The organism is Stenotrophomonas sp. Steno-Z4 (genome assembly GCF_056393145.1).
This window is the reverse complement of record NZ_JBWJPC010000001.1, coordinates 965357-1075546: the sequence shown is the minus strand read 5'-3', so window position 1 is coordinate 1075546 and position 110190 is coordinate 965357. Positions and strand designations below refer to the sequence as shown.

The following is a 110190-nucleotide window of genomic DNA, read 5'->3' as shown; positions in this document are numbered from 1 at the left end:
AGCATCGGCTTCGATCGGGTTGAACATCTTCATCGCTTCGATGATCGCCAGCGTTTCGCCGGCCTTGACCTGCTGGCCGATGGTGACGAAGGCCGGCTTGTCCGGTGCGGACGAGGTGTAGAACGTGCCGACCATCGGCGAGCGCAGCACGTGGCCTTCCGGCAGCGCCGCAGCCGGCTTGGCGGTACCACCGGTGGAGGCTTCGGTCGGCGACTGCATCGGCATCGCCTGGGCGGCCGGCTGGGCCGGGGCCGGGGCCATCATCATCTGCGGCTGGGCCTGCACCATGCCGTAGCCCGACACCGGGGCGCGCGACAGGCGGACGGATTCTTCGCCTTCCTTGATTTCGATTTCGGCAAGGTTCGACTCTTCCAACAGGTCGATCAGCTTCTTGATTTTGCGGAGATCCATAGGGGCCTCAGGTGTTTGATGTCAGTGGAGTGGGAAGCGCGTTGCGCTCGGGTCAATGGGGTGTCAGGCGGACGCCAGCCGCACCAGCGCCGCGTCCATCGCGTAGCGATAGCTGTCGGCGCCAAAGCCGCAGATCACGCCGACCGCCTTGTCGCTGAAGTAGCTGTGCTGGCGGAACGGTTCGCGGGCGTGCGGGTTGGACAGGTGGATTTCGATGAACGGCACATCCACCGCCGCCAGCGCATCGCGCAGCGCGACCGAGGTGTGGGTGAACGCGGCCGGATTGATCAGGATGAAGGTGGTACCGTCGGTACGGGCAGCCTGCACCCGGTCCACCAGCACGTGCTCGGCGTTGGACTGCAGGCTTTCCACCGCGTGCCCGGCGCCCTGCGCCTGGGCCAGCAGGGCCTGGTCGATCTGCGCCAGCGTGGTGTGCCCATACACGCCCGGCTCGCGCGTACCGAGCAGGTTGAGGTTGGGGCCATGCAGGACCAGCAGTTTCGCCATGGGTGCCACGCAACGAGAAAGGGCGGAGTCTGGCGGAACTGGTGGATCGTGTCCAGTTCGGCGAAGTTACGGGTGTTTCAAGCAATCGTTTGAATTTCTGGCGGATCGCTTGGGGCGCGGGCGATGTCGCACCTCGACCGCCGCAGATGCCGCCTCAGCATTCCGTTCATGGCACTGGTGTTCCGGGAGAGCGATATTACCTTTAGTAGGTAACGTCACTCCGGGAGCATTCCCCATGCACAGCCTGATCGTAGTTGCCCACCCCGAACCCGGCTCACTCACCCACGCGGTGGCGAGCCGGATCGGCGACGCCATCCTTGCCGCCAGCACCGGCAACACGGTGGAGATCGCCGACCTTGCTGCGGAGGGCTTCGACCCCCGCTTCAACCAGGCCGACAACGCCTTGTTCCGCCAAACCGCAGCGCCGCCGGAGGATGTGGCCGCCGAACATGCCCGGATGGATCGGGCGGACGCGCTGGTGCTGGTCTATCCACTGTACTGGTGGTCATTCCCGGCACTGCTCAAAGGCTGGATCGACCGCGTGTTCACCCAGGGCTGGGCCTATGCCGAGAGCCCTGAGGGCAAGGTGGTCAAGAAGCTGCAGCGCCTGCAGGTGCACCTGGTGGGACTGGGGGGCGCGGACGCGGCCATGATCGAGCGGCGTGGCTACGGCACCGCGATGAAGACGCAGATCGACATGGGCATCTTTGATTACTGCGGCGCACGCGTGCAGTCGTCCACGCTGCTGCTGGAATCGGACAGTGGTTCCGCAGAAGCGCACCTGCGCACCGCGGCGGACATCGGCCGTACCATTGGCGCGTCTGCTGCTGCCTGACCGACCCTTCCGATGCCCGCACGCCCCGAACCGCCCCGTCGCCGCATGCCGCGCGAACAACGCGCGCGCCAGTTGCTGGATGTGGCGTGGGCGCTGGTGGGCGAAGAGGGAACCGATGCGCTGTCGCTCGGGCGCCTGGCCGAAGCTGCCGGTGTCACCAAGCCGGTGGCCTACGACCACTTCATCACCCGCAACGGCCTGCTGGCTGCGCTCTACCAGGACTACGACCAGCGCCAGACGGCGGTGTTTGAAGCGCGCATCGGCAAGGCCAGGGCGCAGTTGAAGGATCGCGCCCATGCCATTGCCGGTGGCTACATCGACTGCGTGCTGTCGCAGGGCAGCGAGATCCAGGGAATCCTCGCTGCCCTCGCGGGGTCACCCGAGTTGATGGAGGTAAAGCGGCGGTACCAGCAGGAGTTCATCGCCAAGTGCGCGGAATGGGTGGGTGGCTTCGCCACCGGCAGCGAAGTACCAGACGCGGGCTACTGGGCGATCCTGGGCGCGGCGGAGTCGCTCTCCGAAGCGGTCGCCGCCGGGGTGGTTGAGCACGCGGTGGCGGAGGCAGAGCTGGTGCGGCTGATCGTGTCGACCATCAAGCGCAGCTGATAGATCCCTCCGCGGCGACCAGTGCGCCAGCGGGCCAAGGGAATTGCAGTCCCTCAGCCCTGACGCCCCCGCCCTCTCCTGAAGAAAGCATGCCACCGTTGCGGCGCAACGGCCTGCTGACGTGCATACAGACGCCCACCCGGCACTGACAGCGCAACGTCGGTGCCTCGTGCTGTCCTGGACCTGATGCGCAGGGTGCCGCCCAGGCGCGCTGAGCGCTCGTGCATTCCCTGCACGCCCCAGCGCCCCTGCTTCACGGTGCCCTCCACCATGCCCCGGCCGTTGTCGCGTACCCGCAGGCAGAAGGTGTGGCCGAAACTCAGCTCAATGTCGATGTCCGTGGCGGCCGAATGCGCCAACGCGTTGCGGATTGCCTCGCGGCCGATCAGGAACACTTCTTCGGCGGCGGCGTCGTTCAGGCGCGGCGCTTCGCCCGAGACCACCACCCGCAACCGCGTGCCCGCCGGGTTCGTCTCTTCGTTGTAGACATGGGTGAGCGCCGCAGCGAGATCGAGCCCGGCGCCGGTGTCACTGCGCAGCGAAGCGACGCGTTCGCGGCCTTCCCGGAGACTGTCTTCCGCAGCCTGCATGGCCGATTCAAGCCGCGCCTGCGCCTCGTCCGGAAGGGAAGGCATGGCGCTGATCGCGTGCAGCCGCAACAACAGGCCCTGTCCGCCCTGCAGCAGGGTGTCGTGCAGGTCACGGGCAATGCGCTCACGTTCCTCCAGCCGCTCTTCGTAGCGCGCTTTGACCAGGGCGGTGATGTGGCGGCCCCGCACGCGCGCGGCCGCAGCGACCAGCACCACCAGCGCGATCAACAACAGCCCGCGGAACCAGAACGTCTGCGTCAGCAGCGGCTCGATCCGGAAGGCACGCGTGGTTGGGGCGCTCCCCCATACGCCGTCTTCGTTGGCAGCCAGCACCTCGAACGTGTAGCTGCCCGGTCCAAGGTTGGTGTAGTAGGCCGTGGTGGCGCTGCCGGCGTCGCGCCAGCCGGAGTCCACGCCGGAAAGCCGGTACCGGTAGCGGTTGCGTTCCGGGCGGGCAAGCGACTGCGCGACGAAGTCGATCTGCAGCTGGGTGATGCCCGCGGGAACCACGGTGCCGTCGCGCAGGGGCAGGGTTTCATCACCGAAATGCACATCGCCGATGCGCGCGCTGGGGGCCGCGCGCGTGCGGTGGAGGCGGGTGGTATCCAGCCACGCCAGGCCCTGGTTGGTTGCAAGCCACAGCAGTCCATCCTTCGAAAGTTGCGCGGTGGGAATCGGGCCGCTCTGCAGCGCGATACCGGGCATGCCATCGACGTCATCGAACAGCCTCGGCGAGACGGCGTTTCCGGTGCGCGCGCTGGCGATCGCATCGGCAAGATCCAGGCGCACCAAGCCACGCCCGCCGTTCAACCACACCTGCTGGTCCGGGTCGATGACGATGCCGGTAATGCCTTCCAGCACGCCGGGAATGTCGGCCGTTACCGCGCTGAACGCACCTCCGTTGCTGCTGATGCTGAAGCCCTTCTCGCCGGCAACCAGCAGCAGGTGCTCATGCGCAAGCACGGCGGTGACCGGGCCTGCGTCGAGGCCCCGGGTCGAGCCGATGCGGTGCACCCCGGTCGCGTCGCGCAGCACCAGCTCCCCGCTCGCATAGCCGAACAGCAGGCCCTGCGCGCTGCCCGGTGCAATGACGGTGCAGCCGGGCAGGGTGATGCGCGCGTCCTCCGTCCAGGAGCCGCGCAGGTAATGCACGACGCGGTTCTCGCCCACGCAGGCCCAGGCCTCTTCGGCGCCCGGAAAATGCAGTGCCTGCGGTTGCAGGCCGCGTGCAGTGCCGGGGAACTGCACTACCTCCAGCGCCGTTCCCCTGCGCCGGGCGAGGCTGGTCCATTCGAACTGCCACAGCGGGCGGGTGTCCCTCAATGCCGCGCGCTGCAGACCGGCCCGATCCAGGCCAAGGCCGTGGCGGTCGAGGTCATACGGCACCATGTCTTCGCCATACCCGAAGAGCGCGCCGTCCGCATTCCTCGCCAGGATGCGGTAAGGGTCGTTGGGCCCTTCCGTGAGGGTGCGCACGCTCTGCGCGCGGAAGCGGTTGAGGCCGAGGTTGGTACCTACCCATACGTTGGCCTCGCGATCCTCGAAGACCGGCACGGCCGAGGTGGAGGTCAGCCCCTGCGGAACATCGAAGCGCTCCATCCCCACCGCGTGCTTGCCGTCGAACAGCACCCGCAGGATGCCGCCGCCCCCGCGCATGGGCGCCCACATGGCGCCGTCCGAGGTGAAATGCAGGCGGCTGGCCAGCACGTCCGGAAGCAGGCGGGCCTGCCGTTCCGCGGCCGGGAGCAGGCCGTTGGCATCGGCGATGGGCACCGCGCCGCGGCGTCGGTCGGCCAGCCAGATCTCGCCCGACGGGCTTTCGGCCAGCGTCGCCATCAAGGAGACCTCGATGCCGGTGGGGACGAACGCAGCGCCGCCCTTGGGAATGAACCACACCTTCTGGCCGACCAGCGCCCAGAACCGGCCCCGGGAATCGTTGAGCAGCCAGTGCGCGTGGCGCTCGGGCAGGCCCATGGATGCGGGCGGTTTTTCCCAGCGCGTGCCGTTGAACCGGCGCAGGCCTTCGTCAACCGCTGCCCAGAGCACGCCGTTGCTGTCGTATGCAAACCCCGACACCACGCCCGGCGGCACCCCTTCATTTCGCTGGTAAGAGCGCAGGGTGCCGTCGCTGCCCAGATGGGCGATGCCGGCGTGGTAATACCCCAACCACAGGCCACCGCTCCTGTCGCCCCGCAGGGTCACCAGGTTGAGCGAGGGCTGCGCAGCACCGGCGTTCGTCTGCTGGCGTACGTACCGGTGCCCATCGAAGCTGTACAGCCCGGAGCCTGTCGCCAGCCACAGCGTGCCGTTGGGGTCCTGCTGGATGTCCCAGATATCGCCCGGTGCGCCCTGGCCGGCCCGCCACGCGGTGTGGTGGTAGCCGGCAAACCCGGTACCAGGCGACGGATGCTGTTGCGCAAGACCCGGCGGAGACAGGGTGAAAAGAACAACCAGCAGCAGCGCACGCATGGCGTGGCCGGGGAACGAAGACAACAGGGGCATGCGGTGAACTACGGGGCCGGGGCAGGGGCCCGCTGCGGTTAAGACCGCAGCGGGACGCGCCGGAGCTTATCAGGGAAAAAGCGCCCGCCCAGCCCCAACGCCACGCGGACCAGCAGCACCAGCACGGGTACTTCGACCAGTGGCCCGATGACGGCGGCAAAGGCCACCGGAGAGGCAAGCCCGAAAGCGGCGATGGCAACGGCGATGGCCAGTTCAAAGTTGTTGCCGGCGGCAGTGAAGGCTATGGCCGTGGTACGCGGATAATCCCTGGCGATGAGCCGCCCCATGAAGAAGCTGAGGCCGAACTGGATGATGAAATAGAGCGTGAGCGGAATGGCGATGCGCACCGCATCGAACGGAAGGCGCAGCACGTCGGCGCCCTTCAGGCTGAACATCGCCACGATGGTGAGCAGCAGTGCGACCAGCGTGATCGGGCTGATCGCCGGCAGGAAGCGCTCTTCGTACCAGCGTTCACCCCTGGCGGCTCGCAGCCAGCGACGGGTGAGGTAGCCGGCGAGGAATGGAACGCCCAGGTAGATCAGCACCGCTTCGGCGATGGTCCACATGCTGACGTTGACCACGCTGCCCTGCAGGCCGAACATCGGCGGCAGCCAGGAAAGGAAGAACCAGGCGTACACGCTGAACAACAGGATCTGGAAGATCGAGTTGAAGGCCATCAGCCCGGCCACGTACTGGTTGTCGCCGCGTGCAAGCTGGTTCCACACCAGCACCATGGCAATGCAGCGCGCCAACCCGATCAGGATAAGCCCGGTCATGTACTCGGGGGAATCGCGCAGGAACAGCACCGCCAGGCCGAACATCAGGCACGGTCCCACGATCCAGTTCTGCAGCAGCGAGAGCGCCAGCACCCGTTTGTCGGCAAACACCTCTGGCAGCGCCTCGTACTTCACCTTGGCCAGCGGCGGGTACATCATCAGGATCAGGCCGATGGCGATCGGAACGTTCGTCGTGCCGATCGACAGGCGGTTCAGTGCGGTGGGAACGTCGTCGAACAGTGCACCCAGGCCCACGCCCAACGCCATCGCGATGAATATCCACAGCGTCAGATATCGATCCAGGAAGGACAGGCGGGAGGTCTCCGTGCGCATGAAAGGGACTCAGCAGCAGCCAGGCCGCTCAGACGGCGTGTCGTCAGCGCAGCAATTCTCGGTGAGGTAGCCCACCAAGGCGTTCATCGCAGTGAAGTTCGCCCGATAGCAGATGGACCGGCCCAGGTGTTCGGCGCTAATCAGCTTGGCGGCTGACAGTGCCTTCAAGTGGAAAGACAGCGTGGCGCCAGGCAGGTTGAGTGCCTGGGCGATATCGCCCGCCAGTTTGCCGCCCGTACCGGCCTGTACCAGGAGACGGTAGATGGACAGGCGGGTGGCATGGCTCAGGGCACCAAGGGCCCGGGTTGCGTGCTTATGTTCCATAATTCTAGAATAGTCGAAATTATGTCGCGGGACAAACCATGACCGACCTCCCCAACCTGGTTCCGGGTGCGCTGGGTACTCCCATGGCCGCCCGGTTGGACGCAGGGACCGTGCTGGCGCATCGTCCGCGCATCCTGATCCTCTATGGCTCGCTGCGGCCCCAGTCGTTCAGTCGCAAGTTGGCCTTGGAGGCGCAGCGCCTGCTCGAACACCTCGGGGCTGAGACGCGGCTGTTCGATCCGCACGCGCTGCCCATGCTCGACTCGGTGCCCGCCACGCATCCCAAAGTGCAGGAACTGCGGCAGGCGTCGCTCTGGTCCGAAGGCCACGTGTGGGTCAGCCCGGAACGGCACGGCACGCTGACGGCGGTGTTCAAGAACCAGATCGACTGGTTGCCGCTGGAGGAAGGCAGCGTGCGGCCCACCCAGGGACGCACGCTGGCGGTGATGCAGGTGAACGGTGGCTCGCAATCCTTCAATGTGGTCAACGCGCTGCGCGTACTGGGTCGCTGGATGCGGATGGTGACGATTCCAAATCAGTCGTCGGTCCCCAAGGCCTGGCAGGAGTTCGATGAGCAGGGGCGGATGAAGCCGTCGGCGTACTACGACCGCGTTGTGGATGTGATGGAAGAACTGGTCAAATTCACCCTGCTGGTTCGCGGCCGCAGTGACTACCTGGTAGAGCGCTACAGTGAGCGAAAGGGGGCAGTGGAAGCTGCGAGCCTGGCTGCTGCTGCCGGCGTCGTCGAAACCGTTCTTGATGAGGAGGGCACATGAAGGCCGTCATCTACCACAACCCGAAATGCGGCACCTCGCGCAACACGCTGGCGTTGATCCGGCATGCGGGGATCGAACCTGAAGTGATCGAGTACCTGGTTGATCCGCCAAGCCGTGCACGCCTGGTCGAACTGATCAATGCCGCCGGCGTTAACGTACGCGGCGCCATCCGCAAGAAAGAGAAGCGCTACCTGGAATTGGGGCTGGACGACGTTGCGCTCAGCGATGACGCATTGCTGGATGCGCTGATGGACAACCCGATCCTGATCGAACGGCCGTGGGTGCAGACCGATCTGGGAACGCGCCTGTGTCGGCCTTCCGAGGTCGTCCTGGAAATTCTTCCGACCGTCACCGTGCCTTTCGCCAAGGAAGACGGTGAGGTGGTGATCGATCAGGACGGCAAGCGGGTTTCCTGATCACCGCCGTAGTGCAGCCAGGGTCCGCCCTGTTGGAGCCGAGAACATGTTGTCCTTCAAGCAGATGGCATTGAACGCAGAGGTCATTGCGTTGCTTCAACGCGTCGGGTTGCCCACCGAAGACCTCGACCCGGTGTCCACCACGTTCTGCGGGATGTGGGAAGACGAAATGCTGTGCGGGGTCATCGCGATCGAGCCGTACCACGGTGTCGGACTGCTGAGGTCGCTCGCGGTCAGTCCCGCGTTTCGAGGCCGGGGCCGGGGTGAGGTGCTGGTGGGCAAGGCGGAGGAGCTTGCCCGCCGCGTGGGCGTGGAGGAGCTTTATCTGCTTACGGTCTCTTCCAGCACCCTGTTCGAGCGCTGCGGCTTTGCCCACGTTTCACGGGACGCTGTCCCCGTTTCGATTCGGGAAACCAAGCAGTTTTCCGGCCTGTGCCCGGCCACCTGCGCGGTCATGCGCAAGCGGATCTGATACGCATCGCCCGCCGCACGGCGGGCGATGGTCGCAGGCCGCGCTTACTTCGCCGCCAGCCGCTTCAGCAGCACGGCGGCGGTTTCAGCGGACGACGCGGGGTTCTGGCCGGTGATCAGCAGGCCATCGCTGACCACGTAAGAGCCCCAGTCCGGCCCCTTCGAGTAGTCGCCGCCCAGCGCCTTGAGCGTGTCTTCGACCAGGAAGGGCACTACGTCGGTCAGGCCGACGCCGGCTTCCTCGCTGTTGGTGAAACCGGTGACCTTCCGGCCCTGCACCAGCGGCTTGCCGTTGGCGGCCTTGACGTGGCGAAGCACGCCCGGGGCGTGGCAGACCAGCGCGACCGGCTTTTCGGCGGCGATGAACGATTCGATCAGCGCGATGGACTGGCTGTCTTCGGCCAGGTCCCAAAGCGGCCCGTGGCCACCGGGATAGAACACGGTGTCGAAGTCGGCCTGCGAAACGCTGTCCAGGCGAACGGTGTTGGCCAGTTGTGCGGTCGCCGCCGCATCGGCCTCGAAGCGACGGGTGAGGTCGGTCTGGAAGTCGGGCTCGTTGCTCTTTGGATCCAGCGGCGGCTGCCCGCCGTTGGGCGAGGCCAGGGTGATGGTGGCGCCCGCGTCCTGGAACGCGTAGTAGGGCGCGGCAAGTTCTTCGAGCCAGAAGCCGGTCTTGCGACCGGTGTTGCCAAGCGCGTCGTGGGAGGTGAGGACGATCAATACCTTCATGGGGAACGGTTCCTGGTAGATGGAGGAGTACAGTAGACCGGTCGTCTAGAGTGCCGGCGTGAAAAAACGCCCACAGGGCGTGAAGTACCTGCGGCCTGGGGTCAGGCCGAAGGGTGGAGAATCTGTTGCGTGGTCCGCCACGCGGTGTCGAAGGGCTGGGTATCGCGCACGATCTTCACCATCAGGCTCGCCCCCAACCACAGCGCGTAGAGGCTCTGCGCCACTGCGTCGGGTTTGCCGGTGAAGGCAAGCGAGCCCTCGGCGGCGCCTGCTTCCAGTACATGCGCCAGCCGCTCGATGATGCCGGCGGTGCCCCGCTGCAGCGTTGTGCGCATGCTGTGGGACAGGTCTGCCACTTCGGCGCCGAGTTTCACCGCCAGGCACTTGCCCTGGCAGTCCTCGAACGACTGGTTGTCCTTCCAGGCGGCGAAATACGCCTCCAACTGCTGCGCGCGGTTCTTCCCGGGCTGGGCAAAGGTACGGTCCATGTCGGCCAGATAGGCCGCGAAGTAGTCGTCAAGCAGGGCGTCGCCGAAGGCTTCCTTGGACGCGAAGTAGTGGTAGAACGAGCCTTTCGGTACGCCCGCGGCACTCAACACTTCATTCAAGCCCACCGCCGAGAACCCCTTGCCGCCCATGATGCGCTGGCCGGTGGACAGGATCCTGTCGCGGACGTCGGTGCTTTCAGTGACTGCGGTCGGGCTCATGGACCGCACTGTACTCTGGATTAGACCGGTCGTCTAGTGTCGCGGCATGGTCGGCCGGCGGCCAAGCTAGCTGGCCTTCCGGCTGCAGCCCAACGCACGCTCCACGTGGGCCAGCAGGTCGTCTATCTCGAACGGCTTGGCGATGAAGGGCACCGCCTTGTGTGCAGCGGGCACCGCCTGCAGGTACACGGCGGACGCAAACAGATACGGTGTGCCCAGGCGCGCAAGGCGATCAGCAACCGGAAACACGGCGCCGTCGCGCAGCTCAACGTCCAGGATCGCCGCGTCGAACGGCTGGTCGGCAATGGCGAACAGGGCATCGGTCACCGAGTAGGCCGGAACGACCGTGTAGCCCGCGCCACTGAGTACTTCAATGAAGAGTCTCGACAGCTCGATTTCATCCTCGACTACCAGGATGACCTTGTTTGTACGTGATGACGCCAGGGTGCTCATGAAGTGCGCAGGAACGGTAGATACGCCTAAGGTCTACCTTCAGGTGTCAACGCGGCGGAAAGTCCTCTAGTCGCGGTCTTCATCGCAGCGGTCGACCCCGCTGCGGGCAATGCGGGCCGAACCGCAGTAGAAGTACGGTTTTTGGCGCGCGGGGCCATTGCTACGCTCCAGCTTTCCGCGTTGGAGATCCCGCCGTGAATCACGACGTTACGCGCAAGTCCCACTTCGCCCTCCCGTTGGTCGCCCTCGCCTTCGCGGTGGCCTTATCCGCCTGCCGACGGGAGCCGGACGCGCCCGCCGCAGATGCAGCCAGTGCGCCACCGGCGCCTGCGTCATCAATGGCGCCACCCGCACCGCCGTCCGCAGAACCTACCCGCGCGCCAGAACCCGGAAGCGTGCCGGTGACCGCCGACAACTTCGTGCGCGCCGAATCCGATCGCTATCTCGGCGCGCTGGTGAAGGAGCAGGGACTGGGCAAGCTGTTCCATCATCGCGAACCGGCATCGATCGACAGCCAGACCGTGGTCCGTTTGAATCGCGACACGCTGTACTCCAGCGCGGTGTTCGACCTCGATGCCGGCCCGGTCACGATCACGCTCCCCGATGCGAGTGATCGCTTCATGTCCATGCAGGTCATCGACGAGGACCAGTACACCACCCAGGTCAACTACACGCCCGGCGACTACACGCTCAGCCGTGGCAAGGACGGCACCCGCTACGTGGTGGTCGCCCTTCGAACGCTGGTGGATCCATCCAGCCCGGAGGACGTCGCAAAGGTGCACGCGCTGCAGGATGCGATCAAGGTCCAGCAGGCTGCACCGGGCAGCTTCGAGGTACCGAAGTGGGACACGGTGAGCCAGGACAAGGTGCGCGCCGCGCTGCTGACGCTGGCATCCACGCTGCCGGACACCCGGCACATGTTCGGCACCCGCGACACGGTCGACCCGGTGCGCCGCGTGATCGGTGCCGCCTCGGCCTGGGGCGGCAACCCTGACAAGGACGCGATGTACCTCAACGTGGTGCCGGCCCGGAATGATGGGAGCACCGTGTACCGGCTGCACGTGGCCGATGTGCCCGTGGACGGGTTCTGGTCGGTGAGCCTGTACAACGCCGACGGGTACTACGAAAAAAACCCGCAGAACGCCTACACGCTCAACAACCTCACCGCGAAGAAGAGCGCCGACGGCTCGATCGACATCCAGTTCGGTGGCTGCGATGGCCAGGTGCCCAACTGCCTGCCCACCATGGCCGGCTGGAACTACATGGTGCGGCTGTACCGGCCCCGTGCGGAGATCCTGGAAGGGCGCTGGACCTTCCCTGACGCCGTGCCGGTGCAATGATGCGGCCAACGGCTACCACCCGGTAGCCGTTGAGCGACAGCCTGCCGCCGAACAGGCAGCGGTGTTTGTGACCACGACGAAGCATGCACCGGGGGCACCGTCGTCCGCTGAATGCGCGATGGACCACCCATGGGACAGGCAGATCTCCATGCAGATCGCCAGTCCCAGACCAGCGCCATCGCCGTCCTTGGCGTTGCCGCGCCAGAAGCGCTTGAACAGCATCGAACGGTCGGCAACGCCAACGCCCTGGCCGGCATCGCGCACGTGGAAACGATCCGGCTCCACCACGATCCGAACCATGCTGCCCTGGGGCGCATGATTCAGCGCATTCTCCAGCAGGTTCTTCACCAGCACGAACAGCGCGCCCGCATCCGCCTCCACCGGCGGGAACTCCGCGCCCTCGGTAGTGACCAGCACATCCACCCCGCGTTGATCGGCGACCCGTGACAGGTAATCGACGGCGTCATCGATCACGCTGCGCACCTGCACCGGTGCAAACGTGTAGTTATGTCCCTCGCTGACCTCGGCCAAGTGCAGCAGCTGGTGCACCTGCCGCGCCATCTGCGCGGTGTCGCGTAGCAGCAACGCGGTGTTGGGGGCGCCGCTGAGCTCGATTTCCGCCTGCAGCAGTGCCAGCGGTGTCTTCAGCTCGTGCGCCGCCGAGGCAAGGAATTCCTGCTGCACCCGGAAGCCCTGTTCCAGGCGTTCCAGCGCGGCATTGAAGGCGTCGATCAAGGGCACGACTTCCGATGGCAGGCCTTCGCTGTTCAAGCGTGTGCCCAGGTTGCGCGGGCCCACCCGTGCCGCCACACGCGAGGCCTGGCGAAGTGGACGAACCATCCGGTTGACGATGAAGTAGATCACGGCAGTGAAGGTCAGCAATGCCAACACCACCACCGCCGCCCCGGCGCGCAGGTACAGCTTGGAGGCGTGGTCTTTCAGGGTTGCCACCAGGCGGTCGCTGCGCGCGATGCGGGCGTGGTAGGTGCGGCCTGCGTGCTCGAATGCCGCGTCGGCCACCCGCAGGTGAACGTCACCGTCGGGTGCGGCGACCGTCATTGCGGGCGCGCCCGCCGGCAGCGCCGACAGCGTCTGCAGGGCCGGGCCGTCCTGGCTGGTGGCGACGGTATGGCCGTGCTGGTCGGTCAGGCGGTACGCGGCGTCGTTGCGCATGGCGGCATAGACGTTGCCGACCTCGGGCGACAGTTCCAGGGTTACGGCGCCGTCGGCGCCGACCCGCATGCCCTCCCTGAGCTCCACCACTTCTTCAGCGAGTTCCTCGCGCACCATGTCTTCCAGGGAGCTGGTGCGAAGCATCAGCATCACGGCCGCCGCAGCGGTGGCTGCGGCGAGCAGCGCCACCAGCGTGGCCAGCATCAAGCGTGCGCTGAGGCTACGCGGCAGCATCGGCAGGCCGCAGGGCAAAGCCAAGGTTGCGTACGTTCACTACGGACAGCGTTGAATCGATTGCGCCCAGCTTGCGCCGCAGTCGATGCAGGGCAACATCCAGCGCGTTGGGGGTGACCGCTTCGCTCACCCCCCATGCCGCGGATTCCAATGCACCCCGGCGCACCACCTGGCCGGCGGCACGAACCAGCGAAATGATGATCTGCAGTTCGGCCGGTGCCAGGCTGACCTGTTCGTCACCGCAACGCATGCAACTCTCTTCGGCAACGACCCGCAGGTCGTGATGCACCAGCTGCAGGTCGCGCAGTTCGGCCGGGCGGCGCATCAATGCACGCACCCGCGCCGCCAGCTCTTCGATGGCGAAGGGTTTGGGCAGGTAGTCATCCGCACCGGCGTCCAGTCCATCCACCCGGTCGTGCAGGGCATCGCGCGCGGTCAGCATCAGGCAGGGCATGCGGTTGCCGGCCGCCCGCATCCGCCGCACCAGGTCCAGGCCATCGCCGTCAGGCAGGCCGCGGTCGATCACGGCCAGCGCATAGGCATGCTGGCCGATGGCATGCCAGGCCGTTTCCATAGTGGGGAACGTGTCGACGGCGATGCCCGCGGCACCCAGCCCACGCTCGACCAGGCTCGCCAGGCGCCCGTGGTCTTCGACCAGGGCGATCCGGTTGGGCAGGGCGGCAGGCGTGGGCTGGGACATCAGAAGCTCCGGGTGATGCCGATGCGCAGGCCGGCAGAGCCGTCCGTGTCCGGCTCGCTGAGTGGGCTGTCGGTGATTTCATCGGGCAGGAACTTGTAGTCCACCCCGCCCATCAAACGCCACTTGTTGCCCAGCGGACGGGTGAAGGCGATGCTCACCTGCGGCACCACGGCCGAGCCGGGCTGGTAGCGCGCCACGCCGCGTGCAACTTCCTCATCCAGCGTGCCGTGGTAGTAGTTGACCAGATCATCGGACATCCAGCGTACCCCGACGCCCGGAATGACGGTAGTACGGCCCCACTTGAGCGCATACGCATAGTCGGCGGCGATCTCGTAGCCACCGCTGGCATCGGTCACATCGGCCAGTGCACTCAGCTTGAACTCGCCGGCGCGGCTGCTCCAGCTTGCGGTGATGCCGGCATCCAGCCCATCATCACGGTCGTCCAGGCGCTCGGGGTCCACGCCGTTGGCCTGCAGCTCGCGGCGGCCAAGGTCCTTGATGTCGAAGCCGTCGAAACGGCCACTCAGAACGGCATCCAAGCTGAAGGTATCGCCCTGGACCACGTGCACGCCACCGGTCAAGCCGCGCCAGAAGATCCGCTCGCCTTCATAGGTAAGCAGCGGTACCGGGCGCACGCGGGTGCCTTCGCCGGCATAGGGACTCTGGCGCACGGAGGCGGCCACGCCGATCGACCAGCGATCGTCATTGGCCTTGGCGATCAGGTCACCACTGCTGGTGGTGCTCTGCGCCAGGGCGAGGGTGGGAAGCAGGAGCGGAACGGAAACCAGGTACTTGAACATGGGGCGGAACTTCCGAGGGAGGGCGGAGCGAGTCTTGCCGCCGCGGACTTACACGCGACTTACCGTCCATGCCGCGGCTGCCTGCGGGTCAGTAAGAGCCGGGTAACCCGTCCGGCTCCAGAATCGCCGCCGCCTCCTCCGCCCCCGAGCCCCGCATGGTCGACCATCGCCCGCGCCCTTCCCGCAACCGCCACTGGGCCGCTTCGCTGCCGCCGATTCCGTCGCGGTTGAGCGGCCGCACCACGCTGCGCTTCAAAGTGCTGGTGGCCGCGTTGGCGATCACCCTGGCGGTGCTGACTTCCTTGGTACTGGTCCAACCCGGCAACCGGGCAACCCGCGTACCACGTGGCGCGGCCGAGGCACCGGCGGCCATGACGGTCACGCGCGTGCGCGTGGCGCGACAGTCCTGGCAACGCGACGTTACCGCGTCCGGTGCGATTGCAGCCTGGCAGGAATCGGTGGTCGGCGCCCCATTGGCCGGGCTGCGCCTGGCCAGCGTGGATGCCGACGTTGGCGACCTGGTGCGCAAGGGCCAGGTGTTGGCGCGTTTCGACGACGCGCTGCTGCGGGCCGACGCTGACCGCCTGCAGGCGGCCTTGGCGCAGGCCGAGGTCGCGTCCGCACAGGCCGGTCGCGATGCGCGGCGTGCGGAGCAGCTGCGCGCCAGTGGAGCGTTGAGCGAGCAGTCGATCCTGCAGGCGCTTGCAGACGCGGCCTCTGCAGCGGCCGCAGTACGCGCAGCGCGGGCTGCGCTGCACGCCAGACAGGTGGAAATCAGCTACAGCGTGTTGCGCGCGCCCGATGACGGGGTGATCAGTGAACGCACGGCTACCCTTGGCGCCGTGCCGGAGCGCGGCGATGCCCTGTTCAAACTCATCCGCCAGCGGCGGCTGGAATGGCGGGGCGAGCTGGGCGCGGTCCAGCTGGGCCAGGTGGAGGTTGGCCAGCCGGTCCTGCTGCGCCTGCCCGATGGCAGTGCTGCGCAGGCGAGAATCCGCCAATTCGCCCCGGGACTGGCGACGGAGACGCGGCAGGCGCTGGTCTACGCGGATATCGACGCAGGCAGCGCGGCGCGCGCCGGCATGTATGTGGAAGGCAGCATCGGCTTGGCACGCACGCCTGCACTGGTGGTGCCCGCCGCGTCGGTGGTGGTCCGCGACGGACGGAACCGGGTGTTCACCCTCAATGCCTCAGGGACCCACGGCCATGTGAGCGCACGTGAGGTAGCGGTGGGACGGCGGCACGACCGTCAGGTTGAAATCGCTTCGGGCTTGGAAGCGGGGGAATGGATCGTCGAAGAGGGTGCCGGCTTCCTTGCCGACGGCGACCGCGTCCAGATCGTGCCGGGTACGCCATGAACTTCGCGACGTGGTCGATCCGCAACCCAACCCCGGTAATCCTGCTGTTCGTGCTTCTTTCGGTGGCCGGCGTGGTGGGATGGGTGCGCCTGCCCATCCAGAACCTGCCCGATATCGAACTGCCGACCGTCAATGTGACCTTGGCCCAGCCCGGAGCGGCGCCGGCACAGCTGGAAACGGCCGTGGCACGGCCAGTTGAGGATGCGCTGGCCAACCTGGTCGGGCTGCGCCACCTGCGCAGCCAGATGCGTAACGGCGCCGTGCACATCTCGGCCGAATTCGAGATCGGCACATCGTTGTCCGGGGCCCTGGATGAGGTCAAGGCGGCGCTGGACCGTACACGCACCATGCTGCCCGACGACCTGCTTCCGCCGGAGGTCAGTGCGGACGTGGTCGGCAGCAATCCGATCCTCACCTATGCCGTGGAGTCGGCCACGCTGGACGAGGCGCATCTGTCCTGGTTCGTCGACGATGTGCTGGGCAAGGCGCTGCGTACGGTGCCCGGGGTCGGGCAGGTGGAACGTTTGGGCGGCGTGCAGCGCGAAGTAAGGGTGGAGCTGGATCCGGTGCGGCTGGCCGCGCTCGATGTGACCGCCACTGACGTTTCGCGCGCGCTGGCGTCGGTGCAGATGGAGTCTTCGGCGGGCGGGGTGCGTCTTGGGGGCGGCGAGCAGTCCCTGCGCACTTTGGCCACAGTGGCGACCGCCGATGCGCTGCGGGCAGTGGCATTGCCACTTGCCCGCGGCCGCTGGTTGCGTCTGGACCAGGTGGCCGACGTGGTCGATGGCCATCGTGAGCGGGACCAGGCGGCACTGCTCGATGGCGCGCAGGTGGTAGGCATCCATGTCTACCGTACGCGTGGCAGTGACGAGGCAGCTACCGCTGCAGCGGTGGGGCGTGCGCTGGATGCCATGCAGCGGCAGCACCCGGGCCTGGTGCTGAGTCCGGTTTCCAGCCGCGTGGACTACACGCTTGAGCAGTATCGAGGATCCATGCACATGCTGCTGGAGGGTGCAGTGCTGGCGGTGCTGGTGGTGTGGTGGTTCCTGCGCGACTGGCGTGCCACGGCGGTCGCTGCGATGGCCTTGCCGCTGTCGATCCTGCCGACGTTCGCGCTGATGCCGTGGCTGGGATTCTCGCTCAACACGCTGACGCTGCTGGCCCTGGCGGTGGTTGCAGGCATTCTCGTGGACGATGCCATCGTCGAGATCGAAAATATCGAATCCCACCGAAGGCGTGGAAAGTCGATTGCCCAGGCCACGGCCGACGCGGTAAGCGAAATCGCGTTGGCGGTGATGGCCACCACGCTCACGCTGGTAGTGGTGTTCCTGCCCACCGCGATGATGCCGGGCATTGCCGGATTGCTGTTCGCACAGTTCGGCTGGACTACGGTCATCGCCGTGCTCGCCTCGCTGCTGGTAGCGCGGTTGCTGACGCCGCTGCTGGCCGTGCACTGGCTCTGTCCGCTGCCCGCGCGCCCACATGTACATGGCTGGCTGATGCGAAGGTACCTGGCCACCGTGCAGTGGGCACTGGCCCATCGACGCATTACCCTGGCGGCGGCAGTGGCGTTTCTCCTGGGTTCGTTCGGATTGCTTCCCCTGCTACCTACCGGCTTCATGCCGGCAGCCGACCAGGGCTATGTCGACGTAGGAGTTGAACTGCCACCCGGGGTGGCATTGGTCGATTCGGTGGCGGCCGCCGAGCGCGTGCGAAGGGCCCTCGGGGACGTGCCCGGGGTAGCGCAGGTATTCGCGCGGGTAGGTGAGCCAGGCGACGGGGATGGTGCATCGAGCCTGGAAGTGCGTCGCGCATTGTTGACCCTCACCCTGGGCCCGCGTGACCAGCGCGCGGGGCAGCAGGCGATCGAAGCACAGGTGCGGGAGCGGCTGGCAGCACTGCCGGGAGCGCGCTTCAGCGTGGGGGGCGGCAATCTTGGCACGGCGATGACCCTGATCCTGGCCAGCGATGATGCGCGCCTGCTGCGGAACACCGCGCAGACGCTTGAGCAGCAGATGCGCGGCATTCCCGGCTTGGCCAACGTCGGTTCCTCGGCCAGCCTGGAGCAGCCGGAACTGACCGTGCGTCCAGACCCGCACCGCGCCGCCGAGCTGGGGGTCACTACTGCCTCCATCGCAGAAACAATACGGATTGCCTTGGGTGGTGACGCGGACGCCGTTCTGCCACGGCTCAACCTGGATACGCGCCAGGTCCTGATCCGCGTGCAGGTCGCTCCCGCGCTGCGAGCGGATCTGGCGGCGCTCGGGCGCCTGCGCGTGCCGGGTCGTGAGGGTCCGGTGCCGCTGCACAACATCGCTACCCTGGACATGGAAAGCGGCCCAAGTCAGATAGACCGCTTCGACCGGCAGCGCGTCGTCACCCTCAGCGCCGGCCTTGCGGGAATACCCTTGGGCGACGCCGAAGCTGCGGTAGCGGCGTTGCCGATCAGCCAGGCGATGCCGGCCGGGGTCAAACCGATCGAAGCCGGGGACTCCGAACTGGCGGGCGAGCTTGCCGGTGGCTTCCTCTTGGCCATCGGTGCCGGCCTGCTTTGCATGTTCTGTGTGCTGGTTCTGCTGTTCAAAGACGCGTTCCAGCCGTTGACCATCCTATCCGCCGTGCCGCTCTCGTTGGGAGGCGCCCTGATGGCGCTGCTGGCGACCGGCAGTGCGTTGGATGTGCCGGCGATGATCGGACTGGTCATGCTGATGGGAATCGTGACCAAGAATTCGATCCTGCTGGTCGATCATTCGGCGCAGGCCATGCGCCAACAGGGCATGGGTCGTGACGCGGCGCTCCTGGACGCATGCAGTCATCGTGCCCGCCCCATCCTGATGACTTCGCTGGCGATGGTGGCCGGCATGCTGCCGATCGCAGCGGGACTGGGGGCCGATGCAAGTTTCCGCCAGCCGTTGGCGATCACGGTCATCGGCGGCCTGGCAACGTCGACCGTCCTCAGCCTGGTGGTGGTGCCGGTGTTGTTCACCTGCATCGACGACCTGCGGGTGCGGCTTCGGGCCGGGCAGCGCAACATGCATCCTGCACGTTGAGTCTGCGATGCTGTAGCAATGAAAGAGCCACTGCCTCCGGATACCGTCACCGTTCCCCCCGCGCCGACGTCGTCGCGTACCCGCGCCTTTGCGCTGCGCCGCTGGCTGGGCTGGCTGGTCGTTCCTGCCTTGCTGGGCATTTCACTGCTCACCCTTTGGAACAGCGAATGGCTGAAGGCACCGCGCGCCATGTGGGCGCTGGCGCGCATGCCTGCGCCCAGCACCTTGCCGGTGCCAGTGGAAGGCGTGGCGGCACGGCGCATCGCCGACACCTTCGGCGCACCACGCGGACGCGACCGCACCCATGCCGGCGTGGACATCTTCGCCAAGCGCGGCACGCCGGTGCGGAGCGCGGCGCCAGGCGTGGTGGTCGCGGTGCGCGACAGCGGGCTGGGCGGGCGCCAGGTATGGGTCATTGGACCGGCGCGCGAGCGCTACTACTACGCGCATCTCGAGGACTGGCGCGAGGGGCTGGCCGAGGGCGAGGTGGTCAGCGAAGGCACCGTGCTGGGCTACGTCGGTGACAGTGGCAATGCGGCCGGCACGCCGCCGCACCTGCACTGGGGGATCTACGGTGCCGATGGCGCCTACGATCCGTTGCCGCTGCTGAAGGCGCACCGCACGACCAACGGTCGTGCGCTACCCCGGTAGGTAACGACCGTTGGTCGTTACGCCTTCGACCGCCGGCCGGACACGTGCGCATGCCCGCGCACATGCCAGCGCCATGGGAACTCCACGGCGCGGCTGATGCCGATGCGGGGACCCGCTGCCGGATCCTCCGGTGGCGCCATCCCGTCCGACACGATCCGGATGCCGCGGTCATTGCTGACGAGGTCAGCGCCATCCAGTGCCTTGTCGATACCCATCGCCTGCGACAGCCGTCCGGGCCCGCTGGCCAGCTTGCGATCGCGACGAATGGCTGGCCGCGCCTCACGGATCAGTTCCAATCCCTGCACGGGTTCCAGTGCCCGCAGCAGCACGCCCCAGCCCTGGCCGACCTCGCCGCAGACCGCGTTGCTGCCCCAGTGCATGCCGTAGGTGAAGTAGACATAGAGATGGCCGCATTCGCCAAACATGGTGGCCGTACGCGGGGTCATGCCCCGGAACGAATGCGCGGCCGGGTCCTGGTCGCCTGCATAGGCCTCGACTTCAACGATGCGACCGGCCCGGCCATCGTCGCGCACCAGCAGCTTGTTCAGCAGCTCGGGCGCGACCTCGGTCGGATGCCGCCGATAGAAGCTGCGTGGGAGCGTACGCCAGCGCGACGGGGGCAGAGGCATCAGCGCAGCGCCGGCTGCTGCGCGGCCAGGATCCGCGCCAGCTTGTTCGGATTGCGCTGCACCAGGATCTGGGTGATGCGCTCACCATCGGTATCGAACGACATCGCCGAATCCAGGTGCTCGCCAAAGTAGCGCAGCACCCCCAAGCGGCCGTTGATGAACGCGGGCACCATGCGCAGCTCGGCGCGGCGCCGCAGGGTGGGCGCGAACAGGAGCTGGGCGATGCGCGCACCGCCAAGCATCGGCCTGGGGAAGCTGCTGACGAAGCCGCCACCATCGCCGATCAGCTGCGCCGACGTGTCCATCAGCGCGATCATCGACTTCAGGTCGCCCTTGTCCAGCGCCTCGGTAAACGCCTGCAGCAGTTGCTGGTGGGTGCGGTGCGGCACCGCGTGCAGGGGGCGCTCCTCGCGCAGGCGGGTGCGTGCGCGGTGCACGATCTGCCGGCAGGCTGCTTCGCTCTTGTCGAGGATGCGGGCGATCTCGGGATAGTCACGGTCGAACACATCGTGCAGCAGGAAGGCGGCGCGTGCTTCCGGCGCCAGCCGTTCCAGTACCGCAAGGAAGGCAACGGAGAGATCGCTGGCCGCTTCGTGCAGGCGCTCAGGCGTGCTGGCATCGTCGGTCAGTACCGGCTCCGGCAGCCAGATGCCCACATAGTGCTCGCGGCTGCGGCGCGCCATGCGCAGCTCGTCGATGGCGATGCGGGTGGTGGTGGCGACCAGCCAGGCTTCGGCATTCTCGATCGCGTCGCGGTCGGTGCCGTTCCAGCGCAGCCACACCTCCTGCGCGACGTCTTCGGCTTCGGCCATGGAGCCCAGCATGCGATAGGCCACGCCAAGCACGCGCGGGCGCAGCTGGGTGAAAAGGTCGAGGGAAGTATCCATGGCGGCATTCAACACGAGCGCGCGCCGCAGGGACAGTGCCGTAAGCAGGACACTATCGACGCACGGTGTTGAGCGCTGCGCACCAATCCAACGGACGGGGGCTGTCACAGGGCATCGCGCTGGTCCGTCTGCCTTGCATGAGCACCTCATCCACCGCCGACGCCGCAGGCCTGCCACGCCCCGCCGATCAGGTGTGGACCACGTTCCTGTCTGCGCTGGAGGCGCTGCCTGCCGACGCCCGCCTGCTGCTGTTGCTGCATGACGTGGCCGGTGCGTCGATCGAGGAGCTCATGCCGTTGCTGGGGTTGCCTGCTGCTGAATGCAGGCAACGGCTGGAAGCGGCCCACGCCTGCCTGCGCGCACATGCGCGCCATCTTGGAGCGCCGCCCGCATGTCCCTGACTGATCCGGCCACCGTAGACGACGGTGTCGACCCGCTCACCACCGGCTTTTCGGCCAGCTACGCCGGGGTGATGGCGTTCATTGCCGTGGCCCACGAAGGCAGCTTCTCGCGCGCGGCCGATCGGCTCGGCATCGGCCGCTCGGCGGTCAGCCGCAGCGTGCAGAAACTGGAGGGGCAGCTGGGCGTTCGCCTGTTCCTGCGCACCACCCGGTCGACCTCGCTCACCCGCGAAGGCGAGCTGTTCCACGACGGCTGCCGCCCCGGTGTCGACCGCATCCTGCAGGCGCTGGAGGAAATGCGCGACCTGCGTGACGGGCCGCCACGGGGGCACCTGCGGGTGAGTGCCACGCATGGGTTCGGGCGCAAGGTGATCGCGCCGCTGCTGTCGGCATTCCGGGCCCACTTCCCCGAAGTCACGCTCGAACTGCAGCTGGAGGAGCGCCCGCTGGACCTGGCCGCCGACCGGATCGATGTGGCGTTCCGCGACGGCGTGCTGGAAGACAGCGAGGTCATCGCAAAACACCTGATCCCGATGCAGCTGCTGGTCTGCGCCGCACCGGACTACGTGGTGCGGCACGGCCTGCCGGCCACCGTGGGCGAGCTGGCCGCGCATGCCTGCATCAGCCAGCGCCAGGCCAACGGGCGGCTGCAGCCATGGGAGTTTCGTGTGGAAGGCCGGCCGCTGAGCGTGGAACCGGCGTCGGCGCTGGTGTTCAACGACGCCGACCTGGCGCTGCAGGCGGTCCTGCAGGGGCAGGGCCTGGCGCAGCTGCCGAACTACCAGGTGCGCGCTGCGCTGGATGCCGGGTTGGCGGTGAGCTGCCTGGACCAGTACGCCGCCGACGACCGCGGGCACTACCTGTGCTACCTCAGCCGACGCCAGCTGCCCAAGCGCATCCGCGCGTTCATCGACTTCATCACCAGCGAGGTGCGTGCACTCGACCTGGACGTGGTGACCCATTGGGAAAGCGTGCAGCAGGCCAGTGCACCGCCGCGCGACGTCGATGCCGGCGCGTGGCAATGAACGCCATTGGTGCCTGACAGGCAACAGTGCGCGTCCGCGCGCGGACCTACTGCCGCCGCAGCGGCCTGCCTAGCATCGTCACATGCCCCGGCCCCCGGGGTTCCGTCTTCCACCCCTGGAGCAAGAACATGAGGATCCTGGTCATCGGCGGCACCGGCCGCATTGGCAGCAAGGTGGTCGACCGCCTGCGCGCGGCCGGCCATGACATCGTCATCGCCGCACCGTCCACCGGCATCGACATCATCAGCGGCGACGGCCTGGAGGCGGCCATGGCCGGCACCGACGTGGTCATCGACCTGGCCAACTCGCCGTCGTTCGAAGACGCGGCGGTGCTGGCCTTCTTCCAGACCGCCGGGCGCAACATCCTGGCCGCCGAAGCCAAGGCCGGCGTACGCCATCACGTGGCCCTTTCCGTGGTGGGCACCGACAAGCTGGCAGCCAGTGGTTACTTCCGCGGCAAGATCGCGCAGGAGAGGTTGATCCGCGAGGCGGGCATCGCCTACACCATCACCCATTCCACCCAGTTCTTCGAATTCCTGCCGGGCATCCTGCAGTCCGCCGGTGAAGCTCTGCGCCTGCCCACCGCGCTGGTGCAGCCGATTTCGGCGGACGACGTGGCCGACGCAGTGGCGCGCATCGCGCTGCAGCCTGCCGTCAATGGGTTGGTGGAGATCGCCGGCCCGGAGCGCGCACCGATGGATGAACTGGCACAGCGCTTCCTCGACCGCACCCACGATCCCCGCCAGGTGGTGGGCGACGCACAGGCACCGTACTTCGGTGCGCAACTGCAGGACGACACGCTGGTGCCGGTCGGCCAGGCGTGGCTGGGCCGCCAGGGCTTCGATGCCTGGCTGCAGCAGTCCGGGTTGGTACGCAGCAACTGATTGCCCGTCCGCCCGCACCCCGTGGAAACGCCATGTCCGACCTGAAGCCGCCGTCGCCCGCCGTCCTCGACAAGTACCGTGGCGACGAGGTGCGCCCGCTCTACACCGGGCGGGTGCGGGTGAGCGGCGGCGAAACGGGACACGGACGCGCTTCGGGCGTTGTCGTCTCCGACGATGGCGCCTTGTCGCTCGACCTGCGCCTGCCTTCCTCGCTGGGCGGCCCGGGCGGCGGCAGCAACCCCGAGCAGCTGTTGGCTGCCGGCTATGCGGCCTGCTTCCACGGCGCGATGAACCTGCTGGCCAGCCGTGCCGGGCTGGTGCTGGTGGACCCCTGCATCGAGGTGGCGGTGACCTTCTCGCGCGACCCCATCGACGGCCTGTACCTGCTGTCGGCCGAGGTGGAAGCCTATCTGCCCGGCCTGGAGGCGGGCGTGGCCGCCGAGCTGGTGCGCAACACCGAACGTGTCTGCCCCTACGCAAAGATGTTCCGCAACGGCATCACCCACGTGGTGAGCGTGGTGCCCACCGCCGCCCCCTGAGCGGCGTTTCCCCCTGCTGGAGAAAACCCTCATGCACGCCGGCCGCTCCTATACCTTCACCGAATTCCTGCTGTGGACCCGCCGCCCGCTGTATCTGTTGATCCTGCTGGATGTGGCGCTGGTGGCGCTGTACCAGTTGGGCGGAATGCATTGGCTGGCGGTGCCATGGAACGTGATCTTCATGCTCGGTACCAGCGTGGCGCTGATCGCAGGCTTCAAGAACACCCAGACCTACAACCGGCTGTGGGAAGCGCAGCAGGTGTGGGCCTCCATCACGGCCGCCAGCCGCCTGTGGGGCACGATGAGCCGCGACTACGTGGCCCATCCCGAACACACCCGGCGGCTGGTATATCGCCACCTGGCGTGGCTGACCGCGCTGCGTTACCAGATGCGCGAAGCCAAACCCTGGGAGACCGTGCAGCTGGCGCCCAACGTCGAGTACCGCAAGCGCTATGACGTGCCGGAAAAGGTGCGCACGCTGGATGCCGAACTGATCAAGTACGTCACTCCCGAAGAGCGCTCGCGCATCCTGGGCGCTGGCGGCAAGGCCACCGAAGTACTTTCCCTGCAGGGGGCATCGCTGCGTCAGCTGCTGGATGCAGGTGACATACCGCAGGCCAGCTTCGCCGAACTGCAGCGCGTGCTGCGTGACCTGCACGACCAGCAGGCGCGCAGCGAACGGATCAAGAACTACCCCTATCCGCGCCAGTACGCGGTGATCAACGTGATCTTTGTCCGCATCCTGTGCCTGCTGCTGCCACTGGGCATGATCGACCTGCTGGCACCCATGAACGACACCGTGGGCGGGGCGATGGCCGGGCACATGGTGTGGCTGGCGATTCCGCTGAGCGTGCTGGTGTCGTGGATGTACGCCGCGCTGGACCAGGTCGGCGAAAGCAGCGCCAATCCCTTCGAAGGTGGCGCCAACGACATTCCGATTTCGCAGCTGTGCACCTCCATCGAGCTGGACCTGCGCCTGCTGCTGGATGAGCGCGACATTCCGGTGCCGCAGGTTCCGGCCAGCCCCATCGTGATGTAGCCCATCGGGAGCACGGACATGAAGATCGTCGTCATCGGAGGTCACGGGCTGATTGGCAGCCGCGTGGTGGAGCAGTTGGCCGCGCAGGGCCACGACGTGCGCGCGGCATCGCGGCGCAACGGCGTGGATGTGGTCGGTGGGCATGGGCTGGATGAAGCGCTGGATGGGATGGAGGTCGTGGTGGATGCGGGCAATGCACCGATCTTCGAAGATCCCGATGTCACCGCGTACTTCGAGCGCGCCACCACGCAGCTGCTGGCGGGCTGTGATCGCGCCGGCGTTGCGCACTACGTTGGCCTCTCCGTGGTGGGCACTCCCTACCTGCAGGACAGCGCCTACTTCCGGGCCAAGGCCATTCAGGAGGCCCTGATCCGCCGGGCGCCCCTTCCGGCCACGCTGGTCCGTGCCACCCAGTGCTTCGAGTTCATGGCCCAGCTGGTCCCGCCCGTCGCTGCGCGTGACGTGCTGCACCTGTCGCCAGCCAAGGTGCAGCCGGTGGCCGCCGACGATCTGGGCGCCCTGGTCGCTCAGGTTGCCACCGCACCGCCTCGCGGCCACACGGTACAGGTCGCTGGCCCGGAGCGTCATCGCCTGTTCGAGCTGGTGAAGTGGGTGATGTACTTCAACCAGGACCAGCGTCCGGTCGTGGCAGATCCGGAGGCGCGCTACTACGGTGCGCTGTTGAAAGATGCCACGCTGACCCCCGAGCCGGGCGCGCTGTTGGGTACTACGCGTTTCATCGATTGGCTGGCCAGCCACCTGCCTGGCAACCGGCCGCGCGTCAATCTTCCCGATCCGCTAGGTGACAGCGTGGAACTTACGCCGGTAAGCAGCGGGTGACACGCCAAACGCGCGGCTGAAATGACTACGCAGTGACTCCGTGGAGCCGAAGCCTGCGTGCTGGGCCACCCTGTCCAGCGAGCTGTCGCTGGTTTCCAGCAGGCGTTGCGCACGTGCCAGCCGCTGTTCCAGCAGCCATTGGTTGAAGGTGGTGCCGGTGGCGGCGCGGAAATGGCGGGTGAAGGTGCGTCGGCTCATCCGGGCGCGGTCGGCCAGCGCATCGATGCCCAGCGGTTCGGCAAGATGGAACGCGGCCCACTCGAGCACGGCTGCCAGCCTGTCGTCGCCGCAGGTCACCGGCAGGGGCTGCTCGATGTACTGCGCCTGCCCACCCTGGCGATGCGGGGCCACCACCATGCGCCGTGCCACGCGGCTGGCAACCTCGGCACCGTGGTCCTGCCGCACCAGGTGCAGGCAACAGTCGATGGCTGCTGCGGTACCTGCGGAGGTCAAAAGCGTGCCGTCTTCCACGTAGAGCACGTCGCGCTGCAATTGCACGCGCGGGTGCAGTGCAGCCACGTCATCCATGAACACCCAGTGGGTAGAGGCACGACGACCGTCCAGCAGGCCGGCCTGCGCCAACACCACCGCGCCCAGGCACAGCCCGACCAGACGTACGCCACGCGCATGGGCATCGTGAAGCGCTTCCAGCAGCGCCGGGGGCGCCGGTTCAGCCGGGTCGCGCCAGGCCGGCACCACGATGGTGTCCGCCTCGGCCAGGGCCTCCAGTCCATGCGCGATGCCAAGGCTGAAGCCGGCCGGGGTCTGCAGCGGGCCGGGTTCGGCGGCGCACACGGTCACGCGGTAGCGCGGTGCGCCGAGCCGGGCCAGGTCCTCGCCGAACACCGTGCACGGCACGGCCAGGTGGAAGGGGCTGATCTGCTGGTAGGCGACCACGACGACGTGGTGCGGGTGGTGGTCTGGCAGCATGGCCCGATCCTAGCAGGGAATGGCATTCGGGCCACTGTCGGCCGCGCCGGGGGTCCCCAACAATGCTGGCTCATTCCCCAACGGAGTTCACGAATGAACGCCATGATCCTTTCTTTGCTCGCCGGCATGAGCCTGACGGCCCCGGCTACCGCGATTCCTGATGCCGAGGCGCCCACCTTGCGCGCGCTGGGCGGTGCGGTTCCCCCACAGACGCTGGACGCCGGCAGCGCCGCGCTGCTGGTGATCGATTTCCAGAACGAGTACTACAGTGGGCGCCTGCCCATTCCCGATGGCGCTGCCGCGCTGGCCAACGCGCAGGCGCTGGTGCGGATGGCAGATGCCAACGGGATTGCGGTGTACCACGTGCAGCACCTGAACCCGGCGGCGGCACCGGTCTTCGCCGAAGGCACTGAAGGTGCCGCCCTGATCGCCGGCATGCAGCCCGGCCCGCGCCACCACCTGGTAAGCAAACGAACGGTCAGCGTTTTCGCCAGTACCGACCTGGATGATCAGCTGAAGGCCCAAGGCATCCGCACCCTGCTCATCAGCGGACTGATGACGCACGCCTGCGTGGCCGGTGCTGCGCGTGATGCGGTGCCGCGGGGGTACGAGGTGATCGTGGCGTCCGATGCGGTCGCCACCCGGAGCATCCAGGCGCTGCCTGGGCAAGGCACGCTGCCGGCCGAGCTGCTGCACCGCGCGGCATTGACTGAAATCGCCGATGCCTTCGGCAGCGTGATGTCGACCGAGGCGGTGCTGGCGTTGCCGGTGCAGCACTGAGCAATGGCGTGGGCGGCCGTCATCGTACGGTCGCCTGCGCGCGCTACAACGTGTCCACCGCACAACGCGTCGGGCAGGGCGTGCAGCAAACCCTAAAGTCCATGCAGATACGGCCGATATCGATGCGTCATTCCGCCTGGAGTACGTGATGTCGGCCGTTCCCCGCCGTGGTAGTTCCCTTCCCGCCTGGCGCACGCTGTTGCGTTGGCTGTCATCGCTGCGCCGGCTCAGCGTGGCGCGCAAGCTGAAAATCAGCCTGGTGGCCTGTGCAGCGGGCCTGCTGCTGGTGGCCGCCGTCTACGCCTGGACAAGGTACAACAGCGAACGCGCCGCCGACACCTTCGCCTCCCATCAGCAGGCGACCAGCCTGATGGCGGCACTGGGCACCCAGGTGGCCGATGCCCGCCGCCTGCAGACCCGCTACGCAGCGAGCTTCGACGATGCCGACCGGGAGGCGCTGCAGCAGGCACGCCAGCGCCTGCAGGTGTCGCTGGAGGCACTGCAGCGCACCGCCGCCGCCAACGGCAATGCGGCTTCACTCAGGGCATTGGCCACCCGCATCGGCGAGTTTGCCGAGGGGATCAACGCGCTGAATGCACGCGTGGATGAAATGGGAAGGGGCGAGGCCGGGCTGCGCGCGCAGCTGGAGGCCGCCGCTGCTGCGATGGAGGCCGAGCTGGCCCCCCTGCAACAACCCGCACTGGACGCCCAGTGGCAGGCCATCCGCCGTCAGGAAGCGCTGCTGTTGCTCACTGGCGATTCCACCCATGCCGACCGCGCCAGCGAAGCCAAGCTGCCGTTCGAACTGGCGCTGGCAGCGCCGGGCGTGCCGGCGGGCGCACAGGACGCGCTTCGCACCGCGATGGACAGCTACCAGGGTGCACTGCTTGGCTACACCGCCGCGCGGGTCGGGCTGGATGTGGAAGCGCAGTCGCTGGCCGATACCGCTGCACAGATCGCGCCGTCGCTCGAGCAGGTGCAGCGTGCGCAGGCAATGGCCCTGGAGGCCGCGCGTGGGCGCCTGCAGGCGCAGGCGAGGGCGATGACGGTGGTGTTCGCGGTCACGCTGCTGCTGGTGGCTGCGTTGCTGATCGCCACGCTGCTGCTGACCCTGCAGGCGGTGCAACGCCCGATTGCCAACACGTTGCGCTTCGCCGAGGACATCGCCGAGGACCGGCTGGATACGGTGCTGGTCGTGCATAACCCGCACGATGAGTTCGGCCAGCTGGCGCAACGCCTGCGACATATGCAGGAACGGCTGCGCGGCCGGATCGAGGCCGAGCGGGCCGCCGCGCGCGACAACACCCGTGCGCGCCAGGCCCTGGACAGTGCCCAGACCGGCTTGATGGTGCTGGAGCCTGACGGCCGCATCGGCTTCCTCAACCATGCGCTGTGCACTGCGTTGGGCTGCACGCCCAGCCAGTGGCAGGGCCAACCGGCGCAGGTGCTGCATCCGGTGTTTGCGGGCGTCGCCGCGCAGCTGCAGCGCGGCCATGCCAGTGCACACGAGATCGAGCAGGGCGGAATCCGCTATCAGCTGGTACTCAACCCCATCCTCGACCACGACCAGTTGCTGGGAGCCGCGGTGGAATGGCGCAGCCGCGCGCTGGAAACCACGGTCGAAACCGAAGTGGCCGCGCTGGTGGACGCCGCCGCGCAGGGTCAGCTGCAGGCGCGTATCGCGGTGAACGACAAGCAGGGTTTCGTGCTGACCTTGGCGGTGAGCATCAACCGCCTGCTGGATACCTTCCAGGGCAACCTGGCCGGGCTGCAGGCGCTGCTGTCCGGGCTGGCGCACGGTGACCTGGGCGTCCGCATGCAGGGTGACTACCAGGGCGTGTTCGCGCAGATGCGCGACGATGCCAACGCCAGCGTGGCACAGCTGGCCGACATCGTGGCGCGCATCCAGCACGCCACCGCGGCGATCAACGGCGCGGCTGGTGAAATCGTGGCCGGCAACCGTGACCTCGCCGAACGCACGGAACGGCAGGCGGCGCATCTTGAAGAAACCGCGTCCTCCATGGAGGAACTCACTGCAACCGTGCGCGAGAACGCGGATTCGGCGCAGCAGGCCAACCAGCTGGCGATGGATGCCGCTGCCATTGCGGGGCAGGGCGGCAACGCGGTGGCACAGGTCGTGTCCACGATGCACGACATCGCCGCCTCCTCACGGCACATCGGCGACATCACCGGGGTGATCGACGGCATCGCCTTCCAGACCAACATCCTTGCCCTCAACGCTGCGGTGGAAGCCGCACGGGCCGGCGAGCAGGGCCGGAGTTTCGCGGTGGTAGCGGGCGAAGTACGCCTGCTGGCCCAGCGCAGCGCCGATGCCGCCCGCCAGATCAAGCAGCTGATCGAGACCTCGGTGGAGACGGTCAACGCCGGTACCCGGCTGGTAGGCGAGGCTGGTGCCACCATGCGCCGCATCGTCGGCAGCGTGGGGCAGGTCACCGCGATCAGCGCCAGCATCGCGGCGGCCTCGCAGCAGCAGAGCGTGGGCATCGAGCAGGTAGGCAAGACGTTGTTGCAGATGGACGGCAGCACGCAGCAGAACGCGGCGATGGTGGAGGAAGCCTCGGCGTCCGCGCAGGCGATGCAGCGGCAGGCGGCTCTGTTGTCCGAAGCGGTGGCGGCGTTCGTGGTGGCACGGCCTGCGGTAGTGCGCGGGCTTCGTCCTGCGGTAGCGTGATGGGTTCGTGATTGCGGCGTCTACGTGGGCCGCCCAATGGGCGGCGCCACCGGCGGTATGCTTCCCACCATGAGCACACGTCGAAAAACATCGTCTCCCGCCCAGACCCGCAACGCATTTGTCCGCGTGCGCGGGGCGCGCGAGCACAACCTGAAGAACGTCGACGTGGACATCCCGCGCGATGCGCTGGTGGTGTTCTCGGGAATTTCCGGATCCGGCAAGTCCTCGCTGGCCTTCGGCACACTGTATGCCGAAGCGCAGCGTCGCTACCTGGAGTCGTTGTCACCCTATGCGCGCCGCCTGATCGACCAGGTGGGCGTGCCTGATGTGGATGCCATCGAAGGCCTGCCGCCGGCGGTGGCGCTGCAGCAGCAGCGCGGCACCGCGAGCGTACGCTCCAGCGTGGGCAGCGTGACCACGCTGTCCAGCCTGCTGCGCATGTTGTATTCGCGCGCTGGTACGTATCCGGCCAGACAGCCGATGCTGTATGCCGAGGACTTTTCGCCGAACACACCGCAGGGCGCCTGCCCGAACTGCCATGGCCTGGGCCACGTGTATGAAGTGACCGAACAGTCCATGGTGCCCGATCCCTCGCTGACCATCCGCGAGCGCGCCATCGCCGCATGGCCGCCGGCGTGGCACGGGCAGAACCAGCGTGACATCCTGGTGACGCTGGGCTACGACGTTGACATTCCCTGGCGCGACCTGCCGAAGAAGCAGCGCGACTGGATCCTGTTCACCGACGAGCAGCCCGTGGCGCCGGTGTATGCCGGCTTCACTCCGGCAGAAACCCGCGCCGCGCTGCGCCGCAAGGAAGAGCCCAGCTATATGGGCACCTTCAGTGGCGCGCGCCGCTATGTGCTGCACACCTTCGCCACCACCCAGAGCGCCATGATGAAGAAGCGCGTGGCGCGCTACATGGTGGGTACGGTCTGTCCGGTCTGCGACGGCAAGCGCCTCAAGCGTGCTGCCCTGTCGGTGACCTTCGCCGGCATGGACATCGGCGCGCTGTCCCAGCTGTCGCTGGCGGCGATGGCCGAGGCGCTGCGGCCGGCGGCGGAAGGCCGCTTCAACGCGCCGGCAAAGGGGGCAACGCGCAGCCGCGCGGCCGGGCGCAGGGCCGAACAGCTGCGGGTGGAGAACGGCGGGCTGCTGCACGAAGGCAGCAGTGACGTGCGCCGCACGCCCGACCTGTCCGAGGAAAAGCGCATCGCTGCCCAGCGCATCGCGCACGATCTGGTGGAGCGCATCGGTACGCTCGAATCGCTCGGATTGGGCTACCTGTCGATGGACCGCGCCACCCCGACGCTGTCACCGGGTGAGCTGCAGCGGCTGCGCCTGGCCACCCAGATCCGCTCCAGCCTGTTCGGCGTGGTGTACGTGCTGGATGAGCCCACCGCCGGCCTGCATCCGGCAGATGGCGAGGCCCTGTATGGCGCGCTTGACCAGCTCAAGGCAGGCGGCAACACGTTGTTCGTGGTGGAGCACGATCTGGAAATGCTGCGCCGTGCCGATTGGCTGGTGGATGTCGGTCCCGGTGCGGGCCAGCACGGTGGGCAGGTGCTGTACAGCGGTGAGCCCGAGGGGCTGCGCGGCGTCGCCGCATCGGCCACTGCACCCTACCTGTTCGGCAAGCACGACCGTGCCACCCGCAGCCCGCGCACGCCTGCCGGCTGGCTGGAGCTGCGCGGCATCCACCGCAACAACCTGCACGGGCTGGATGCACGCTTCCCGCTGGGCACGTTCTGCGCGGTTACCGGTGTCTCCGGCTCGGGCAAGTCCAGCCTGGTCAGCCAGGCGCTGGTGGAGCTGGTGGGTGAGCACCTGGGCCATGAGCCGGTGGCGCCCGATGCGGACGATGACCTGCCACAACCCAGCCGGATCGAGCGCACCCGCGGCCGCCTGCATGCCGGTCACACGGCGATCAAGCGCCTGGTGAACGTGGACCAGAAGCCGATAGGGCGCACGCCACGTTCCAACCTGGCCACCTACACCGGCCTGTTCGACCACGTGCGCAAGCTGTTCGCCGGTACCCGCATGGCCAAGGCGCGGCGCTACAGCGCCAGCCGCTTTTCCTTCAACGTGGCGCAGGGCCGCTGCGAAACCTGCGAAGGCGAAGGCTTCGTGCACGTGGAGCTGCTGTTCATGCCCAGTGTGTACGCGCCATGCCCGACCTGCCACGGCCAGCGCTACAACGCCAGGACGCTGGAGGTGGAGTGGAACGGCCGCAGCATCGCGCAGGTGCTGGCGATGACGGTGGAAGAGGCGCTGGCGTTCTTTGCCGGTGAATCGGTCGTGCAGCGTCCGTTGCAGCTGCTGCGCGACATCGGGCTGGGCTATCTGCGGTTGGGCCAGCCGGCCACGGAACTGTCCGGTGGCGAAGCGCAGCGGATCAAGCTGGCCACCGAACTGCAGCGCAGCCAGCACGGCAACAGCCTGTACGTGCTCGACGAGCCGACCACCGGCCTGCACCCGGCCGACGTGGACAAGCTGATGGTGCAGCTGCACGGGCTGGTGGATGCGGGCAACACGGTGGTAGTGGTCGAGCACGACCTGCGCGTGGTGGCCGATGCCGACTGGGTGATCGATGTGGGTCCTGGCGCGGGCGAGCAGGGTGGGCAGATCGTGGCGGCGGGAACACCCGAGCAGGTGAGCCGATCGAAAGCAGGCAGGACGGCGGGCTACCTGCGGCGGTTCTTCGCCTGACTGCCTACCCACTGCTCGATTTCCCCATCTGCGAACGGCCCCAGTTTCTGCTTGACGATGTTCCCGTCCGCGCCCACCAGCACCGTGTAGGGCAGCAGACCCTGGGCGTTGCCCAAGCGCACGCTGGCGTCATCCGGCGCTGGCTGCTCGATCACGATCGGGTAGGTCACCGGCACGCGGTCAAGGAAATCGCGTACGCCGTCCGGCGTATCGATGGCCAGGCCCACCACCTGCACGCCATCGGCCGGCTGTGCAGCGGCAAACGCGGCCAACATGGGCATCTCTTCCACGCACGGACCGCACCAGCTGGCCCACACGTTGATCAACAGGGGGCGGCCACCGAAGCGGGCGAAGTCCACGGGCGTGCCATCCACGTCCGGCAGGGTGATGGCCGGCATCGCATCGCCGGGTTGGGCCGGCGCGGCGGCCGGGCGGCCCACCGCAGGAAACCCCGTTTCCTGTGGCGTGCGCGCCACGTAGTACACGCCGGTGCCCAACCCCAGCGCCGCAGCCAGCGCCGCCACCACCATCAACGAGGTACGGGGCGGCGGGGTACTCATCGCGCGGTGCGCAGCAGCGCTTCTTCCACCAGCGCCTGGGTCAGCACGGTGGGCAGCACGGTCGGCGGTGCGCCGGGGCCGTAGACCACGTACAGCGGCACGCCGACCGCCTTGTGCTCTTCCAGGAACGCGGTGATCTCCGGGTCCACGTTGGTGTAGTCACCGCGCATGTACACCGCGTTGGTACGGCGCAGGGTTTCCTCGAAACCCTGGGTGCCCAGCACCGCGCGTTCGTTGGCCTTGCAGGTCACGCACCAGTCGGCGGTCATGTTGACGAACACCACGCGGTTGTCCTGGCGCAGCCGGTCGAGCATCTGCGGCGAATAGGCCACCACGTTGTCGGCCGCGGCCAGTGCGGCTTTGGCCGGTGCAGCGATGCGGGTCACGCCCCACACCGGCACGAGTGCGCCCAGCAGCAGCACCAGCGCCAATGCGGCACCGACGCGCTGGCTGCGCCAGCGGCTGCGCTCGAACCACCACAGCGCCAGGCCCAGCACCACCAGCCCGGCCAGCACGAGTGCCATGGCATCCACGCCACGCTGTTTGCCCAGCACCCACAGCAGCCACAGCGCGGTGGCATACATCGGGAAGGCCAGCACCTGCTTCAGCGTTTCCATCCACGCGCCCGGGCGCGGCAGGCGCTTGGCCAGCGAAGGCACGAAGCCGATCAGCAGGAACGGCAGCGCCAGGCCGAGGCCCAGCATCAGGAACACCAGCATCGCCGGCACCGCCGGTGCGGTGAAGGCATAGGCCAGCGGCGCCCCCATGAACGGCGCCACGCACGGGCTGGCCACCACGCAGGCGAGCACGCCGGTGAAGAAATCGCCCATCGGTCCGCTGCGCGAGGCCAGCGACTGGCCCACGCCGCCCAGGCTGCCGCCCAGGGTGAACACCCCGGACAGGCTCAAGCCCACGGTGAACATCAGGTACACCAGTGCGGCAATGAACCACGGGTGCTGCAGCTGGAAGCCCCAGCCCGCCGCCTGCCCGGCGGCACGCAGCGCCAGCACCAGTGCGCCAATCGCGGCGAACGCCACCAGCACGCCTGCCGTGTACCAGAGCGCGTGGCTGCGCGCGCGCTGGCGGCTTTCGCCGCTCTGCGCCACGCCCAGCACCTTCAGCGACAGGATCGGCAGCACGCACGGCATGAGGTTGAGGATCAGGCCGCCGGCCAGGGCCAGCAGCAACGCGGTGATCAGGGTGATCGGCGTGGCACTGCCGCTGCTGCCCGGCGGACGCGTGCGCTGGTCGTTGTCGGCGCTGGCGTCGGGCGTGCCGTCGGCGGGCAGCGCCAGCGCCGGTTCGTTCGGGCGGATCAGCATCGGCTGGGTCGCAATGCCGTTGGCCTCGCGTTCCTGCGCACGCTTATCGCGCGTCACCAGCGGGGCGATCACTTCGCTGCGGCGCGCTTCTTCACCCGCACTGGCGTTGACCTTGCCGGCCGGCAGCGCCAGCTTCACCCGCCGGGTCATCGGCGGGTAGCAGATGCCATCGGTCTGGCAGCCCTGGAAGGTGATCACCAGCGTGGCATCGGCGGCCTCGGCCACGCTGCGGCGCAGCGGCAGCTTCACATCGACCTGGTCGAAATACACCGACACATCGCCGAAGTGCTCGTCGCGGTGCGACTTGGCGGCCGGCCACAGCGGCTTGTCCGCGCGGATGCCCGGGGCGCCTTCCAGCTTCAGCGAAGTGCGGTCGCGGTAGAGGTAGTAGCCCGGCGCCGGACTGAAACGCAGCAGCACGGTATTGCCATCGCCGACGATGGCTTCGAAGCCGAAGGCGCGTTCGGACGGCAGCGGCAGTGACGGGGTGCTGGCCGCGCCGGGCAGGCGCAGGCCACCGGCGGCATTGCCGGCCAGCGGGTTGTTGAACGGCGACGCGGCGGCGGCGCCCAAGGCCGGGGTCATGGCGCTGTCGGCGCGGGCGCTGCCACCCGGCAGCGTGACCTGCACGCTGCGCTTCTGCGGCGGGTAGCACACGCCGGCATCGGCGCAGCCCTGGTAACGCACTTCCAGCGTCACCGTTTCAGCACCGTCGGCAGCCTTGCCGGGCAGTACGGCGGTCAGCCGCTCACGGTAGGTTTCCACTTCGCCGAAGAAGTCATCGTGGTGCTTCTTGCCGGCCGGCATCTGCAGCGCCTCGGCACTGAAGCCGGCGTCGCTCTTGACCGTAGTGCGGTGGCGGTAGAGGTAGTAGCCCGGCGCGATCTTCCAGCTCACCTCGATACGGTCGCGGTCGCGCGCCTGCGCGCTCAGCCCGAAGGCTTCATCCACCGGCAGCAGGTCTTTCTCGCTGACGGCCAGTGCCGGCAGGGACACCACGAACAGCGCGCACAGCGCCGCAACACGACGAAACAGCGTCATCAATCAGTTTCCTCTCGGGTCTGGGCCCGAATCCAATCCAGGTACGCCGGCAGGCCGGCGCGGGTTTCGACCGCGATGCACTCGGGGAGTTCATACGGGTGCAGCACCTGCACGCGCGCGATGGCCGCATCCAGGCGGCTGCCGGTGGTCTTGATCAGCAGTTGGACCTCAGCGTCCTCGGTCACCTCACCGTGCCAGCGGTAGGTCGAGTGCGCCCCGTCCAGCCGGGTCACGCAGGCGGCCAGGCGGTCTTCCACCAGCGCATGCGCCAGCCGCGTGGCGGTGGCCGCATCGGGGCAGGTGGTCAGGAGGATGAATACGGGATCGGGGGTCGACATGACCGCCGAGTATAGAGATCGCGGCCTGGCGATGCCGGCCGGTTCCGCCTGGGAACCGGCCGGAGAATCGAATCCCGGTGGCACCGGCGGGTGGCCGGGGCACCGTATTGTCCTGGTGCCGGCCCCTGGCCGGCAACTCGGGATGCCTCAGTTCGCCAACTCGCAGGTCGCCGGCTTGGCCGACGTGAACAGGGCAGGCGTGCCCCATTCCGGGTGGTCGATGAACGGGTTGCGGTTGCCCTGGAAGCTGTAGATCACTTCATTACGGGCTTTTTCTGCGGCATCCGGCGGGTCGGACAGGTGCCAGTCGATCAGGGTCGAGAGCAGGCCCATGTAGGCCGGCGAGGCCGAGGTCTTCACGATCCTGCTGCGGTCGTCGGTCAGCTCCAGGTCCGGTTCGGACTGGCCGGTGGCTGCGTCCTTGCCGCCCTCATAACGGATCGCCATGTACATCACCGCACGCGCCATGTCGCCCTTGCGGTGGCCCCACACCTCGAAGGTGCCGGCATTCCCGTCCGGGGTGCGCACCCAGTTGGAATTGCCCGGATAGCCGCCACTGCCGCCGCCGGTGCCGTTGTTGGCCTCGGTGGCGCGCTCGCCGCAGTTGCTGTCGCACTTGGCGAACGGCTTGTTGCCGCGGTCCGCGTTCCACTGCGCATCGGTCAGGTACAGCATGTGGGTATCGGTATAGGGCGCGTAGGGCAGTCCCTTGTCGCCGGTGGTGCTGGCAAAGCCCAGTGAATTGGGCCAGGTGTGCTCGCGGTTGTAGGTCAACCCGCTGCCGGTGCCGGCCCGGTCGGTGACCTTGGCGTAGCTGCGGTTGCGGTACGCGTCCAGGATGCGGCCGCTGTTGTTGGGATCCTCGTCGGCGATTTCCAGGATGGTCCACGTGCTGGTGCCCGTGCCGCTGTACGGGTACGAGGTGTGGCCCTTGATGGTGGCGTGCAGCGAGCAGCGCAGCTGGCTGGGGCTGGAGGTGTTGACCTTCGAGTAGTAGCTGCCCGGATCCGGGTCCGGACCGGGATCGGTACCGCCGGCGGCCACGGTGAACGCGATGCGCGTGTCGGCCGCCGGTCGTGCGCCCTGGGCGTCCTTGATGCGCGCGGCACGGATGTCGAAGCGGCAGGCTTCACCGGCCACCAGCGCGGTGTTGGTCGACAGGGTGAAGCGGGTACCGCTGCTGGCGTGGGTGAGCGGCACCGTGCCGGACTGGCCGCAGCTCAGGGTGAACGCACCGGCGCTGACGGTGACGCTTTCACTGAAGGTCACGGCCAGGTCGGCAGCGGCCGGGAAGCTGGTTGCGCCCTGTTCCGGGGTGGTGGTGCTCACCGACGGCGGGGTGTTGGGCCCGGTGCCGCCGCCGCCGCTGAAGGTCTGGCCGGTGTTGCAGGCACCGAAGGTCTGCGCCGCCGATCCGGCCCAGGTGAAGTGGGTGTACTGGCTGCCGCTGCCGGTGAGCTGCAGGGACGTGCCCGGGGCGGTGCTGTTGCTCTCGCTGACCGGGATGTTCTGGCTGGTCAGCCCGGCGGCCGGGCCGCCGGAGGCGGTGATGGTGCCTTCGTAGCTGATGAACTGGATGACCTTGCCGCTGGCATCCACCAGCGCGATGCCGTCGTTGGCGCCGTTCTGCAGGCCGTTGGTGGGGTAGGTGACGGTGGCGATGCTGGCCTTGCCGCAGCCGGCGGCGGTACCGGCCGGCACGGCGTTGTTGGCATAGACCGTGGCCGCCGACGGAGTGCTGCCGTTGTACAGGTACAGCCGGTAGGTACTGAGGTCCTCCCCGCCGGTGGCGACCACCTCGATGGCTTCGCCGACATCCCCGGCCGGGGTGCTGTCGTCGTAATGCAGTTCATTGATGAATACGTCCGCCTGGGCGGAACCAGCGGCCAGCGCCAACAGGCACCCCAGGGACAGCGGTGTGAGCAACCTCATCTACGTCTCCTTGTGATTGGGTTTTGCCGACCGAATCTAGCTAATCCATATGACACAACTATCGATTTGTCGGCTTCGGCACTCCGCAGTGGGACGTGCGTCAAGAAAATGGCGGTCTGGGGGAATTCGTCGGCACCCCCTTGAAAGGGCTCGGGACAGCACCATCTCTGCCCTGTCCCGCACTGGCGGGTTTTTTCACGAGCGGTGCTGGCAGTCACCTGGGGTGAGTGCTAAGATCGCCGGACTTTTTCAAACCAATCAACAACTTAAGAGGCACGCATGAACATCAAGCCGCTTCACGACCGCGTTGTGGTCAAGCCGATCGAAGCCGACGAAGTCTCCGCCGGCGGCATCGTCATCCCCGACTCGGCCAAGGAAAAGTCGACCAAGGGTGAAGTCGTGGCCGTGGGCCCGGGCAAGCCGCTGGACAACGGCAGCGTGCGCGCGCCGTCGCTGAAGGTTGGCGACAAGGTGATCTACGGCCAGTACGCCGGCAGCACCTACAAGAGCGAAGGCGTGGAATACAAGGTCCTGCGCGAAGACGACATCCTCGCCGTCATCGGCTGAGTTTGCGCCGCCGGGCTCGCCCCGCCGCTTCTTCTTTTTTCAGATCAACGCAGCCGGGCATCGCCCGGCGCCACATAAAAGGTAATCGCAATGGCTGCCAAGGAAATTCGTTTCGGTGAAGACGCCCGCGCCCGCATGGTGCGCGGCGTCAACGTTCTCGCCAATGCCGTCAAGGCCACCCTGGGCCCGAAGGGCCGCAACGTCGTGCTCGAAAAGAGCTTCGGCGCCCCGACCATCACCAAGGACGGCGTGTCCGTCGCCAAGGAAATCGAACTGGCTGACAAGTTCGAGAACATGGGCGCGCAGATGGTGAAGGAAGTCGCCTCGCGTACCAACGATGACGCCGGCGACGGCACCACCACCGCCACCGTGCTCGCCCAGGCCCTGATCCGCGAAGGCGCCAAGGCCGTGGCTGCCGGCATGAACCCGATGGACCTCAAGCGCGGTATCGACAAGGCCGTCGTCGCCGCCGTCGCCGAGCTGAAGAACATCTCCAAGCCCACCGCCGACGACAAGGCGATTGCCCAGGTCGGTACGATCTCGGCCAACTCGGACGAGTCGATCGGCAACATCATCGCCGAAGCGATGCGTGAAGTCGGCAAGGAAGGCGTGATCACCGTTGAAGAAGGCTCGGGCCTGGAAAACGAGCTGGACGTGGTCAAGGGCATGCAGTTCGACCGCGGCTACCTGTCCCCGTACTTCATCAACAACCAGCAGGCGCAGACCGCCGACCTGGATGATCCGTACATCCTGCTGCACGACAAGAAGATCTCCAACGTGCGTGACCTGCTGCCGGTGCTGGAAGGCGTCGCCAAGGCCGGCAAGCCGCTGCTGATCGTGGCCGAAGAAGTCGAAGGCGAAGCGCTGGCGACCCTGGTGGTCAACACCATCCGCGGCATCGTCAAGGTCGTGGCCGTCAAGGCACCGGGCTTCGGCGATCGTCGCAAGGCGATGCTGGAAGACATGGCCACCCTGACCGGCGGCACCGTGATCTCCGAAGAAATCGGCCTGTCGCTGGAGAAGGCGACCATCGCCGACCTCGGCCGCGCCAAGAAGGTGCAGGTTTCCAAGGAAAACACCACCATCGTCGACGGCCAGGGCGACCAGGACGCGGTGCAGGCACGCGTGGCCCGCATCAAGACCCAGATCGAAGACACCTCGTCCGATTACGACCGTGAGAAGCTGCAGGAACGCGTGGCCAAGCTGGCCGGCGGTGTTGCCGTGATCAAGGTCGGTGCGTCGACCGAAATCGAAATGAAGGAAAAGAAGGACCGCGTCGACGACGCCCTGCACGCTACCCGTGCGGCGGTCGAAGAAGGCGTGGTGCCGGGCGGCGGTGTTGCCCTGGTCCGTGCGGTCACCGCGCTGGCTGGCCTGAAGGGTGCCAACGAAGACCAGAACCACGGCATCCAGATCGCCCTGCGCGCGATGGAAGCCCCGCTGCGTGAAATCGTCGCCAACGCCGGCGAAGAGCCGTCCGTGATCGTCAACAAGGTCAAGGAAGGCACCGGCAGCTACGGCTACAACGCCGCCACCGGCGAGTTCGGCGACATGCTGCAGTTCGGCATCCTGGATCCGACCAAGGTGACCCGTTCTGCCCTGCAGAACGCTGCCTCGATCGCCGGCCTGATGATCACCACCGAAGCGATGGTGGCCGAAGCGCCGAAGAAGGATGACGGCGCCGGCGCAGCAGGCGGCGGCATGGGCGGCATGGGTGGCATGGGCGGCATGGACTTCTAAGGTCCCCGCACACGCGACACCCTGTCGTGCTGTAAACGAAGAACCCCGCCGAAAGGCGGGGTTCTTTCGTTATGGGACAAACACCTTGTTGCCGTATTCCCAGGTCCACGGCACGGCGGTGTCACCCAAAACGTAGCGCACCAGTGCGGGGAATGCCGCTTCGGCGCGCACATCGTTGCCCAGGATCACCACGCAGCGCTGGCCACGTTCCAGGCAGACCATCGTGTTGCCCACCGCGTCGTCATGCCCGCCTTTGTAGAAACCATGGCCCTGCGGGCCGTCGAACACCACCACGCCCAGCCCGGCGGCAAGGTCGGCACGCCGCTTCGCCGGGGGCAGTTCGTCCTGCAGCGTGGGGAACTGCGAGGCGGTGGTGATCGGCCACTGCGCGCGCACCAGCTCACGTCGCGATGCGGGCGAAAGGCCTTCACCGCTCACCAGCGCTGCGGCAAGCCGCGCGATATCGGTGATGGTGGTGTCCATCGAACCCGCCGCCCGCACACGGCTGCGCTCGTCATGCGGTTCGGTGCTGCCATCCTGGGTCCAGCCGTCGGCCAGGTTGCCGGCGAAGTCCGCGCGCCAGGTCATGCTGGTACGGGTCATGCCGAGGCGATCAAACACCCGCCGCTGCATTTCCTTGCCCACGTCCAGGCCTACGCCCTGTTCGAGCACGAACTGAAGCAGGATCAGCCCTTCCCCGGAATACGCATACCGCGTGCCCGGGTCGAAATGCAGCCGCAGTTTTCCCTCCGGTTCAAGGAAGGCGAAGTTGGAGAAACCGCTGCGATGGCTGAGCAGCATGCGCGGGGTGATCTGCTGCCAGCGCGGGTCATCCTTCAGGTCGGGCCAGGGCGCGTAGCGCTTGTCGGCCGGATACTCCGGCAGTGGACGGTCCAGGTAGGCGGCGATGGGGCGATCCAGATCCACGATGCCGTCGTCCACCAGCTGCAGCGCCATGTAGGCAAACGCCGCCTTGGTCAGCGACGCGGCATACATGATGGTGTCCGGCTGCAGCGGCTCGCCGGCCGCATTGCGCTTGCCGGCCGCGTGCACTTGCACGACCTTGCCGTCATCGATCACGGCCAACGCCAGCCCCTGGGCCTGGGTTGCCCGCATCAGACGCTGCATCTGCGCATCCACTGCGGGCGGGGACGGCAGCGCGTGGGGTGGGGCGGCGGCCAGCGCAACGGACGCGGGCATCAACAGGGAGAACATCAGGACGAACGGGCGCATGCACGGCACTCCTCCGGGTCTCGGCGCCAATCGTACCGTCGGGCCTGCAGCCCTGAACACTGCACCCCAGTTGCGAATGAAACAGTTGGCACTCCCAAACCCCTGTGCTATCAATACTCCCCAATGAACGCACGCCACGCCAATTCCTACTTTTGGTATTACTTTCCGAAGCCACCGGCGGAGGAAGGCATGCGCTCACCCTGAAGAAACCTTCAGACGCATTCCCGAAAGCCGCCAGCGCACCTGGCGGCTTTTTTGTTGCCGCCGCGCTGGGGACCCCCACCTTCCAGGAGACACCCCCATGCCCCCCCACACCGACGACCTGCGCATCCGCAAGATCGAACCGTTGACCCCGCCGGCGCAGCTGTTGGCGATGCTGCCCTGCGACGATGAAGCCTCCTCCACGGTGAGCGCCTCGCGCGCCGCACTGCACGAGATCCTGCACGGCCGCGATGACCGCCTGGCGGTGGTGATCGGCCCGTGCTCGATCCATGACCCGGTCGCGGCGATCGAATACGCGCAGCGCCTGAAGCCGCTGCGCGATGCGTACGCGGGCGAACTGGAAATCGTCATGCGCGTCTACTTCGAAAAGCCGCGCACCACGGTGGGCTGGAAGGGCCTGATCAACGACCCGGACCTGGATGGCAGCTTCCAGATCAACAAGGGCCTGCGCGTTGCGCGCGGCCTGCTGCGCGACATCAACAAGTTGGGCCTGCCGGCCGGCGTGGAGTTCCTGGATGTGATCTCGCCGCAGTACATCGCCGACCTGGTTGCCTGGGGCGCGATTGGCGCGCGTACCACCGAAAGCCAGGTGCATCGCGAGCTGGCGTCCGGGCTGTCGTGCCCGGTCGGCTTCAAGAACGGTACCGACGGCAACATCAAGATCGCCGCCGACGCGGTGGGGGCCGCATCCAACCCGCATCATTTCCTGTCGGTGACCAAACAGGGCGATACGGCCATTGTCGCTACCGCCGGCAACCCGGATTGCCACGTGATCCTGCGCGGCGGAAAGGTGCCCAACTTCGATGCCGCCAGCGTGGATGCCGCCAGCCAGACGCTGGCCAAGGCGCAGCTGCCGGCGCGATTGATGATTGATGCCAGCCACGCCAACAGCAGCAAGAATCCGGAGAACCAGCCGAAGGTGATCGCCGATATCAACGCACAGCTGGCGGCAGGCGAAGAGCGCATCGTGGGCGTCATGGTGGAAAGCCATCTGGTGGCCGGCCGCCAGGAACTGGTGGAAGGCCAGCCGCTGGTGTACGGGCAGAGCATCACCGATGGCTGCATCGGCTGGGACAGTTCGCTGCAGGTACTCGAAGCGCTGGCCGAGGCCGTGCGTGCGCGGCGCGCGCGGCGTCTGGCCGAGGCGGCTTGACCCCGCAGGGAGCCGGCCGGCGGCCGGCTCCACGAAAGATCCGCTCTACCGGAAGCCTGGTTTTGTTGAAGAGAATCAATTGGATACTGCGCGCCCGGCGCTGCAGACTGCAGGCCTCACTTGAGGGTCCTACAGGGTGTATGTACAATGTATGCACAGTCCAGCAACGTGCGGGTGCTTCCCATGGGAACCGCAAGCAAAGTCATCAATTTCCGGGCCCCTGCCGATAAGCAGGATCTGATCGATCGTGCCGTAGCAATCAGTGGCGTGAATCGCACCGAGTTCATCCTGGATGCCGCGTGCGACAGGGCGCGCGAGGTGCTGGCCGACCAGACGCAGTTCACGTTGAATGCCCAGCAGCTGCAGCGCTTCAATGCGCTGCTGGACGCACCGCTGGAGGACAACCTTGCCCTGCGCCGGTTGTTGAGCACGCCGGCGCCCTGGGAACGCTGAGCCCTTGTGGCTCTCCGCTCCAACACCGCTGCATGCGGATCATCTGTTGGATGACTTCCGCTGCAGCGCTCCACCCCTGGCGAAATGGCTGCTTGAACGCGCACGCCAGAACCAGGCATCCGGCGCATCCAGATGCTTCGTTGCCTGCGATGGGAAGCGTCGCGTCGTCGGTTACTACGCGCTCTCAGCCGGTTCGATAGCGCATGACGCCGTGCCCGGACGAATCCGCCGCAACATGCCCGATCCCATTCCGGTCATCGTGTTGGGGCGGTTGGCGGTACATGCGGACAGGGCGGGGCAAGGCATTGGCCAGGGCCTGTTGAAGGATGCGGTGCTACGTTCGCTGCAGGCGTGCGGTCAGGTCGGCGCACGGGCGTTGCTCTGCCATGCCATCGATGAGCCCGCCAGGGCGTTCTACCTCAAGCACGGTTTCATCGCTTCCCCCATTCACCCTCTAACGCTGATGCTGCCCCTTGCGTGCTAATGCACCTCGTCGCGGTACACGAACTTCGGCATCTCCCACTTGAAATGGATCGCCAGCAGGCGGAAGGCGAAGCCGCCGCCCAGGCACCACAGCGTGGCGGCGTTGAGGGAAACACCCAGTTCGAGCAGGCCCAGCCATGCCGCGCCGGTAAGCAGGGTGATCACCGCGTACAGCTCCTTCTGGAAGATCAGCGGCACCTCGTTGCACAGCACGTCGCGCAGCACGCCGCCGAAGGCGCCGGTGAGCATGCCGGCGATGAGCACGATCGGCACCGCGTGGCCGCCATCGCGCGCCACCGCGCAGCCGATCAGGGTGAAGCAGATCAGGCCCAGGCCATCGAGCACCAGGAAGGTGCGGCGGAAGTGGTGCATCCAGCGCGCCACCCAGGTGGCGATCAGTGCCGCGCAGATGGTGAAGCCCAGGTACTCGGGGTGCTTGACCCAGCCCAGCGGGTAGTGGCCCAGCACGATATCGCGCAGCGAACCGCCGCCCAGCGCGGTGACGCAGGCGATGATGACCACGCCGAACAGGTCCATCCGCCGCCGGCCGGCAGACAGCGCGCCGGTCATGGCTTCGGCGGAAATGGCGATGAGGTAGATGATGGACAGCAGCATGCAACGGCTCCGGAGGGGCAGGCGGGGACGGAAACGCGCACGCGCCAGCGCCGCAGCACTGTCGTGGGGTGGGATTCCGTTGCCGCTCCCGCTGTCCTTTTGCCTGAGAGTTCAGTGGCCAGGCCACGTGCCCCTTCGGCGGGTCATTGAAGACCTCTCTCCAGATCGGCGTGTTGGATGCATGGTTGGTGGCGAATCGAGCCACCGGCCTGAGCGATTATGGGAGCCTGCGCCTTCGGCGGGCGCCAGCGGCGCCTCTCTCCTGCATCCGGGGCCGATTCTAGCAGCCAGCGTGCCCGTGCCGGTGGATAATCCCGGTATGCCCGCTGAACCCGCCCCCTGGTATGTCTATCTGCTGGAATGCCGCAACGGCAGCTATTACGCCGGCATCAGCAACGACGTGGACGCCCGCTTCCAGGCACACCTGTGCGGCAAAGGCGCGCGCTACACCCGCGCCAACCCACCGGTGAAGCTGCTGGCCATGCGCGCCTACCCCGACCGCTCGGCGGCCTCCAAGGCCGAATGCGAGCTCAAGCGCCAGCCGCGCGCACGCAAGCTGGCCTGGCTGCAGCAACGGAGTGCCGGAACATGACCGGAATCGACTCAGCCAAGGCGCGCGCAATGATCGGCAAGACCGTGCTCGCCGGCATGACCTACCTTGACGCCCAAGGCAACGCCCTGGAGCACCGCCAGATGGCCGGGCAAGTGCTGCGCATCAATGACGAAGAAGGCGTGGTACTGGCCAGTGCAATGGACGGCGAAGAAGTGTTCCTGCCGCCCACGCTGGACCACTACACCCCGGCCGCACCGGGCGACTACACGCTGCGCTCAATGGCACTGACCATCAGCGATCCGGACTACCTGTGCACCTGGGACGTTCACCTCGCGCCCGGCAACGATCCCTGATCGGATGGCCTCGGCCGCCGGTCCTCGCGGTCATCACCGAAGATGATCCGCGCGCTGCGCTGGTAGCTCCAATACGCCACCGCCCAGTTGAGCAGCACCACGATCCGGTTGCGGAACCCGATCAGGAAGAACACGTGCGCGGCCAGCCAGAACCACCACGCCAGCACGCCCGACAACTGCAGCCGGCCCAGGTGCACGATGGCGGCCATGCGGCCGATCGTGGCCAGGTTGCCGAAGTCCTGGTACTTGAACGGCCCGGGTGACGGCTTGCCCTCCAGCCGTGCACGAATTGTCGCGGCCACATGCTTGCCCATCTGCTTGGCGGCCGGGGCAACGCCCGGCACCGGCCGGCCATCGGCCTGCTGCAGCGCGGCCAGGTCGCCGGCGACGAAGATCTCCGGGTGCCCGGCCAGGGTCAGGTCGGGCTGCACCGGCACGCGTCCGGCGCGGTCCAACGGCACCTCCAGCGTCCGCGCCAGCGGCGAAGCGGCCACGCCCGCGGCCCACACCACGGTGCGCGCGGCAACGAACTGCTCGCCGAGCTGGAAGCCCTCGCCGTCGATGTGATTGACCGCTGTACCCGTCAACACCTCCACCCCGAGCTTCTCCAGCTGGCGCCGCGCTTTCAGCGACAGCACCTCGGGGAAGCTGGACAGCACCCGCGGCCCGGCTTCGACCAGCCGCACCTTGGCGCTGGCCGGATCGATATGGCGGAACTCGTTGCGTAGCGTGTGCCGCGCGATCTCGGCCAATGTGCCGGCCAGTTCCACCCCGGTGGGGCCGCCGCCGACCACCGCGAAGCTCAGCCACGCCGCCTTGCGTGCCGGATCCGGCTCGGCCTCGGCGCGTTCGAAGGCCAGCAGCAGTTTGCGGCGCAGTGCGATCGCATCGTCCAGGGTCTTCAGGCCAGGCGCGTCGGCGGCCCACTCGTCGTGCCCGAAATAGGCGTGGGTGGCGCCGGTGCACAGCATCAGGGTGTCGTAGCCGAGCTGGCTGCCGTCGGCCAGGGTGATCTGGCGGCTGGCCTTGTCGATCGAGGTCACCTCGCCCAGCCGCACTTCAACATTGCGCTGGTCGCCCAGGATGTGGCGCAGCGGCGCGGCGATGTCGGGTGCGGACAGGCCGGCGGTGGCGACCTGGTACAGCAGCGGCTGGAACAGATGGTGGTTGCGACGGTCCACCAGGGTGATGCGGATGCGCGCGCTGGCCAGCGCACGGGTGGCCCAGAGGCCGGCGAAGCCGCCACCGATGATGACCAGGTGGGGCAGGGAATCGCGGGTCATGCAATGACTCCTTGGCGGGGGTCGAAGCGAAGCACTGCATGTTCGCACGTGACGCGCGATATTCACGTGGATGGCAGATACTGGGTTCAGCAGCCGTCGCACCTGCCGGCGGCCGATCCGTTCCTTGCCTGGAAAGTCCACCTGCGTGCGCGCATTTCCGAAAGAAGACCCGGCAACACCGGCGCGTTGATCGGCGTATCGTATCGGCGCCTATCGACAACCGGGAACACCAACATGCTGAAGATCTGGGGCCGCCGCAATTCCAGCAACGTGCGCAAAGTGCTGTGGTGCGCGGAGGAAATCGGCCTGCCGTACGAATCCATCGAAGTGGGCGGCCCCTTCGGTGGCACCCAGTCGCCGGAATACGTGGGCATGAACCCCAACGGCCTGGTGCCGGTGATCGAAGACCACGGCCTGCCGCTGTGGGAATCCAACACCATCGTGCGTTATCTGAGCGCGCGCTACGCGCTGGGCACGCTGTACCCCGAAGATGCAATGGCGCGCGCCCAGGCCGAGAAGTGGATGGATTGGAGTACCTCGCGCATGGCGCCGCTGTACACCGACCTGATCTGGGGGATCATGCGCACCGCCCCGGCCGACCGCGACGAGGCCCGCATCAATGCCGCGATCACCCGTGCCGGCGAGTTGCTGGGCATGGCCGATGCTACCCTGGCGCAGCAACCGTGGTTGTCCGGCGAGCAGTTCGCGATGGGCGACATTCCGTTGGGCGCGCTGGTCTATGCGTGGTTCGAGCTGCCGATCCAGCGGCCGTCATTGCCGCACCTGGAAGCGTGGTACCTGCGCCTCCAGCAGCGCCCGGCGTACGTCAAAGCGGTCATGACGCCGTTGACGTGAGGTAACGGACGGCAGGTGCGGACCGTTGGTCCGCACGCTTCAATACAGGTCGGTGGGATCGACGTCCAATGACCAGCGCACCTTGCGTGCCTGCGGCAAGCCGTACACCAGCGGCATGATCTGATCCAGCAGCACATGCAGCGGCCGCCGCGCCGGGGTCGACAGCAGCAGCTGCGTGCGCTGGTAACCGGCGCGGCGCGGCATCGGCGCCGGCATCGGACCGAAGCGTTCCACCGGGCACTCATGCGCGATCAGCTCGCGCACCGCCATCAGCATGGCGTTGGCGTGCTCCACCTGCTGCGCCTCGGCGCGCATCAGCGCCAGGTGCGCGAACGGCGGGAAGCCGGCCGCTTCACGCTGCTGCAGCTCGGCATCGGCGAAGGCGTGGTAGCCGCCGTTGACCAGCGTTTCCAGCAACGGGTGCCCGGGGTGATGGGTCTGCAGCCAGACCTCGCCGGCGTCGGTGGCGCGCCCCGCGCGCCCGGCGACCTGGATCAGCTGCTGGGCCAGTTTCTCGCTGGCGCGGAAATCGGCGGAGAACAGGCCCTCGTCGATGCCCACCACCACCACCAGGGTCAGCTTGGGCAGGTCGTGGCCCTTGGCCAGGATCTGCGTGCCGACCAGGATGCCGGCGCGGTCGCCCAGCGTGGCAAGTTGGGTCTCCAGCGCGTCGCGCCGGTTGGTGGTGCCGCGGTCGATGCGGATCACCGGGAAATCGGCGAAGGCTTCCACCAGGTGTTCTTCCAGCCGCTCGGTGCCGATGCCCTGTGGCTGCAGCGCCAGGCTGGCGCAGTCGGGGCAGGCCAGTGGCGCCGGCTGGCGCGCACCGCAGTGGTGGCATTGCAGCCGGCGGCCGCCGGCGTGCACGGTCATCGGCGCATCGCAGCGTTTACAGGGCGCGGTCCAGCCGCAGTCGTGGCACAGCAGCACCGGCGCGTAACCGCGGCGGTTCTTGAACACCAGCACCTGGTGGCCGGCCGCCAGGTGCTGGCCGATGCCTTCCATCACCTCGGCCGAAAGGCCGTCCTTCAACGGGCGCTTGCGCACGTCCAGCACCCGCACCCGCGGCGGGCGCGCCTCGCCTGCGCGCTGTTTCAGGCGCAGATGGGTGTAGCGGCCGGCATGGGCGTTGTGCAGTGATTCCAGCGACGGCGTGGCGCTGCCCAGTACCACCGGCACATCCAGCGCCTTGGCCCGCACCAGCGCGAAATCGCGCGCGTGGTATCGAATGCCGTCCTGTTGCTTGTAGCTGCCGTCGTGCTCTTCATCGACCACGATCAGCCCGGCGTTGGGCAATGGGGTGAACACGGCCGAGCGCGTGCCCACGATCACCTGTGCCTCGCCGCGCGCGGCCGCTGCCCACACCCGCGCGCGCTCATTGTCGTTCAGGCCCGAATGCAGCACGTGCACCGCAATGCCCAGGCGGCTGCGGAAGCGCGCCAGCGTCTGCGGCGTCAGCCCGATCTCGGGCACCAGCACCAGCGCCTGCCGGCCGCGGGCCAGGCAGTCCACGATGGCCTGCAGGTACACCTCGGTCTTGCCGCTGCCGGTCACCCCGTCGAGCAGGAACGCGCCGAACCGCGCGTGGGCGGTGATCGCGGCGATGGCGTTGGCCTGCTCCGCATTCGGGGTCGGGCCCGGCCGCAGGGCCGGCTGCGCCGGCGCGTGCTCCAGCGCGATGCGCTCGACCAGGCCGCGCTTGGCCAGCGAGCGCGCCGCGCTGCGCCAGTCGTCCATCGCCTCGTCGAGCAGGTCCTCGTCCACGCTGCCGCCGGCCAGCTGTTCGGCCAGGCGGTGCGGACGGGTGCCGGCCCGCAGCCTGGCGCGGTGTTCGATTCCTTCGGCAGTGAGCTGCCAACCCCAGCGGTGGGTGTCGGGCACCGGTTCACCACGGCGCAATGGCGCGGGCAGGGCGGTGCTGACCACCTCGCCCAGCGGCGCATGGGTATAACGTGCCAGCCACTGCAGCGAGGTCCACAGCTCGCCGCCCAGCAGCGGCGCCGGGTCCAGCCATTCCACGGCAGCGCGCAGCGCGTTGCCGTCGGTCACCGTACCGATCCCGGCCACCACGCCCACCAGCTCGCGCGAGCCGAACGGCACCCGCAGCCGGCGACCGACCATGCCAGGCCCGGGCGGTGCGCCCGGCGGCGGCGCGTAGTCGAACCACTGCGGCAGCGGCAGGGGCAGGGCAACCTGGAGGGAGGGGGCATCCGGCAGCGGCGCCGGGGCACTTTCCAGGGTCAGCAGGGGGGCTGGATCGGGGGGCAGCATCGCGCCAGTGTAGCGGCCCGAACCGGCCCTGTTCAGCGCACGAAACCGATCGCCGCATGGCGCCGTGGAACCTAAATAGGAGCTAAATATCCGTGGCCATTGGAGATTCGGTCTTATCCACATCTTCTGTGGATAAGTCTGTGTGCGAGTGCCGAACTCCGAGCTGTTTGTCAGGGAGTTCCGCAGTGAAGCCTGGGTTGGTCAAAAAATAGCCACACAACTAAATGTATGCAAATCAAGAAGATGGCTGTGAAACACAGCTGACACATGGGTGACGCCGGCTTCACCTGCCGGTTTTCTGCCGATTTTGTTGGTGCTGTGCACAACCTGCGCCGCTGTCAAGCCATCTACATCACCGCGGTAGTCGCACGTGACCCATATCGGCATCCCCCTGCGCGGGCGCACTCGCTATCATTTCGGCACTTGATGGAGTTGCTATGACGGCTGTGAACGCCCCTGTTTCCTCTACTGCAGCGGGTGCCCTGTCCGCATTCCTGCGAGGCGTCGAACGCCGTGCCCTGGTGGTTGCCGAGCTGCAGTGCGGCGACCCCACCGTCGCCGAACAGGCACTGGTGGCGGTGATGCGCGCCTTCGCCGGCATCGCCAGCGATGTGCCGATGGCACAGTGGCCGGACCGGTTCTGGATCCTGCTCGCCCACCGCACCCCGATCCGCATGCCGGCCCCTGGCGGCCAGTGGGCCCCTGGCCTGGCGCACCTGCCCAGCCTGGCGCCGCCGGCACGTCTGGCGCTGCTGCTGCGGGTAGGTGGCGGGCTGGACGAGGCGGCCGCCGCGCAGATCCTGGACCTGCCGGTAGCCGACTACCAGCAGGCGCTGGCCCAGGCCTGCCCACGCGATGCGCAGGGCCACCCCGATGCGGCAGGCTGGCGTGCCCTGGCCGAACAGGTGCAGCAGCGCCTGCGTGACCTGCCGGCCAGCAGGCTGCAGCAACTGCACCAGCCCGCGCTGGCCCCCGCGCCGGGCAAGGGTCCGGCCTCATGGCGCGCGCCGGCCCCGGCCGATGCGGCGCCCCGGCGCACGCCGGTGCGCCGTCACAGTCGCCGGCCGCTGTGGCGTGGCCTGCTGATCCTGCTGGTCACCATCGCCGTGTTGCTGGGCGGTGCGGCGTGGTGGAAGCACCGCAGCCCGGCGCTCGCCCCCGAGGCCAGCGTGCCCGACGGCGCGGTGTCCACCGCCGACCCGGTGCGGGTCGAACCGTTGGCGGCTGAAGACCTGCCGGTGACGGCGCCGGCCGATCCGGCCCACGCCGCCAGTGACGCGGCCATGCTGGCCGACCCGGACCTGATGCTCGCCCGCGATGCGGACCTGTACGCGTGGGCCGCCGCCGGTGGGCCGGTCCCGGTGGACGAGTCGCAACCGCAGCCCAGCCGCCCCGAACCTGCCACCGCCGGCCTGGAGACGGCAGCCGCTGATGAATAAGTCGATCCTGCTGCTCGCCATGGGCCTGGCGACCGGTGCGCATGCCGCGCCACAGCCGCTGCCCCTGCCATCGGCCACGCCTGTGCCGGTTACCACACCCGCCATTCCCGCCACCTCCGCCGCGCTGGACCCGGCCCAGCTGCGTGAACTGCGCAGCCGCTATGCGCAATGGCAGGCATTGCCTGCAGCCGAACGTGCCCGTATCCGCGAGGCCGCCGGCCGTATTGCCGCGATGCCCGCTGCACAGCAGCAGGCGCTGCGGGCCCGCTTCGACGAACAGGACCAGCGGTTCCGCGACGGCTGGCTGCTGGGCCCGCAGCTGGGCCAGCATTTCCCCAAGCTGCAGGGTCTGTTCGGCTACCTGCCCGCTGACCAGCGCGAACCCGCCCTGGCCGCGCTGCGCCAGCTCAACGAGGGCCAGCTGGCCCAGCTCACGCTGATCGCCCAGCGCACGCCGCCGCAGGAGCGCGACCAGGTGCGCGACCAGTTCCTGGGGCTGGCGCCGGCCGCGCGCGATGCCTGGTTGAAGGAAAACCTGGTGCGTTGAGCGTAAGATGACCGGCCGCAACCCGGTGCCTGTGCCCTCCGCGCGCTGCCGTAGTTGCCGTCTGTGATCCCATGTCTACCGTTACCGCAACGCCGCGCCTCTCCCGGGAAGTGCGCGCCACCGGCCTGCTTGCGCTGCCGCTGGTCCTTGGCCACATCTCCACTGGCCTGATTTCCTTCGTCGACAATGTCATTGCCGGCCACCACGGCACCCAGACCCTGGCGGCGGTCACCATCGGCACGGCGCTGCTGTGGCTGCCGATGCTGATCCCGATCGGCACGTTGATCTCACTCACCGCCTCGGTGTCGCAGCTGCATGGCGCCGGCCGCGAGCGGGAGATCGGCCCGCTGTTCCGCCAGGCGCTGTGGCTGGCGTTGGGCCTGGGCCTGATCATGTTCACCTTCCTCACGGTGGTTCCGCCGTTGCTGCCCGCGTTCGGCATCGCCCCGGACATCGTGCCGGGCGCGACCGCGTTCCTGCATGCGGTGCGGTGGGGTGGCCCGGCGCTGACCCTGTACTTCTGCATGCGTTACCTCAGCGAAGGCATGCACTGGACGCTCCCGACCATGCTGCTCGGCTTCGGCGGCCTGCTGGTGCTGGCGCCGCTGGGTTACGTGCTGTGTTACGGCAAGCTGGGCTTCCCGGAAATGGGCGCCGAAGGCCTGGGCATCGCCTCGGCCACCATGATGTGGATCCAGGCGCTGTGCTTTGCCGGCTACCTGTGGAAGACCAAGCGCTTTGCCCATTTGGAACTGTTCTCGCACCTGGAGCTGCCGCGCTGGGCGGCGATCTGGGACCTGCTGCGTACCGGCCTGCCGATCGGCATCACGGTGCTGATGGAGGGCGGGCTGTTCATCGTTACCGCCCTGCTGATCGGTCGCCTGGGCGCCACCGAGGCGGCCTCGCACCAGATCGCCATCAACGTGGCCCAGCTGTGCTTCATGATCCCGATGGGCGTGGCCGAAGCCACCACCGTTCGCGTGGGCCATGCGGTAGGCAGCGGCAACGGGCTGGGCGTGCGGCGCGCTGCCGTCGCCGGCCTGCTGATCATCCTGGGCACGCAGACGCTGTCGGCGCTGGTGCTGCTGTTCGGGCACGACGCCATCGTCGGGGTGTATACCGCCGACATGGGCGTGGCCGCGCTGGCCTCCACCCTGCTGCTGTATGCGGCCGCGTTCCAGTTCCCGGATGGCATCCAGGTGCTGTCAGCCGGCGCGCTGCGCGGCCTGAAGGACACCCGCGTGCCGATGTTCATCGCCATGTTCTCCTACTGGGGGCTGGGCATGCCGCTCGGCGCCGGGCTCGGCCTGGGCCTGGGCATGGGTCCGCAGGGCATGTGGCTGGGCCTGATCCTGGGGCTGACCGCAGCGGCGATCCTGATGGGCTGGCGGCTGCGCGTGAGCAGCCGTCGTGTCGGCAATGACCTGAACCTGACGGCCTGATGGCCCCCTTACTTGTGTCCGATGCCGGGCTGTCCGGCACGGGCTATGCTGGTACCACGGCAAGAAGCCAACTGGAGTTTTCCCCATGAACCAACCCGTGCGTCGCAATCCCGTCGCCAGCTTCTTCATCGGGCTGTGGGATGTGATGAACTTTACCCGCAGGCTGATCCTCAACCTGCTGTTCTTCGGCCTGTTGCTGCTGATCCTGGTCCTGTTCGTCTTCGCGATGGGCAAGGGCGCCAGCAGCGGCCGCACCCTGCAGGACCGCACCACGCTGGTGATCGCGCCGGAAGGCCGCCTGGTCGAACAGTTCAGTGCGGATCCGGTCAGCCGTGCGCTCGCAAAGGCCATTGGCGACAACAGCGCCGAGGAAGTGCAGCTGCGCGACCTGGTGCGCGCGCTGGATGCGGCGCGCGAGGACAAGAAGATCGAACGCGTGGTCCTGCAGTTGGACAAGCTGCAGCCGAGCGGTTTTGCCTCGATGCGTGAAGTAGCCGCGTCGCTGCAGGAACTGCGCGCGTCGGGCAAGGACATCGTGGCCTACAGCGACAACATGAGCCAGTGGCAGTACCTGCTGGCCGCGCAGGCCAAGGAGATCTACCTCGACCCGATGGGCGGGGTGGTGCTGGAAGGCCTCGGTCGTTACCGCCAGTACTTCCGCACCGGCCTGCAGGACAAGCTGGGCGTGGACGTGCACCTGTTCAAGGTGGGCGAGTACAAGTCCGCCGCCGAACCGTACGTGCTGGACGCGGCGTCGCCGCAGGCCAAGGAAGCCGACCTGTTCTGGATGAACGACGTGTGGCAGCGCTACCTGGCCGACATCGCCACGGCGCGCAAGCTGGACGCCGCGCAGTTGGCCGCCGGCATCGACACCATGCCCGAAGGCATCGCTGCTGCAGGTGGCGACCTGGCCAAGTTCGCCCTGCAGCAGAAGCTGGTGGATGGCCTGAAGACCCGCGAGGAAGTCGAAGACCTGCTGGCCGATCGTGGCGTGGCCGATGAAGACGCCGACGGTGGCTTCCGCAGCATCAACCTTGACGAATACCTGACCCAGATCGACACCCGTCGTTCGCCGGTGGATTCGCGACCGCAGGTGGCGGTGGTGGTGGCGTCCGGCGAGATCGCCGGTGGCGACCTGCCGGCCGGCCGCGTGGGCGGTGAGTCGACCTCGGCGCTGTTGCGCGAAGCGCGCGACGACGACAACGTGAAGGCGGTGGTGCTTCGCGTGGATTCGCCCGGCGGTGAAGTGTTCGCCTCCGAACAGATCCGCCGTGAGGTGGTGGCGCTGAAGGCGGCCGGCAAGCCGGTGGTGGTATCGATGGGCGACCTGGCGGCATCGGGCGGCTACTGGATCAGCATGAATGCCGACCGCATTTACGCCGATCCGTCGACGATCACCGGTTCGATCGGCATCTTCGGCATGATCCCCAACCTGTCGCGTTCGCTGGACAAGATCGGCGTGCACACCGACGGCGTGGGCACCACCCGCTTCGCCGGTGCGTTCGACATCACCCGCCCGATGGACCCGGCCGTGGGCCAGGTGATCCAGTCGGTGATCAACAAGGGCTACGCCGATTTCACCGGCAAGGTGGCCGATGCACGCAGCAAGCCGGTGGAAGCGGTGGACGAAGTCGCCCGCGGTCGCGTGTGGAGCGGTGCACAGGCCAAGGAACGCGGCCTGGTCGATGCCTTCGGCGGCCTCAAGGCGGCCATCGCCGACGCCTCCAACCGTGCCAAGCTGGGCGGCCCGGAAAAGGTGCGCGTGCGCTACATCGAAAAGCCTGCCACTCCGTTCGCGCAGTTCCTCAGCGGCTTCGCCGGCAGTCATGCCGGTGCCTGGATGCTGGGCGAATCGGGCGTGGCGCGGATGATGCTGGCCCGGTCGATGCCGGAAGTGGACACCCAGCTGCGCTTCGTCGAAGACGCCGCCCGCGACCCGCGCGGCAGCGCCCCGGTCAAGGCGCTGGCGTACTGCTTCTGCGGTTTCTGACGGCGGATCACGACCAACGGTCGTGATCTACCCGATGCGATTGTCCCGGTAGGTCACCACCGTTGGTGGTGACGCGCTTCAACAAAAAAACCCGGCCAAGGCCGGGTTTTTTTCATTACCAACGTGCCAGCATTCAGAGAATTGCCTGCAACCCCTTCGCCGCAATCACATTCAAAAGTTTGAGTGCGGGGCCGGTGGGATGCGTATCTCCCTGTTCCCACTTGCGCACGGTTGACGCTGATGTATGCAGGTGCAGTGCGAAAACCGGTTGACTGAAGTTCAAGGCCGCACGCAGTTGCCTGATGTCGGCGGCGCTGAAGTTGCGGACAGGTGGAGGACAAAGCGCGTCGAACTCACGCATCGTCACTTTATTGATTGCCCCCGCTTCAACGAGCGTGGCAAGGTCACCGCGCAGGGTTTCGACAATCTTGCTCACACCGTACCTCCACTAGAACGCCAGTCTGCAGTGCCTTCACGAGCGCTGCTTGAGTGAGCTCCAGAAACACCTTCCCGGCGTACTGGAGCGCTTGCTTTTCTTCCTGCGTGATGTTCGCTTTGTCGCTCTTGGAGAACCCGTGCAGGAATACATAGCGGTTCCCAATCCGGGCGGAAACCAACGTGCGATAGCCATCGCGCTTGCCCCGGCCTTGACGGGCAACCCGCTTCTTGTAGAGACATTGCCCCAGGTCCGCATCGACAAGTCCTTGCTCCATCTCATTGATCGCCCTGCACAACAGCGTGTCCGGAAGCTTTTCCGACGCCTGCCAGCGCGCAAAGTCTCTGCGCTTCAGTGCATGCAGACGCTCATCCGGCTGAAGTATACCCTTAACGGGTATGTTTTCCATGAACGGGGTGAGCCCCGGATGCTGTTTCATTAGCGCGTCCCGCACGGCGGCAATGGCAAAGGCCTACAGGTATGCCAACGCGTGCCGGCGGGCTTTCAGAAACGTGTCCTGCGACCGCAAGAACCAACATCTGCCGGGAACAAAAAGCCCGACTAAGGCCGGGCTGGTGCTTGCCGCAGACAGTACGCGGATTTGCGAACTACCGACCGGATTCGGCCTCATCGGCGGCTCTGGTGTCCGGAGCCTTTTCCAATGTGTCGCGTGCGGCCTTGGCCTTGTCGAGCGGTTGCTGCATGGCGTCGCGAAGTGCCGTGGCCTGCGGTTCGGGTGGCTTGTCCGGGGCCGGCGGCACCGGGCGGTTGCAGCCGCACAGCGCAAGCAGGCCGGCCATCGGCAGGGCGATACGGATCAACATGGCAACCTCGCAGGCGAACCCAGGGAAGCGCAGTTTCTCACCGCTTTGCCGGCCCGTGTGTGATGGGGTGCGCCGCACCGGCATGCGGGCTATCCTGCAGTGCCCCAAGGCAGGAGAAGCAGGTGAGTGCGCATCGTTGGCGACTGGATGGACAGACCGCATTGATCACCGGCGCCAGCGCCGGTATCGGCCTGGCGATCGCGCGCGAGCTGCTGGGATTCGGCGCCGACCTGCTGATCGTGGGGCGCGACGCGGACGCATTGGAAATGGCCCGCGATGAGCTGGCCGATGCCTATCCGGATCGTGAGATCCACGGCCTGTCCGCCGACGTTTCCGACGACGAGGATCGTCGCGAGATCCTGGACTGGGTGGAAGACCACAGCGATGGGCTGCACCTGCTGATCAACAACGCGGGCGGCAACATCACCAAGCCGGCCACCGAATACACCGAAGACGAGTGGCGCGGCATCTTCGAGACGAACCTGTTTTCGGCGTTCGAACTGTCGCGTTATGCGCACCCGTTGCTGGCCCGCCACGCCGCCTCGGCCATCGTCAATGTCGGCAGTGTCTCCGGGCTCACCCATGTGCGCAGTGGCGCGGTGTACGGGATGACCAAGGCGGCGATGCACCAGATGACCCGCAACCTGGCGGTGGAGTGGGCCGAAGACGGCATCCGGGTCAACGCGGTGGCGCCCTGGTACATCCGCACCCGGCGCACCTCCGGCCCGCTGTCGGACCCGGATTACTACGAACAGGTGATCGACCGCACACCGATGCGGCGCATCGGCGAGCCTGAGGAAGTAGCCGCCGCCGTCGGGTTCCTGTGCCTGCCTGCGGCCAGCTATGTCACCGGCGAATGCATTGCCGTGGACGGCGGATTCCTGCGCTACGGGTTCTGAGGCGTAGCGACCAAGGGTCGGTACCTACCGGGGTACCGCGCAGTTGCTTTCCGACAGCACGCCCTGCAGGCGCTCGCGTTCGGCGGTAGCGGCGGCGGCGGTGCCGGGCGAGGCGAAGCGTTCCCGCCCACGTGCATCGCGGAAGCGCTGCTGCCACGCATTGCAGCGCTGGTCTTCAGCCAGCGGCTCGCAGGTATCGCGGACCACTTCGCAGCTGGCGGCGTTGACCGGCGTGTTGCCGCCCAGCGCTGTGACCGACAGCAGCACGCAGGTCGGCGGTGCCGGCTCACGCTCGTGCAGGTAGCGTCCGCCGTCCTGGCCCTGGCACTGGTAGATCTCCGGCAGCGGCGGTTTTGCCGGGCCGTCGCCGGGCGGCTCGTCGCCGGGCTTGGGCAGGTTCGCACTATCCAGGATCGCAGTGCCCCGTGGCACTTCGTACGCCTCTGAAATCACGCGCTCCATTGGCTGCGCCTTGCCGGGTACCTGCGGCGGCATCGTTGCGGGTGACAACGGCTGGACCGTTGGCGCGGCAGGCGGCGGGGGCGTCGCCTGGGCCGACACGGACACCTCCGCGCGCGATGGCGCGGCATTCATGCGCTGGATGACCTGGTGGCTGCCGGCCGGGCAGGGCTTGCCCTGCACCGTCACGTTGTCGTCTGCATCGGTGCAGCGGAACACGATCGGCTCATCGGCCATCGCCGACGACGCCACGCACAGCAGCAACAGGAGCCAATACGGTTTCATCGGCGAAGGATACAACGCGCCGGCTGCCGCGCCCTACCGGCAATCCCGGTCAAGGCGCGCATCCACGCCACGCTGCTCGCGGCTGATCGCATCGCGCTCGCTCTGCAGCGCGCTGTTGTAGCGCCGCACCAGCTCCCAGCGGCGGTCGCGCAGGATCGAACACACTTCGCTGGCGGGCAACGGGTGGCACTGGTCGCGCACCAGCACGTTGCCGGCCGGAACCACCACGTCCTGGTAGGTGCCCGGGTACGCCGACCCTTCGCTGTGCCACTGGGTACTGCCGCTGCCGACGGAGAGGCTGCCGCCGACCCGTGAGCCGCCGCCGGAGACGGTCAGCGAGCCGCCACTGGAGCTGACCGAGCCGCTGCCCATCGGCGCGATCGGGGGCAATGGGCGTGGTCCCGGCCCCGGGCCAGGGCCGGGATGGATGCCACCGGGCCGGCGTCCTGGGATCCAGGCGCTGGTCCACACCGGCACCCAGCGCGGATTGCCCTCGCTGGTTTCGCTGGTATAGCGGCTGCCGTCGTCGCGGATGCATTCGTACATCGGCTGCGGTTGCTGCACCTGCACGTAGCGCACCTCGCGTTCGGGTGCGGCAGGCGCGGGCGTGGCGGGGGCGCGATCGCTGCGCACCACGCGCGGCGCCGGATCGCGCGGGCGCTGCATCTCGCGCACTTCCTGGCGGCCGTTGCGGCATGGGGCGTCCTGCAGCGATACCGCCCCGTTGCTGCCTACGCAGCGGTAGACACGCACGCTGCTGTCCTGCGCCGCCAGCGGGGCGCTGCACAGCAGCAACAGGTACAGCGGGAGGGCAGGGTGTGGGCGCATGGCCGCAGTGTGCGGCCTTGCCTGTGCAGGCGCAAAGAACGCCGTGCGGCTCAGGTGCGCAGGACGTGGCCGGTGAGGGCGTCGCGGATCGGGGTGGGCTGGTCCAGGCCACCGGTGGCGCCGTCAACCAGCCCGTCCAGGTCGCGCAGCAGGTTCGGGTCCAGTCCGGCACGGCTGCGCGCAGGCGGCTGGCCGGCCAGGTTGGCGCTGGTGGACACCAGCGGACCGCCCCAGGCGCGGCACAGCGCCGCCACCAGCGGGTGGGCGCTGACCCGAACGGCAATGCCGGTGTGTTCCCCTGTGATCCATCGTGGCGCGCGAGGCCCGGCGGGCAGGATCCAGGTGTTGGCGCCGGGCCAGCTGGCCAGTACCTCAGCCCTGCGCTCGGCAGGCAGCGCGTCGATCCGCACCCAACCTTCCAGCTGGGCCAGGTCGCCAGCGACCAGGATCATGCCCTTCTCGACCGGCCGCTGCTTGAGCTGCAGCAGCTTCAGCACGGCCGCTTCGTTGGCCGGGTCGCAGCCCAGTCCCCACACCGCTTCGGTGGGGTAGGCGATCACGCCGCCGGCGCGCAGCGCGGGAGAGGCAGAGTCGACGGTGAGTTCATTCATGGTGACGACCGTTCCAGTGCGCCGTGTTGTCGCCCGACCAACGGTCGGGCGCTACCGGGGTCAGGCCTTCTTTACTGCTTTCTTTGCTGCGGCCTTCTTCGTGGCGGCCTTCTTGGTCGCCGCCTTCTTCGCAGGTGTCTTCTTGGCAGGGGCCTTCTTGACGGCGGCCTTCTTCGCCGCCGGCTCCTTCTTCACTGCCGCCTTCTTTGCCGGGGCCTTCTTGGCCACGACCTTCTTGGCGGCCTTTTTTCCGAAGCCCTTGCGCACCGGCTTGCCGGTTTCTTCCATCAGCTGCTGCACTTCGGCCAGGGTCAGCGAGGCCGGCTCGCGATCCTTCGGGATCTTGCCGTTCATCTTGCCGTCGCTCAGGTACGGGCCGAAACGGCCGTTCAATACCTGGATCTCGCTGCCGTCGAATTCCTTGATGATGCGGTTGCGGGCGATCTCTTCCTTCTCTTCGATCAGGAACACCGCGCGGGCCAGATCGATGGTGTAGGGATCATCTTCCTTCTTCAGCGAAGCGTAGGTGCTGCCACGCTTGGCGAACGGGCCGAAGCGGCCGATGCCCACGCTGACGTCCTCGCCCTTGTCCTCACCCAGCGCGCGCGGCATCAGGAACAGCTCCAGCGCGTCTTCCAGATTGATGGTGTGCATCGACTGGCCCGGGCGCAGCGAGGCGAACTTGGGCTTGTCCTCGGCGTCCTCGGCGGTGCTGCCGATAGCCGCATACGGCCCGAAGCGGCCCAGCCGCACGCTGACCGGCTTGCCGGTCTTGGGGTCGGTGCCGAGCTCGCGCGCGCCACTGGCCTCGGCGCGGTCGACCGATTCCTTCTTCTCTTCCACCAGCTGGTTGAAGGGTTCCCAGAAGCGGGCCATCAACGGAATCCAGTCTTCTTCGCCGCGCGACACCGCATCGAGCTCGTCTTCGAGCTTGGCGGTGAAGTCGTAGTCCACGTACTGGGTGAAGTGGCTGGAGAGGAACTTGGAGACCGCACGGCCCACGTCGGACGGGCGGAAGCTGCGGCCTTCCATTTCCACGTACTTGCGGAACAGCAGGGTCTGGATGATCGACGAATAGGTCGACGGACGGCCGATGCCATACTCTTCCAGCGCCTTGACCAGCGCCGCTTCGGTGAAGCGCGGCGGCGGCTGGGTGAAATGCTGTTCGGCCAGGATGCGCTCCAGCGGCACGCGGTCGCCGGGCTTCATCGCCGGCAGCTTGCGGCCTTCGTCGTCGTCCTCGGCGCTCTTGTTGTCCTTGCCTTCCTCGTACACGGCCAGGAAGCCGGGTACCACCACGGTGGTGCCGCTGGCGCGGAACACGTGTTCGCTGCCAGCCGACAGGTCCACGCTGACGGTGTTGAGCGTGGCCGGAATCATCTGGCTGGCCACCGCACGCTTCCAGATCAGCTCGTACAGCTTGCGCTCGTCATCGGTGAGGTAGCGCGCCACCGACGCCGGGGTGCGCAGCGCGGCCGTCGGGCGCACCGCTTCATGCGCTTCCTGGGCGTTCTTGGACTTGGTCTGGTAGGTGTTGGGCTTGTCCGGCAGGGCGGCAATGCCGTAATCGCGGGCGATCACGTCGCGGATCTCGGCCAGCGCGTCCTGGGACAGGTTGACCGAGTCGGTACGCATGTACGAAATCAGGCCTACGGTGCCTTCGTCGCCGATCGCCACGCCTTCGTACAGCTTCTGCGCCACCTGCATGGTCTTGCGGGTGGTGAAGCCCAGCTTGCGCGAGGCTTCCTGCTGCAGCGTGGAGGTGGTGAACGGGGCGGCCGGGCGGCGCTTGCGCTCCTTGCTGGCCACGTCGGTGACGTGCAGGTTGCCCTGGGCGGCTTGCTGGATGCGCAGGCGCGCGGCCTCGGCGGTGTCGCCGTCGGTCACGGTGAACTGCTCGAACTTCTGGCCGTCCAGCTTGATCAGGCGGGCATTGAATGGCTGCGAGGGGTGCGCGCAGGCGGCATCGATGCTCCAGTACTCGCGGGCGATGAAGGCTTCGATTTCTTCCTCGCGCTCGACGATCATGCGCAGCGCCGGGCTCTGCACGCGGCCGGCGGACAGGCCGCGCTGGACCTTGCGCCACAGCACCGGGGACAGGTTGAAGCCGACCAGGTAATCCAGCGCGCGGCGCGCCTGCTGGGCATCGACCAGGTCGCTGGCGATGGCGCGCGGCTGGCTCATGGCCTCCTTGATCGCACGCGGGGTGATCTCGGTGAAGACCACCCGCTGCATCGGCTTGTCCTTGACCAGCCCGCGCTCCTTCAGGATCTCGGCGATGTGCCAGCTGATCGCTTCACCCTCGCGATCCGGGTCGGTGGCCAGGAAGATGTCGTCGGCGCCCTTGGCGGCCTTGGCGATCGCATCGACGTGCTTCTCGTTCTTCTCGATCAGGTCATAGCGCATCGCGAAGTTGTTGTCGGGGTCGACCGCACCTTCCTTGGGGACCAGGTCGCGCACATGCCCATACGAGGCCAGGACGGTGAAGTCCTTGCCGAGGTATTTGTTGATCGTCTTGGCCTTGGCGGGCGATTCGACGATGAGCAGGTGCTTGGGCATGTCGTTGATTTCTGTGGGCAGCAGCCCGGGAGAGGGCGCTAGGGTGGAGCAAATGGCCGCATTAGTGAAGGGCAGCCGTCGAATTCCATATGCTGAACGCCCGGGTATGCGCCGGGCGTTCAGGTTTTGCGCCTGCTAGAGGAATCACGCCAGAGCCGCCTGTGTCAAGCGGCCGGGTGTGAGGGCCGGTCAGGACATGGACGCGGCAATGGCCCCGAAACCGAGGATCAACAGGCCGATCATGGCCACCGTCAGGATGCCGCTGATGACCAGGATCACGATGGTGACCGTGCCCAGGCCGCGTTCCTGGAACTCGGCGTTCTCGGTGAAGGCCCACTTGTCCACCACCAGCGTGTCGCACAGCATGTCGTGCAGTGCCTGCTTGCGCTCGGTGAAGGCGGCCATGATGAAGCCGATGAAAAGGGTCAGGCTGCTCAGGATGAAACCGAAGTAGCGGCCCACGCCGCGCAGGAAGGTGATCCGCTCGCCGTCGCTGCGCACCACCTTGATGCCCACGGCCATCTTGCCCAGGGTGGCGCCGCCGCGCGAGGCGTGGAAGCCGGCGTAGTAGCCGATGCCGATGGCGAAACCGCTCAGCATGGCCACCAGGCTCATCGCCAGGGCCAGGCTTTCATTGCCGCTGGACGCGCCGATCAGGTTGAACACCACGCTGACCGGGACGTTGATGATGCCCACCACGATCGAGTCCAGGAAGTACGCCGCGTAACGCTTCCAGAAGCCGGCGTAGACCACCTCGCCACCGCCCACCACGGCCGCGCCGTAGGCGCCGGTGGCGGCAGGTGCGGTATACGGCGAATAGGTGCCGCCGCCGGTGCCGGGCAGCGGTGCGGTGCCGTTGTCGATGGCGGTGTAATCCCCGCGCAGGTCGAAGCCGCTGCCCAGGTTGCTCGCGGCGCTGGTCAGGTTCTGCAGCTGCAGCTCCTCGACCGCCTCGGACACCGGCTTCCACTGCGGGTAGCCTTCGCGCCATACCAGCGTAGTGAGGCTGATTTCACCGCGCTGGAAGCGCTGGCGCAGGTCTTCGACCAGCAACGGACCCTGGCGGTCCTGGCCGTCTGCGTAATACCACTCAGTCATTGCGTGCTTCCCCTCTCATCCATAATTGAAGTGCTGCTCAACCGCGGCACTGCGCGGGCAGATACTTGGTGTCGAGATCGCTGCTGCAGGTCCACGCCTGGCTCTGCATGTCGTATTCGAACCACAACATTTTGCCATCGAGTGCCCGCTTGCCCGGCACGGCAAATTCCATTTCGATGCCGCACTTGTCTTCGCCGATGCGGCCGATGCGCACCGCACCCACGTAGTCGCCGGCGTACGAGGTCGGGCTCTGGAAGCCATCATCGCCGTTGACCGGGCAGCGGTCGGTGCTCATGGCGAACTCGGTCACCTGGTTCTTCAGCTGCGACACGATGCCCACCGCATTGGCCACGCGGGCACGGTGCTGGTAATCGCTGTAGGCAGGAAGCGCGATCGCGGCGAGGATGGCGATCACCACCAGGAACACCAGGCCCACCACCAGCCCGATGATCAGGCACCCGGAGGTCTTCTTCGGCGGCGGCGCGGCGCGCGGGTAACCCGGCGCCGAGGCATAGGCGGGCGCGGCCGCTCCGGGTCCGGGTCCGGTGGCGCGCGGCGCAGGCGTGTCGAACCCGGGAATCCTCGGCGGGCTGGGCACGACCGGCTCCAGCTGCGGGCCGTCCAGCGGGAGCGGCGGCTCCACCGCCGGCGGCGGTGCGATCACCAGGCCGATCTCGTCGGCGACAGTTCGCAGGGGCTGCCATTGGGCAAGCCCGTCGCGCCATACCAGGGTATCCAGCGCAATGCGGCTGGACTGGTACAGCGCGATCAACTCTTCAGATGTCAGCGGACCCCGCTGCTGACGATTCCCTTCTGCATAGAACCACTGGCTCACTTTCCATTCCCCTGAATGCGCGAAGCACCCAGTGTACGGTCAGTGAAGGGGTTCCGGTTCGTCGACGAACATCTGGGTTTCCATCCAGGCATACGCTGCCTCGGCGCCGGGCTGGTTGAACAGCACCATCAGCACCACCCACTTGAGGTCGTCCAGGTCCAGTTCGTCCTGGTCCAGGGCCATGGCGCGGTCCAGCACCAGCTCGCGCTGGTTGGCATCCAGGATGCCGTGCTGTTCCAGGAACATCAGGAAGCCACGGCCTTCCACGTCGAGCTTGTCCAGCTCCGGGCCATGGAAAATGCGCACGGGACCGTCGACGCGGGCCAGGGTCACGGCCGGGCGCTGCTCGGCCAGGGCGTCCAGCCAATCGAAGGCTTTGTTGATTTCGGTGGGGCTGAAGCCGGCCTGTATCAGGCCGTTCTGGAGGGAGTCGCGGTCGCGGATGAGGTCCGCGTCCTCGCTGAAATAATGTTCGAACAGGTACAGCAGGACATCCAGAATGCTCTCTTTCATTGCCCCTCGGCCTGCGTCAACGACGCTGTGGAGGTGAAGAAACTAGGGTTTTCGACAGTAGCGGCCATGGTTGGCGACCACCTTTCCATCCAGTTCCATGATCAGCAGCATGGCCGACAGCTGGTCCGCCGTCAATCCGCTGCGCTGGATCAATGAATCCATACCCGTTGGGTTTTCATCCAGCGCGTTCCACAAGCGCTGGTAGTCGGGGAGGGGGAAGGGGGAAGCGCTGGCATGCGCCGACCGTGCCTGTTCAGTGGGGGCGTCCAGGCGCCAACGCAAGGCCTGCCCCAGGCTGGCGGCGGCCCCGGTCAGCCCGGCGACGACCTCGGCCGGGGTTTCCACCAGCTGGGCGCCATCACGGATCAGTCGGTGGCAGCCGCGCGCGCGCGGGTTGCGCACCGAGCCGGGCAGCGCGAATACCTCACGGCCGATCTCCGCGGCCAGGCGCGCGGTGATCAGGGCCCCGGAGCGGGCTGCCGCCTCGATCACCAGGGTGCCCAGGGTCAGCCCGGCCACGATCCGGTTGCGGGCCGGGAACTGCCCCGGGCGCGCCACGGTGCCGGGCGGATACTCGCTGACCACGGCCCCGCGCTCGGCGATGCGTGCCTGCAGCGCTTCGTGCCGGGGCGGGTAGGTCAGGTCCAGGCCGGTGGCCACCACGGCCACGGTGCGCCCGCCGGGTACGTCCAGGGCGGCCTGGTGGGCCCGCGCATCGACCCCGGCGGCCAGCCCGCTGACCACGCCCAGGCCACTGCGGGCCAGGGCGCCGGCGAACTCGGCGGCCAGCTCGGCACCCGTGGGCGATGGGGTGCGGCTGCCGACCACGGCCACCGCGGGGTGCCAGAGGGTGGCCGGGTCGCCGTGCACGAACAGCGCCAGCGGCGCTGGTTCCAGCGGGCGCAGCAGGGTGGGGTAGTCGTCGGTTTCGATCGACAGCAGGTGCCGGCCGGGTTGCGACAGCCAATGCAGGCCGCGCGCGAGCGCGTCGCGGTCGGGCAGCGCCAGCAGTGCCCGCTGGTGCGGGCTGCAACCGGCGGCGCGCCATGCGGCAGGGCCGGCACGCAGGGCCTGGGCGGGATCAGCGAAGCGGGCCAGCAGGGCGCGGCGGGGTGCCGGGGCGCCACCGGCGAGGACCAGGCGCAGCAGCGCCTCGGTAGAACAGGGCAGGTCATCGGGCATCGGCTCAGGCTAGCCCGCATACGACGACGGCGCCCTGGGGCGCCGTCGTGTTGTTGCGTCAGGATGTGTACCGACCAACGGTCGGTACCTACCGCGTGGTGGGGTCGGCAGCGCCGACCCGGCGCGGTTATTGCGCGTCGGGGTGCTTGGCCGAATAGCCGACCAGCACCGGCTTCACGCCCTGCATCACCAGCGCATAGCTGACCTTGTCGAAGGTGCGGAACACCATCGCGTGGGCGGCGTACTCATCGGGCAGGGAAACGCGCCCGGCACCGTCGGTGAGCGAGTCGTCCATGCGCGAGGAGCCCGGGTACTTCATGCGATGCGCCACATGCCGCCCCTGGCGCCACAGCGAGACCACGGTCCCGTTGTCGATGCCGTTGGCGCTGCCTGCCGAGATCGCGATGACGTCGCGCGGGCCGCCGGCCAGGTACATGTCCGTCACCGCCAGCACGCGAACGTCCAGGCCTTCGGTCTGGGCGGCGGGGGCGTGCGGGAAGAACTGCAGGTCATACGGGGTGGCTTCCACCGGCACCAGGCGGTCGCCGGCGCGCACTTCACGCCCGTCGGTCCGGCCCTGCAGCGCGATGGAGGTCACGTCCGACTTGTCGTCCGGCACCTTCACGACCGTGCCCACGTTCAGCTGGGACAGCTCGTAGCCCAGCATCTCGTTGCGCTTGCTCGGCGCGGCCACGAAGTTCTTCCACAGGTTGCCGCTGCCCGGAGTGACGTCCCCGTTGGCGGTCAGGTCCTCGGTCGGCTTGGGCAGCGAGTAGCGCACGGTCGGCCGGACCACGGCCCAGCGCTGGCCCACCTGTGCCCCTTCCAGCCCCCGCACGTAGGCGGTCTGGCCGGTGGTGGCGCGCAGGCGGTTGTCTTCCAGGGCCACCACGTAGGGCAGCGAGTCGATCTCGTCCACCACGCTGAGCTGCTTCAGGAAGGGTTCGACCTGGCTGAGCGGGATCGCATTGATCGGCGCTTCCTGGCGCGGGCCGGGCTGGGCCACGACGCGGTCCAGGTAGGCCAGGCTCAGCACGTCACCAGGATAGATGAGGTGCGGGTTCTTGACCTGCGGGTTGGCCTGCCAGATTTCCGGCCACAACCACGGCTTTTTAAGGAAGCGCGCGGAAATGTCCCACAAGGTATCGCCCTTCTGGACGACGTAGGTTTCCGGGTGCCCGCCATTCACTTCAACGGCGGTAGCATAGGTAGCGACGGTCAGCATCGCGACGGCGACGACCGTACGAGTTCTTTCAAACATAGGTGTGGTGCCTGATTCCCCAACAGGTTCGAGCACTATAGTCCAGAAACCGGGGCGCAAGGCAAGCGTTGGCGATAGAATTGCGACGTACGCCGCTTTAAGGGCGCCCCCAAACGGTATTTGCCATGGCCATCCTGCCCATTCTCGAGTTCCCGGACCCGCGCCTGCGCACCAAGGCGGCGCTGATCGACGCCGCCGAAGTGACCACCCCGGCCTTCCAGGAACTGATCGACAACATGTTCCAGACCATGTACGACGCCCCGGGCATTGGCCTGGCGGCCTCCCAGGTCGACGTCCACAAGCGCTTCATGGTCATCGACGTCAGCGAAGAGAAGGACACCCCGCGGGTGTTCATCAACCCGGAGATCGTGGCCAGCGAAGGCGGCCAGGTCTACCAGGAAGGCTGTCTGTCGGTGCCCGGCATCTTTGCCGACGTGACCCGCGCCGACACCATCACCGTGCGCTTCCTGGACCGCCAGGGCGTGGCCCAGGAGCTGACCACCGACGGCCTGCTGGCGGTGTGCGTGCAGCATGAGATGGACCACCTGGACGGCAAGCTGTTCATTGATTACCTGTCTCCGCTCAAGCGCGAGATGGTCCGCAAGAAGCTGGCCAAGTCGCGCAAGCACGTTGCCTGACCTGGCCACGCCGCCTGACCGGTTGTTCGGCGCCGTGCCCCGGCGCCGTTTTTCTTTCTGCAAGTGGGAACGCCATGAAGATCGTCTTTGCCGGAACGCCTGAGTTCGCCGTCGCCTCGCTGCGCGCCGCCGCGCGCCACCAGGAGGTGGTGGGCGTGTACACCCAGCCGGACCGCCCGGCCGGCCGTGGCCGCGGGCTGATGCCCTCGCCGGTGAAGCTTGAAGCGATCGCCCGCGGCATCCCGGTGTTCCAGCCCGAATCGCTCAAGGGCGAACAGGCCCAGCAGCAGCTGCGCGACCTGCAGCCGGACCTGATGGTGGTGGTGGCCTACGGGCTGATCCTGCCCAAGGCGGTGCTGGCCATCCCGACCTACGGCTGCTGGAACGTGCATGCCTCGCTGCTGCCACGCTGGCGCGGCGCCGCGCCGATCCAGCGCGCCATCCAGGCCGGCGATGCGGACACCGGCGTGTGCCTGATGCAGATGGAAGCCGGGCTGGACACCGGCCCGGTACTGCTGCGCCAGCACACCCCGATCCAGGCCGGTGAACTGGGCGGCTCGCTGCACGACCGCCTGGCCGAACTTGGCGCGCAGGTGCTGTCCGACGGCCTGGGCCTGCTGCGCGCCGGCCTCAAGCCGATCGCCCAGCCGCAGCCGGAACAGGGGGTGACCTACGCGCACAAGCTGGACAAGGCCGAAGCGCGGCTGGACTGGTCGCAGGATGCGCAGGTGCTGGAGCGCACCGTGCGCGCCTTCAACCCGTGGCCGATTGCCGAAGCCCAGCTGGCCGGCGAGCGCGTGCGCATCCACGGCGCGGTGGCGCTGGCGGACAACCAGGGCAAGGCCCCGGGCACGCTGCTGGCGGCCGGCCGCGACGGCATCGATATCGCCTGTGGCCAGGGCGCGCTGCGCCTGCGCGTGCTGCAGCGCGAGGGCGGCAAGGCGATCACCGCGGCCGACTACCTCAATGCCCGCCGCGACCTGGCCGTGGGCACCTGAGATGGCCCAGCCCCGCCAGAACAAACCGTCCCCCGCGCTGTCCGGCCTGGCCCCGGGCGTACCCACCCGCGTGCTCGCCGCCCGTGTGCTGGCCCAGGTGATCGGCCGTGGGCGCTCGCTCAAGGCCGAACTGGCCACCGCGCTGCCTACGCTGGACGACAGCCGCGACCGCGCCCTGCTCGAAGCGCTGTGCTTCGCCGTGCTGCGCCGGCGTACCGCCTATGACGCCGCCCTGGCGAAATGGATGCAGCGCCCGCTCAGCGTGCGCGAGGACGAACTGCGCGCGCTGCTGCTGGTCGGCTTTGCCCAGCTCGATGCGCTCGACCTGCCGGCGCATGCCGCACTTTCGGCCACGGTCGACGCCGCCCGCGCGCTGGGCAAGGAGCGCCAGGCCGGAATGGTCAATGCATTGCTGCGCCGCGCCCAGCGCGATGGCATTCCAGCACTGCCGGCGCGCGAGGCCTTCCCGCAGTGGATGGCCGAACAGATCGAACAGGACTGGCCCGACCAGGCCGAGGACGTTTTTGCCGCCAGCCTGCAGCCGGCGCCGTTGTGGCTGCGGGTCAACCGCCAGCACGGCAGTCGCGATGTGATGCTGGAGCGGCTGCAAGCGGCCGGCATCGCCGCCGAGGCCAGCGCGCTGGGCAGCGATGCGATCCGCCTGCCGGTACCGGTGGCCGTCTCCGCGTTGCCAGGCTTCAGCGATGGCGCGTTGTCGGTGCAGGACCTGTCGGCCCAGCAGGTGGCGGATGCGCTGGCCGTGCCCAAGGGCGCACGCGTGCTTGACGCCTGCGCCGCGCCGGGCGGCAAGTCCGCGCACCTGCTCGAGCGCGACCCCAGCCTGCGCCTGCTGGCGCTGGATATCGATGCGCGCCGGCTCAAGCGCATCAGTGAGACCTTTGCGCGCACCGGCGTGGGCGAACACGCCCAGGTGCGTGCGGCCGATGCCACCGACCCGGCCAGCTGGTGGGACGGGCAGCCCTTCGACGTGATCCTGCTCGATGCGCCGTGCTCGGCCACCGGCATCATCCGCCGCCAGCCGGACGTGCTGCTGCACCGCCGCGCTACCGATATTCCGGCGCTGGTGGCGTTGCAGGCGCGCCTGCTCGATGCCTGCTTCGGCATGCTCGCCCCGGGCGGCACCTTGTTGTATGCGACATGCTCGATCCTGCGCGAGGAAAACCAGTTCCAGATCGAGGCCTTCCTGCAGCGCACCCGCGGCGCGGGTTTCCTGCCACTGGGTGACGCTTACGGTCATGACTCCTGGGCCGGGCGCCAGCGCCTGCCGGGGGAACAGGGTGCTGACGGCTTCTTCTATGCACGTCTGCTAAAGAAAGGGTAACCCTGCACCGTTAGAATCGCGCCCATGCTGAAAACACGCGAATCCCGGGAATTCTGGTTGCTTGCGCTGATGGCCCTGCTGGTACTGGGGGCAGGGCTGGGCATGCGCGATCCCTGGCCATCGGACGAACCGCGCTTTGCGCTGGTGGCCAAGCAGATGGTGCTCAGCGGGGACTGGCTGTTCCCGCACCGTGGCACCGAGCTTTACTCGGACAAGCCGCCGATGCTGATGTGGCTGCAGGCCGTGCTCTATACCGTGCTGCGCGACTGGCGGGTGGCGTTCCTGCTGCCCACCCTGCTGGCGTCGCTGGGCACGCTGGCCTGCGTGTATGACCTTGGGCGCCGGCTGTGGACCCGCAAGGTGGGCCTGTACGCCGCCTGGGCACTGCTGTTCGCGGTGCACTTCACCTTCCAGGCAAAGAAGGCCCAGATCGACCCGCTCGTGGTGTTCTTCATCACCCTGGCCAACTACGGCCTGCTGCGCCACCTGCTGTGCGGGCCGGCCTGGCGCTGGTGGTGGCTGGGCTGGTTCGCCGCCGGGTTGGGGGTGATCACCAAGGGCGTGGGCGTGCTGGCGCTGTTCATGCTGGTACCGGCGCTGGCCGCGGTCGCCATGGGGTGGCCGCGCGTCCGGCTCGACCTGCGCAACTGGCGGTTCTGGGTAGGGCCGTTGGCCTTCCTGGCTGCCATTGCACTGTGGCTGGTGCCGATGGTGCTGGCCGCCACCGCCAGCGGCTCGGCCGAATACCGTGCGTACATGAACGATATCCTGTTCCGGCAGACCGCCAAGCGTTACGCGCAGTCCTGGGACCACCACCAGCCGTGGTGGTATTTCCTGGCCACCATGCCGTCCATGTGGGTCCCGGCGTTCCTGCTGGTGCCATGGGCGATTCCCGCCTGGTGGCGACGCCTGCGCCGGCGCGACCCGCGCTACCTGCTGCTGCTGGGCTGGTGGCTGCTGATCGTGCTGTTCTTCTCCATTCCGCACGGCAAGCGCGACGTCTACATCCTGCCGGCGCTGCCGATGTTCTGCCTGGCGCTGGCACCGCTGCTGCCGGGCCTGCTGCGGCGGCGCGACGTGCAATGGGTGCTGGGCGGCTTCGCGCTCCTGCTTACCGTCGCGCTGCTGGGGATCGGCGTGGCCATGCTCGGCGGTGAGCCCAGCTTCGAGCGCAAGCTCATCCTTGAGCGCGGCATCGACACCTCGGTGACCGCCGCGCTGGGCTGGGTCGGCATCGCACTGGGCAGCTGGGGCGTGGTCAGCCTGGTGTTCAGCGGTGCGCGTCGTTTCCACCTGGCGGTGGTGTCGATCCTGGCCATGGCATGGGTGGCCTACGGGCTGGTGGGCTACCCGCTGTTCAACGATTCAAGTTCGGCGCGCGGGCTGATGTACCAGGTGGGCCAGCGCATCGGCCCGGATGCCGAGCTGGGCCTGGTGGGCTGGAAGGAACAGAACCTGCTCATGTCCGACCGGCCGGTGCGCACCTTCGGCTTCAAGCGGCGCTGGTACCTGCAGCTGCAGGACGGCCGGGCATGGCAGGCACAGGCGCCCGAGCAGCGCTGGCTGCTCGTGCAGCAGGCCGCACTGCTGGCCTGCGTGGACCGGGCCCAGGCCGAGCGCGTGGGGGTGGCCAACCGGCGGGGCTGGTGGCTGGTACCGGCCCGTGCGTTCGCAGGGCCCTGCCAGCCCAGTGCCGTGGACCTGGCGCGGATACGCCGCGAGCAGGGCAAGGAAGAGGGCGAGGACTGACCCTGCGCTCATGGATCATTCCCGACCGATCAGCGACAATGCCGCCCGCTCCGCCCGAGTCGCATTGAACGTGAACAACGCGCTTCCCCGTACCGCCGGCGTCCACCCTGTCCTGGCCTGGGTGTTCACGATCGCGCTTGGCCTGTCGCCGGTACTGCTGATGTCCACGATGGACGGCGGCAGCGCGGGCTATTACGGGCTGGTGCTGCTCAGCTTCATCGTGCTGGCCTGGGTGCGTCGCCCGGCCCTCGGCACCGTCTGGTGCGACAACCGCCGCGAGTACCTCTGGATGGTGGCAGGCATGGGCGTGATGCTGCTGGGCGTGCTGACCAGCCTTGCCGTGCATGGCATCTGGAAGGGGTCGGAAACCGAAAAGGCGGTGCGTTTCCTCACCGTGGGCCTGATTCTCGCCGCCGCGTTGCGCGTGCCGCGCCCTGTGCTGGTCCATGCCGCGTTCGGCCTGCTCGCCGGCATCTGGTATGCCGTGATCAACGTGGCCTGGCTGGTGCTGAGTACCGGTGCGCGCCCCGCGACCCGCCAGTTCAACGCCGTCACCTACGGCGACCTGACCCTGTTGTTCTCGGTGATCGCCTTCCTGTTGCTGGGCCTGCGCATCACCCGCTTCCGCCGCACCGAATTCGCACTCAAGCTGGTCAGCGGCATCGCCGGTATCGGGGCCTTCCTGGCCACGCAGACCCGTGGCGGCCTGCTGGCCATTCCGTTCTTCCTGTTCATCGCCCTGCTGGTGCAGGGTCGCCGCATGAACCGCTTCAAGGTCCTGTCCGCTGCGCTGTTGCTGGGCCTGGCCGGCATCATCGTGGCCAGCGATGCCTCGATGCGTGAGCGCATCCACCTTGGCGTGAGCGAGTTCGACCAGTGCCAGGTGGCGCACCTCTCCGATACCTCGGTATGCATCCGCCTGCAGCTGTGGAGCGCGGCCGGCCACATGATCCGCAGCGAGCCGCTGTTCGGCGTGGGAGGCGGCGACCGCTTCCGCGAGGAGCTGGCGAAGCTGGCCGAGGCCAAGCAGGTCACACCGACGGTGGCGCGCGACTTCGGCGAAACCCACAACGACCTGCTGTACTTCCTGGCCACCTACGGCGTGCTGGGCGGGTTGGGCCTGGTACTGCTCTACATCGCGCCGGGCTGGGTGTTCGCCAGGCGCCTGCGGCTGGGCGTGACCGACCGGCCCACCCGCCTGTTCGCCGGTGCGGGCCTGATGATCTGCGTGGGCTTTGCGGTGTTCGGCCTGACCGAAATGATGTTCCGCGACATGCGCACCGCCTCGTTCTACGCCACCTGGATCGCCTTCTTCCTGGCCCTGTCCGACCCCCTGCGCCTGCGCGCCCCAACCGACGTGTAGTGCCGACGTGTAGAGCCGACGTGTAGAGCCGACTGTTAGTCGGCTGTTAATCGGCTGCCCCACCCAACACCGCCACATAACAAGCTTCAGTCAACGCACTGAACGTCTCCAACCCGAACGCTTCCACCGCATGCGCGCGCGCGGCCTGGCCGACGGCCGGCAATGTCTGCCGCTGCTCATACAGCGCCACCACCTGCGCGGCAATGGCTGCCACGTTCCGCACCGGCACGATCCAGCCGTTGTGCCCATGCGTGATGTTCTCAGGCAAACCCGCGTAATCGCTGACCATCACCGGCTTGCCCATCGCCATCATTTCGCGGCAGGCAAACGAGATGGTTTCCACATCGTAGGACAGCACGAAGCCCGCATCGCCGCTGGCCACGAACGGGCGGATGTCTTCCAGCAGCCCGGCAAAATGCACCTGCCCGGCCACGCCAAGCTGTTCCACTTCCGCCACCAGAAGCGGGTCGGGCTCGCGTCCGGCCACGGCCATGTGCACCTTGCCGCGCAGCGGCTCGGGCAGGGTGGCGATGGCGCGGGCCAGGTCGATCCAGCCCTTGTGGCCATCGGTGCCGGCGTTGCTCACCAGCACCAGCGCATCCGGGTCGAGGGTCCAGCGCGCGCGCAGCGCCGCGCCATCGGCGGGCGCAACCGGCGAAAAGCGCTGCAGGTCCACCCCGTTGCGCACCACGTCGATCGGGCAGTGCCGGTACGGGCTGTGCAGCAGCATCTGCCGGGTGTGTTCGGACACGGCGATCACCCGGTCGGTGCCCCAGCGCGCACGCACGGCATTGCCGAAGGTGTTGCTGGATTTGCTGTTGTGCTTGGTGAACACCAGCTTGGGCCGCCGGGACAGACCCGCCACGGCCTCCATGGCCACCCGGTGATCGCGTGCGCCGTTGGCATGCACGATATCGATGGCGTGCTCGCGGATCAGCCCGCGCAGCGTGCGCAGGTCTGCCCACTGGCGGCCCAGCGTGGCCAGGCCGCTGCTGAAGGCGATCTCCACCGGCTCGGCGATGCGCTCCTGGCGCACTACCCGCAGTATCCGGCTGCCGCCGGGTGCGGCCATGAACAGCTGATGGCGCGGCGACAGTGCGCGCGCCAGCGACGCCAGGTAGGTGGTGTGCCCACCGCCATCACCGGCGTGGAAGTTGGTGTAGAGGATCTTCATGGGGGCCTTCGGTAATACGCCCCCAAAGTCTGACATACCCGTGTTCAGGGAGTGTCGCCAACGTCCCGTGGCGGATCGCTGACCGGCTGCCCGTGCTGCAGCATCCACAGCATGATGGTCTTCTGCCGCACGTAGTTGGCGCGCACGTAGGCATACACCAGGCCATGCCAGCCATCGCGGAAACCGCCGCGCAGCAGCAGCCCCCGCCAGAACCGCCACGCCGGGGCGAGCACCAGCTTGGCCAGCGTGGCGCGCTTGCCGCGCGCGAACTCGTGCTCGGCCATCATCCGCGCATAGCGCTGGGTCTTGGCCAGCTGCTGTTCCAGTGAGCGGTAGGGGTAGTGGATGAGGTCGCCGCGCAGGGTGCCCACGCTGCCATCGACACTGGCTGCTTCGTGGATCTCGCGCTTGCCGCGCCAGCCGCCGTGGCGGCGGTCGAACAGCCGCAGCACCCTGTCCGGGTAGGCATTGCCATGGCGCAGGAACTTGCCGAAGTACTCGGAAAGCCGGGCAAAGCGGTAGCCATGGTGGCCGGTGAAGCCCACCGCCTGGGCGGCGAGGATCGCTGCGCGCAGGTCGTCGCTGATGCGTTCGTCGGCATCCAGGCACAGCACCCAGTCGTGCGTGGCCTGCGCCACGCAGAATGCCTTCTGGCTGCGGAAGCCGTCGAACGGGCGTTGCAGCACCCGCGCCCCGGCGGCCGTGGCGATGGCCACCGTGGCATCGGTGGAATATGAGTCCACTACGATGACCTCATCGCAGAAGGCCAGCGAGGCCAGGCAGTCGCCGATGCGGTCGGCTTCATTGAACGCGATAATGCAGGCCGAGATGCGAGGCCGTTCAACGGGAGCGGTCGTGGAGGACATGATGGCCGAGTACCTGCTGTTTGCGACGGAACGCTATGCGTTGCCTATTCTCGCCCCGTTGGCCCAGGCGTTGCACGCCTCCGGTCAATCGGTGTCGGCGTGGTTTGCCGACGGAGCGGCCGGGGCCAGCCTGCCAGGCGTGCCCAACGTTGGCCTGCAGCAGGCGCTGGCGCTGCGCCCGCGTGCGGTGTTCAGCGCGGCCAACTGGGTGCCGCCGTTCATTGCCGGGGCCAAGGTGCAGGTCTTCCATGGCTTCAACGTGCAGAAGCGCGACAGTGCCCGTGGCCACTTCCGCGTACGCGGGCTGTTCGACCTGTACTGCACCCAGGGCCCGGCCACCACCACCCCGTTCCGCGAGCTGGCCGCACGTGAGGGCCACTTCGCGGTAGCCGAGACCGGCTGGCCCAAGCTCGACCCGCTGTTCCTGGACGACGGCGGCGCCAGTGCGGCGCTGCGCGCGCCCGCGCAGGGGCGGCCGGTGATCCTGTTCGGCTCCACATTCACCGAGCGCCTCAGTGCGGCCCCGCACCTCTACGAGCAGATCGCCGGGGACATCGCACGGGGCGGCCACTACTGGCTGCTGACCCTGCACCCCAAGTGCCCGCCGGAGTTGTTCGCGCGCTACCGCGCACTGGCCGGCGCCAACGCCGCCTTCATCGAACCGGAACAGGTGATGGCCGCGCAGCGCGCCGCCGATGTGCTGGTGTCGGACACCTCCTCGATCGTCTCCGAGTTCGTGGTGCAGCACAAACCCGTGGTGACCTTCCGCAACCGCGTCCCGCAGCCGCACATGATCGATTTCGACGATCCGGCCCAGCTGCCGGCGATGCTGGCACGCGCGCTGCACCCGGAGCCGGCGTTGATGGCGGAGATCCGCCGCTACGCCGACGACATCCACCCGTGGCGAGACGGCCGCTCCAGCGAGCGCGTAATCGCCGCCACCGAGGATTTCCTGGCGGGCGAGATGGGCACCCTGAAGCGCAAGCCGTTCGGCGCGTGGACGCGCGGCCTGCAGATCCGCAGGGACCTGGGCTATTGGGGCCCCTCAAAGCGATAACGAAGCCGCCCGAGCGACCAAGGCTCGTAGTGACACGCCATGCGTGTCAAAGCCATGCCCCTGCGCACGTAAACAAGCCATGCACGTCCGGTCTCACCACGGAAGCCGACGTTCCCCGAGCGCGGCGCTGAGCTGTTCAAACACCGCCCGCGCCTCGGCTTCCGGCAGATACCGCAGGCACAACGCGATGCTGCCGCTTGCCCCCGCCGTATCCAGCCATACGCTGGACGTGCGCAGCCACCGGTCCAGCGGCGAGCGGCCCAGCCGCAGCGCCTGCAGCTTGTCCAGCTCGGCAAACCGCCACCAGCGCTGCCACCAGCCACCACGCACGGCCACGTAACGCGCATCCAGGTGCCAGCCCATGTGCGCCATGGTGCGATGTGCGCGCAGCGCCGACCACGGCAGCCACGCCAGCACCAGCGCGCCCCACGGCCCCACTTCCCACACGGCACCGGCAGCCAGCAGCGGCACGATCACCAGGGCCGGCAGGCACAACCGCCACCAGCCGCGCAGCGGCACCGGCCGCCACTGCGCCGGTGGCCACTGCAGCTGCGGCAGAAGGTGCTGCACCAGCGTGTTGCAGGCCTCGGGCGTTGCCAGCGGCGCCAGTTCGCGCAGGTCGCGGCGTTCGCCATCGGTGGATACACCGGCGGCGATATCGATGCGCAGGTGGCGGCGATCGAACCAGCGCTGCAGCGCGGTTTCGCGCAGCGTCCAGGCCTGGATCCGCCGGCGCGCCACACTGGTGCGCATACGCGTGAGCAGGCCGCTGGCCACGGTGAGGCGGCGCTCGTGTTCGGTCAGCCGGAAGCCGTGATAGCGCAGCAGCGCCAACGCCACGGAGAACACCCGCAGCAGTGCCCAGAAGCCGATCACCATTACCAGTGCCGCCACGACCCAGACCCAGGTGGCCGGGTGCAGGGAGCTGGCATAGCCGAACGCCTGGCGGCCACCGTGTTCAATGGCGTCGTCGACCGCGCCGCGCGGGAACAGCTGGTACGACGCACCGATAGCGGCCAGCACCACCACCCAGCCGCGATTGGACAACAGCCCGACGCGCACCACATCGGCGGTACCCAGCTGCAGCAGGACATCTTCGGCCGGGACGTCGGGGGTTTGCACCGCCGTCGTATCCCCGCTGGCCACCTGCTGCTGCCCGCGCTGGCGCACCAGCTGCTCCAGCGCCAGCGCCTGGTCCAGCTTGAGCACGCGCATTTCCGCCTCCGGCCGGTTCCCGCCGGCCGATTCCAGGCGCAGTTCGGCCACGCCGAACAGCCGGTGCAACGGATTCTGGTGGACCACCACGTTGTGGATGCGTGCGAAGGGTATCTCGCGCCGGTTGCGTGAAATCACGCCGCTGCGCACGCTGATCGCATCGCGGCCGATCCGGTAATGGAAGGTGAGGTACTGCAGGATGGAAACGGCCACCAGCACCACGATCACCACCAGCGCCGCCAGGTTCGACCACATCTCCTCCTGGTCACTGTCGCCGCGGCCACCGAACACCACCAGCGCTACCAGCGGCAGCAGGAACTGGCGCAGCTGCATCAGCAGCACGAACAGCCACGACCATGGATGCAGGCGCTGGTCGGGGGCGCCGTCGTCAGCCAGGGGCGTGCTCACAGGGCGTCGTCGTCCTGGTCCAGCTGGCGCCCCAGCGTATCGCGCAGGTGCTCGGCATCGGCCTGGTCCAGCCCGGCCAGCGACACCGCACTGAAACGGCTGCCGGCGGTATGCACCACCAGGGTGGACAGCCGCGCGGTGCGTTCGATCGGGCCACGGCGCAGGTCCAGGTGCTGCACGCGCGACAGCGGCACCCGGGTCTCCAGCTGCCACATCAGGTCACGGCGCACGCCCAGCCCCTGCGCATCCAGCCGCCACCACGTGCGGCGCTGCCGGCGGAAGCCGAAGACGCCGCCGATCAGCGCGCCGGGAAGCAGCATGGCCGGTCCCGCGATCCAGCGCATCGGCAGGTCGAAGACCACCCACAGCGTGCCGAGCACGCCCCCGATGAAAATTGCACCGGTGATGGCACCGGCCACGCCGGCGATGGTGGCCGCGCGCAGCGGCAGCGGCTGCCACGTGCCCTGGTCGGGCAGGGGGGGCGGGGACGGCAACGGGGCAGGGGACGGGTCGGACAAGGCAAGCGCTCGGCAGGAGGAAACATGCCGGGCGTCCACATCAGGTCGGCTGCGCCCGTCGCGCAGACGGTAGCAGGTTGGCGCGGGCTATTGCGCGGCCTGGATCAGCGCGTCCACATCCAGCAGGTGGCCGGCGCGTTCGGCCTTGGTGCGCAGGTAGTGCTCGTTCTCGGCGGTGATGTCGCCGGTCACCGGCACGCAGTCCACCACCTCGATCCCGGCATGGCGCAGGCGCTGGGCCTTGGTCGGGTTGTTGCTGAGCAGCTGTACGCGCTGTACGCCCAGGCCCTGCAGCATCGCCACCGCGCTGCCATAGCGGCGCTCGTCGGCGCCGAAGCCCAGCTGTGCATCGGCATCGATCGTATCCAGCCCATCGTGCTGGTAGCCGTAGGCGCGCATCTTGGCGGCAATGCCGGTGCCGCGGCCTTCCTGGTCCAGGTACAGCAGCACGCCACCGCCCAGTTCCTTGAGCTTGCGCAGCCCGCGCCGCAGCTGGTCGCCGCAGTCGCACTTGAGCGAGCCGAACAGATCGCCGGTCAGGCACGAGGAATGCACGCGCACCGGTACCACGCCGGCAAGATCGGGGTTGCCCACGATGATCGCCACCTGGTCGCGCTGGGCCACGCCGCCGCGGAACACCGCAAATTCGGTCATGCCCACTTCGCGCAGCGGCACCGGCGAGCGTGCCACCAGTTCATAGGCGTGTGCGGCCTGCTCGGCGCCCTGGGCCAGGTCGCACAGCGATACCTGCGCGCAGCTGTCGAAGCGGGCATCGCCCGGGGCCAGCAGTACCCCGACCATGGCCGGGAGCAGCAGGCCCAGCCGGGCGATTTCCACCGCGCCCTCATCCAGGGCCTGCCCGGCGGTCCAGCCGGCCGGCATCGGCTCGGCATCGCGCAGGTAGCTCAGCGAGGGCAGTGCATCAAAGTCGACCCCCGCCAGCGGGACGCGTGCGCCGTCTTCGGCGGCCACCCCCAGCACCCGCGCACGGGTGGCGGTCAGGAACAGGTAATGCTGCCCGGCGGCCACCCCGGCAAAGGCGGTGTAGCTGCTGCGCGTACTGCTGTCCAGGGCGATGAAGGCCAGGCGCTGGCCGTGGCCGTCATCGATCACCACCGGGCGGCCGGCACGCAGTTCGGCCACCGCGCGCTCGCAGCGGATCGCGGCCGGATCGCCGAACGGGGAAGAAGCAACTGGGGACATGGCAGGGGCCGTGGGGGACATCGTGGTTTCACAGTGGGGTCGGAAGGCGCCGATTCAATCGTGGCCGATGCGACGCAGCGTCGCGCTCAGTGCGGATGTCGGTCGGTGGCGTACGGGTCCACTTCGTCGCTGTGCGGCGGGCGCAGCGTGTAACGCTTGTAGGTCCACTGGTACTGGGCCGGATCGCGGCGGGCAATCGCCTCGATGCCGGCATTGAGCGCACTGGCGGCCGTGCGCGGGTCAGGATCGGCCACGGCGGCGTCAGCCGGCGTGATGTGCAGGGCGAACTGCATGCCCGGCCCGGTGCGTTCGCACCACCCGTACAGCACCGTGGCCCCGGTGCGCTCGGCCAGCCGGTTGACCAGGGTCATGGTCAGCGCTTCCACCCCGAAGAACGGGGCGAACACGCCATCGCCGGCCTTGGGTTGCTGGTCCGGCAGGATGCCGGTGGCGCCGCCGTCCTTGAGCACCTTGAACAGCTGGCGCACCGCCGGCCCTTCGGCCCGGACCTGCTGCACGTTGCTGCCGCCCCGGACCAGCTGCAGGAATTCATCGCCCACCGCTTCATCGGGCGCCTTGTAGACGATGGCGATCGGCCCGCGCGAGGCCAGCCACTGGTTGAGCAGCTCCCAGTTGCCGTAGTGCGGGGCGGCCACGATCACGCCCTTGCCGCTGGCCAGGGCCGCGTCGTACAGCGCCTCGCCATGGCGTTCGGTGAGCAGGGCCAGGTTCCGGTCGCGCGGGCGGGTCCACAGGCGCAGTGTTTCCACCGCCTGCAGCGCGGTCGAGCGCAGCACCGCCTTGTGCAGGGCGGCGCGGTCCTCGGCCGACAGCTCGGGGTAGGCCAGCTCCAGGTTGCGCCGGGTCACCCGGCTCTCGCGGGCGTTCAGGGCGATCCAGAGCCCGGCCAGGCCATGGGCAAAGCCGCGCAGCCAGGACCAGGGCAGGCGGGTGAACAGGGCAGCGGCGCGGTAGGCCAGGCGGGCGGTGGTTTGCGGTTTCATCGGAGCAAAGTCTAGCCGGTGCGTGCGCCCAACCCCTAAGGTAGGGCGCCACGTTTACCGGAAATGCCCACCATGCTTGTCCTCATCCAGCGCGTTACCCAAGCCAGCGTCAGCGTGGACCACGCCGTGGTCGGCCAGATCGGCCCAGGCCTGCTGGCCCTGGTAGGCATGGAGCCGGGCGATACCGAGGCCCAGATCCGGCGGATGGCCGATCGCCTGCTTGGTTACCGTGTGTTTGCAGATGAGAGCGGGAAAATGAACCGATCCCTGGGGGAGACAGGGGGCGGCCTGCTGCTGGTGAGCCAGTTCACCCTCGCGGCAGACACAGCGAGCGGGATGCGCCCGGGCTTCAGTACCGCCGCGCCGCCTGACGAGGCTGAACGTGGATTCAACAGATTGGTGGAGATCTGTCGTCAAAAGCACGTTTCAGGGGTGGAAACCGGTCAGTTTGGTGCCCATATGGTTGTCAGCCTGATCAACGATGGTCCGGTGACCTTCCTGCTCAGACCCTGACCCCGGGACCACCGCCCGGGCCCGAGGGGCGCTGGGCTGGTATAATGCTAGGTTCTATTCCCTATCCCTGCCGGTGGCGCGAGCACTACATGGCCAACGAACGTCCTGCCCAGCAAAACGACATCAAGCTTCTGATCAGCAAGGGCCTGGAACAGGGCTACCTGACCTACGCCGAAGTCAATGACCACCTGCCCGACGACATTGTCGACCCGGAGCAGATCGAAGACATCATCGGCATGATCAACGGCATGGGCATTGATGTCCATGAAGTTGCGCCCGATGCCGAAACCCTGCTGCTCAACGACGGCAACACCGGTAACCGCGAAGTCGATGACACCGCGGCCGAAGAAGCTGCCGCCGCACTGAGCGCACTCGACACCGAAGGTGGCCGCACCACCGACCCGGTGCGCATGTACATGCGCGAAATGGGTACCGTGGAGCTGCTGACCCGCGAAGGCGAAATCGCCATCGCCAAGCGCATCGAAGAAGGCCTGGGCCAGGTCCAGGCTGCACTCGGCACCTTCCCGGTGTCGGTGGAATCGCTGCTGGCCGATTACGAAGCGCACAAGGAAGGCAAGAAGCGCCTGGCCGAAGTGATCGTCGGCTTCAACGACCTGGTGGAAGAAGTCCCGGCCCCGGTCGTGGCCGAAGACACCAGCGACGACGCCGATGCGGACGCCGACGAAGACGAAGAAGACGGCGACGACGTCGAAGAAGAAGCCGGCCCGACCGGTCCGGACCCGGAAGAAGTCGCCCGCCGCATGGCCGAGCTGGCTGCTGCCTACGCTGCCTTCAAGAAGGCGGCGACCAAGGCCGACCGCAAGCCGCTGACCAAGCTGCGCGACGACATGGCCGCCGTGTTCGTCACCCTGAAGCTGCCGTTGCCGCTGACCGACGTGCTGGTCAAGCAGCTGCGCGACGTGATGGCCGACATCAAGGGCCACGAGCGCCGCGTGCTGAACCTGGCCACCGTGACCGCCCGCATGCCGCGCAAGGACTTCATCCGTTCCTGGGAAGGCAACCAGACCAACCTGGAGTGGGTGGAAGACGCACTGAAGCGCAAGCAGAAGTGGTCTTCGGCCCTGCGTGACGTCAAGGACCAGATCATTGCCGAGCAGCAGGCCACCATCGACATCGAGAAGAACACCTCGCTGGAGCTGGAAGAGCTGAAGGAAATCAGCCGGGCCATGGCCTACGGCGAAGCCAAGGCGCGCAAGGCCAAGAAGGAAATGGTCGAGGCCAACCTGCGCCTGGTGATCTCCATCGCCAAGAAGTACACCAACCGCGGCCTGCAGTTCCTCGACCTGATCCAGGAAGGCAACATCGGCCTGATGAAGGCCGTGGACAAGTTCGAATACCGCCGCGGCTACAAGTTCTCCACGTATGCGACCTGGTGGATCCGCCAGGCCATCACCCGTTCGATCGCCGACCAGGCGCGCACCATCCGTATTCCGGTGCACATGATCGAAACGATCAACAAGTTGAACCGCATTTCCCGCCAGATGCTCCAGCAGTACGGCCGCGAGGCCACGCCGGAGGAGCTGGCCAAGGAAATGGACATGCCGGAAGACAAGATCCGCAAGGTGATGAAGATCGCCAAGGAGCCGATCTCGATGGAAACCCCGATCGGCGACGACGAGGATTCCCATCTGGGCGATTTCATCGAGGACACCAACGTGGAGTCCCCGATCGAGAACACCACCAACATCAACCTGTCGGAAACCGTGCGTGACGTGCTGGCTGGCCTCACCCCGAGGGAAGCCAAGGTGCTGCGCATGCGCTTCGGCATCGACATGAACACCGACCACACCCTCGAGGAAGTGGGCAAGCAGTTCGACGTCACCCGCGAGCGCATCCGCCAGATCGAAGCCAAGGCGCTGCGCAAGCTGCGCCACCCGAGCCGCTCCGAGCAGCTGCGCAGCTTCCTGGACATCGATTGATTTCCAGGCAGTCGCGTAAATGAAAAAACCCCGCTTCGGCGGGGTTTTTTTATGGCTCCTGCCGCAATCAGTGGACCGAACGGGTCCCCCGCCATCGCGCTGCCGCGCCGGCTGCGGGCACGCAACACGTTCAATGCTGGGGAGGGTAGGGTCGGTTCCCAAACGACCGCCGACCTCGCCCATCAGCACGGTAACGCATGACCCCAACCGAAGATCGCACGCATCCGCACCGCCAATTGTCCCGCCTGCGCCACTGACCTCTCCGGCGCGGCGCACTGACTCAATGAATTGAATAGCAGCACCGGCCCGCGTCCACCACGCTGCGGCAATGACGCTCTTCCGCCCTGGCGATGACGAATACCCGCTGTTCCGGCTGCGCCCGGACGGCACCGTGGAACGGCTTGGACACGCCGTTCCGCAACCGGGCGACACCGTCCAGGTCCACGTCACGGCAAACCGCCCGAATCTCATCTGCCCACCGGATGGCGGCGACCCCGGCACCTTCCCCGGCCTCCCGTGGTTTCTGGACGACCTCCGCCCACAGGGCTATCTGGGCAGGGCGTACGCAAGGCACCACGGCCACGACGTCGGGATGCCACTGGACCCGGAACGCTCTGGGCCACGATCTCTACTCAAAATGCTGTCCCATACCGGAGGCACCAGGCAAGGCGACATCATCCCCGGCGAAAACGCCCTGCAGGCAGCGCTGATGTCTCGAGAGGCTCCGCCCGACCTCGTGCGCGCTGCGACGCGCCAGCAGGCCTATCCCGAGCGTGCGGCCGCCGTGATGGCAGGTACCTTGGCGTGCCTCGGCCCCGGCGGCGAGCAGCCAAAGTTCACCGCAACAGTCGAAGATGACGGGCAGTGCGATGCCGTACTGGTCAAGTTTTCGCGGGCCGCCGACGGGGAGGCCGCCGAACGCTGGGCCGACCTGCTCGTATGTGAGCACTTGGCCCTGCAATGCCTCCGGGACGCCGGCATCCAAGCAGCCGCCTCGGAACTCATCCAGACCAGCGACTACACCTTCCTGGAGGTGCGGCGCTTCGACCGCACTCCAAACCTGCTGGGCCGGCTAGGCTTCGTTTCGCTGATATCGCTGTCTTCTGCCTTCGTAGGTGACGTAACCGCAGACTGGGGGAGCGCGGGCGAGCAGCTCCGAGCATTGGGCTGGGTAACGCCAGTAACCGCAACCCGAATGGCGCAGCTCCATGCCTTCGGACGCCTGATCGGCAACTCGGATATGCACCAGGGGAACATCGGGTTCCACTTGGCGGACCGGGGTTCGCTGCCGCTTGCCCCGGCTTACGACATGCTTCCTATGTCGCTGGCTCCATCGCGCACCGGCGTGCTGCGTGCGACAGCTCCGATCAATCCGGTGGCACCGCTGCGCGCCGGAGAGCTAGCACACCTGCAGTGGGCTGCGCCCTTGGCCGTGGACTTCTGGAAGCGCGTGGCGGGCTCGAGCCTGCTGCGCTCCCCAGTCCTCCGAGACGTAGCCGAAGAGAACGCGCGGCGGGTCAGCGCAATGGGACTGCGGTTCGGATGATCGCGCTTCGGACGCGTAGCCCAGTGGCAAGACGGGCCTCGGGTCCACTACACTTCCGGGCTACGGGGGCCTATAGCTCAACGGTTAGAGCAGAGGACTCATAATCCTTTGGTTCCAGGTTCGAATCCTGGTGGGCCCACCACATCCGATCTCTGATAGGGATGTTTGTGGGCGAAGGCATAAGTTGGCCGTTTTGGCCAAACACAGGTCTGGTTCACTCGGAAGTGGGTTACAGGGGGCCATGCCTAGAGTCGGGGGTAACGGGCAAGACCCTGACTGGTCCAATCCTGATCACTATTCTCCCTTCTACCCGCATTGGCCGGTGCCAGGATGAAACTAGTAATGCCCGTGGTGTTGCTTATAGCTGTTGCATTAGCACTGGCTGGCTGTGAAGGCGAGCGAGGCGTCCCCGACGATAATGAGATCGTGAGTCCAAGCGATGCGCACATGATTCCGGAAAAGGAGCGTGCATTGGTGGAGGCGGCCGCGAAGAAGGGCGATCTCGAATCCGTGAGGCGATTGATCGCGCACTATGAGGCGCTCTCGGGGAGCGACGAAATTGCCGAGAAGTGGAAGGCAACCGCTCGCGAGCTTGGTGATTCGAACGAGCTGTACTTCTACGCATCAAGTACTGTCTTGGCGGCAAGGCGGGAGAGCGATGCAGCGAAGCGACATGCAATGCTGCTTGATGCCTTGGAGGCGGCCAGGCGATCCGATGCAAGTAAAGCCAATGCAGCTGCACAGCAGCTCATTCGTGAGGTAAGGCGGCAAATGGAGGTCGAGCGGTAGGTCCGCAATTGTCCGGCCGCGGCATGCGGAGTCTGGTGGTCAAAGGGGTGGTCGCGAGGCCTGACACATAGGAGTGAGCTGTGATGGAAGCACAGGTGGAGCGCGGTGTTGGCGCTGTCCAGGCGCAATCCGAGAGGAAGGCGGGGCGATGATGCGTGCGCCATCGAGATGGAGTTGGCTGCTCTTGACTGCGTGGATAGTGCTGCCGGCAATGCTCTGGTGGTGCGCGACGCTGCTGGATAACCTGCACTTGTTCATACTCCACCAAGCGTACTATCTGCCGCTTGGGACTTGGATGGGTGAGCCCTTCTTCACGCCTGACTCCGAAGTAATGTTCTTCGTAATGCCTGCAGGTCGGTTATTGACGGCTCTCGTTTACGCGGGCATCGCGTGGGTGTGGATGGTGGCCTGGCGACGCTGGCGAAGGCGTCGCCGTTAACGGCCAAGGGGGCACGGGTCTAGTAGGATTCGCCGGGCGATGCTCCATACGCGCCGGCGCGATGCGTGGCGCCAGACTTATCGTACGCCTCCAGGGTGCCCGCACTCCCGAGCCTCCCATCCAAGCATCGCCAGCCCTACCGTCTTCGGAATGGGTCGCTCACCGCTGCGGTAGGACGCCAGCATGCGGCGGCTGATGCCAAGCGCGTCGGCGGCGGTGTCAAGCGCCAGGCCATGGTTGTGCATCCAGGTAGCGACCTGCTGATGTGAGTAGCCACCTGCCTGCTCAATTGCCATTGCACGCAGGTTGTCGCTGGCCAGAGTCAGATCATCGTCACCGGCGAAGAATACGCCGCGGTTCCACTCATCAGGCGACACAACGCGGAACTTATGCCTCCAGGCTGCGGAAAATGTATGCTTCCACGAACAGCCTCCCCTGCATACGTGTATCGCGTGGAGAGTTGTGGCAAGCCCCATGTCGCGAAAGGCCGGCGACGCCAGTGCACGCTTCACATTTCGTGGGGGCCGCTGATACCCCGCGCACAGATTGATGTCCGCCGCGTTGACGCGCGGCACTCTCAAGAATCAGGATGGCATCGTCACCGCAACATCGGTGGCCGGGATTTGCAGCCCGAAAAGCAAGGCGCATCAGCGCCCAGCCCGTTGCAGGGCGCTGGATCTCAACTCAACTGAGGAATCCCGCCATGTCATCCGAAAATCTCACCGCGCCCACGCGCACATCCGTCGACTTCACCCACTACTTCGGCCAGATCGCCGATACCCTGGAGTGGGGGAGCTCGACTTGGCTTACGTTCGAAGAGCATCTGACTGCCAACGACACGCCGTTCGAGTCGCTTACGCTCAGCGATGTCATTGGTGCCATTCACTCTACCCGCAGCGCACACCCTCACGCACCGGGTACCTTGGTCAACCGGTTGATCGGCGTGGACGATGTATCCAGGACGGATCTTTTCCGGGTCATCCGCGAGCTGCTGCGCATCTACGATCTGCGCATCGTCGAACTGCTGGCACTCATCGACATCCTGGAGCACTGCCCGGGAACTGTGGAAGACCTGACCATCAGGAACCTGCTGGCGTTGATCTCCGTTGTGGATGTCTACAACTCGCCGCTTACGCCTGCGGCTGTTACGGAGGCCACCAAGGCGGCTGCGGCGGTGCACTAGGGCCTTGCAGGTGTCCGTGACTGCCCAGCTGGGGCGCGGATGATGGAAATGCGGCCTGCGCATGTTGTCGCGGGCTATGTGGTGAGTCGCCGGACCAACGGTCCGGCGCTACCGGTGGTGCTGCTACAGAACGTTCACAACTCCGGTTCCACACTGCCTGAGCCAATAGGGCAGTTCTGGAGATGGCTCATGCGTCGCATCAATGTTGCCGTGCTCGCTGCTGTCATCGCGGTCGCCGGAGCAGTGGGGTGTTCCCAGCAGAACCAGGAGGCACGCGAGAATGGTGTTCCTGTTGGCATGGCCAACCCGGCGTCCGAGTACTGCGTGAAGCGCGGTGGCAAGGTCATGATCGAGAAGGACCGGGATGGCAACGAGCGGGGCATCTGCCACTTGCCGGACGGCAAACGGATCGATGAGTGGGAGCTGTTCCGGCGGGACTCTCCGAAGAAGCCGAGCTAGAGTCCCGCGCCGTCGAGCGGAAGGGCAGCTGGCTTTAGCCGGACCAACGGTCCGGCGCTACCCGTGTCTCACAACCGATGGTTGTGAGCGGCCTACTTGTTGTTCTTCCCGACTTCTTTGGCCGCACGATCAATCGTATCGGCCACCACCTTCGGCTGGGTCATGATTACGGCATGGCTCGCAGGCACTTTGGTGATCTGCGCGTTGATGCGTTCGGCCATGTGGATCAGCATGGCTTGGTCAAAGGCCTTGTCCTCGGTGGCGATCACGGCCCAGCTGGGCTTGGTGCGCCACGCGGCATGCGTGAGCTTCGTGCCAAACGCCGCCATGTTGATCGGCACCTGCGAATCACGCAGGAATGCCGCGTCCGCATCGTTGGTGTCATGCGCAAAGCCTGCCTTGAACTTGTCGGGCTTGATGAAGCCAAACCCGTCGCTACCGGTTTCGATCACGAACTCGGGCGTGGGCGCAAAACCGGTGTACAGCTGCGCCGTGGTCTCGCCCGCATCCGGCGCCAGCGCTGAGACGTAGACCAGCCCGGCAACCTTGTCGTGCACACCCGCTTCGGTAATCACGGTGCCGCCCCACGAATGCCCGACCAGGATGGCCGGCCCGTCCTGACGATCCAGCACGCGCTGGGTGGCCTTCACGTCGTCAGCGAGCGAGGTCAGCGGGTTCTGCACGATCGACACGTGGTAGCCACGCGCGGTCAGGTCGTCGTACACCCCACGCCAGCCGCTGCCATCGGCGAAGGCGCCATGCACCAGCACGACGTTGTGCACCGGTTGGTCGCGAACGGCGTCGCTGGCCTGGGCGGGGGAGACGGCGGCCGCCAGGGCGACCGCGAACACTGCAGGGATGAGCTTGAACATGGACGACTCCTCGGGACGGTGGGATTGCGGGAGCGGCGTTGGCCGGCAGGGGTACTTTGCCGGCCACGAGCGAACGATCGGTCGCATAAAGTCCTGATAACTTGATCCGGCGTCCAAATCGTCCCGGACCTGCGTCCCTCACACCGTAGGCACTGTCCCGCCGTCGATGGTGTACTCCGTGCCCGAAATCGAAGCCGCGCGTGGCGAGACCAGGAACGCGATGAGGTCGGCCACCTCGCCCGGCTGCGCCGGTCGCCCCAGCGGAATGCCGCCCAGGCCGTCCATGACCCGTTTCCTGCCGCCTTCGTAATCGGTCTGTGCTTCGGCCGCGATACGTTCGACGAAGGCGACGGAGGCTTCGGTTTCAATCCAGCCCGGCGCGACCCGCACCACCCGCACGCCCTTCGGCGTGACTTCCTTGGACAGTGCCTTGCTGTAGGTGGACAAGGCGGCCTTCGCGGCGGCATAGGCGGTGGTCGCCTCGGGCAGCGGCAGGGTGCGCTGGATCGAGGTGACGTGCAGGATCACGCCGGATCCCTGCGCGATCATCGTCGGCAGCAGTGCGCGATCCAGCCGCACGGCAGGCATCAGATTAAGATCCAGCGCGTTGGCCCATTCGGCATCGTCCAGCGCGGCGAACCCGCCGGCAGGTGCCGATGATCCGCCCACCACGTTGATCAGCATGTCGATGCCGCCGAGGTGATGCAGCGTTGCCTCGCCGGCCTTGCGCGCGCCTTCGGCGCTGGCGAGATCTGCTTCCATGTAATGCACACCCTTGATGGGCGCGTGCGGCAAGGTACGCGCTGTTGCCACCACGCGTGCGCCCAGCCCCGCCAGCAGCTCGACCACCGCCGCGCCCAGCCCGCGCGTGCCGCCGGTCACCAGCACGCGCTTCCCGGTCAGTTGCAGATCGAAGTTCATGCCGCGATCTCCAGCCGGGCGATCTTTCCGCGCTCCAGGGTGAAGGCGTAGCGCAGGTCCAGCGGGCTGCCGGGGAAATTGCCGGCCACGGTGCTGGTGACCAGGTAGCTGCGGCCATGCTGCTCCAGCGCGTGCGGCGTGGCGGTGTAGCTGTAGCGGGCGGAGGCATCGGTTTTCCACGCCTCGATGGCCGCAGGCCCGGCATGGGTATGGCCCTCGTCCAGCACCACTCCATCGCGGGTGAAGCAGCGGGCCACGGCCGCGGCGCCCTGGCTGTCGGCATGGAAGTAGGCGGCTATCGGCTCGGGCAGGTTCAGGTCTTTCATGGCAGTGCTCCAGTGGGTTCGGGGTGGAGCAAGCGTGAGCCGATCTGGAGGGTAAGAGAATCGCCTATGATCGGATCAGACCATGTAGGGAACAGTGCACAATGCGCGGCGCTGAATTCGCGGAACTGAAGGCCTTCGTGGCGGTGGTGGATCGCACCAGCTTTGCCCGGGCGGCCGATCACCTGGGCCTGTCCCGGTCTGCCCTGAGCCAGGTCATCCGCCAGCTGGAATCCCGCCTGGGCGTTCGCCTGTTGAACCGGACCACCCGCAGCGTGTCGCCCACCGAAGCCGGGCGCCGGCTGCATGAGCGCATAGCGCCGATGCTGCGCGACATGGACCAGGCGGTGGCCGAAGCGGTCGGTGCCAACGCGCGTGCGGCGGGCACGCTGCGCATCAACACGCTGAGCATGGCGGCGAAGAAGGTGATCGCCCCGCGCCTGGGCCGGTTCGCGCAGGCGCATCCGGAGGTGGTGCTGGACATCGTGATCGACGATGGCTTGGCCGATATCGCCGGTGAGGGCTTCGACGCCGGAATCCGGGTCGGTGGGCGCCTGCAGAAGGACATGGTGGCGGTGCGGCTGACGCCGGACATCGAATTGCTGGCGGTGGCGTCGCCCGACTACCTCGCCAGGTCTGGTGAGCCCAGGACACCGGATGACCTCGGTAACCACGCCTGCATCAACTGGCGTTTCCCGGGCAGCGGAAAAGTGGCGGGATGGGAATTCATCAAGCGGGGCAGGCGCGCCGAGTACGTCGGCGAGGGCCCGCTGATCTCCAACCACCAGGACATCGTGGTGCCCGCTGCCCTGCAGGGGCTGGGTATCCTGTACGCCTACAATGACGACGGCATCGCCGAGGCCCTGCGCGATGGACGGTTGCGGCGCGTGCTGGCCGACTGGTCGCCCACGGTGCCGGGCCTGTATCTTTACTATTCCAGCAGGCGCTACCTGCGTCCTGCGCTGCGCGCCTTCATCGATTGCCTGCTCGACCGCGACCTTGGCGGTGACGATCATGCCTCGCCTTCCCAGCCCCTTGGAGTTCCATGAGCGCCAGCATCAGCGCGTTGTCGCGCATGGCCACCCTTCTCGTCGCCGTGCCGCTGCTCCTGGGAGCGTGCGGAAGGACCAGTCGCGAGACCGTGTTGTCCGCCGAACCGCTGAAGGTCGTGGCGGTGACGCAGAGCACGCTGGACATCAATGTCAGCGAATACCGGAAGTACACCCGCTATGACCTGTACGTGGATGGCGAGAAGCTGTCCGACGCTGGATTCGCAGCGTTGCTGCAGGACCCGGACGCACTGAAGGATACGGTCGTGCACAGCGACGTGGTGGTGCTGGATGCATCCTCCATCCTGCTGGCATCGCACAACGACACCGGCGCCCGCTGCTGGGCGACGCGGCTCTCCGCCAGTGGCGGTGAGGTGCATCTTCAGAAGATCATGAAAAGCAGCATCGACTGCGCGCCCGACCCGGCGCCGCCGGGATGGTCAGCGCTTTACGATGAGGGCAGTAACCTGCTGCTGGTCCGCCACGCGCCCTTCCATGTCTACCCGATCGCAGGCTACTGGTACGTGCTGCTGATCCAGGGCGACGTTGTCGCCGTGTACCAGAAGGACCGAGAGCAGGAGCGCCTGGTCGTAAGGCTGGTACGCATTTCTTCCCAGCAGACGCTGGCCGAGCAGATATTGCCGATGGACACCTATGCCGAACCCGACCTGGTGAATGCGTCACCGCAACTACGGCAGCAGTGGCTGATGGATAACTTCGCCGTGGCTACGGCGCCTGCCGCGTCGCTGCAGCTGCGCGCGGACAACCGCCTCGAAACCATATCGCCGGAGACATGGGCCGGGTACAAAGAGATCGATCGCCTCAGCCGCGAGGAAGACGCACGCGACCAAGCCGCTGCCGCAGCCCGCGAACGTGCGTTTTACGAGGAAGTGCTGAAGGAAGAAGCGGCAAGGCAGAAGCCCGCAGTGAACACAACGCCCGGATTGCCGACTCAGCGTTGAGCCTGCTGCATGCCAGGCAGCACAATCTGGTTTGCCGCACGGCGATGCTCAATCATGCGGATCAGTAGGTGATTCGGATCTGTGCCATGTCGTCCATGGTATCGCCCTGATTTCTGTCGGGTGACTCCGGGACGAGCGCGCCAGCATCGCCATAAGCTATTACCGTCCGTGTGCGCAGGAAAGATGAAGGCGCCGGATATGTATCCGGCGCCTTGCGCAACACGGCGGGCAATGGCCGAACGCGACGTTACTTCTGCTGCAGGAATGCCAGCAGGTCCTGGTTGACCTTGTCCTTGTGGGTCTCGGTCAGGCCATGCGGTGCACCCGGATACACGATCAGTTTCGCGCCCGGGATCAGCTTGGCCGACATGCGGCCGGCGAGATCGATCGGAACGATCTGGTCGTCATCGCCGTGGATGACCAAGGTGGGAACGTTGAACTTCTTGAGGTCCTGACGGAAGTCAGTGGCCGAAAACGCGGCGACCGAGTCATAGGTGTTCTTCAGGCCGCCCTGCATACCTTGTGCCCACCACGCATCAATCAGTGCCTGGTTCGGCTTGGCACCGGGGCGATTGAAGCCGTAGAACGGGCCACTGGGAATGTCCTTGAAGAGCTGCGAGCGATTCTCCAGCTGTGCCTTGCGCAGGCCGTCAAACACCTCGATCGGTACACCACCGGGGTTGTCGGTGGTCTTGAGCATGAACGGCGGTACCGAACTGATCAGCACGGCCTTCTTGACCCGACCGGTGCCATGGCGGCCGATGTAGCGCGCCACTTCACCACCACCGGTGGAGAAGCCGACCAGGGTCACGTCCTTCAGGTCGAGGGTGTTGATTACCGTGGCCAGATCGTCTGCGTAATGGTCCATGTCGTTGCCATCCCACGGCTGGCTGGAGCGCCCATGACCGCGGCGATCATGGGCGACCACGCGGTAGCCGTGGTTGGCCAGGAACATCATCTGCGATTCCCAGCTGTCCGAATCCAAGGGCCAGCCGTGGCTGAAGGTGACCACCGGACCGTCCTTCGGGCCCCAGTCCTTGTAGTACAGCTGCACGCCGTCGGCGGTGGTGATGTAGCTGGCCGTGCGCGCCTCGTCGGCGACAACGCTCGGGCGCGCCGGCTCGGCAGCCGAAGCGGTGGCAGTTACATGGATGGCGAGAGCGAGAGCGGTGGCAGCCAGCGTGCGGGTGATCGTCTTCATGGGGTGTCCTGCAAAAAGGTGGATGGATGCGACAGGGGTTACTTTGGACCCCTTGAATGGACGCAGGATGGCTTAAAGTCCCGAAAATTTGATTTGGGGTCCACCTGTCTGCCGGGCTCAGAAGTCCCAGAACACCGGCACCCAGCGGAAGACGTCGCCATCGGCCGAGACGCGGCCGACCGACGGGAACGGCAGGTGGGTGGCCACCAGCATCTCGCCGGTACCGGCCAGCTCGTTGAGCAGGGTGATGCGCACCTGCGCGGCGCCTTCTGGATCGTGTTCGAACCCGTTGTGCCAGTTCGGCTGCTCGAAGCCCACTGCGAAGATGGCGTCACCAGCAAAGGTCAGGGCCTCGCCATTCGAGTTCAGGCGCACCACGCTGTGGCCGGGCGTGTGGCCGCCGGTGCGGTGCGCGGTGACGCCCGGCGCAATCTCGTGGACCTCGTCAAAGGTGCGCACGTAGCTGCCGTACTCGGCCAGGAAGTGGGTAGCGGTGGCGCGCAGTGCATCCGGGAAGCCTGGCGGCATGTTGGTGCGGGTGAAGTCGGGCGCCTTCCAGAAGTCCACTTCGGCGGCGGCCACGTGGATGCGCAGCTCCGGGTGCAGCTGTTCCTTTACGCCATCCACCAGCAGGCCACCGATGTGGTCCATGTGCAGGTGGGTGATCACCACGTCGGTGATCTCGTTAAGGTTGATACCTGAAGCGCCCAGGCGGCGGATCAGCTGGCCGGCGCGCGGCAGGTTCAGGTCGGGGTCCATGCCCAGGCCGGCGTCGATCAGGATGTTGCGGTCCCCGCTGCGCACCACCATCACGTTCAACGCCCAGTCCAGCGCATCCGGCGGCAGGTACATCTCTTTGAACCACGGCGCGCGCTCGGCGGCGGAGACGTTGTGGCCGAGCATCTGGGTGGGCAACGGCAGCACGCCATCGCTGACCACCAGCACGTCGATATCGCCCACCTTGAGCGCGTACCGTGAGGGAACCAGTTCGTCGAGCGCGGGCGGGGGCGGGGCTACGGTGTTTTCCAGGGTGAACATGAGGAAATCTCCTTGGCGGGATCCACGGCAGGGGCGCCGTGCGGGATCAGCCTAGGGAAGGGCGCGCGCGGCCAGTAGATCCGCGCAGGGGCTCACACTGTTGCCGATCAGGCAGCAATGCCGGCGCGTTACCGGTGACGGCGAACCCACATGCGGGTGTCTAGACTGGGCCCATGCCGAATCCCACACCTGTCCGCCTGGCCGATATCAACATCGAGTCCTACATCTTCTTCGGTGCAGGCGCGGCGGTCGCGTGGCAGCTTGCCGACCCCGGCGTGGGGCGCGGCGTGGCCCGCCACAGCCAGACATTGAGACGGCCGTTCTCAAGGCTGCGGGCCACCATGAGCTACATCTACGCGGTGTCGCTGGGTACGGACGAGGACCGGACCAGCATTGCCCGCCATGTCAATCGCGCGCATGTGCCCGTGCAGGGCGAGGGCTACAGCGCATTTGATCGCGACCTGCAGTTGTGGGTCGCGGCAACGCTCTACCGCGGCGGGCTGGAGATGTACGAACTGTTCGTTGGCCCGGTTCCTGAAAGCAGCCGCGAACCGTTGTATCAAGAGGCGTGGGCCTTCGGTCGCACGCTGCAGGTGGCAGACGAGCAGTGGCCGCCCACGGCCGATGCCTTCGAAGCATGGTGGGAGAGCCGTCAGCTGGAGCTGCGCGTGGACGAGGAAGTGCGCGCCTATCTGCATGCCGTGCTGGAAAACGGAGCCCCGTGGTACCTGCGCCCGGCGCTGCCGCTGCAGGCATTCGTCACGCGCGCATTGCTGCCACCGCATGTCAGGCAGATGTTCGCCCTGCCGTGGACCGTAACAGACGAGAGGCGCTGGGCGCGCTTCCGGCGCTGGGCGCCGCGTATGTACTGGCTGCAGCCACGTTGGTTGCGACACCTTCCGGCGCATTACTTCCTGGGCAAGTTAAGCCGGGAAAGACCTGTGTGACTGCTCCCGAATGAGCTGACGCCAGCAGCCGCCGCCAGATTGACCCCAAGAGGTCATTGTAGTAACATACCTACAATGTTGGCAGGAGGTGCGTCGTGGCGATTACTACCCTATCAAGTCGAGAGCTGAATCAGGATGTCACCAAGGCCAAGAAGGCCAGCAAGAACGGGCCGGTCTTCATCACTGATCGGGGCAGGACTGCGCATGTACTGCTGAGCTTTGAGGATTACCAGCGCCTGGCCAGACAGCGTCGCAAGATCGCCGATGCCTTGGCGATGCCTGGCGTTGAAGATATTGACTTCGCTCCGCCCCGGGTCAGCTTGGCCATCAAGGCGGCTGAATTTGAATGATGTACGTCCTTGATACCAATGTCGTGTCGGAGCTTCGAAAAATCCGCTCCGGCAAGGCGGACGCGAACGTCATGGCATGGGCGGACAGCGTTGATGCGTCCGAGTTGTTTGTTTCTGCCATCACGATCATGGAACTGGAGCTGGGCGTCCTTTCGATTGAACGCCGGGATGCCACCCAGGGCGGCATCCTCCGCGCGTGGCTCGAGCACCATGTGCTCCCGGAGTTCGCGGGGCGTACCCTACCCGTCGACATTGCTGTCGCCCAGCGATGCGCCCGTTTGCATGTGCCTGATAGGAAGGGCGAGCGGGATGCGCTCATTTCCGCCACGGCGCTGGTGCACGGCATGGCGGTGGTAACCCGCAACGTAGCGGACTTTGAATCGACCGGAGTTGCCGTCATCAACCCGTGGGAACCACTGGCGTAAAACGACATCTGGCGTGCCGGCCCAACTGCGCTAGCCCAGATGAGCGATTCATGGAAGCTAGACGTGTTCCGAGAAAGCTCTACTACGCCTTCGCCGTGTGTGGCGAGAAACCCCGAATGCAGTGGTTGGCAACGGGTTATGGCTGTATGAAGCAGAGAGGATGCGTTGCGGACGCGGGTTCGATTCCCGCCAGCTCCACCACCTGTGCACCCGCGCCGGTGCCCAGCTGAAGGGGCTGCACTGGTTTCGACGTGGCGAGCAGTCAATGTGGACAGCCCGAGAGGCGACCGACGTAATCGGCGCAAAAACTGTAATCGCCAATGCTGATTACTACGATCAGAACGAACAGGACACCCTGCTCGCAGCCTGATTCACGCAAGCGCACGTGATTACCGAACGCGCAACCACCCCGCCGGCAACGGCGGGGTGGCTTCATGCGTCAATTGGCATCAGAACTTCCAGCCCACCCGCGCGTAGTAGAAGCCGCCGTTGAAGCCGTACGGTGAATGCACCGGGTACTCCGCACCCGCCACGCCGGACCACGGGTTCTTGGCCGGGGTGCGGTCGAACAGGTTCTGCGCGCCCAAGCTGAAGTAGAGGCCCGAATCGAACTTCCAGCCCACTTCGGCATCCACGATCAATGCACTGCCGCCGTAGATCGGCAGGCCGCCATCGGCCGCCGAAATCACGCCGCTGTCCAGGTGATCCTCATACCAGGAGCTGTAGTAGTTGAAGCGCAGGTTGGCGTTGAAGATCTGGCGCTGGTGATGAATGCTGAAGTAGCCCTTGGTCTTGGGCAGCGACTTCTCCAGCTTGTATACGCGCGCTTCGTCGATGAAGTCCGGGTCGAAGCGATCGACCTCGGTCCGGTTCCAGTTGGCGGCCAGCGAGTACGTGGTGTCGCCCCCGAAGTGCGTGCTCTTGAAGCTGGTGACCAGGTCGACACCGGTGGTGGTGGTATCAAACGCATTGCCGAAGTAAGTCACCTGCGAAATCGAGGCCGCTTCCGGGTTGCCGCCGGCCACCAGCGCCGCACGTTCTTCCGGGGTGACCGCGAAGCTGGTGCTCAGCGCGATGCGGTCTTCGACCTTGATCTGGTAACCGTCCAGGGTGATCAGCCAATCGCCTTCGGTCCACACCGCACCCAGCGAAACGTTCTTGGATTCTTCCGGGGTCAGCGGCTGGGCGCCCTTGAGCTGGGCGATGGGATTGGTTGGCGGCAGGGTGGCGATGTCTTCCAGTGCGGTGCCGCCGAACACGGTGCTGATCTGGCTGATGTTCGCCTGGCCGGGGGTCGGGGCACGGAAGCCGGTGTTGTAGGCGCCGCGCAGCGCGAAGTGCTCGTTGAAGTCAAAGCGCGCGGTGACCTTGCCGTTGGTGGTGCTGCCGAACGAATCGAAATCTTCAAAGCGCAGCGCGCCGGCCAGCAGCAAGCGCTCGGTGACCTGCGCTTCCAGGTCTGCATACGCGGCCCAGTTGCGGCGGTCGAAGGTGCCGGCGGTACGCGTGCTGAACCCGTTGAAACCGTTGGAGCCCAGCGCGAAGCCCTGTTCGGTCAGCGGACCGATCGCGGTGGACGGACCATCGCCGAGGCTGATCTCGAAGCTCTCTTCGCGCCACTCGGCACCCATGGCCAGCCGCAGCGGCTGGCTGGTGAAGCTGGTGGCGATATCGCGGCTCACGTCGATGTTGGCGCTCTTCTCGGTCTGCGTGTTGCCGCCGGGGCGGAAGTACAGGCCGGCCGGCTGGTCCGGGCCGAGCGAGGCGTTGACGGTGTTGTAGATGATGAACTCGATATCGTTGCGGCCCCACGACCCGCTCACGTCCCAGTACCACTCGCCCCAGTTGCCCTTGGCGCCGGCGTACACGGAGCTGTCTTCGAGCTTGCCGCCGAAGCGCGGGGTAAAGCCGCCCGGCAGGCTGGACAGGAAGGTGTAGCAGTTGGCCGGCAGCGCGGCGACCGCACCGCTCACCGTGCTGTACGGCAGCAGGTTGCCACCGCCGTCGCGCAGCGCGATGGTCGGGCAGGCGCCTGCACCGGTGAGGTTGCCGACCAGAAGCGTGTCGCCGCCGTCGTTGGAGTACACGCCCGAGCGTGCAGTGGGGTCGCGGAAGTAGAAGCCGCCATCCACGTCGCGCTTGGCGTAGTTGCCGAACAGGTAGAAGTCCACGCTGTCGGTACTCAGGCCCAGGTTGGCGACCAGCTTGAGGTCGTCGTCGACCTTCGGCGAGCCCCAGATCTGCGCCGGCTCGCCCACGCCCGGGTAGCCAGCGGCAATCGCTGCGGCCGCGTCATCGCGCTGCACGCTGCGCGAGGTGTCGTCGACCTTGCGCCACTCGGCGGTCAGCGTGGCAAAGCCGCGCTCGGTGAGCGGCAGGCCGATCTGCGCCGAGTACTGGGTGGTGAGTCCGTCGCCCTTGTAGTACTGGCCGGTGAACACTTCGGCCGTGCCGCCTTCGCGCAGTTTCTTCAGCCCGAAGTTGATCACGCCGGCAATGGCATCCGAACCGTATTGGGCGGCGGCGCCGTCGCGCAGCACGTCCACCTGTTCGAGGGCCAGCGAGGGAAACACGGAAAGGTCCGGGCCCTGTGCGCCATCGGACAGGCCGTGGCCCAGGAAGGTGATGACCGCCGCGCGGTGGAAGCGCTTGCCGTTGACCAGCAGCAGGGTGTTGTCCGGCGGCAGGCCACGCAGGTTGGCCGGGCGGATCAGGCTGGCCGCGTCATCGATGGGAATGGTGCTGACGTTGAACGAGGGGACCAGTACTTTGAGCTGGTCGAGCGCATCGGTGGCGCCCTGGTTGCGGAACTCTTCGCCGCTGATGATGTCGATGGGTACCGCGGACGAGGAAACGGTGCGGGGCTTGGTGCGGCTGCCCAGTACTGAAACCGTATCGAGGGTCGCGGTTTCCGGGTTGGTCGAAGCATTGTCGCTGTTCTGTGCCACCGCGGCGGAACTGGTGAGCAGCAGTGCGGCAGCGAGTGCCGCCTTTACTGAAGATGCCAATGGCGAAATTGCTTTCGGAGCGTGAACACACTTGCCAATGCGGTCGTTCATGCATGCACCCTGCAGTCTGGTTGTGGTTGGGTCGTTCTCGTTACGTGCTCATCCGGTGGTTCTCCTTGCGTTCCAGCGGACCTGGTGCGCTGCACAAATACTTAACAGAACGTAAACAATACTGCAACGTATCTTTCGGTTTGACCTCATTCGTTCAAGAGACGTGAGGCCAAAGGGGCCCGCATCCGCCCCCGTTGAATGCGGAAAAGCGGAGAAAAGTGTGATTTGGATCTCATCTGAAGTGAGATCGGTGCCGCGAATCTGGACAGATCTGGCCTGTCAGCCCGCTGGAATCAGGGCGCTTCCAGCGATGCCTGCAACGCGGCCGCGAGGGCCGCATCGCCGCTGACCAGGTCCACCCAGCGCAGATCCAGCCCCTTGCGGTGGCCTTTGCGCACCAGCTTGAGACCCTCGGGGTCGAGGGTCAGGGTGTAGGACTCATCGCCGATCTGGATTTCGCGGCGCAGGGGTTTGTCGAGCGGCGTCATGGGAACGGTCTCGTGTCATTCGTCCTGCAGCGATCCGCGGATCGAGCGCGCCAGGTCGCTGCGGGTGAACGGTTTGCCCAGGATGGCGATGTTGCGACCCACCGCGCCGCTGGCGTCGATGTCGCGCGGGTAGCCGGAGGTGAACAGCACCCGCAGCGCCGGCTTGTGCGCCAGCGCGCGTTTGGCCAGTTCCCAACCGGACATGCCGGGCATCACGATGTCCGAGAACAACAGGTCCACGTCCACGTCGGTGCGCTCGAGCAGGCGCATGGCCGAGGCGCCGTCGTGTGCTTCAAGCACGCGATAACCCAGCTGCCGCAGCGTGTCCACGGTATACGCGCGCACGTCGTCGTTGTCCTCGGCGACCAGCACCGTGGCCTCCTCCTGCATCTCGTAACCGCCCAGGCCCCGGTGCTCGGTCTGGCCGGCCTGCGGCAGCTCGGCTGCCGAACGCGGGAACAGCAGGGTGATCGACGTGCCGGCACCGGGCGCGGAATCCACCAGCACGTGGCCGCCGGACTGCTTGACGAAGCCGTACACCATGGACAGGCCCAGGCCAGTGCCGCGCCCAACTTCCTTGGTGGTGAAGAATGGTTCGAACACGCGGGTCAGCGTCTCGGCGGACATGCCGTGGCCGGTGTCCTTGACCCGCAGCATTGCGTAATGGCCCGGCGGAACGTCGGGGTTCTGCGCGGTGAAGTCATTGTCCAGGTGGGCGTTGTCCACTTCGATCACCAGGCGGCCGCCTTCCGGCATGGCATCGCGGGCGTTGACCGCCAGGTTGAGCACGGATGCCTCCAGCTGGCTGGGGTCCACTTCCACGCACCAGATGTCCGGGTGGTGCACGATTTCCAGCTGCACCAGCTCGCCCAGCGAACGGTGCAGCATGTCTTCCATGTCGCGCAGTTGTGCATTGAGGTCGACCGGCAGGCTGCGCAGGGGTTGCCGGCGCGAGAACGCAAGCAGCCGCTGGGTGACATTGGCCGCGCGCATCACGCCCTTCAGGGCGTTGTCCAGCGCGCGCGTGGAGCCGTCCGCCACATCGCCCAGACGTTCGGTGAGCAGCTTGGCATACTCCACGTTGCCAGCGATCACGGTCAGGATGTTGTTGAAGTCATGCGCGATGCCGCCGGTGAGCTGGCCCACGGCTTCGATCTTCTGGCTCTGCCGCAGTGCTTCCTCGGCCTGGCGGCGCGCGGTGGTTTCCACCGCCTCGGAAACCACGGCGGTGATCGTGCCCTGGTGGTCGAGCAATGGGCGGAACGAGAACTCGAAGGTGCGTTTGCCGGTGGGAAGCAGCAGGTCCAGCTCATGCCGCGAAGCATTGCCCGCGGCCGCCTCCAGCACGGCCTGGCAGACGATGGCCGGCACGCCTTCGGTACTGGCGAACCAGGCCGATTCACAGTACAGCGCGCCGCGGACATCCTCCTTGGTGGCCAGGATCGCGGCCAGCGAGGCGGAGTTGGTGTCGATGATGTGCCCATCGAGGGTCAGCAGGTTCTGGTGCTGGAAGCTGGATTCGAACAGCGCCTGCAGGCGGCTCTCGCTGCGGTGCAGGGCAGAGGTGCGTTCGCTGACCTGGCGTTCCAGCGATTCATTGCTGGCTGTCAGCAGCGCCTGGACCTGCTTGAGCTCCCCGATATCGCGCGCCATGGCGTAGTAGCCCAGCACCGCACCTTCGGGGCCCAGTTCGGGCACGAAGTCCACCTGCGCATGGCGCGGGGGGCCGACGCGGCGATGGGCCAGGGTCTCGAAGCTGACCCGCTCGCCCCGCAGCACCTTGTCCAGGTGTTCCTGCAGGGCGGCGAATCCCTCCTCACCCACCATCTCGCGGGCATGCCTGCCCACCATGGCTTCAGGGTCCAGGCCATGCCATTCCATATAGGCCTGGTTGGCAAAGCGGTAATGATGGTCGCGGTCGAGGTAGGCGATCAGGGCAGGCAATGAATCGGTGATCAGGCGCAGGCGCTGATGGCTTTCGCGCAGCTCGTTTTCGACCTGCAGCAGCCGGCGCCGCTCCTGGGCTTCGTTGATCGCGCGCAGGATCGCGTCGGGCAGGCGTTGCAGCCGCGACTTGACCACGTAATCGCGGGCGCCGCGCTTCAATGCTTCAACGGCCAGTTCTTCGCTGAGGGTGCCGGAGACGAAGATGAAGGGCACCTCCGGTGCCAGCGCGCCGGCAAGCTCCAGCGCCAGGTCGCCGCTGAAGCCGGGCAGCACATGGTCGGCCAGGATCACATCGAAGTCGTGTGCCGCCAGCGCATCACGCATGCCCTGGTCGGACCAGGTGCGCTCAACGGTGAACGGCAGGCCGGCGCGGCGCAGCTGGAGCGTGATCAATTCCGCATCCAGCGCGCTGTCCTCCACCATCAGGATGCGGATCGGTGTCGCGGGCACATCCTCAGCCATCTTTGCGGCTCTTGGCGCCGAAGAGCGTGCCGTGCGGCGGCGGCTGGTTGGTGATGCCCCAGAACATGCCCAGACCCTGGATCGCTTCGAGGAACTCCTTGAAGTTCACCGGCTTGACCACGAAGGCGTTCACGCCCAGCTCGTAGCTGCGGATCAGATCCTGCTCTTCGCGCGAAGAGGTCAGCATCACCACCGGGGTGGTGCTGATCGCCGCGTCGGTGCGGATTTCCTTCAGCACTTCCAGTCCGTTGAGTTTGGGCAGTTTCAGGTCCAGCAGCACCACCACCGGGCCGCCATGCAGCGCGCCTTCGTAGGGGCCTTCGCTGCGCAGGTACTGCAGCGCTTCCACACCGTCCCGCACATGGGTGACTTCGTTCATCAGCTGGCAGCGCTCAAGGGCAGCCAGCGTCAGCTCCGCATCTTTCATGTTGTCTTCCACGAGCAGAATCGGCCGCAGGTCTCTCATACTTTGTCTCCAGTAACAAAGGGAATGGTAAAGAAGAATTTGGCGCCCACTCCCAACTGGCCTTCGGCCCACGTTCTGCCGCCGTGGCGGGTGATGATGCGGTTTACGTTGGCCAGGCCGATGCCGGTGCCTTCGTACTCGTCGGAATGATGCAGGCGCTGGAACACGCCGAACAGCTTGTCCACGTAGCGCATGTCGAAACCGCAGCCATTGTCTTGGACGAAGAACACGTGTTCGGTGTCGGTGCGGTAATGGCCCACTTCGATGGCGGGGTGGGCGGTGTCGCGGGTGAACTTGATCGCATTGGACAGCAGGTTCTGCCAGACCAGCCGCAGCATGCCGGGGTCGGCCTGGACGCGCGGCAGGTTTGGCACCACCCAGGTGATGGATCGGCCTGCGTACTCCATGTCCAGTTTGTGTCGTACATCCTGTACCAGCGCCGTCATGTCCATCGAGATCTGACCCATCGTGGACCTGCCCATCTGCGAGAAACTGAGCAGGTCGTCCACCAGTGTTCCGGCAGATTGTGCGGACTCGACGATGGTATCGAGGTATCTCTTTTCTGAATCGTTTAATCTCTCGCCCGCTGCGGCCCAGAGCAGTTCCGAGTAACCCACGATGTGGCGGAACGGTGCGCGCAGGTCATGGCTGACCGAATAGGAGAACGCTTCAAGTTCCTTGTTGCTGCGCAGCAGCTGCTCGTTGAGCGCGGCCATTTCTTCGGCCTTGCGCAGCACGATGTCGACGATGGCGGTGCGCAGTTCCATCGCCGCATCGCGGTCCACCTCATTCCAGGGCAACGACTGCCTGCGTACGGTTTCCTTCCAGCCTTCGAACGACGTGCGCGGCGAAAGTGGCAGGCCGGTATCCTCCTTGCGCGGATCGCCGCCCCAGCGCACGGTGCGCACCACCTCCGGCCGGAACCACAGCACGAAGCTGTCGTGGATCTGCGAAATGGAGATGGCGAGCACGCCGCTGGCCACGTCCGCGAACGCATCGGCGGCGTCCCATTCCAGCGGCAGGCGGTCGGTGCAGATCAGGTCGCCTTCGTGCTGCTGGACGGTCAGCCACTGCACCAGCTGCATCACCTGCTCCTGGCGTGGGCAGTCACCATGCAGGATGCATTGGCCGCGGTGCACGATCGCGGCGCCAGCGGACTGTGTCAGCGCCAGCAGGTTCTGCTGGTCCCGGCCCAGTGCCGCCATGAAATCCTGGTCGCCGGCCATGCGTCCGAGCAGGCGCACCTGGATGGCGCGCCGCGCGATGCGCTCTTCCACCACCGCAGCCCGCTCCTTCAACGAAATCTGCAGGGACAGGATCTGCCCGATGAACTCGCAGGCGGTGCGCACGTGGTACGGCACCCGCTTGGGCGCTTCGTTGTGGCACGAAATCAATCCCCACAGTTCGCCTTCGCGGAGCAGCGAGACCGACATGGAGGCGCCGGTGCCCATGTTGCGCATGTACTGCAGGTGCACCGGCGAGACACTGCGCAGCATGGCCGGGCTCAGGTCGGTCGGCGGCGCGGCGGCGGTGTCGGCCGTGCGGACCAGCGGCACCGGTTGGTAATCGCTGTCGGCGATCAGCCGTACCCGGTTCTGCCGGTACAGCTCACGGGCCTGGGCGGGGATGTCCGACTCGGGAAAGCGCAGGTCAAGGTAGCTCGGCAGCACGCCATTGCCGTCCTCGGCCACCACCGCGCCATTCCACTCCTTGTCGAACTGGTAGACCAGGGTGCGGTCGAAGCCCGTGAGCTGGCGGATCTGCACCGCAGCCAGCTCGCACAGTTCGCGGGTGCCGGGTACCCGCTCGATCTCGCCCATGAACGCGCGGATGGCCGGATACAGGTCTTCCAGCGAACCGGGTTCGCCCGGCACGGGCGCTTCCAGCTCCACGATCAGATCGTCGGCGAGCCGGTGGGCCAGGGTGTGATGTCCCCCATGGCCGCCAACCGGATGCGCGCCAAGGAACTGTGTCGCGCCGGTTGCAAGTGATTCCAGGGCCGGGCGGCAGCTCGCCAGGGCACCGCCGAGCAGCGTGTCGATGCTTTGACCCAATGGGTCGCCCAGCGTCTCGATCACATCCGCGCGTGCCACGGCGCGTTCTTTCACGGTCAGCGTGCTGGGGTCGAGGACGAGGATCAAACCGTAGGGTTGGATGGCGCCTGGAGTACGTATCGGTTCTCTGGCACAGCTGTTGAGATCCAAGGCGTTTTGTTTCAAATTCCAGGACGACATTCGTTCAATCCCCCCAAGGGGTGCGTGCTAACGCCCATAGCTTCGCATATCCCTGTTTTCATCTCCGTGATGAGGCAGGGGCTGATGGGCTACGGCTTGGGCGGGCGTTCGTAGTCGTCGGGGGTGGCCGTGTGCTCCTGCTCGGGCATGTCCTTGTCCTTCCACCGGGCATCGTCGTTGCGCAGCTTGTCCGGCGTGTGCGCCTTCTGCTGGTCGTCCTTGCCTTCCAGCGGGTTGGAAGATGACGCGTTCATGAGCCGTGCTCCGATAGGCGGGGGGTGTACGCGCAAGCTTGAAGCCGTGCAGGTGAGCGCGGCGTCCGCGTCGGGTGCACGGCATCCACACGCCGGGCTCACCACCCAGCCACAGGGGGCAAGGTATCCCTTGGGCATGGACCAGATTTCCGAACATGCCGCACCGGCACTTGAGGCGGCCGCGCGCGAGGTGCTTGCGCGCCAACCATCATTGCCGCTCCCCGGTCGGGGTCACACCCTGGAACGATGGCGGGCGCTGGCCGCTATAGCCGGGCGCGACCTGTGCGTGGCCAAGGTGATGGAGGCGCACTACGACGCGCAGGCCATCCTGGCCGACCTGCATGCCCCATCGCTGGCCGAGGGCCGGCTGGCGGCGGTGTGGGCAGCGGAAGGCCCACACGCCACCTTGCGTTATGACGAAGAGACGGGCACGGTCAGTGGCGCCAAACCCTGGTGCTCCGGTGCCGGGCTGGTCGATGTGGCGCTGGTCACCGCGCGCTGTGGCGAGGGCTCGCGGCTGGTCTGCCTGCGCACCGATGCGCCCGGCATCCTGCTGCAGCCGCAGAGCTGGCATGCCACGGGCATGGCCGGCATACCCAGCGGCACCGTGCAGTTCGACCGCGTGCGCGCCGAGGTGGTGGGTCCCAGCGGCGCCTATCTGGCCCGGCCCGGTTTCTGGCACGGCGGTGCAGGCATTGCGGCATGCTGGTACGGCGCTGCGGTCGCGCTGGCGTCACCGCTGCAGCGCTCGCCCCGGGTGGAAGGCGACGCCCAGGCGGCCGCATTGCTGGGCCAGGTCGACATGGCATTGCAGTCATCAGCAGCATTGCTGCGCGAGCTGGCCGCCTGGATCGATGCGATGCCCGCGCAGCCCCATCAGTCCGATGTGATCCGGGTGCGCAGCGTGGTTGAGCGCGGCTCCATGCAGGTGCTTGATGCCGTAGGCCGCGCACTGGGACCGGCGCCGATGTGCCTGGATCCGGAGCATGCGCGGCGCTGGGCCGATCTCACGGTGTTCATCCGGCAAAGCCATGCCGACCGCGACTGGGCCGAACTGGGCCGGGCCATCCAGCGCCAGGAGCAGCCGTGGACGCTGTAGCGGTTCGCATCGAAGGGCGGGGCACGCCGGAGTCGGTGTGGGAACGCTGTGCATGGTTGGATGCATTGCCGTTGGTGGAAGCTGACACCGTGCTGCTCGGCGCGCGACGGCTCATCGTGGTGTCGCCCCATCCCGACGATGAGGTGCTGGGCTGTGGTGGCCTGATGCAGGCGGCGGCCGCACAAGGGTGCGGGGTGCAGGTGGTGTCGGTGACGGACGGTGAAGCCTGCTACCCCGACCACCCGCGCTGGACACCGGCACGCCTGCGTGATGCGCGCCGACGCGAGCTGGCGGCGGCGATGCAGGCATTGGGCATGGACGCCACGCATGTGACCTCGCTTGGCCTGCCGGATGGTGCGGTGGCCCGGCACGAACCTGACTTGGTCGCGCACCTCCGCGCCTGCGTGGCCCCAGGCGACGTCGTGTTGGCACCCTGGATCCACGACGCCCACCCGGACCATGAAGCGGTGGGGCGTGCGGCGCTTGCGGCGGCGGCCCTCTGCGGTGCCAGGAGCCTGCAATATCCGGTCTGGGCCTGGCACTGGCTGGACGCCTTGGCGCCCACCGGTCCATGGACGACCGCGCAGCGCATTGCGCTGTGCCCGGACGCGCAGGCCCGCAAGCGGCAAGCCATGGCGGTCTTTGCGACGCAGACCGGGGAAGGCGAGGCGCTGGACTGCGAGCCGATCCTGCCCGAACACGTACTCGCCCGCTTCCGGCGTTCCTTCGAGGTGCTGATTGGATGAACACCCGTGCCTATTTCGAACAGATCTACCAGCAGCCCGATCCGTTCCAGTACCGCAACCGCTGGTACGAGGCGCGCAAGCGCGCGCTGACGCTGGCCTGCCTGCCCCGGCCGCGCTACGGCAACGCGTGGGAGCTGGGGTGTTCCAATGGCGTGCTGAGCGCAGAGCTGGCAACACGCTGCGACTCGCTGCTGGCGACCGACCTCAGCGAGGCCGCGCTGGCAGACGCGGCACGCTCGACCGGGCACCTTGGAAACGTGCGGCTTGAACAGGCCCGTCATCCCGAACAATGGCCCGCGGAGCGCTTCGACCTGATCGTGGTCAGCGAGGTCGGTTACTACCTGGCACCGCAGGATGTGGTGGCGATGGCGGCAAAGCTGCGTGGCAGCCTTGCTGATGACGGCCTGCTGCTGGCGTGCCACTGGGTGCACCCGTTCGAGGAAGCACTGAGCTCGGCCCAGCAGGTGCACCGCGCGTTCGGTCGTGGCCTGGACGAGGCCTTCTGCTACCAGGACGCTGACCTGCTGATGCAGGCGTGGAGTCGCGAACCGACCAGCGTTGCCCGCTGGGAAGGCCTGCGATGATCGGCGTGATCGTGCCCGCGCACAACGAAGCGCACGCCATTGGTCGCTGCCTGGCCTCCATCGCCGTGGCGGCCGCGCATCCCGGTCTGGGCCGGGAGCCGGTGCTGGTGGTGGTGGCGCTGGACGCGTGCAGCGATGCGACGGAGGCGGTGTGTACCCGACATGGGGCCATAACCGTGGCCGTGGACGCCCAGTGCGTGGGCACCGCGCGGGCAGCAGCGGCCAGCCACGTGTTGGCGCAGGGCGCGCGCTGGATCGCCAGTACCGACGCCGACACCGCCGTACCGCAGGACTGGCTGTGGCGCCAAAGCCTGTGCGGCGCCGATGCCTTCTGTGGCGTGGTAGAGGTGGAGGACTGGCTCGATTACCCCGAGCGGGTGCGCACCGCCTTTTCCGAGCGGGAAATCGTGCAGGATGGGCACCGGCACATCCATGGGGCCAACCTTGGCATGAGCGCGGCCGCTTATCTGGCGGTGGGTGGCTTTCCGGCCCTGCGCACGGGGGAAGATGTTGCACTGGTCGAAGCACTGGCCGGCAACGGTGCCCGCATCGCCTGGCTGGCCCGCCCTGCCGTGGCGACCAGCGCGCGGCGAACCGCACGTGCGCCGCACGGCTTCAGTGGATTCCTGCGCGCATTGGAGCGCGAGGTGATGGGTGCTGGGCCCCCGCTGCTGCCGGCCCACGTGGCGGCGGATTGATGGAGCAGCCCGCCGACCTGCTGGGCTGGGCCGCCACGGCCGTGCTGATCGCCACGCTGGTGCGGCAGATCTACAAGCAGCACCTGGCCGGGTCGGTGGAGGGCGTCTCCACCTGGCTGTTCGTCGGCCAGATCACGGCCTCGGTGTTGTTCATCGTGTACAGCGCGCTGCTGGGCTCCACGGTCTTCGTGGTCACCAACAGCCTGATCCTCATCACGGCGGTGGTCGGCCAGGTGCTCGCCATGCGCAGGCGCAAGGCGCAGAACGCTCCCTCCACCGGCAGAAAATGAGGGCCTGCGGCCGTCTATTCTGAATCAGTCAGTGTTGTGCACACGGCCTTCACGCGCCATCCGTTGTCGTAATGGTCCGTGTAGCTGAATTCATTTAAGCTCAGGAAAATTCCAAGCCCCGGCGCGTTGCGTGCCGGGGCTTTCACACCTTCCTACCTAGGAATCTCCCCCATGGCGGCTTTGCAGCAGCGCACGATCGACCTTCTTCGTACCCACCAGGACACCGTGGTGGCGCAGTGGAGCGACCAGTTGGCCGGCTCCGGCCAGGGCCAGGATGGCCGGTTGAGCGCGCGTGAGCTGGATGCCCAGGTACGCGAATTCTGGCGCCTGTTCCAGACGGCAGTGTCCACCAACGGCACCGGCGTGGCCGGCAGCGAATGGCAGGACACCCGCCAGTTCCTCGAACAGCTCTCGCGTGACCGCGTGCTCAAGGGCTTCAGCTCCTCGGAAACCGCCAGCTTCCTGTTCTCGCTCAAGCGCCCGCTGTTCGAGCTGGTCCAGCAGAACTTCGCCGACGACCCCAAGGCGGTCGGCGATCAGCTGTGGGCGATTTCCGAACTCATCGACGGGCTTGGCCTGCACAGCGTCAAGGTCTACCAGAAGACCCGCGAGGATGTGATCCAGCGCCAGCAGGAAGAAATGCTGGAACTGTCCACCCCGGTGGTGAAGCTGTGGGAGGGCGTGCTGGCCCTGCCGATGATCGGCACGCTCGATTCGCAGCGCACCCAGGTGGTGATGGAATCGCTGCTGCAGCGGATCGTCGACACCGGTTCGGAAATCGCCATCATCGACATCACCGGCGTGCCCACCGTGGACACGCTGGTCGCCCAGCACCTGCTCAAGACCGTTACCGCCATCCGCCTGATGGGCGCCGACGCGATCATCAGTGGCGTGCGCCCCCAGATCGCACAGACCATCGTGCACCTGGGCCTGGACCTGCAGGGCATCGTCACCAAGGCCAACCTGGCCGACGCATTGGCACTGGCGCTCAAGCGCACCGGCCAGACGGTGACCAAGGCAGCCCGCTGAAATGGACCGCATCCCGATCCTGCAGATGGGCAATCTGCTGCTGGTAACCATCCAGGTGGACATGCATGACCAGCTTGCGCTGACCCTGCAGGACGACCTGACCGAACGCATTCAGAACACGTCTGCACGCGGCGTGTTGATCGACATTTCCGCGTTGGACATCGTCGATTCCTTCATTGGCCGGATGATTTCCACCATTTCGTCACTGGCCCGGATCATGGATGCCACCACCGTGGTGGTGGGCATGCAGCCGGCCGTGGCGATCACGCTGGTTGAGCTGGGCCTGACCCTGACCGGGGTGCGCACCGCGCTGAATGTCGAACGTGGCATGGAACTGCTGCGCATGGACCTGCTGCAGCAGCCCGACGAAGAGTCGCCATGACCGCCGTCAGTGGATCCTTGCCGATCCGCGTCGAGCAGGACGTGGTGCTGGCCCGCCAGGCTGCCCGGCAGGCGGCCGTGGCATGCAGGATGCGGCTCATCGACCAGACCAAACTGGTCACCGCCGCCAGCGAACTGGCCCGCAACGCCGTGATCTATGGCGGCGGCGGCAGCATGGAATGGGAAGTGGTGGACAGCGGCATGCGCCGCGGGCTGCGCCTGGTGTTCTCCGACAACGGCCCCGGCATTCCCGATATCGCCCAGGCCCTGACCGACGGCTGGACCTCGGGCAGCGGCATGGGGCTGGGCCTGTCCGGCTCGCGCCGGCTGGTGGACCAGTTCGAACTGGAGAGCGAACCCGGCAAGGGCACCCGGGTTGCCATCACCAAATGGATCTGAATTTCTCTGGCCGCGTTACCCGGGTCGTGGTGGTGGAAGAGGTCTCGCAGGTAGGGCAGGCCCGGCGCGAAGCGCTGGCCATGGCCGATGGCATCGGCTTCGATGAAATGGATGCCGGCCGGGTGGCCCTGGCCGCCACCGAGCTGGCCACCAATGTGATCAAGCACGGACGCGGCGGGCGCATGTACCTGTCAGTGGTGTGCGGTCGCGGCGGTGAGGGCATCGAACTGTGCACCCTCGATGCCGGGCCGGGCTTCTCGCTGGCGCAGTCGCTGCCTGACGGCTA

Annotated in this window: 109 protein-coding genes, 1 tRNA gene and 2 riboswitches (2 of these 112 only partly in view); of the genes, 58 read left to right on the top strand and 52 right to left on the bottom strand. The window is 67.0% G+C overall.

What is annotated here, in order from left to right:
* Positions 1-411, bottom strand: the 5' portion of a protein-coding gene (gene accB / locus AC06E7_RS04830) for an acetyl-CoA carboxylase biotin carboxyl carrier protein (RefSeq protein WP_184125873.1). 78 nt of this gene lie to the left of the window's left edge; the window shows 411 of its 489 coding nt (coding positions 1-411); its start codon is at positions 409-411; the stop codon falls past the left edge of the window.
* 63 nt (positions 412-474) lie between these two features.
* Positions 475-918, bottom strand: a complete 444-nt coding sequence (aroQ, locus tag AC06E7_RS04825; protein WP_320457854.1) for a type II 3-dehydroquinate dehydratase — start codon at positions 916-918, stop codon at positions 475-477.
* Between the two features lie 235 nt (positions 919-1153).
* Between aroQ and AC06E7_RS04820 the strand changes: the two genes are divergently transcribed.
* Both AC06E7_RS04820 and AC06E7_RS04815 read left to right on the top strand, forming a co-directional pair.
* Complete coding sequence (locus AC06E7_RS04820) at positions 1154-1753, top strand: NAD(P)H-dependent oxidoreductase (RefSeq protein ID WP_184125872.1); 600 nt, start codon at positions 1154-1156, stop codon at positions 1751-1753.
* Positions 1754-1765: 12 nt separating this feature from the next.
* Positions 1766-2359, top strand: a complete 594-nt coding sequence (locus AC06E7_RS04815; protein ID WP_184125871.1) for a TetR/AcrR family transcriptional regulator — start codon at positions 1766-1768, stop codon at positions 2357-2359.
* 53 nt (positions 2360-2412) lie between these two features.
* On the opposite strand, the gene AC06E7_RS04810 is transcribed toward AC06E7_RS04815, so the two are convergent.
* From AC06E7_RS04810 to AC06E7_RS04800, 3 genes are read right to left on the bottom strand one after another with little or no spacing between them, the layout of a single operon-like run.
* Complete coding sequence (locus AC06E7_RS04810; protein ID WP_478063274.1) at positions 2413-5451, bottom strand: sensor histidine kinase; 3039 nt, start codon at positions 5449-5451, stop codon at positions 2413-2415.
* A 38-nt stretch (positions 5452-5489) separates the two neighbouring features.
* Positions 5490-6560, bottom strand: a complete 1071-nt coding sequence (arsB, locus tag AC06E7_RS04805) for an ACR3 family arsenite efflux transporter (protein WP_478063272.1) — start codon at positions 6558-6560, stop codon at positions 5490-5492.
* A gap of 9 nt (positions 6561-6569) precedes the next feature.
* Positions 6570-6884, bottom strand: a complete 315-nt coding sequence (locus tag AC06E7_RS04800) for an ArsR/SmtB family transcription factor (protein WP_354276488.1) — start codon at positions 6882-6884, stop codon at positions 6570-6572.
* A gap of 38 nt (positions 6885-6922) precedes the next feature.
* Between AC06E7_RS04800 and arsH the strand changes: the two genes are divergently transcribed.
* Genes arsH through arsN2 form a run of 3 tightly spaced genes read left to right on the top strand, consistent with a single transcriptional unit; the run spans position 6923 to position 8548 of the window.
* The gene (arsH, locus tag AC06E7_RS04795; RefSeq protein WP_478063270.1) at positions 6923-7660 is read left to right on the top strand and encodes an arsenical resistance protein ArsH; all 738 of its coding nucleotides are present in this window, start codon (positions 6923-6925) and stop codon (positions 7658-7660) included.
* Positions 7657-8076 carry an arsenate reductase (glutaredoxin) gene (arsC, locus tag AC06E7_RS04790; RefSeq protein ID WP_184125867.1) on the top strand — a complete coding sequence of 140 codons (420 nt, stop codon included), beginning with the start codon at positions 7657-7659 and terminating at the stop codon, positions 8074-8076. The genes arsH and arsC overlap by 4 nt, the downstream gene beginning before the upstream one ends.
* Before the next feature lie 46 nt (positions 8077-8122).
* Entirely contained in the window at positions 8123-8548 is a 426-nt protein-coding gene (arsN2, locus tag AC06E7_RS04785) for an arsenic resistance N-acetyltransferase ArsN2 (protein WP_478063268.1), read from the top strand.
* Positions 8549-8592: 44 nt separating this feature from the next.
* Here arsN2 and AC06E7_RS04780 read toward each other — a convergent pair whose 3' ends face one another.
* The 3 genes from AC06E7_RS04780 to AC06E7_RS04770 all read right to left on the bottom strand — a co-directional run bounded on the left by AC06E7_RS04780 (position 8593) and on the right by AC06E7_RS04770 (position 10436).
* The gene (locus AC06E7_RS04780) at positions 8593-9276 is read right to left on the bottom strand and encodes a type 1 glutamine amidotransferase domain-containing protein (RefSeq protein ID WP_478063267.1); all 684 of its coding nucleotides are present in this window, start codon (positions 9274-9276) and stop codon (positions 8593-8595) included.
* A 101-nt stretch (positions 9277-9377) separates the two neighbouring features.
* Positions 9378-9983 carry a TetR/AcrR family transcriptional regulator gene (locus tag AC06E7_RS04775; protein WP_478063266.1) on the bottom strand — a complete coding sequence of 202 codons (606 nt, stop codon included), beginning with the start codon at positions 9981-9983 and terminating at the stop codon, positions 9378-9380.
* Positions 9984-10049: 66 nt separating this feature from the next.
* The gene (locus AC06E7_RS04770) at positions 10050-10436 is read right to left on the bottom strand and encodes a response regulator (RefSeq protein WP_068854208.1); all 387 of its coding nucleotides are present in this window, start codon (positions 10434-10436) and stop codon (positions 10050-10052) included.
* A 401-nt stretch (positions 10437-10837) separates the two neighbouring features.
* Between AC06E7_RS04770 and AC06E7_RS04765 the strand changes: the two genes are divergently transcribed.
* Complete coding sequence (locus tag AC06E7_RS04765) at positions 10838-11776, top strand: DUF1254 domain-containing protein (protein WP_478063263.1); 939 nt, start codon at positions 10838-10840, stop codon at positions 11774-11776.
* Positions 11777-11788: 12 nt separating this feature from the next.
* Here AC06E7_RS04765 and AC06E7_RS04760 read toward each other — a convergent pair whose 3' ends face one another.
* Genes AC06E7_RS04760 through AC06E7_RS04750 form a run of 3 tightly spaced genes read right to left on the bottom strand, consistent with a single transcriptional unit; the run spans position 11789 to position 14683 of the window.
* The gene (locus AC06E7_RS04760; RefSeq protein WP_478063261.1) at positions 11789-13183 is read right to left on the bottom strand and encodes a sensor histidine kinase; all 1395 of its coding nucleotides are present in this window, start codon (positions 13181-13183) and stop codon (positions 11789-11791) included.
* Positions 13170-13883: a response regulator transcription factor gene (locus AC06E7_RS04755; RefSeq protein ID WP_095363071.1), complete on the bottom strand. Its 714-nt coding sequence runs from the start codon at positions 13881-13883 to the stop codon at positions 13170-13172. Before AC06E7_RS04755 ends, AC06E7_RS04760 begins: the two co-directional genes overlap by 14 nt.
* Positions 13883-14683 (bottom strand): MipA/OmpV family protein, encoded by an 801-nt coding sequence (locus tag AC06E7_RS04750; RefSeq protein ID WP_095363070.1) that lies wholly within the window; start codon positions 14681-14683, stop codon positions 13883-13885. The genes AC06E7_RS04755 and AC06E7_RS04750 overlap by 1 nt, the downstream gene beginning before the upstream one ends.
* A 155-nt stretch (positions 14684-14838) precedes the next feature.
* Here AC06E7_RS04750 and AC06E7_RS04745 point away from each other — a divergent pair, with 155 nt between their 5' ends.
* Genes AC06E7_RS04745 through AC06E7_RS04735 form a run of 3 tightly spaced genes read left to right on the top strand, consistent with a single transcriptional unit; the run spans position 14839 to position 19742 of the window.
* Positions 14839-16041 carry an efflux RND transporter periplasmic adaptor subunit gene (locus AC06E7_RS04745; protein WP_217977534.1) on the top strand — a complete coding sequence of 401 codons (1203 nt, stop codon included), beginning with the start codon at positions 14839-14841 and terminating at the stop codon, positions 16039-16041.
* Positions 16038-19091, top strand: coding sequence for an efflux RND transporter permease subunit (locus tag AC06E7_RS04740; RefSeq protein WP_478063258.1), 3054 nt, complete (start codon positions 16038-16040; stop codon positions 19089-19091). Before AC06E7_RS04745 ends, AC06E7_RS04740 begins: the two co-directional genes overlap by 4 nt.
* Before the next feature lie 18 nt (positions 19092-19109).
* Positions 19110-19742, top strand: coding sequence for a peptidoglycan DD-metalloendopeptidase family protein (locus tag AC06E7_RS04735; protein WP_184125859.1), 633 nt, complete (start codon positions 19110-19112; stop codon positions 19740-19742).
* Between the two features lie 17 nt (positions 19743-19759).
* Here the strand turns inward: AC06E7_RS04735 and AC06E7_RS04730 are convergent, their stop codons facing one another.
* Positions 19760-20371 carry a DNA-3-methyladenine glycosylase gene (locus AC06E7_RS04730; protein ID WP_478063256.1) on the bottom strand — a complete coding sequence of 204 codons (612 nt, stop codon included), beginning with the start codon at positions 20369-20371 and terminating at the stop codon, positions 19760-19762.
* A complete protein-coding gene (locus AC06E7_RS04725) occupies positions 20371-21258 on the bottom strand; it encodes an RNA polymerase sigma-70 factor (RefSeq protein ID WP_478063254.1) in 888 nt (295 codons plus the stop codon). Before AC06E7_RS04725 ends, AC06E7_RS04730 begins: the two co-directional genes overlap by 1 nt.
* A gap of 137 nt (positions 21259-21395) precedes the next feature.
* On the opposite strand from AC06E7_RS04725, the gene AC06E7_RS04720 reads away from it, so the two are divergent.
* The 6 genes from AC06E7_RS04720 to AC06E7_RS04695 all read left to right on the top strand — a co-directional run bounded on the left by AC06E7_RS04720 (position 21396) and on the right by AC06E7_RS04695 (position 25986).
* Positions 21396-21659: an RNA polymerase sigma factor gene (locus AC06E7_RS04720; protein ID WP_093534796.1), complete on the top strand. Its 264-nt coding sequence runs from the start codon at positions 21396-21398 to the stop codon at positions 21657-21659.
* Positions 21650-22684 carry a LysR family transcriptional regulator gene (locus AC06E7_RS04715; protein ID WP_478063252.1) on the top strand — a complete coding sequence of 345 codons (1035 nt, stop codon included), beginning with the start codon at positions 21650-21652 and terminating at the stop codon, positions 22682-22684. Before AC06E7_RS04720 ends, AC06E7_RS04715 begins: the two co-directional genes overlap by 10 nt.
* A 128-nt stretch (positions 22685-22812) precedes the next feature.
* On the top strand, positions 22813-23568 hold the full coding sequence (locus AC06E7_RS04710; RefSeq protein ID WP_478063251.1) for an SDR family oxidoreductase: 756 nt from the start codon (positions 22813-22815) through the stop codon (positions 23566-23568).
* A 32-nt stretch (positions 23569-23600) separates the two neighbouring features.
* Complete coding sequence (locus AC06E7_RS04705) at positions 23601-24107, top strand: Ohr family peroxiredoxin (RefSeq protein ID WP_426805154.1); 507 nt, start codon at positions 23601-23603, stop codon at positions 24105-24107.
* A gap of 31 nt (positions 24108-24138) precedes the next feature.
* The gene (locus AC06E7_RS04700) at positions 24139-25146 is read left to right on the top strand and encodes a bestrophin family protein (protein ID WP_478063249.1); all 1008 of its coding nucleotides are present in this window, start codon (positions 24139-24141) and stop codon (positions 25144-25146) included.
* 18 nt (positions 25147-25164) lie between these two features.
* Entirely contained in the window at positions 25165-25986 is an 822-nt protein-coding gene (locus AC06E7_RS04695) for an SDR family oxidoreductase (RefSeq protein ID WP_478063247.1), read from the top strand.
* On the opposite strand, the gene AC06E7_RS04690 is transcribed toward AC06E7_RS04695, so the two are convergent.
* Positions 25945-26916, bottom strand: coding sequence for a GlxA family transcriptional regulator (locus tag AC06E7_RS04690; protein ID WP_478063245.1), 972 nt, complete (start codon positions 26914-26916; stop codon positions 25945-25947). The two genes, AC06E7_RS04695 and AC06E7_RS04690, sit on opposite strands and share 42 nt — an antisense overlap.
* A gap of 93 nt (positions 26917-27009) precedes the next feature.
* On the opposite strand from AC06E7_RS04690, the gene AC06E7_RS04685 reads away from it, so the two are divergent.
* From AC06E7_RS04685 to AC06E7_RS04675, 3 genes are all read left to right on the top strand, one after another.
* Positions 27010-27696, top strand: a complete 687-nt coding sequence (locus tag AC06E7_RS04685; protein WP_478063243.1) for a cysteine hydrolase family protein — start codon at positions 27010-27012, stop codon at positions 27694-27696.
* 148 nt (positions 27697-27844) lie between these two features.
* Entirely contained in the window at positions 27845-30388 is a 2544-nt protein-coding gene (locus AC06E7_RS04680; RefSeq protein ID WP_249833194.1) for a methyl-accepting chemotaxis protein, read from the top strand.
* Between the two features lie 69 nt (positions 30389-30457).
* Complete coding sequence (locus AC06E7_RS04675; RefSeq protein WP_478063241.1) at positions 30458-33094, top strand: excinuclease ABC subunit UvrA; 2637 nt, start codon at positions 30458-30460, stop codon at positions 33092-33094.
* On the opposite strand, the gene AC06E7_RS04670 is transcribed toward AC06E7_RS04675, so the two are convergent.
* From AC06E7_RS04670 to AC06E7_RS04655, 4 genes are all read right to left on the bottom strand, one after another.
* Complete coding sequence (locus tag AC06E7_RS04670; protein WP_095363059.1) at positions 33070-33654, bottom strand: TlpA family protein disulfide reductase; 585 nt, start codon at positions 33652-33654, stop codon at positions 33070-33072. The genes AC06E7_RS04675 and AC06E7_RS04670 overlap by 25 nt on opposite strands.
* The gene (locus AC06E7_RS04665) at positions 33651-36017 is read right to left on the bottom strand and encodes a protein-disulfide reductase DsbD domain-containing protein (RefSeq protein WP_249833192.1); all 2367 of its coding nucleotides are present in this window, start codon (positions 36015-36017) and stop codon (positions 33651-33653) included. Before AC06E7_RS04665 ends, AC06E7_RS04670 begins: the two co-directional genes overlap by 4 nt.
* On the bottom strand, positions 36017-36355 hold the full coding sequence (gene cutA, locus AC06E7_RS04660; RefSeq protein ID WP_478063238.1) for a divalent-cation tolerance protein CutA: 339 nt from the start codon (positions 36353-36355) through the stop codon (positions 36017-36019). The genes AC06E7_RS04665 and cutA overlap by 1 nt, the downstream gene beginning before the upstream one ends.
* A gap of 147 nt (positions 36356-36502) precedes the next feature.
* A complete protein-coding gene (locus AC06E7_RS04655; RefSeq protein WP_478063236.1) occupies positions 36503-38287 on the bottom strand; it encodes an endonuclease in 1785 nt (594 codons plus the stop codon).
* Between the two features lie 279 nt (positions 38288-38566).
* On the opposite strand from AC06E7_RS04655, the gene AC06E7_RS04650 reads away from it, so the two are divergent.
* Together AC06E7_RS04650 and groL are read left to right on the top strand one after the other, a co-directional pair.
* Complete coding sequence (locus tag AC06E7_RS04650; RefSeq protein ID WP_068854195.1) at positions 38567-38854, top strand: co-chaperone GroES; 288 nt, start codon at positions 38567-38569, stop codon at positions 38852-38854.
* A gap of 90 nt (positions 38855-38944) precedes the next feature.
* The gene (groL, locus tag AC06E7_RS04645; RefSeq protein WP_093534776.1) at positions 38945-40594 is read left to right on the top strand and encodes a chaperonin GroEL; all 1650 of its coding nucleotides are present in this window, start codon (positions 38945-38947) and stop codon (positions 40592-40594) included.
* A gap of 69 nt (positions 40595-40663) precedes the next feature.
* Here groL and AC06E7_RS04640 read toward each other — a convergent pair whose 3' ends face one another.
* Positions 40664-41827, bottom strand: a complete 1164-nt coding sequence (locus tag AC06E7_RS04640; protein WP_478063235.1) for a serine hydrolase domain-containing protein — start codon at positions 41825-41827, stop codon at positions 40664-40666.
* Positions 41828-42128: 301 nt separating this feature from the next.
* Between AC06E7_RS04640 and AC06E7_RS04635 the strand changes: the two genes are divergently transcribed.
* The 3 genes from AC06E7_RS04635 to AC06E7_RS04625 all read left to right on the top strand — a co-directional run bounded on the left by AC06E7_RS04635 (position 42129) and on the right by AC06E7_RS04625 (position 44139).
* Complete coding sequence (locus AC06E7_RS04635; RefSeq protein WP_068854192.1) at positions 42129-43202, top strand: 3-deoxy-7-phosphoheptulonate synthase; 1074 nt, start codon at positions 42129-42131, stop codon at positions 43200-43202.
* A 147-nt stretch (positions 43203-43349) separates the two neighbouring features.
* Complete coding sequence (locus AC06E7_RS04630; protein WP_478063232.1) at positions 43350-43655, top strand: type II toxin-antitoxin system TacA family antitoxin; 306 nt, start codon at positions 43350-43352, stop codon at positions 43653-43655.
* 46 nt (positions 43656-43701) lie between these two features.
* A complete protein-coding gene (locus tag AC06E7_RS04625) occupies positions 43702-44139 on the top strand; it encodes a GNAT family N-acetyltransferase (RefSeq protein WP_478063230.1) in 438 nt (145 codons plus the stop codon).
* Here AC06E7_RS04625 and AC06E7_RS04620 read toward each other — a convergent pair.
* A complete protein-coding gene (locus AC06E7_RS04620) occupies positions 44136-44753 on the bottom strand; it encodes a trimeric intracellular cation channel family protein (protein WP_068854189.1) in 618 nt (205 codons plus the stop codon). The genes AC06E7_RS04625 and AC06E7_RS04620 overlap by 4 nt on opposite strands.
* An 83-nt stretch (positions 44754-44836) precedes the next feature.
* Positions 44837-44927: riboswitch (glycine riboswitch) on the bottom strand.
* Positions 44928-44947: 20 nt separating this feature from the next.
* Positions 44948-45028: riboswitch (glycine riboswitch) on the bottom strand.
* A 44-nt stretch (positions 45029-45072) separates the two neighbouring features.
* Between AC06E7_RS04620 and AC06E7_RS04615 the strand changes: the two genes are divergently transcribed.
* Both AC06E7_RS04615 and AC06E7_RS04610 read left to right on the top strand, forming a co-directional pair.
* A complete protein-coding gene (locus tag AC06E7_RS04615) occupies positions 45073-45345 on the top strand; it encodes a GIY-YIG nuclease family protein (protein WP_478063227.1) in 273 nt (90 codons plus the stop codon).
* On the top strand, positions 45342-45659 hold the full coding sequence (locus tag AC06E7_RS04610) for a hypothetical protein (RefSeq protein ID WP_095363054.1): 318 nt from the start codon (positions 45342-45344) through the stop codon (positions 45657-45659). Before AC06E7_RS04615 ends, AC06E7_RS04610 begins: the two co-directional genes overlap by 4 nt.
* Here AC06E7_RS04610 and AC06E7_RS04605 read toward each other — a convergent pair.
* Positions 45632-46942 (bottom strand): NAD(P)/FAD-dependent oxidoreductase, encoded by a 1311-nt coding sequence (locus tag AC06E7_RS04605; RefSeq protein WP_184125842.1) that lies wholly within the window; start codon positions 46940-46942, stop codon positions 45632-45634. The two genes, AC06E7_RS04610 and AC06E7_RS04605, sit on opposite strands and share 28 nt — an antisense overlap.
* 234 nt (positions 46943-47176) lie before the next feature.
* Between AC06E7_RS04605 and AC06E7_RS04600 the strand changes: the two genes are divergently transcribed.
* Complete coding sequence (locus tag AC06E7_RS04600) at positions 47177-47797, top strand: glutathione S-transferase family protein (protein ID WP_478063225.1); 621 nt, start codon at positions 47177-47179, stop codon at positions 47795-47797.
* 39 nt (positions 47798-47836) lie between these two features.
* On the opposite strand, the gene AC06E7_RS04595 is transcribed toward AC06E7_RS04600, so the two are convergent.
* Positions 47837-50068: a primosomal protein N' gene (locus tag AC06E7_RS04595; protein WP_478063223.1), complete on the bottom strand. Its 2232-nt coding sequence runs from the start codon at positions 50066-50068 to the stop codon at positions 47837-47839.
* Positions 50069-50505: 437 nt separating this feature from the next.
* Here AC06E7_RS04595 and AC06E7_RS04590 point away from each other — a divergent pair, with 437 nt between their 5' ends.
* The 4 genes from AC06E7_RS04590 to sppA all read left to right on the top strand — a co-directional run bounded on the left by AC06E7_RS04590 (position 50506) and on the right by sppA (position 55486).
* Positions 50506-51507: a hypothetical protein gene (locus tag AC06E7_RS04590; protein ID WP_478063222.1), complete on the top strand. Its 1002-nt coding sequence runs from the start codon at positions 50506-50508 to the stop codon at positions 51505-51507.
* Positions 51500-52054: a DUF3106 domain-containing protein gene (locus tag AC06E7_RS04585; RefSeq protein WP_478063220.1), complete on the top strand. Its 555-nt coding sequence runs from the start codon at positions 51500-51502 to the stop codon at positions 52052-52054. The genes AC06E7_RS04590 and AC06E7_RS04585 overlap by 8 nt, the downstream gene beginning before the upstream one ends.
* A gap of 71 nt (positions 52055-52125) precedes the next feature.
* Entirely contained in the window at positions 52126-53496 is a 1371-nt protein-coding gene (locus tag AC06E7_RS04580; RefSeq protein ID WP_478063219.1) for an MATE family efflux transporter, read from the top strand.
* 85 nt (positions 53497-53581) lie between these two features.
* The gene (gene sppA, locus AC06E7_RS04575) at positions 53582-55486 is read left to right on the top strand and encodes a signal peptide peptidase SppA (RefSeq protein ID WP_478063217.1); all 1905 of its coding nucleotides are present in this window, start codon (positions 53582-53584) and stop codon (positions 55484-55486) included.
* 133 nt (positions 55487-55619) lie between these two features.
* Here sppA and AC06E7_RS04570 read toward each other — a convergent pair whose 3' ends face one another.
* From AC06E7_RS04570 to AC06E7_RS04560, 3 genes are all read right to left on the bottom strand, one after another.
* On the bottom strand, positions 55620-55922 hold the full coding sequence (locus tag AC06E7_RS04570; RefSeq protein WP_449324483.1) for a helix-turn-helix domain-containing protein: 303 nt from the start codon (positions 55920-55922) through the stop codon (positions 55620-55622).
* Complete coding sequence (locus AC06E7_RS04565) at positions 55891-56361, bottom strand: type II toxin-antitoxin system RelE/ParE family toxin (RefSeq protein WP_478063216.1); 471 nt, start codon at positions 56359-56361, stop codon at positions 55891-55893. Before AC06E7_RS04565 ends, AC06E7_RS04570 begins: the two co-directional genes overlap by 32 nt.
* Before the next feature lie 169 nt (positions 56362-56530).
* Complete coding sequence (locus tag AC06E7_RS04560) at positions 56531-56746, bottom strand: hypothetical protein (RefSeq protein ID WP_478063215.1); 216 nt, start codon at positions 56744-56746, stop codon at positions 56531-56533.
* A gap of 122 nt (positions 56747-56868) precedes the next feature.
* Here AC06E7_RS04560 and AC06E7_RS04555 point away from each other — a divergent pair, with 122 nt between their 5' ends.
* Positions 56869-57645, top strand: a complete 777-nt coding sequence (locus AC06E7_RS04555; RefSeq protein ID WP_093534754.1) for an SDR family oxidoreductase — start codon at positions 56869-56871, stop codon at positions 57643-57645.
* A gap of 24 nt (positions 57646-57669) precedes the next feature.
* On the opposite strand, the gene AC06E7_RS04550 is transcribed toward AC06E7_RS04555, so the two are convergent.
* The 9 genes from AC06E7_RS04550 to AC06E7_RS04510 form a co-directional block, all read right to left on the bottom strand.
* A complete protein-coding gene (locus tag AC06E7_RS04550) occupies positions 57670-58389 on the bottom strand; it encodes a DUF4124 domain-containing protein (RefSeq protein WP_478063213.1) in 720 nt (239 codons plus the stop codon).
* Positions 58390-58422: 33 nt separating this feature from the next.
* Entirely contained in the window at positions 58423-59217 is a 795-nt protein-coding gene (locus AC06E7_RS04545) for a DUF4124 domain-containing protein (protein ID WP_478063211.1), read from the bottom strand.
* 50 nt (positions 59218-59267) lie between these two features.
* A complete protein-coding gene (gene tsaC / locus AC06E7_RS04540) occupies positions 59268-59828 on the bottom strand; it encodes an L-threonylcarbamoyladenylate synthase type 1 TsaC (protein ID WP_447786821.1) in 561 nt (186 codons plus the stop codon).
* 60 nt (positions 59829-59888) lie between these two features.
* Positions 59889-62387 carry a DNA topoisomerase I gene (locus AC06E7_RS04535; RefSeq protein WP_478063209.1) on the bottom strand — a complete coding sequence of 833 codons (2499 nt, stop codon included), beginning with the start codon at positions 62385-62387 and terminating at the stop codon, positions 59889-59891.
* 189 nt (positions 62388-62576) lie between these two features.
* Positions 62577-63485 carry an RDD family protein gene (locus tag AC06E7_RS04530; RefSeq protein ID WP_478063207.1) on the bottom strand — a complete coding sequence of 303 codons (909 nt, stop codon included), beginning with the start codon at positions 63483-63485 and terminating at the stop codon, positions 62577-62579.
* Positions 63486-63522: 37 nt separating this feature from the next.
* A complete protein-coding gene (locus AC06E7_RS04525) occupies positions 63523-64320 on the bottom strand; it encodes a pilin (RefSeq protein ID WP_249833183.1) in 798 nt (265 codons plus the stop codon).
* A 39-nt stretch (positions 64321-64359) separates the two neighbouring features.
* Positions 64360-64833, bottom strand: coding sequence for a DUF494 family protein (locus tag AC06E7_RS04520; RefSeq protein WP_068854172.1), 474 nt, complete (start codon positions 64831-64833; stop codon positions 64360-64362).
* Between the two features lie 42 nt (positions 64834-64875).
* Positions 64876-66015, bottom strand: coding sequence for a DNA-processing protein DprA (gene dprA / locus AC06E7_RS04515; RefSeq protein WP_478063205.1), 1140 nt, complete (start codon positions 66013-66015; stop codon positions 64876-64878).
* A 127-nt stretch (positions 66016-66142) separates the two neighbouring features.
* Positions 66143-67276, bottom strand: a complete 1134-nt coding sequence (locus AC06E7_RS04510; protein ID WP_068854170.1) for a LysM peptidoglycan-binding domain-containing protein — start codon at positions 67274-67276, stop codon at positions 66143-66145.
* A 125-nt stretch (positions 67277-67401) separates the two neighbouring features.
* On the opposite strand from AC06E7_RS04510, the gene def reads away from it, so the two are divergent.
* The 5 genes from def to AC06E7_RS04485 all read left to right on the top strand — a co-directional run bounded on the left by def (position 67402) and on the right by AC06E7_RS04485 (position 73366).
* Positions 67402-67914 carry a peptide deformylase gene (def, locus tag AC06E7_RS04505; RefSeq protein ID WP_068854169.1) on the top strand — a complete coding sequence of 171 codons (513 nt, stop codon included), beginning with the start codon at positions 67402-67404 and terminating at the stop codon, positions 67912-67914.
* 74 nt (positions 67915-67988) lie between these two features.
* A complete protein-coding gene (gene fmt, locus AC06E7_RS04500; protein WP_217537986.1) occupies positions 67989-68912 on the top strand; it encodes a methionyl-tRNA formyltransferase in 924 nt (307 codons plus the stop codon).
* Position 68913: 1 nt separating this feature from the next.
* Positions 68914-70254 carry a 16S rRNA (cytosine(967)-C(5))-methyltransferase RsmB gene (gene rsmB, locus AC06E7_RS04495; protein WP_426805180.1) on the top strand — a complete coding sequence of 447 codons (1341 nt, stop codon included), beginning with the start codon at positions 68914-68916 and terminating at the stop codon, positions 70252-70254.
* 24 nt (positions 70255-70278) lie between these two features.
* Entirely contained in the window at positions 70279-72003 is a 1725-nt protein-coding gene (locus tag AC06E7_RS04490) for an ArnT family glycosyltransferase (protein WP_217537988.1), read from the top strand.
* A 70-nt stretch (positions 72004-72073) separates the two neighbouring features.
* Positions 72074-73366, top strand: a complete 1293-nt coding sequence (locus AC06E7_RS04485) for an O-antigen ligase family protein (RefSeq protein ID WP_449324491.1) — start codon at positions 72074-72076, stop codon at positions 73364-73366.
* A 46-nt stretch (positions 73367-73412) separates the two neighbouring features.
* On the opposite strand, the gene AC06E7_RS04480 is transcribed toward AC06E7_RS04485, so the two are convergent.
* The gene (locus AC06E7_RS04480) at positions 73413-74540 is read right to left on the bottom strand and encodes a glycosyltransferase (protein WP_449324492.1); all 1128 of its coding nucleotides are present in this window, start codon (positions 74538-74540) and stop codon (positions 73413-73415) included.
* Positions 74541-74584: 44 nt separating this feature from the next.
* Positions 74585-75406, bottom strand: a complete 822-nt coding sequence (locus tag AC06E7_RS04475) for a glycosyltransferase family 2 protein (protein WP_068854164.1) — start codon at positions 75404-75406, stop codon at positions 74585-74587.
* On the opposite strand from AC06E7_RS04475, the gene AC06E7_RS04470 reads away from it, so the two are divergent.
* Positions 75405-76463: a CDP-glycerol glycerophosphotransferase family protein gene (locus AC06E7_RS04470; protein WP_307107815.1), complete on the top strand. Its 1059-nt coding sequence runs from the start codon at positions 75405-75407 to the stop codon at positions 76461-76463. The two genes, AC06E7_RS04475 and AC06E7_RS04470, sit on opposite strands and share 2 nt — an antisense overlap.
* Before the next feature lie 93 nt (positions 76464-76556).
* Here the strand turns inward: AC06E7_RS04470 and AC06E7_RS04465 are convergent, their stop codons facing one another.
* The 4 genes from AC06E7_RS04465 to AC06E7_RS04450 form a co-directional block, all read right to left on the bottom strand.
* Positions 76557-78086, bottom strand: a complete 1530-nt coding sequence (locus AC06E7_RS04465) for a PH domain-containing protein (protein ID WP_478063203.1) — start codon at positions 78084-78086, stop codon at positions 76557-76559.
* Positions 78083-78604 (bottom strand): PH domain-containing protein, encoded by a 522-nt coding sequence (locus AC06E7_RS04460; protein WP_245356735.1) that lies wholly within the window; start codon positions 78602-78604, stop codon positions 78083-78085. Before AC06E7_RS04460 ends, AC06E7_RS04465 begins: the two co-directional genes overlap by 4 nt.
* A gap of 87 nt (positions 78605-78691) precedes the next feature.
* Positions 78692-79828 carry a GTP cyclohydrolase II RibA gene (gene ribA, locus AC06E7_RS04455; protein ID WP_217537991.1) on the bottom strand — a complete coding sequence of 379 codons (1137 nt, stop codon included), beginning with the start codon at positions 79826-79828 and terminating at the stop codon, positions 78692-78694.
* 65 nt (positions 79829-79893) lie between these two features.
* Complete coding sequence (locus tag AC06E7_RS04450) at positions 79894-80811, bottom strand: lauroyl acyltransferase (RefSeq protein WP_095363036.1); 918 nt, start codon at positions 80809-80811, stop codon at positions 79894-79896.
* A 72-nt stretch (positions 80812-80883) separates the two neighbouring features.
* Between AC06E7_RS04450 and dtd the strand changes: the two genes are divergently transcribed.
* From dtd to AC06E7_RS04425, 5 genes are all read left to right on the top strand, one after another.
* Positions 80884-81324: a D-aminoacyl-tRNA deacylase gene (gene dtd, locus AC06E7_RS04445; RefSeq protein WP_068854158.1), complete on the top strand. Its 441-nt coding sequence runs from the start codon at positions 80884-80886 to the stop codon at positions 81322-81324.
* A gap of 89 nt (positions 81325-81413) precedes the next feature.
* Positions 81414-83264, top strand: a complete 1851-nt coding sequence (gene rpoD / locus AC06E7_RS04440; protein ID WP_068854157.1) for an RNA polymerase sigma factor RpoD — start codon at positions 81414-81416, stop codon at positions 83262-83264.
* Positions 83265-83592: 328 nt separating this feature from the next.
* The gene (locus tag AC06E7_RS04435; protein WP_478063201.1) at positions 83593-84810 is read left to right on the top strand and encodes a HipA domain-containing protein; all 1218 of its coding nucleotides are present in this window, start codon (positions 83593-83595) and stop codon (positions 84808-84810) included.
* Between the two features lie 66 nt (positions 84811-84876).
* Positions 84877-84952, top strand: a tRNA-Ile gene (locus AC06E7_RS04430).
* Between the two features lie 200 nt (positions 84953-85152).
* Positions 85153-85599, top strand: coding sequence for a hypothetical protein (locus AC06E7_RS04425; RefSeq protein ID WP_478063199.1), 447 nt, complete (start codon positions 85153-85155; stop codon positions 85597-85599).
* 516 nt (positions 85600-86115) lie between these two features.
* Here AC06E7_RS04425 and AC06E7_RS04420 read toward each other — a convergent pair.
* Entirely contained in the window at positions 86116-86415 is a 300-nt protein-coding gene (locus AC06E7_RS04420; RefSeq protein WP_478063198.1) for a hypothetical protein, read from the bottom strand.
* 326 nt (positions 86416-86741) lie between these two features.
* Here AC06E7_RS04420 and AC06E7_RS04415 point away from each other — a divergent pair, with 326 nt between their 5' ends.
* On the top strand, positions 86742-87221 hold the full coding sequence (locus AC06E7_RS04415; protein ID WP_478063196.1) for a hypothetical protein: 480 nt from the start codon (positions 86742-86744) through the stop codon (positions 87219-87221).
* A gap of 189 nt (positions 87222-87410) precedes the next feature.
* Positions 87411-87680 (top strand): putative hemolysin, encoded by a 270-nt coding sequence (locus AC06E7_RS04410; RefSeq protein ID WP_478063195.1) that lies wholly within the window; start codon positions 87411-87413, stop codon positions 87678-87680.
* A 92-nt stretch (positions 87681-87772) separates the two neighbouring features.
* On the opposite strand, the gene AC06E7_RS04405 is transcribed toward AC06E7_RS04410, so the two are convergent.
* The 3 genes from AC06E7_RS04405 to AC06E7_RS04395 all read right to left on the bottom strand — a co-directional run bounded on the left by AC06E7_RS04405 (position 87773) and on the right by AC06E7_RS04395 (position 89799).
* Positions 87773-88552 carry an alpha/beta fold hydrolase gene (locus tag AC06E7_RS04405; RefSeq protein WP_478063193.1) on the bottom strand — a complete coding sequence of 260 codons (780 nt, stop codon included), beginning with the start codon at positions 88550-88552 and terminating at the stop codon, positions 87773-87775.
* A gap of 138 nt (positions 88553-88690) precedes the next feature.
* Positions 88691-89473: an SDR family oxidoreductase gene (locus AC06E7_RS04400; RefSeq protein ID WP_478063191.1), complete on the bottom strand. Its 783-nt coding sequence runs from the start codon at positions 89471-89473 to the stop codon at positions 88691-88693.
* Positions 89470-89799 (bottom strand): nuclear transport factor 2 family protein, encoded by a 330-nt coding sequence (locus AC06E7_RS04395; protein ID WP_478063190.1) that lies wholly within the window; start codon positions 89797-89799, stop codon positions 89470-89472. The genes AC06E7_RS04400 and AC06E7_RS04395 overlap by 4 nt, the downstream gene beginning before the upstream one ends.
* Before the next feature lie 101 nt (positions 89800-89900).
* Here AC06E7_RS04395 and AC06E7_RS04390 point away from each other — a divergent pair, with 101 nt between their 5' ends.
* Both AC06E7_RS04390 and AC06E7_RS04385 read left to right on the top strand, forming a co-directional pair.
* On the top strand, positions 89901-90845 hold the full coding sequence (locus AC06E7_RS04390) for a LysR family transcriptional regulator (RefSeq protein WP_478063188.1): 945 nt from the start codon (positions 89901-89903) through the stop codon (positions 90843-90845).
* Entirely contained in the window at positions 90842-91807 is a 966-nt protein-coding gene (locus AC06E7_RS04385) for a hypothetical protein (protein WP_478063186.1), read from the top strand. Before AC06E7_RS04390 ends, AC06E7_RS04385 begins: the two co-directional genes overlap by 4 nt.
* A 247-nt stretch (positions 91808-92054) precedes the next feature.
* On the opposite strand, the gene AC06E7_RS04380 is transcribed toward AC06E7_RS04385, so the two are convergent.
* Positions 92055-93008: an alpha/beta fold hydrolase gene (locus AC06E7_RS04380; protein ID WP_217535640.1), complete on the bottom strand. Its 954-nt coding sequence runs from the start codon at positions 93006-93008 to the stop codon at positions 92055-92057.
* Between the two features lie 117 nt (positions 93009-93125).
* Positions 93126-94046, bottom strand: coding sequence for an MBL fold metallo-hydrolase (locus AC06E7_RS04375; RefSeq protein WP_093534704.1), 921 nt, complete (start codon positions 94044-94046; stop codon positions 93126-93128).
* Positions 94047-94219: 173 nt separating this feature from the next.
* Here AC06E7_RS04375 and AC06E7_RS04370 point away from each other — a divergent pair, with 173 nt between their 5' ends.
* The 3 genes from AC06E7_RS04370 (at position 94220) to AC06E7_RS04360 (ending at position 95768) form a co-directional block, all read left to right on the top strand.
* Positions 94220-94993 carry an oxygenase MpaB family protein gene (locus AC06E7_RS04370; RefSeq protein ID WP_478063184.1) on the top strand — a complete coding sequence of 258 codons (774 nt, stop codon included), beginning with the start codon at positions 94220-94222 and terminating at the stop codon, positions 94991-94993.
* 95 nt (positions 94994-95088) lie between these two features.
* On the top strand, positions 95089-95343 hold the full coding sequence (locus AC06E7_RS04365; RefSeq protein ID WP_478063183.1) for a type II toxin-antitoxin system Phd/YefM family antitoxin: 255 nt from the start codon (positions 95089-95091) through the stop codon (positions 95341-95343).
* Positions 95343-95768 (top strand): PIN domain-containing protein, encoded by a 426-nt coding sequence (locus tag AC06E7_RS04360; RefSeq protein ID WP_478063181.1) that lies wholly within the window; start codon positions 95343-95345, stop codon positions 95766-95768. Before AC06E7_RS04365 ends, AC06E7_RS04360 begins: the two co-directional genes overlap by 1 nt.
* Before the next feature lie 449 nt (positions 95769-96217).
* On the opposite strand, the gene AC06E7_RS04355 is transcribed toward AC06E7_RS04360, so the two are convergent.
* The 6 genes from AC06E7_RS04355 to AC06E7_RS04330 form a co-directional block, all read right to left on the bottom strand.
* Entirely contained in the window at positions 96218-98776 is a 2559-nt protein-coding gene (locus AC06E7_RS04355; RefSeq protein ID WP_478063179.1) for a TonB-dependent receptor plug domain-containing protein, read from the bottom strand.
* Positions 98777-99120: 344 nt separating this feature from the next.
* Positions 99121-99315: a hypothetical protein gene (locus AC06E7_RS04350; protein WP_068854137.1), complete on the bottom strand. Its 195-nt coding sequence runs from the start codon at positions 99313-99315 to the stop codon at positions 99121-99123.
* A gap of 15 nt (positions 99316-99330) precedes the next feature.
* Positions 99331-101724, bottom strand: coding sequence for a hybrid sensor histidine kinase/response regulator (locus AC06E7_RS04345; RefSeq protein WP_478063177.1), 2394 nt, complete (start codon positions 101722-101724; stop codon positions 99331-99333).
* Positions 101717-102190 carry a response regulator gene (locus AC06E7_RS04340; protein ID WP_093534696.1) on the bottom strand — a complete coding sequence of 158 codons (474 nt, stop codon included), beginning with the start codon at positions 102188-102190 and terminating at the stop codon, positions 101717-101719. The genes AC06E7_RS04345 and AC06E7_RS04340 overlap by 8 nt, the downstream gene beginning before the upstream one ends.
* Positions 102187-104424, bottom strand: coding sequence for an ATP-binding protein (locus tag AC06E7_RS04335; protein WP_336442621.1), 2238 nt, complete (start codon positions 104422-104424; stop codon positions 102187-102189). Before AC06E7_RS04335 ends, AC06E7_RS04340 begins: the two co-directional genes overlap by 4 nt.
* An 89-nt stretch (positions 104425-104513) precedes the next feature.
* Positions 104514-104678 carry a hypothetical protein gene (locus AC06E7_RS04330; protein WP_176472594.1) on the bottom strand — a complete coding sequence of 55 codons (165 nt, stop codon included), beginning with the start codon at positions 104676-104678 and terminating at the stop codon, positions 104514-104516.
* Between the two features lie 136 nt (positions 104679-104814).
* On the opposite strand from AC06E7_RS04330, the gene AC06E7_RS04325 reads away from it, so the two are divergent.
* The 9 genes from AC06E7_RS04325 to AC06E7_RS04285 form a co-directional block, all read left to right on the top strand.
* On the top strand, positions 104815-105777 hold the full coding sequence (locus AC06E7_RS04325) for an acyl-CoA dehydrogenase (protein ID WP_095363022.1): 963 nt from the start codon (positions 104815-104817) through the stop codon (positions 105775-105777).
* A complete protein-coding gene (locus tag AC06E7_RS04320) occupies positions 105765-106523 on the top strand; it encodes a PIG-L deacetylase family protein (RefSeq protein ID WP_478063174.1) in 759 nt (252 codons plus the stop codon). The genes AC06E7_RS04325 and AC06E7_RS04320 overlap by 13 nt, the downstream gene beginning before the upstream one ends.
* Positions 106520-107107 (top strand): class I SAM-dependent DNA methyltransferase, encoded by a 588-nt coding sequence (locus tag AC06E7_RS04315; protein ID WP_478063173.1) that lies wholly within the window; start codon positions 106520-106522, stop codon positions 107105-107107. Before AC06E7_RS04320 ends, AC06E7_RS04315 begins: the two co-directional genes overlap by 4 nt.
* The gene (locus AC06E7_RS04310; RefSeq protein ID WP_478063171.1) at positions 107104-107805 is read left to right on the top strand and encodes a glycosyltransferase family 2 protein; all 702 of its coding nucleotides are present in this window, start codon (positions 107104-107106) and stop codon (positions 107803-107805) included. The genes AC06E7_RS04315 and AC06E7_RS04310 overlap by 4 nt, the downstream gene beginning before the upstream one ends.
* Positions 107805-108095: a PQ-loop domain-containing transporter gene (locus tag AC06E7_RS04305; protein WP_478063169.1), complete on the top strand. Its 291-nt coding sequence runs from the start codon at positions 107805-107807 to the stop codon at positions 108093-108095. Before AC06E7_RS04310 ends, AC06E7_RS04305 begins: the two co-directional genes overlap by 1 nt.
* 171 nt (positions 108096-108266) lie before the next feature.
* Positions 108267-109124, top strand: coding sequence for an STAS domain-containing protein (locus tag AC06E7_RS04300; RefSeq protein WP_478063167.1), 858 nt, complete (start codon positions 108267-108269; stop codon positions 109122-109124).
* A gap of 1 nt (position 109125) precedes the next feature.
* On the top strand, positions 109126-109506 hold the full coding sequence (locus tag AC06E7_RS04295; protein ID WP_210131118.1) for an STAS domain-containing protein: 381 nt from the start codon (positions 109126-109128) through the stop codon (positions 109504-109506).
* Positions 109503-109904: an ATP-binding protein gene (locus tag AC06E7_RS04290; protein ID WP_184125758.1), complete on the top strand. Its 402-nt coding sequence runs from the start codon at positions 109503-109505 to the stop codon at positions 109902-109904. Before AC06E7_RS04295 ends, AC06E7_RS04290 begins: the two co-directional genes overlap by 4 nt.
* A protein-coding gene (locus tag AC06E7_RS04285) for an ATP-binding protein (RefSeq protein WP_478063165.1) crosses the window boundary here: on the top strand, positions 109895-110190 show its 5' portion. It continues 721 nt past the right edge of the window; 296 of the gene's 1017 nt are visible here — the first part of the coding sequence; its start codon is at positions 109895-109897; the stop codon falls past the right edge of the window. The genes AC06E7_RS04290 and AC06E7_RS04285 overlap by 10 nt, the downstream gene beginning before the upstream one ends.

Excerpts from the sequence above, each read along its gene's own strand:
- AC06E7_RS04330 (WP_176472594.1), bottom strand. The coding sequence starts at position 104,678 with ATGAACGCGTCATCTTCCAACCCGCTGGAAGGCAAGGACGACCAGCAG.
- AC06E7_RS04530 (WP_478063207.1), bottom strand. The coding sequence starts at position 63,485 with ATGACTGAGTGGTATTACGCAGACGGCCAGGACCGCCAGGGTCCGTTG.
- AC06E7_RS04350 (WP_068854137.1), bottom strand. The coding sequence starts at position 99,315 with ATGACGCCGCTCGACAAACCCCTGCGCCGCGAAATCCAGATCGGCGAT.
- rpoD (WP_068854157.1), top strand. The coding sequence starts at position 81,414 with ATGGCCAACGAACGTCCTGCCCAGCAAAACGACATCAAGCTTCTGATC.
- AC06E7_RS04560 (WP_478063215.1), bottom strand. The coding sequence starts at position 56,746 with ATGTTGATCCGTATCGCCCTGCCGATGGCCGGCCTGCTTGCGCTGTGC.
- AC06E7_RS04295 (WP_210131118.1), top strand. The coding sequence starts at position 109,126 with ATGGACCGCATCCCGATCCTGCAGATGGGCAATCTGCTGCTGGTAACC.
- AC06E7_RS04715 (WP_478063252.1), top strand. The coding sequence starts at position 21,650 with ATGTCCCTGACTGATCCGGCCACCGTAGACGACGGTGTCGACCCGCTC.
- AC06E7_RS04735 (WP_184125859.1), top strand. The coding sequence starts at position 19,110 with ATGAAAGAGCCACTGCCTCCGGATACCGTCACCGTTCCCCCCGCGCCG.
- AC06E7_RS04480 (WP_449324492.1), bottom strand. The coding sequence starts at position 74,540 with ATGAAGATCCTCTACACCAACTTCCACGCCGGTGATGGCGGTGGGCAC.
- AC06E7_RS04450 (WP_095363036.1), bottom strand. The coding sequence starts at position 80,811 with ATGAAACCGCAAACCACCGCCCGCCTGGCCTACCGCGCCGCTGCCCTG.
- AC06E7_RS04725 (WP_478063254.1), bottom strand. The coding sequence starts at position 21,258 with ATGGATACTTCCCTCGACCTTTTCACCCAGCTGCGCCCGCGCGTGCTT.
- AC06E7_RS04340 (WP_093534696.1), bottom strand. The coding sequence starts at position 102,190 with ATGAGAGACCTGCGGCCGATTCTGCTCGTGGAAGACAACATGAAAGAT.
- AC06E7_RS04650 (WP_068854195.1), top strand. The coding sequence starts at position 38,567 with ATGAACATCAAGCCGCTTCACGACCGCGTTGTGGTCAAGCCGATCGAA.
- AC06E7_RS04435 (WP_478063201.1), top strand. The coding sequence starts at position 83,593 with ATGACGCTCTTCCGCCCTGGCGATGACGAATACCCGCTGTTCCGGCTG.
- AC06E7_RS04690 (WP_478063245.1), bottom strand. The coding sequence starts at position 26,916 with ATGCTGCCAGACCACCACCCGCACCACGTCGTCGTGGTCGCCTACCAG.
- AC06E7_RS04820 (WP_184125872.1), top strand. The coding sequence starts at position 1,154 with ATGCACAGCCTGATCGTAGTTGCCCACCCCGAACCCGGCTCACTCACC.
- AC06E7_RS04665 (WP_249833192.1), bottom strand. The coding sequence starts at position 36,017 with ATGACGCTGTTTCGTCGTGTTGCGGCGCTGTGCGCGCTGTTCGTGGTG.
- AC06E7_RS04695 (WP_478063247.1), top strand. The coding sequence starts at position 25,165 with ATGAAGATCGTCGTCATCGGAGGTCACGGGCTGATTGGCAGCCGCGTG.
- AC06E7_RS04640 (WP_478063235.1), bottom strand. The coding sequence starts at position 41,827 with ATGCGCCCGTTCGTCCTGATGTTCTCCCTGTTGATGCCCGCGTCCGTT.
- AC06E7_RS04720 (WP_093534796.1), top strand. The coding sequence starts at position 21,396 with ATGAGCACCTCATCCACCGCCGACGCCGCAGGCCTGCCACGCCCCGCC.
- AC06E7_RS04670 (WP_095363059.1), bottom strand. The coding sequence starts at position 33,654 with ATGAGTACCCCGCCGCCCCGTACCTCGTTGATGGTGGTGGCGGCGCTG.
- AC06E7_RS04290 (WP_184125758.1), top strand. The coding sequence starts at position 109,503 with ATGACCGCCGTCAGTGGATCCTTGCCGATCCGCGTCGAGCAGGACGTG.
- AC06E7_RS04700 (WP_478063249.1), top strand. The coding sequence starts at position 24,139 with ATGCACGCCGGCCGCTCCTATACCTTCACCGAATTCCTGCTGTGGACC.
- dprA (WP_478063205.1), bottom strand. The coding sequence starts at position 66,015 with ATGCCCGATGACCTGCCCTGTTCTACCGAGGCGCTGCTGCGCCTGGTC.
- AC06E7_RS04745 (WP_217977534.1), top strand. The coding sequence starts at position 14,839 with ATGGTCGACCATCGCCCGCGCCCTTCCCGCAACCGCCACTGGGCCGCT.
- AC06E7_RS04605 (WP_184125842.1), bottom strand. The coding sequence starts at position 46,942 with ATGACCCGCGATTCCCTGCCCCACCTGGTCATCATCGGTGGCGGCTTC.
- AC06E7_RS04345 (WP_478063177.1), bottom strand. The coding sequence starts at position 101,724 with ATGGCTGAGGATGTGCCCGCGACACCGATCCGCATCCTGATGGTGGAG.
- AC06E7_RS04740 (WP_478063258.1), top strand. The coding sequence starts at position 16,038 with ATGAACTTCGCGACGTGGTCGATCCGCAACCCAACCCCGGTAATCCTG.
- AC06E7_RS04755 (WP_095363071.1), bottom strand. The coding sequence starts at position 13,883 with ATGTCCCAGCCCACGCCTGCCGCCCTGCCCAACCGGATCGCCCTGGTC.
- AC06E7_RS04800 (WP_354276488.1), bottom strand. The coding sequence starts at position 6,884 with ATGGAACATAAGCACGCAACCCGGGCCCTTGGTGCCCTGAGCCATGCC.
- AC06E7_RS04600 (WP_478063225.1), top strand. The coding sequence starts at position 47,177 with ATGCTGAAGATCTGGGGCCGCCGCAATTCCAGCAACGTGCGCAAAGTG.
- AC06E7_RS04730 (WP_478063256.1), bottom strand. The coding sequence starts at position 20,371 with ATGCCTCTGCCCCCGTCGCGCTGGCGTACGCTCCCACGCAGCTTCTAT.
- AC06E7_RS04510 (WP_068854170.1), bottom strand. The coding sequence starts at position 67,276 with ATGTTTGAAAGAACTCGTACGGTCGTCGCCGTCGCGATGCTGACCGTC.
- AC06E7_RS04475 (WP_068854164.1), bottom strand. The coding sequence starts at position 75,406 with ATGTCCTCCACGACCGCTCCCGTTGAACGGCCTCGCATCTCGGCCTGC.
- AC06E7_RS04545 (WP_478063211.1), bottom strand. The coding sequence starts at position 59,217 with ATGCGCCCACACCCTGCCCTCCCGCTGTACCTGTTGCTGCTGTGCAGC.
- sppA (WP_478063217.1), top strand. The coding sequence starts at position 53,582 with ATGAACCAACCCGTGCGTCGCAATCCCGTCGCCAGCTTCTTCATCGGG.
- AC06E7_RS04395 (WP_478063190.1), bottom strand. The coding sequence starts at position 89,799 with ATGAAAGACCTGAACCTGCCCGAGCCGATAGCCGCCTACTTCCATGCC.
- tsaC (WP_447786821.1), bottom strand. The coding sequence starts at position 59,828 with ATGAATGAACTCACCGTCGACTCTGCCTCTCCCGCGCTGCGCGCCGGC.
- AC06E7_RS04595 (WP_478063223.1), bottom strand. The coding sequence starts at position 50,068 with ATGCTGCCCCCCGATCCAGCCCCCCTGCTGACCCTGGAAAGTGCCCCG.
- def (WP_068854169.1), top strand. The coding sequence starts at position 67,402 with ATGGCCATCCTGCCCATTCTCGAGTTCCCGGACCCGCGCCTGCGCACC.
- AC06E7_RS04590 (WP_478063222.1), top strand. The coding sequence starts at position 50,506 with ATGACGGCTGTGAACGCCCCTGTTTCCTCTACTGCAGCGGGTGCCCTG.
- AC06E7_RS04620 (WP_068854189.1), bottom strand. The coding sequence starts at position 44,753 with ATGCTGCTGTCCATCATCTACCTCATCGCCATTTCCGCCGAAGCCATG.
- cutA (WP_478063238.1), bottom strand. The coding sequence starts at position 36,355 with ATGTCGACCCCCGATCCCGTATTCATCCTCCTGACCACCTGCCCCGAT.
- AC06E7_RS04385 (WP_478063186.1), top strand. The coding sequence starts at position 90,842 with ATGAGCGCCAGCATCAGCGCGTTGTCGCGCATGGCCACCCTTCTCGTC.
- AC06E7_RS04400 (WP_478063191.1), bottom strand. The coding sequence starts at position 89,473 with ATGAACTTCGATCTGCAACTGACCGGGAAGCGCGTGCTGGTGACCGGC.
- AC06E7_RS04470 (WP_307107815.1), top strand. The coding sequence starts at position 75,405 with ATGATGGCCGAGTACCTGCTGTTTGCGACGGAACGCTATGCGTTGCCT.
- AC06E7_RS04360 (WP_478063181.1), top strand. The coding sequence starts at position 95,343 with ATGTACGTCCTTGATACCAATGTCGTGTCGGAGCTTCGAAAAATCCGC.
- AC06E7_RS04685 (WP_478063243.1), top strand. The coding sequence starts at position 27,010 with ATGAACGCCATGATCCTTTCTTTGCTCGCCGGCATGAGCCTGACGGCC.
- AC06E7_RS04815 (WP_184125871.1), top strand. The coding sequence starts at position 1,766 with ATGCCCGCACGCCCCGAACCGCCCCGTCGCCGCATGCCGCGCGAACAA.
- AC06E7_RS04680 (WP_249833194.1), top strand. The coding sequence starts at position 27,845 with ATGTCGGCCGTTCCCCGCCGTGGTAGTTCCCTTCCCGCCTGGCGCACG.
- groL (WP_093534776.1), top strand. The coding sequence starts at position 38,945 with ATGGCTGCCAAGGAAATTCGTTTCGGTGAAGACGCCCGCGCCCGCATG.
- AC06E7_RS04770 (WP_068854208.1), bottom strand. The coding sequence starts at position 10,436 with ATGAGCACCCTGGCGTCATCACGTACAAACAAGGTCATCCTGGTAGTC.
- fmt (WP_217537986.1), top strand. The coding sequence starts at position 67,989 with ATGAAGATCGTCTTTGCCGGAACGCCTGAGTTCGCCGTCGCCTCGCTG.
- AC06E7_RS04325 (WP_095363022.1), top strand. The coding sequence starts at position 104,815 with ATGGACCAGATTTCCGAACATGCCGCACCGGCACTTGAGGCGGCCGCG.
- AC06E7_RS04565 (WP_478063216.1), bottom strand. The coding sequence starts at position 56,361 with ATGAAACAGCATCCGGGGCTCACCCCGTTCATGGAAAACATACCCGTT.
- AC06E7_RS04750 (WP_095363070.1), bottom strand. The coding sequence starts at position 14,683 with ATGTTCAAGTACCTGGTTTCCGTTCCGCTCCTGCTTCCCACCCTCGCC.
- AC06E7_RS04490 (WP_217537988.1), top strand. The coding sequence starts at position 70,279 with ATGCTGAAAACACGCGAATCCCGGGAATTCTGGTTGCTTGCGCTGATG.
- ribA (WP_217537991.1), bottom strand. The coding sequence starts at position 79,828 with ATGTCCCCCACGGCCCCTGCCATGTCCCCAGTTGCTTCTTCCCCGTTC.
- AC06E7_RS04610 (WP_095363054.1), top strand. The coding sequence starts at position 45,342 with ATGACCGGAATCGACTCAGCCAAGGCGCGCGCAATGATCGGCAAGACC.
- arsH (WP_478063270.1), top strand. The coding sequence starts at position 6,923 with ATGACCGACCTCCCCAACCTGGTTCCGGGTGCGCTGGGTACTCCCATG.
- AC06E7_RS04780 (WP_478063267.1), bottom strand. The coding sequence starts at position 9,276 with ATGAAGGTATTGATCGTCCTCACCTCCCACGACGCGCTTGGCAACACC.
- arsB (WP_478063272.1), bottom strand. The coding sequence starts at position 6,560 with ATGCGCACGGAGACCTCCCGCCTGTCCTTCCTGGATCGATATCTGACG.
- AC06E7_RS04425 (WP_478063199.1), top strand. The coding sequence starts at position 85,153 with ATGCCCGTGGTGTTGCTTATAGCTGTTGCATTAGCACTGGCTGGCTGT.
- AC06E7_RS04655 (WP_478063236.1), bottom strand. The coding sequence starts at position 38,287 with ATGAGGTTGCTCACACCGCTGTCCCTGGGGTGCCTGTTGGCGCTGGCC.
- AC06E7_RS04390 (WP_478063188.1), top strand. The coding sequence starts at position 89,901 with ATGCGCGGCGCTGAATTCGCGGAACTGAAGGCCTTCGTGGCGGTGGTG.
- dtd (WP_068854158.1), top strand. The coding sequence starts at position 80,884 with ATGCTTGTCCTCATCCAGCGCGTTACCCAAGCCAGCGTCAGCGTGGAC.
- AC06E7_RS04370 (WP_478063184.1), top strand. The coding sequence starts at position 94,220 with ATGCCGAATCCCACACCTGTCCGCCTGGCCGATATCAACATCGAGTCC.
- AC06E7_RS04375 (WP_093534704.1), bottom strand. The coding sequence starts at position 94,046 with ATGTTCACCCTGGAAAACACCGTAGCCCCGCCCCCGCCCGCGCTCGAC.
- AC06E7_RS04810 (WP_478063274.1), bottom strand. The coding sequence starts at position 5,451 with ATGCCCCTGTTGTCTTCGTTCCCCGGCCACGCCATGCGTGCGCTGCTG.
- AC06E7_RS04675 (WP_478063241.1), top strand. The coding sequence starts at position 30,458 with ATGAGCACACGTCGAAAAACATCGTCTCCCGCCCAGACCCGCAACGCA.
- arsC (WP_184125867.1), top strand. The coding sequence starts at position 7,657 with ATGAAGGCCGTCATCTACCACAACCCGAAATGCGGCACCTCGCGCAAC.
- AC06E7_RS04300 (WP_478063167.1), top strand. The coding sequence starts at position 108,267 with ATGGCGGCTTTGCAGCAGCGCACGATCGACCTTCTTCGTACCCACCAG.
- AC06E7_RS04585 (WP_478063220.1), top strand. The coding sequence starts at position 51,500 with ATGAATAAGTCGATCCTGCTGCTCGCCATGGGCCTGGCGACCGGTGCG.
- aroQ (WP_320457854.1), bottom strand. The coding sequence starts at position 918 with ATGGCGAAACTGCTGGTCCTGCATGGCCCCAACCTCAACCTGCTCGGT.
- AC06E7_RS04380 (WP_217535640.1), bottom strand. The coding sequence starts at position 93,008 with ATGAAGACGATCACCCGCACGCTGGCTGCCACCGCTCTCGCTCTCGCC.
- AC06E7_RS04520 (WP_068854172.1), bottom strand. The coding sequence starts at position 64,833 with ATGAAAGAGAGCATTCTGGATGTCCTGCTGTACCTGTTCGAACATTAT.
- AC06E7_RS04705 (WP_426805154.1), top strand. The coding sequence starts at position 23,601 with ATGTCCGACCTGAAGCCGCCGTCGCCCGCCGTCCTCGACAAGTACCGT.
- AC06E7_RS04775 (WP_478063266.1), bottom strand. The coding sequence starts at position 9,983 with ATGAGCCCGACCGCAGTCACTGAAAGCACCGACGTCCGCGACAGGATC.
- AC06E7_RS04405 (WP_478063193.1), bottom strand. The coding sequence starts at position 88,552 with ATGTTCAAGCTCATCCCTGCAGTGTTCGCGGTCGCCCTGGCGGCCGCC.
- arsN2 (WP_478063268.1), top strand. The coding sequence starts at position 8,123 with ATGTTGTCCTTCAAGCAGATGGCATTGAACGCAGAGGTCATTGCGTTG.
- AC06E7_RS04580 (WP_478063219.1), top strand. The coding sequence starts at position 52,126 with ATGTCTACCGTTACCGCAACGCCGCGCCTCTCCCGGGAAGTGCGCGCC.
- AC06E7_RS04410 (WP_478063195.1), top strand. The coding sequence starts at position 87,411 with ATGCGTCGCATCAATGTTGCCGTGCTCGCTGCTGTCATCGCGGTCGCC.
- rsmB (WP_426805180.1), top strand. The coding sequence starts at position 68,914 with ATGGCCCAGCCCCGCCAGAACAAACCGTCCCCCGCGCTGTCCGGCCTG.
- AC06E7_RS04630 (WP_478063232.1), top strand. The coding sequence starts at position 43,350 with ATGTATGCACAGTCCAGCAACGTGCGGGTGCTTCCCATGGGAACCGCA.
- AC06E7_RS04615 (WP_478063227.1), top strand. The coding sequence starts at position 45,073 with ATGCCCGCTGAACCCGCCCCCTGGTATGTCTATCTGCTGGAATGCCGC.
- AC06E7_RS04635 (WP_068854192.1), top strand. The coding sequence starts at position 42,129 with ATGCCCCCCCACACCGACGACCTGCGCATCCGCAAGATCGAACCGTTG.
- AC06E7_RS04315 (WP_478063173.1), top strand. The coding sequence starts at position 106,520 with ATGAACACCCGTGCCTATTTCGAACAGATCTACCAGCAGCCCGATCCG.
- AC06E7_RS04305 (WP_478063169.1), top strand. The coding sequence starts at position 107,805 with ATGGAGCAGCCCGCCGACCTGCTGGGCTGGGCCGCCACGGCCGTGCTG.
- AC06E7_RS04535 (WP_478063209.1), bottom strand. The coding sequence starts at position 62,387 with ATGCCCAAGCACCTGCTCATCGTCGAATCGCCCGCCAAGGCCAAGACG.
- AC06E7_RS04415 (WP_478063196.1), top strand. The coding sequence starts at position 86,742 with ATGTCATCCGAAAATCTCACCGCGCCCACGCGCACATCCGTCGACTTC.
- AC06E7_RS04710 (WP_478063251.1), top strand. The coding sequence starts at position 22,813 with ATGAGGATCCTGGTCATCGGCGGCACCGGCCGCATTGGCAGCAAGGTG.
- AC06E7_RS04760 (WP_478063261.1), bottom strand. The coding sequence starts at position 13,183 with ATGCTGCCGCGTAGCCTCAGCGCACGCTTGATGCTGGCCACGCTGGTG.
- AC06E7_RS04550 (WP_478063213.1), bottom strand. The coding sequence starts at position 58,389 with ATGAAACCGTATTGGCTCCTGTTGCTGCTGTGCGTGGCGTCGTCGGCG.
- AC06E7_RS04335 (WP_336442621.1), bottom strand. The coding sequence starts at position 104,424 with ATGTCGTCCTGGAATTTGAAACAAAACGCCTTGGATCTCAACAGCTGT.
- AC06E7_RS04310 (WP_478063171.1), top strand. The coding sequence starts at position 107,104 with ATGATCGGCGTGATCGTGCCCGCGCACAACGAAGCGCACGCCATTGGT.